General features: G+C 61.6%; 115 protein-coding genes, 2 tRNA genes and 5 pseudogenes (1 of these 122 cut by a window edge). 76 read left to right on the forward strand and 46 right to left on the reverse strand.

Annotated features, from left to right (window positions below; all coding sequences use genetic code 11):
• The coding region (locus NKJ40_RS11115; protein WP_352466147.1) for an acyl-CoA carboxylase subunit beta at positions 1–1,202 on the reverse strand (1,202 nt) is incomplete at its 3' end.
• Between the two features lie 387 nt (positions 1,203–1,589).
• Here NKJ40_RS11115 and NKJ40_RS11120 point away from each other — a divergent pair.
• On the forward strand, positions 1,590–3,008 hold the full coding sequence (locus tag NKJ40_RS11120; protein WP_352466148.1) for a DEAD/DEAH box helicase: 1,419 nt from the start codon (positions 1,590–1,592) through the stop codon (positions 3,006–3,008).
• Positions 3,009–3,112: 104 nt separating this feature from the next.
• Here NKJ40_RS11120 and NKJ40_RS11125 read toward each other — a convergent pair.
• A pseudogene (locus NKJ40_RS11125) lies at positions 3,113–3,265 on the reverse strand (alpha/beta hydrolase); the annotation flags it as partial.
• Positions 3,266–3,293: 28 nt separating this feature from the next.
• On the reverse strand, positions 3,294–4,115 hold the full coding sequence (locus tag NKJ40_RS11130) for an SDR family oxidoreductase (RefSeq protein WP_352457508.1): 822 nt from the start codon (positions 4,113–4,115) through the stop codon (positions 3,294–3,296).
• Between the two features lie 215 nt (positions 4,116–4,330).
• Between NKJ40_RS11130 and NKJ40_RS11135 the strand changes: the two genes are divergently transcribed.
• From NKJ40_RS11135 to NKJ40_RS11160, 6 genes are all read left to right on the forward strand, one after another.
• Positions 4,331–5,365, forward strand: a complete 1,035-nt coding sequence (locus NKJ40_RS11135; RefSeq protein WP_023675106.1) for a cysteine synthase A — start codon at positions 4,331–4,333, stop codon at positions 5,363–5,365.
• Entirely contained in the window at positions 5,365–6,108 is a 744-nt protein-coding gene (locus NKJ40_RS11140) for an alanyl-tRNA editing protein (RefSeq protein WP_023675105.1), read from the forward strand. The genes NKJ40_RS11135 and NKJ40_RS11140 overlap by 1 nt, the downstream gene beginning before the upstream one ends.
• Positions 6,109–6,143: 35 nt before the next feature.
• Positions 6,144–6,995: a 3-mercaptopyruvate sulfurtransferase gene (gene sseA / locus NKJ40_RS11145; protein WP_023675104.1), complete on the forward strand. Its 852-nt coding sequence runs from the start codon at positions 6,144–6,146 to the stop codon at positions 6,993–6,995.
• A gap of 5 nt (positions 6,996–7,000) precedes the next feature.
• Positions 7,001–7,564 carry a GNAT family N-acetyltransferase gene (locus NKJ40_RS11150; RefSeq protein ID WP_023675103.1) on the forward strand — a complete coding sequence of 188 codons (564 nt, stop codon included), beginning with the start codon at positions 7,001–7,003 and terminating at the stop codon, positions 7,562–7,564.
• A 150-nt stretch (positions 7,565–7,714) separates the two neighbouring features.
• Entirely contained in the window at positions 7,715–8,521 is an 807-nt protein-coding gene (dapB, locus tag NKJ40_RS11155; protein ID WP_023675102.1) for a 4-hydroxy-tetrahydrodipicolinate reductase, read from the forward strand.
• A 77-nt stretch (positions 8,522–8,598) separates the two neighbouring features.
• Positions 8,599–9,066, forward strand: a complete 468-nt coding sequence (locus NKJ40_RS11160) for a DUF1203 domain-containing protein (protein WP_023675101.1) — start codon at positions 8,599–8,601, stop codon at positions 9,064–9,066.
• A gap of 248 nt (positions 9,067–9,314) precedes the next feature.
• Here the strand turns inward: NKJ40_RS11160 and ald are convergent, their stop codons facing one another.
• Positions 9,315–10,430 (reverse strand): alanine dehydrogenase, encoded by a 1,116-nt coding sequence (gene ald / locus NKJ40_RS11165; RefSeq protein ID WP_023675100.1) that lies wholly within the window; start codon positions 10,428–10,430, stop codon positions 9,315–9,317.
• A 156-nt stretch (positions 10,431–10,586) separates the two neighbouring features.
• Here ald and NKJ40_RS11170 point away from each other — a divergent pair, with 156 nt between their 5' ends.
• Positions 10,587–11,060, forward strand: a complete 474-nt coding sequence (locus NKJ40_RS11170; protein WP_023675099.1) for an Lrp/AsnC family transcriptional regulator — start codon at positions 10,587–10,589, stop codon at positions 11,058–11,060.
• 13 nt (positions 11,061–11,073) lie between these two features.
• Here the strand turns inward: NKJ40_RS11170 and NKJ40_RS11175 are convergent, their stop codons facing one another.
• A complete protein-coding gene (locus NKJ40_RS11175) occupies positions 11,074–11,730 on the reverse strand; it encodes a 5-formyltetrahydrofolate cyclo-ligase (protein ID WP_023675098.1) in 657 nt (218 codons plus the stop codon).
• Positions 11,731–11,910: 180 nt separating this feature from the next.
• Between NKJ40_RS11175 and NKJ40_RS11180 the strand changes: the two genes are divergently transcribed.
• The 3 genes and pseudogenes from NKJ40_RS11180 to NKJ40_RS11185 all read left to right on the forward strand — a co-directional run.
• Positions 11,911–13,176 (forward strand): NAD(P)/FAD-dependent oxidoreductase, encoded by a 1,266-nt coding sequence (locus NKJ40_RS11180; protein WP_023675097.1) that lies wholly within the window; start codon positions 11,911–11,913, stop codon positions 13,174–13,176.
• 131 nt (positions 13,177–13,307) lie between these two features.
• Positions 13,308–13,394, forward strand: a pseudogene (locus NKJ40_RS31875) (twin-arginine translocation signal domain-containing protein); the annotation flags it as partial.
• Positions 13,395–14,456: pseudogene (locus tag NKJ40_RS11185) on the forward strand (5'-nucleotidase C-terminal domain-containing protein); the annotation flags it as partial. It abuts the pseudogene before it with no gap.
• 86 nt (positions 14,457–14,542) lie between these two features.
• On the opposite strand, the gene NKJ40_RS11190 reads toward NKJ40_RS11185, so the two are convergent.
• Entirely contained in the window at positions 14,543–15,532 is a 990-nt protein-coding gene (locus tag NKJ40_RS11190) for a glycerophosphodiester phosphodiesterase family protein (protein ID WP_352466149.1), read from the reverse strand.
• 185 nt (positions 15,533–15,717) lie between these two features.
• Between NKJ40_RS11190 and NKJ40_RS11195 the strand changes: the two genes are divergently transcribed.
• The 16 genes from NKJ40_RS11195 to NKJ40_RS11270 all read left to right on the forward strand — a co-directional run bounded on the left by NKJ40_RS11195 (position 15,718) and on the right by NKJ40_RS11270 (position 29,185).
• Entirely contained in the window at positions 15,718–15,852 is a 135-nt protein-coding gene (locus NKJ40_RS11195) for a hypothetical protein (protein ID WP_292655342.1), read from the forward strand.
• A 103-nt stretch (positions 15,853–15,955) separates the two neighbouring features.
• The gene (locus tag NKJ40_RS11200; protein WP_352466150.1) at positions 15,956–16,243 is read left to right on the forward strand and encodes a Dabb family protein; all 288 of its coding nucleotides are present in this window, start codon (positions 15,956–15,958) and stop codon (positions 16,241–16,243) included.
• A gap of 96 nt (positions 16,244–16,339) precedes the next feature.
• Positions 16,340–17,224, forward strand: a complete 885-nt coding sequence (locus NKJ40_RS11205) for a VOC family protein (RefSeq protein WP_352466151.1) — start codon at positions 16,340–16,342, stop codon at positions 17,222–17,224.
• On the forward strand, positions 17,221–18,072 hold the full coding sequence (gene kdsA / locus NKJ40_RS11210; RefSeq protein WP_352466152.1) for a 3-deoxy-8-phosphooctulonate synthase: 852 nt from the start codon (positions 17,221–17,223) through the stop codon (positions 18,070–18,072). The genes NKJ40_RS11205 and kdsA overlap by 4 nt, the downstream gene beginning before the upstream one ends.
• Before the next feature lie 122 nt (positions 18,073–18,194).
• The gene (locus NKJ40_RS11215) at positions 18,195–18,560 is read left to right on the forward strand and encodes a PRC-barrel domain-containing protein (protein WP_023717559.1); all 366 of its coding nucleotides are present in this window, start codon (positions 18,195–18,197) and stop codon (positions 18,558–18,560) included.
• Between the two features lie 413 nt (positions 18,561–18,973).
• On the forward strand, positions 18,974–20,248 hold the full coding sequence (gene eno, locus NKJ40_RS11220; RefSeq protein WP_352466153.1) for a phosphopyruvate hydratase: 1,275 nt from the start codon (positions 18,974–18,976) through the stop codon (positions 20,246–20,248).
• 134 nt (positions 20,249–20,382) lie between these two features.
• Positions 20,383–20,703 carry an FtsB family cell division protein gene (locus NKJ40_RS11225; protein ID WP_292655325.1) on the forward strand — a complete coding sequence of 107 codons (321 nt, stop codon included), beginning with the start codon at positions 20,383–20,385 and terminating at the stop codon, positions 20,701–20,703.
• 171 nt (positions 20,704–20,874) lie between these two features.
• Positions 20,875–21,915 (forward strand): pyruvate dehydrogenase (acetyl-transferring) E1 component subunit alpha, encoded by a 1,041-nt coding sequence (gene pdhA / locus NKJ40_RS11230; RefSeq protein WP_352466154.1) that lies wholly within the window; start codon positions 20,875–20,877, stop codon positions 21,913–21,915.
• Between the two features lie 15 nt (positions 21,916–21,930).
• Positions 21,931–23,334: a pyruvate dehydrogenase complex E1 component subunit beta gene (locus NKJ40_RS11235; protein WP_352466155.1), complete on the forward strand. Its 1,404-nt coding sequence runs from the start codon at positions 21,931–21,933 to the stop codon at positions 23,332–23,334.
• Between the two features lie 18 nt (positions 23,335–23,352).
• On the forward strand, positions 23,353–24,723 hold the full coding sequence (locus NKJ40_RS11240) for a pyruvate dehydrogenase complex dihydrolipoamide acetyltransferase (RefSeq protein WP_352466156.1): 1,371 nt from the start codon (positions 23,353–23,355) through the stop codon (positions 24,721–24,723).
• Between the two features lie 17 nt (positions 24,724–24,740).
• Positions 24,741–25,160, forward strand: coding sequence for a hypothetical protein (locus NKJ40_RS11245; protein WP_352466157.1), 420 nt, complete (start codon positions 24,741–24,743; stop codon positions 25,158–25,160).
• Positions 25,157–25,795, forward strand: a complete 639-nt coding sequence (locus NKJ40_RS11250) for an SGNH/GDSL hydrolase family protein (protein WP_352466158.1) — start codon at positions 25,157–25,159, stop codon at positions 25,793–25,795. The genes NKJ40_RS11245 and NKJ40_RS11250 overlap by 4 nt, the downstream gene beginning before the upstream one ends.
• A gap of 11 nt (positions 25,796–25,806) precedes the next feature.
• Positions 25,807–27,252: a dihydrolipoyl dehydrogenase gene (lpdA, locus tag NKJ40_RS11255; protein WP_352466159.1), complete on the forward strand. Its 1,446-nt coding sequence runs from the start codon at positions 25,807–25,809 to the stop codon at positions 27,250–27,252.
• A gap of 98 nt (positions 27,253–27,350) precedes the next feature.
• A complete protein-coding gene (locus NKJ40_RS11260) occupies positions 27,351–27,608 on the forward strand; it encodes a GlsB/YeaQ/YmgE family stress response membrane protein (protein WP_292655302.1) in 258 nt (85 codons plus the stop codon).
• Positions 27,609–27,745: 137 nt separating this feature from the next.
• The gene (lipA, locus tag NKJ40_RS11265) at positions 27,746–28,711 is read left to right on the forward strand and encodes a lipoyl synthase (RefSeq protein ID WP_352466160.1); all 966 of its coding nucleotides are present in this window, start codon (positions 27,746–27,748) and stop codon (positions 28,709–28,711) included.
• A 12-nt stretch (positions 28,712–28,723) separates the two neighbouring features.
• A complete protein-coding gene (locus tag NKJ40_RS11270; RefSeq protein WP_352466161.1) occupies positions 28,724–29,185 on the forward strand; it encodes a type II toxin-antitoxin system RatA family toxin in 462 nt (153 codons plus the stop codon).
• On the opposite strand, the gene NKJ40_RS11275 is transcribed toward NKJ40_RS11270, so the two are convergent.
• Positions 29,161–29,670, reverse strand: coding sequence for a CinA family protein (locus NKJ40_RS11275; protein WP_352466162.1), 510 nt, complete (start codon positions 29,668–29,670; stop codon positions 29,161–29,163). The genes NKJ40_RS11270 and NKJ40_RS11275 overlap by 25 nt on opposite strands.
• Positions 29,667–30,887 (reverse strand): bifunctional 2-C-methyl-D-erythritol 4-phosphate cytidylyltransferase/2-C-methyl-D-erythritol 2,4-cyclodiphosphate synthase, encoded by a 1,221-nt coding sequence (locus tag NKJ40_RS11280; protein ID WP_352466163.1) that lies wholly within the window; start codon positions 30,885–30,887, stop codon positions 29,667–29,669. Before NKJ40_RS11280 ends, NKJ40_RS11275 begins: the two co-directional genes overlap by 4 nt.
• Positions 30,888–31,065: 178 nt before the next feature.
• On the opposite strand from NKJ40_RS11280, the gene dusB reads away from it, so the two are divergent.
• The 8 genes from dusB (at position 31,066) to hflX (ending at position 41,187) form a co-directional block, all read left to right on the forward strand.
• A complete protein-coding gene (gene dusB / locus NKJ40_RS11285) occupies positions 31,066–32,091 on the forward strand; it encodes a tRNA dihydrouridine synthase DusB (RefSeq protein WP_352466164.1) in 1,026 nt (341 codons plus the stop codon).
• The gene (locus tag NKJ40_RS11290) at positions 32,088–33,230 is read left to right on the forward strand and encodes a two-component system sensor histidine kinase NtrB (RefSeq protein WP_023675075.1); all 1,143 of its coding nucleotides are present in this window, start codon (positions 32,088–32,090) and stop codon (positions 33,228–33,230) included. The genes dusB and NKJ40_RS11290 overlap by 4 nt, the downstream gene beginning before the upstream one ends.
• On the forward strand, positions 33,227–34,687 hold the full coding sequence (ntrC, locus tag NKJ40_RS11295; protein WP_352466165.1) for a nitrogen regulation protein NR(I): 1,461 nt from the start codon (positions 33,227–33,229) through the stop codon (positions 34,685–34,687). Before NKJ40_RS11290 ends, ntrC begins: the two co-directional genes overlap by 4 nt.
• Before the next feature lie 127 nt (positions 34,688–34,814).
• A complete protein-coding gene (locus NKJ40_RS11300) occupies positions 34,815–37,100 on the forward strand; it encodes a sensor histidine kinase NtrY-like (protein WP_352466166.1) in 2,286 nt (761 codons plus the stop codon).
• Positions 37,090–38,451, forward strand: coding sequence for a nitrogen assimilation response regulator NtrX (gene ntrX / locus NKJ40_RS11305; protein ID WP_292655273.1), 1,362 nt, complete (start codon positions 37,090–37,092; stop codon positions 38,449–38,451). Before NKJ40_RS11300 ends, ntrX begins: the two co-directional genes overlap by 11 nt.
• 89 nt (positions 38,452–38,540) lie before the next feature.
• On the forward strand, positions 38,541–39,404 hold the full coding sequence (locus NKJ40_RS11310; protein WP_352466167.1) for a D-amino-acid transaminase: 864 nt from the start codon (positions 38,541–38,543) through the stop codon (positions 39,402–39,404).
• 145 nt (positions 39,405–39,549) lie between these two features.
• Complete coding sequence (hfq, locus tag NKJ40_RS11315; RefSeq protein WP_006202172.1) at positions 39,550–39,795, forward strand: RNA chaperone Hfq; 246 nt, start codon at positions 39,550–39,552, stop codon at positions 39,793–39,795.
• Positions 39,796–41,187: a GTPase HflX gene (gene hflX / locus NKJ40_RS11320; protein ID WP_352466168.1), complete on the forward strand. Its 1,392-nt coding sequence runs from the start codon at positions 39,796–39,798 to the stop codon at positions 41,185–41,187.
• 6 nt (positions 41,188–41,193) lie between these two features.
• Here the strand turns inward: hflX and mazG are convergent, their stop codons facing one another.
• Together mazG and NKJ40_RS11330 are read right to left on the reverse strand one after the other, a co-directional pair.
• Positions 41,194–42,018 (reverse strand): nucleoside triphosphate pyrophosphohydrolase, encoded by an 825-nt coding sequence (gene mazG, locus NKJ40_RS11325; RefSeq protein WP_352466169.1) that lies wholly within the window; start codon positions 42,016–42,018, stop codon positions 41,194–41,196.
• A 139-nt stretch (positions 42,019–42,157) separates the two neighbouring features.
• On the reverse strand, positions 42,158–43,342 hold the full coding sequence (locus NKJ40_RS11330) for an amino acid aminotransferase (protein WP_352466170.1): 1,185 nt from the start codon (positions 43,340–43,342) through the stop codon (positions 42,158–42,160).
• 220 nt (positions 43,343–43,562) lie between these two features.
• Here NKJ40_RS11330 and NKJ40_RS11335 point away from each other — a divergent pair, with 220 nt between their 5' ends.
• The 4 genes from NKJ40_RS11335 to NKJ40_RS11350 all read left to right on the forward strand — a co-directional run bounded on the left by NKJ40_RS11335 (position 43,563) and on the right by NKJ40_RS11350 (position 45,826).
• Positions 43,563–44,093, forward strand: coding sequence for a sigma-70 family RNA polymerase sigma factor (locus NKJ40_RS11335; RefSeq protein WP_502903703.1), 531 nt, complete (start codon positions 43,563–43,565; stop codon positions 44,091–44,093).
• Complete coding sequence (locus NKJ40_RS11340; protein WP_352466172.1) at positions 44,093–44,866, forward strand: anti-sigma factor family protein; 774 nt, start codon at positions 44,093–44,095, stop codon at positions 44,864–44,866. The genes NKJ40_RS11335 and NKJ40_RS11340 overlap by 1 nt, the downstream gene beginning before the upstream one ends.
• A gap of 24 nt (positions 44,867–44,890) precedes the next feature.
• Positions 44,891–45,598: a Bax inhibitor-1/YccA family protein gene (locus tag NKJ40_RS11345; RefSeq protein WP_352466173.1), complete on the forward strand. Its 708-nt coding sequence runs from the start codon at positions 44,891–44,893 to the stop codon at positions 45,596–45,598.
• Between the two features lie 69 nt (positions 45,599–45,667).
• Entirely contained in the window at positions 45,668–45,826 is a 159-nt protein-coding gene (locus tag NKJ40_RS11350) for a hypothetical protein (protein ID WP_352466174.1), read from the forward strand.
• A 75-nt stretch (positions 45,827–45,901) separates the two neighbouring features.
• On the opposite strand, the gene NKJ40_RS11355 is transcribed toward NKJ40_RS11350, so the two are convergent.
• The 9 genes from NKJ40_RS11355 to NKJ40_RS11395 form a co-directional block, all read right to left on the reverse strand.
• The gene (locus NKJ40_RS11355) at positions 45,902–46,492 is read right to left on the reverse strand and encodes a hypothetical protein (protein WP_352466175.1); all 591 of its coding nucleotides are present in this window, start codon (positions 46,490–46,492) and stop codon (positions 45,902–45,904) included.
• Positions 46,493–46,697: 205 nt separating this feature from the next.
• A complete protein-coding gene (locus NKJ40_RS11360; RefSeq protein WP_352466176.1) occupies positions 46,698–47,516 on the reverse strand; it encodes an MBL fold metallo-hydrolase in 819 nt (272 codons plus the stop codon).
• Between the two features lie 3 nt (positions 47,517–47,519).
• Positions 47,520–48,314: a TatD family hydrolase gene (locus tag NKJ40_RS11365; protein ID WP_352466177.1), complete on the reverse strand. Its 795-nt coding sequence runs from the start codon at positions 48,312–48,314 to the stop codon at positions 47,520–47,522.
• Positions 48,314–49,900, reverse strand: a complete 1,587-nt coding sequence (gene metG, locus NKJ40_RS11370) for a methionine--tRNA ligase (RefSeq protein ID WP_352466273.1) — start codon at positions 49,898–49,900, stop codon at positions 48,314–48,316. The genes NKJ40_RS11365 and metG overlap by 1 nt, the downstream gene beginning before the upstream one ends.
• A gap of 122 nt (positions 49,901–50,022) precedes the next feature.
• A complete protein-coding gene (locus tag NKJ40_RS11375) occupies positions 50,023–51,078 on the reverse strand; it encodes a DNA polymerase III subunit delta' (protein WP_352466178.1) in 1,056 nt (351 codons plus the stop codon).
• Positions 51,075–51,749 carry a dTMP kinase gene (gene tmk / locus NKJ40_RS11380; protein WP_352466179.1) on the reverse strand — a complete coding sequence of 225 codons (675 nt, stop codon included), beginning with the start codon at positions 51,747–51,749 and terminating at the stop codon, positions 51,075–51,077. The genes NKJ40_RS11375 and tmk overlap by 4 nt, the downstream gene beginning before the upstream one ends.
• 64 nt (positions 51,750–51,813) lie before the next feature.
• Entirely contained in the window at positions 51,814–52,974 is a 1,161-nt protein-coding gene (locus NKJ40_RS11385) for a D-alanyl-D-alanine carboxypeptidase family protein (protein ID WP_352466180.1), read from the reverse strand.
• Positions 52,975–53,075: 101 nt separating this feature from the next.
• Entirely contained in the window at positions 53,076–54,299 is a 1,224-nt protein-coding gene (locus NKJ40_RS11390) for a septal ring lytic transglycosylase RlpA family protein (RefSeq protein ID WP_352466181.1), read from the reverse strand.
• Positions 54,300–54,570: 271 nt separating this feature from the next.
• Positions 54,571–55,302, reverse strand: coding sequence for a hypothetical protein (locus NKJ40_RS11395; RefSeq protein WP_352466182.1), 732 nt, complete (start codon positions 55,300–55,302; stop codon positions 54,571–54,573).
• A 622-nt stretch (positions 55,303–55,924) separates the two neighbouring features.
• On the opposite strand from NKJ40_RS11395, the gene NKJ40_RS11400 reads away from it, so the two are divergent.
• From NKJ40_RS11400 to rimO, 7 genes are all read left to right on the forward strand, one after another.
• Positions 55,925–56,014, forward strand: a tRNA-Ser gene (locus NKJ40_RS11400).
• Positions 56,015–56,189: 175 nt separating this feature from the next.
• Positions 56,190–56,693 (forward strand): hypothetical protein, encoded by a 504-nt coding sequence (locus NKJ40_RS11405; protein ID WP_352466183.1) that lies wholly within the window; start codon positions 56,190–56,192, stop codon positions 56,691–56,693.
• A gap of 174 nt (positions 56,694–56,867) precedes the next feature.
• Positions 56,868–57,467 (forward strand): hypothetical protein, encoded by a 600-nt coding sequence (locus NKJ40_RS11410; RefSeq protein ID WP_352466184.1) that lies wholly within the window; start codon positions 56,868–56,870, stop codon positions 57,465–57,467.
• 324 nt (positions 57,468–57,791) lie between these two features.
• Positions 57,792–58,316, forward strand: a complete 525-nt coding sequence (locus NKJ40_RS11415; protein WP_352466185.1) for a helix-turn-helix transcriptional regulator — start codon at positions 57,792–57,794, stop codon at positions 58,314–58,316.
• 733 nt (positions 58,317–59,049) lie between these two features.
• Positions 59,050–59,457, forward strand: a complete 408-nt coding sequence (locus NKJ40_RS11420) for a DUF930 domain-containing protein (RefSeq protein ID WP_352466186.1) — start codon at positions 59,050–59,052, stop codon at positions 59,455–59,457.
• 190 nt (positions 59,458–59,647) lie between these two features.
• Complete coding sequence (locus NKJ40_RS11425; RefSeq protein ID WP_352466187.1) at positions 59,648–60,307, forward strand: TerC family protein; 660 nt, start codon at positions 59,648–59,650, stop codon at positions 60,305–60,307.
• Between the two features lie 151 nt (positions 60,308–60,458).
• Entirely contained in the window at positions 60,459–61,772 is a 1,314-nt protein-coding gene (gene rimO, locus NKJ40_RS11430) for a 30S ribosomal protein S12 methylthiotransferase RimO (RefSeq protein WP_352466188.1), read from the forward strand.
• A gap of 62 nt (positions 61,773–61,834) precedes the next feature.
• Here the strand turns inward: rimO and NKJ40_RS11435 are convergent, their stop codons facing one another.
• The 8 genes from NKJ40_RS11435 to NKJ40_RS11470 form a co-directional block, all read right to left on the reverse strand.
• Complete coding sequence (locus NKJ40_RS11435) at positions 61,835–62,902, reverse strand: BMP family ABC transporter substrate-binding protein (RefSeq protein WP_352466189.1); 1,068 nt, start codon at positions 62,900–62,902, stop codon at positions 61,835–61,837.
• Between the two features lie 47 nt (positions 62,903–62,949).
• On the reverse strand, positions 62,950–63,924 hold the full coding sequence (locus tag NKJ40_RS11440) for an ABC transporter permease (protein WP_352466190.1): 975 nt from the start codon (positions 63,922–63,924) through the stop codon (positions 62,950–62,952).
• Positions 63,924–65,036 carry an ABC transporter permease gene (locus tag NKJ40_RS11445; protein WP_352466274.1) on the reverse strand — a complete coding sequence of 371 codons (1,113 nt, stop codon included), beginning with the start codon at positions 65,034–65,036 and terminating at the stop codon, positions 63,924–63,926. The genes NKJ40_RS11440 and NKJ40_RS11445 overlap by 1 nt, the downstream gene beginning before the upstream one ends.
• The gene (locus NKJ40_RS11450) at positions 65,033–66,625 is read right to left on the reverse strand and encodes an ABC transporter ATP-binding protein (protein WP_502903704.1); all 1,593 of its coding nucleotides are present in this window, start codon (positions 66,623–66,625) and stop codon (positions 65,033–65,035) included. The genes NKJ40_RS11445 and NKJ40_RS11450 overlap by 4 nt, the downstream gene beginning before the upstream one ends.
• Positions 66,626–66,775: 150 nt before the next feature.
• Entirely contained in the window at positions 66,776–67,753 is a 978-nt protein-coding gene (locus NKJ40_RS11455; RefSeq protein ID WP_352466192.1) for a quinone oxidoreductase family protein, read from the reverse strand.
• A gap of 18 nt (positions 67,754–67,771) precedes the next feature.
• Positions 67,772–68,587 carry a phosphatidylcholine synthase gene (pcsA, locus tag NKJ40_RS11460; protein ID WP_352466193.1) on the reverse strand — a complete coding sequence of 272 codons (816 nt, stop codon included), beginning with the start codon at positions 68,585–68,587 and terminating at the stop codon, positions 67,772–67,774.
• Entirely contained in the window at positions 68,584–69,198 is a 615-nt protein-coding gene (locus NKJ40_RS11465; protein ID WP_352466194.1) for a DUF1326 domain-containing protein, read from the reverse strand. The genes pcsA and NKJ40_RS11465 overlap by 4 nt, the downstream gene beginning before the upstream one ends.
• Before the next feature lie 13 nt (positions 69,199–69,211).
• On the reverse strand, positions 69,212–70,108 hold the full coding sequence (locus tag NKJ40_RS11470) for a DUF2182 domain-containing protein (protein WP_352466195.1): 897 nt from the start codon (positions 70,106–70,108) through the stop codon (positions 69,212–69,214).
• A 103-nt stretch (positions 70,109–70,211) separates the two neighbouring features.
• Between NKJ40_RS11470 and NKJ40_RS11475 the strand changes: the two genes are divergently transcribed.
• Both NKJ40_RS11475 and hspQ read left to right on the forward strand, forming a co-directional pair.
• Positions 70,212–71,420 carry a UbiH/UbiF family hydroxylase gene (locus NKJ40_RS11475; protein WP_352466196.1) on the forward strand — a complete coding sequence of 403 codons (1,209 nt, stop codon included), beginning with the start codon at positions 70,212–70,214 and terminating at the stop codon, positions 71,418–71,420.
• A gap of 222 nt (positions 71,421–71,642) precedes the next feature.
• Complete coding sequence (hspQ, locus tag NKJ40_RS11480; protein WP_023675043.1) at positions 71,643–71,966, forward strand: heat shock protein HspQ; 324 nt, start codon at positions 71,643–71,645, stop codon at positions 71,964–71,966.
• Positions 71,967–72,088: 122 nt separating this feature from the next.
• On the opposite strand, the gene NKJ40_RS11485 is transcribed toward hspQ, so the two are convergent.
• Positions 72,089–72,718 carry an invasion associated locus B family protein gene (locus tag NKJ40_RS11485; protein WP_352466197.1) on the reverse strand — a complete coding sequence of 210 codons (630 nt, stop codon included), beginning with the start codon at positions 72,716–72,718 and terminating at the stop codon, positions 72,089–72,091.
• Positions 72,719–72,948: 230 nt separating this feature from the next.
• Between NKJ40_RS11485 and NKJ40_RS11490 the strand changes: the two genes are divergently transcribed.
• Positions 72,949–74,769 (forward strand): extracellular solute-binding protein, encoded by a 1,821-nt coding sequence (locus tag NKJ40_RS11490; protein ID WP_352466198.1) that lies wholly within the window; start codon positions 72,949–72,951, stop codon positions 74,767–74,769.
• 23 nt (positions 74,770–74,792) lie between these two features.
• Positions 74,793–75,470: a DsbA family oxidoreductase gene (locus NKJ40_RS11495; protein WP_352466199.1), complete on the forward strand. Its 678-nt coding sequence runs from the start codon at positions 74,793–74,795 to the stop codon at positions 75,468–75,470.
• Between the two features lie 68 nt (positions 75,471–75,538).
• Here NKJ40_RS11495 and NKJ40_RS11500 read toward each other — a convergent pair whose 3' ends face one another.
• The gene (locus NKJ40_RS11500; RefSeq protein WP_352466200.1) at positions 75,539–75,910 is read right to left on the reverse strand and encodes a hypothetical protein; all 372 of its coding nucleotides are present in this window, start codon (positions 75,908–75,910) and stop codon (positions 75,539–75,541) included.
• Positions 75,911–76,471: 561 nt separating this feature from the next.
• Between NKJ40_RS11500 and NKJ40_RS11505 the strand changes: the two genes are divergently transcribed.
• On the forward strand, positions 76,472–78,361 hold the full coding sequence (locus tag NKJ40_RS11505) for an ABC transporter ATP-binding protein/permease (RefSeq protein ID WP_352466201.1): 1,890 nt from the start codon (positions 76,472–76,474) through the stop codon (positions 78,359–78,361).
• A gap of 271 nt (positions 78,362–78,632) precedes the next feature.
• The gene (mgtE, locus tag NKJ40_RS11510; protein WP_352466202.1) at positions 78,633–79,997 is read left to right on the forward strand and encodes a magnesium transporter; all 1,365 of its coding nucleotides are present in this window, start codon (positions 78,633–78,635) and stop codon (positions 79,995–79,997) included.
• Between the two features lie 56 nt (positions 79,998–80,053).
• Here the strand turns inward: mgtE and gor are convergent, their stop codons facing one another.
• The 3 genes from gor to rpiA all read right to left on the reverse strand — a co-directional run bounded on the left by gor (position 80,054) and on the right by rpiA (position 82,857).
• Positions 80,054–81,442, reverse strand: coding sequence for a glutathione-disulfide reductase (gene gor, locus NKJ40_RS11515; protein WP_352466203.1), 1,389 nt, complete (start codon positions 81,440–81,442; stop codon positions 80,054–80,056).
• A 118-nt stretch (positions 81,443–81,560) separates the two neighbouring features.
• Positions 81,561–82,139, reverse strand: a complete 579-nt coding sequence (locus NKJ40_RS11520) for a DUF2059 domain-containing protein (protein ID WP_352466204.1) — start codon at positions 82,137–82,139, stop codon at positions 81,561–81,563.
• Positions 82,126–82,857: a ribose-5-phosphate isomerase RpiA gene (gene rpiA, locus NKJ40_RS11525; protein WP_352466205.1), complete on the reverse strand. Its 732-nt coding sequence runs from the start codon at positions 82,855–82,857 to the stop codon at positions 82,126–82,128. Before rpiA ends, NKJ40_RS11520 begins: the two co-directional genes overlap by 14 nt.
• Positions 82,858–83,001: 144 nt before the next feature.
• Between rpiA and NKJ40_RS11530 the strand changes: the two genes are divergently transcribed.
• On the forward strand, positions 83,002–83,685 hold the full coding sequence (locus NKJ40_RS11530; protein WP_352466206.1) for a phosphoglycolate phosphatase: 684 nt from the start codon (positions 83,002–83,004) through the stop codon (positions 83,683–83,685).
• 101 nt (positions 83,686–83,786) lie between these two features.
• Positions 83,787–83,861: transfer RNA gene (locus NKJ40_RS11535), tRNA-Val, on the forward strand.
• 39 nt (positions 83,862–83,900) lie between these two features.
• Here the strand turns inward: NKJ40_RS11535 and NKJ40_RS11540 are convergent.
• Positions 83,901–84,113 (reverse strand): hypothetical protein, encoded by a 213-nt coding sequence (locus tag NKJ40_RS11540; RefSeq protein ID WP_352466207.1) that lies wholly within the window; start codon positions 84,111–84,113, stop codon positions 83,901–83,903.
• Positions 84,114–84,370: 257 nt separating this feature from the next.
• Between NKJ40_RS11540 and NKJ40_RS11545 the strand changes: the two genes are divergently transcribed.
• Together NKJ40_RS11545 and NKJ40_RS11550 are read left to right on the forward strand one after the other, a co-directional pair.
• A complete protein-coding gene (locus NKJ40_RS11545; protein ID WP_292653589.1) occupies positions 84,371–84,622 on the forward strand; it encodes a PepSY domain-containing protein in 252 nt (83 codons plus the stop codon).
• Between the two features lie 127 nt (positions 84,623–84,749).
• Positions 84,750–85,226: a hypothetical protein gene (locus tag NKJ40_RS11550; RefSeq protein WP_292653588.1), complete on the forward strand. Its 477-nt coding sequence runs from the start codon at positions 84,750–84,752 to the stop codon at positions 85,224–85,226.
• A 9-nt stretch (positions 85,227–85,235) separates the two neighbouring features.
• Here NKJ40_RS11550 and NKJ40_RS11555 read toward each other — a convergent pair whose 3' ends face one another.
• Entirely contained in the window at positions 85,236–87,134 is a 1,899-nt protein-coding gene (locus NKJ40_RS11555; RefSeq protein WP_352466208.1) for a L,D-transpeptidase family protein, read from the reverse strand.
• A 220-nt stretch (positions 87,135–87,354) separates the two neighbouring features.
• Positions 87,355–88,101: a 3-oxoacyl-ACP reductase family protein gene (locus tag NKJ40_RS11560; RefSeq protein ID WP_352466209.1), complete on the reverse strand. Its 747-nt coding sequence runs from the start codon at positions 88,099–88,101 to the stop codon at positions 87,355–87,357.
• A 98-nt stretch (positions 88,102–88,199) separates the two neighbouring features.
• Here NKJ40_RS11560 and NKJ40_RS11565 point away from each other — a divergent pair, with 98 nt between their 5' ends.
• Positions 88,200–88,814, forward strand: a complete 615-nt coding sequence (locus NKJ40_RS11565; protein ID WP_352466210.1) for a TetR/AcrR family transcriptional regulator — start codon at positions 88,200–88,202, stop codon at positions 88,812–88,814.
• A 35-nt stretch (positions 88,815–88,849) separates the two neighbouring features.
• On the opposite strand, the gene NKJ40_RS11570 is transcribed toward NKJ40_RS11565, so the two are convergent.
• Positions 88,850–89,755 carry an alpha/beta hydrolase gene (locus NKJ40_RS11570; RefSeq protein WP_352466211.1) on the reverse strand — a complete coding sequence of 302 codons (906 nt, stop codon included), beginning with the start codon at positions 89,753–89,755 and terminating at the stop codon, positions 88,850–88,852.
• A 47-nt stretch (positions 89,756–89,802) separates the two neighbouring features.
• On the opposite strand from NKJ40_RS11570, the gene NKJ40_RS11575 reads away from it, so the two are divergent.
• On the forward strand, positions 89,803–90,255 hold the full coding sequence (locus NKJ40_RS11575) for a MarR family winged helix-turn-helix transcriptional regulator (protein ID WP_352466212.1): 453 nt from the start codon (positions 89,803–89,805) through the stop codon (positions 90,253–90,255).
• Positions 90,256–90,292: 37 nt separating this feature from the next.
• Here NKJ40_RS11575 and NKJ40_RS11580 read toward each other — a convergent pair whose 3' ends face one another.
• Positions 90,293–90,904, reverse strand: coding sequence for a pyridoxamine 5'-phosphate oxidase family protein (locus NKJ40_RS11580; RefSeq protein ID WP_352466213.1), 612 nt, complete (start codon positions 90,902–90,904; stop codon positions 90,293–90,295).
• A 149-nt stretch (positions 90,905–91,053) separates the two neighbouring features.
• Here NKJ40_RS11580 and NKJ40_RS11585 point away from each other — a divergent pair, with 149 nt between their 5' ends.
• Entirely contained in the window at positions 91,054–91,482 is a 429-nt protein-coding gene (locus NKJ40_RS11585; RefSeq protein ID WP_352466214.1) for a nuclear transport factor 2 family protein, read from the forward strand.
• 22 nt (positions 91,483–91,504) lie between these two features.
• On the opposite strand, the gene NKJ40_RS11590 is transcribed toward NKJ40_RS11585, so the two are convergent.
• Positions 91,505–91,858, reverse strand: coding sequence for a gamma-butyrobetaine hydroxylase family protein (locus NKJ40_RS11590; protein WP_023717628.1), 354 nt, complete (start codon positions 91,856–91,858; stop codon positions 91,505–91,507).
• 198 nt (positions 91,859–92,056) lie between these two features.
• Between NKJ40_RS11590 and moaA the strand changes: the two genes are divergently transcribed.
• Positions 92,057–93,052: a GTP 3',8-cyclase MoaA gene (gene moaA / locus NKJ40_RS11595; RefSeq protein ID WP_352466215.1), complete on the forward strand. Its 996-nt coding sequence runs from the start codon at positions 92,057–92,059 to the stop codon at positions 93,050–93,052.
• 55 nt (positions 93,053–93,107) lie between these two features.
• A complete protein-coding gene (locus NKJ40_RS11600) occupies positions 93,108–93,581 on the forward strand; it encodes a hypothetical protein (RefSeq protein WP_352466216.1) in 474 nt (157 codons plus the stop codon).
• Between the two features lie 51 nt (positions 93,582–93,632).
• Here the strand turns inward: NKJ40_RS11600 and NKJ40_RS11605 are convergent, their stop codons facing one another.
• Positions 93,633–93,935 (reverse strand): hypothetical protein, encoded by a 303-nt coding sequence (locus NKJ40_RS11605; protein ID WP_352466217.1) that lies wholly within the window; start codon positions 93,933–93,935, stop codon positions 93,633–93,635.
• Between the two features lie 119 nt (positions 93,936–94,054).
• Here NKJ40_RS11605 and NKJ40_RS11610 point away from each other — a divergent pair, with 119 nt between their 5' ends.
• The 12 genes and pseudogenes from NKJ40_RS11610 (at position 94,055) to NKJ40_RS11665 (ending at position 102,564) form a co-directional block, all read left to right on the forward strand.
• Positions 94,055–94,288 (forward strand): hypothetical protein, encoded by a 234-nt coding sequence (locus NKJ40_RS11610; protein WP_352466218.1) that lies wholly within the window; start codon positions 94,055–94,057, stop codon positions 94,286–94,288.
• 191 nt (positions 94,289–94,479) lie between these two features.
• Positions 94,480–94,836, forward strand: coding sequence for a hypothetical protein (locus tag NKJ40_RS11615; RefSeq protein ID WP_292653577.1), 357 nt, complete (start codon positions 94,480–94,482; stop codon positions 94,834–94,836).
• Positions 94,837–94,958: 122 nt separating this feature from the next.
• A complete protein-coding gene (locus NKJ40_RS11620) occupies positions 94,959–95,879 on the forward strand; it encodes a DMT family transporter (protein WP_352466219.1) in 921 nt (306 codons plus the stop codon).
• A 66-nt stretch (positions 95,880–95,945) separates the two neighbouring features.
• The gene (mobA, locus tag NKJ40_RS11625; RefSeq protein WP_292653575.1) at positions 95,946–96,575 is read left to right on the forward strand and encodes a molybdenum cofactor guanylyltransferase MobA; all 630 of its coding nucleotides are present in this window, start codon (positions 95,946–95,948) and stop codon (positions 96,573–96,575) included.
• Complete coding sequence (mobB, locus tag NKJ40_RS11630; protein WP_352466220.1) at positions 96,572–97,081, forward strand: molybdopterin-guanine dinucleotide biosynthesis protein B; 510 nt, start codon at positions 96,572–96,574, stop codon at positions 97,079–97,081. Before mobA ends, mobB begins: the two co-directional genes overlap by 4 nt.
• 213 nt (positions 97,082–97,294) lie before the next feature.
• Positions 97,295–98,077 (forward strand): ABC transporter substrate-binding protein, encoded by a 783-nt coding sequence (locus NKJ40_RS11635; RefSeq protein ID WP_292653573.1) that lies wholly within the window; start codon positions 97,295–97,297, stop codon positions 98,075–98,077.
• A gap of 118 nt (positions 98,078–98,195) precedes the next feature.
• Positions 98,196–98,909 carry an ABC transporter permease gene (locus tag NKJ40_RS11640; protein ID WP_352466221.1) on the forward strand — a complete coding sequence of 238 codons (714 nt, stop codon included), beginning with the start codon at positions 98,196–98,198 and terminating at the stop codon, positions 98,907–98,909.
• Positions 98,906–99,733, forward strand: a complete 828-nt coding sequence (locus NKJ40_RS11645; RefSeq protein WP_352466222.1) for an ABC transporter permease — start codon at positions 98,906–98,908, stop codon at positions 99,731–99,733. The genes NKJ40_RS11640 and NKJ40_RS11645 overlap by 4 nt, the downstream gene beginning before the upstream one ends.
• A 46-nt stretch (positions 99,734–99,779) precedes the next feature.
• Positions 99,780–100,667: pseudogene (locus NKJ40_RS11650) on the forward strand (NAD(P)-dependent oxidoreductase); the annotation flags it as partial.
• A 9-nt stretch (positions 100,668–100,676) separates the two neighbouring features.
• Complete coding sequence (locus NKJ40_RS11655; RefSeq protein WP_352466223.1) at positions 100,677–101,381, forward strand: DNA alkylation repair protein; 705 nt, start codon at positions 100,677–100,679, stop codon at positions 101,379–101,381.
• A complete protein-coding gene (locus NKJ40_RS11660) occupies positions 101,341–101,922 on the forward strand; it encodes a GNAT family N-acetyltransferase (RefSeq protein WP_352466224.1) in 582 nt (193 codons plus the stop codon). The genes NKJ40_RS11655 and NKJ40_RS11660 overlap by 41 nt, the downstream gene beginning before the upstream one ends.
• 69 nt (positions 101,923–101,991) lie before the next feature.
• Positions 101,992–102,564 carry a DUF3299 domain-containing protein gene (locus tag NKJ40_RS11665; RefSeq protein ID WP_352466225.1) on the forward strand — a complete coding sequence of 191 codons (573 nt, stop codon included), beginning with the start codon at positions 101,992–101,994 and terminating at the stop codon, positions 102,562–102,564.
• 11 nt (positions 102,565–102,575) lie between these two features.
• On the opposite strand, the gene NKJ40_RS11670 is transcribed toward NKJ40_RS11665, so the two are convergent.
• From NKJ40_RS11670 to NKJ40_RS11685, 4 genes and pseudogenes are all read right to left on the reverse strand, one after another.
• Positions 102,576–103,067 (reverse strand): Lrp/AsnC family transcriptional regulator, encoded by a 492-nt coding sequence (locus tag NKJ40_RS11670; RefSeq protein WP_006333679.1) that lies wholly within the window; start codon positions 103,065–103,067, stop codon positions 102,576–102,578.
• Between the two features lie 202 nt (positions 103,068–103,269).
• Positions 103,270–103,961 (reverse strand): annotated as a pseudogene (locus tag NKJ40_RS11675) (uracil-DNA glycosylase family protein).
• On the reverse strand, positions 103,901–104,512 hold the full coding sequence (locus tag NKJ40_RS11680) for a glutathione S-transferase (protein WP_352466226.1): 612 nt from the start codon (positions 104,510–104,512) through the stop codon (positions 103,901–103,903). Before NKJ40_RS11680 ends, NKJ40_RS11675 begins: the two are co-directional and overlap by 61 nt.
• A gap of 41 nt (positions 104,513–104,553) precedes the next feature.
• Positions 104,554–105,177, reverse strand: coding sequence for a thermonuclease family protein (locus NKJ40_RS11685; protein WP_352466227.1), 624 nt, complete (start codon positions 105,175–105,177; stop codon positions 104,554–104,556).
• Between the two features lie 75 nt (positions 105,178–105,252).
• Between NKJ40_RS11685 and NKJ40_RS11690 the strand changes: the two genes are divergently transcribed.
• Positions 105,253–106,767, forward strand: coding sequence for a sensor histidine kinase (locus NKJ40_RS11690; protein ID WP_352466228.1), 1,515 nt, complete (start codon positions 105,253–105,255; stop codon positions 106,765–106,767).
• 4 nt (positions 106,768–106,771) lie between these two features.
• Here the strand turns inward: NKJ40_RS11690 and NKJ40_RS11695 are convergent, their stop codons facing one another.
• Positions 106,772–107,770: a nicotinate-nucleotide--dimethylbenzimidazole phosphoribosyltransferase gene (locus NKJ40_RS11695; RefSeq protein ID WP_352466275.1), complete on the reverse strand. Its 999-nt coding sequence runs from the start codon at positions 107,768–107,770 to the stop codon at positions 106,772–106,774.
• Positions 107,771–107,967: 197 nt separating this feature from the next.
• Between NKJ40_RS11695 and NKJ40_RS11700 the strand changes: the two genes are divergently transcribed.
• Both NKJ40_RS11700 and NKJ40_RS11705 read left to right on the forward strand, forming a co-directional pair.
• Entirely contained in the window at positions 107,968–108,201 is a 234-nt protein-coding gene (locus NKJ40_RS11700; RefSeq protein ID WP_031193575.1) for a DUF1289 domain-containing protein, read from the forward strand.
• Positions 108,202–108,214: 13 nt separating this feature from the next.
• A complete protein-coding gene (locus tag NKJ40_RS11705; RefSeq protein WP_352466229.1) occupies positions 108,215–108,919 on the forward strand; it encodes a TIGR02281 family clan AA aspartic protease in 705 nt (234 codons plus the stop codon).
• Positions 108,920–108,927: 8 nt separating this feature from the next.
• Here the strand turns inward: NKJ40_RS11705 and dusA are convergent, their stop codons facing one another.
• Complete coding sequence (gene dusA / locus NKJ40_RS11710) at positions 108,928–109,920, reverse strand: tRNA dihydrouridine(20/20a) synthase DusA (protein ID WP_352466230.1); 993 nt, start codon at positions 109,918–109,920, stop codon at positions 108,928–108,930.
• Between the two features lie 201 nt (positions 109,921–110,121).
• A protein-coding gene (locus NKJ40_RS11715) for a GntR family transcriptional regulator (RefSeq protein WP_352466231.1) crosses the window boundary here: on the reverse strand, positions 110,122–110,752 show its 3' portion. 41 nt of this gene lie beyond the right edge of the window; the window shows 631 of its 672 coding nt (coding positions 42–672); the start codon falls outside the window, past its right edge; its stop codon occupies positions 110,122–110,124.

Below are 110,752 nucleotides of genomic sequence, written 5' to 3' on the forward strand. Positions count from 1 at the left end.
CCCTCTCTGATCTTGTGGTTGATCTTGGGCCGCGGCGCTGGGCAATGCGCCAACCTCGGCGGGCCGCGGGGCTGCCTCACCCAACAATTTCCCGCCGCGTGGCAGGCCCTGAAGCCCGCCACGTCGACGAAGGTGACGATCGGGATCGAGAAGCAGTCGCAGAATCGCACGAAACGAGCCGCCTTGCGGCTGGCATCCGAATCGAGCACGCCGGCCAGCACCATCGGCTGGTTGGCGACGAAGCCGACGGTGCGGCCCTCGATACGGCCGAAGCCGGTGACGATGTTTTTCGCAAAATTCTGCTGGATCTCGAAGAAGTCACCCTCGTCGGCAACTTTAAGGATCAACTCTTTGATGTCGTAGGGTTTGTTGGCATTGTCGGGGATCAGCCTGTCGAGCGACAGATCGTGATCGGTGACCGACTGGTAGCATTCGATCTCGGGAATTTCCGCCGTGTTGGAAGCGGGCAGCAGATCGACCAGCCGGCGCATCTGCAGCAGCGCCTCGACGTCATTGTCGTAGGCTCCGTCGGCGATCGAGGACTTCGTCGTGTGGATAGAAGCGCCGCCGAGGCTTTCGGCGGTGACCGTCTCGTTGGTTACGGTCTTCACCACATCCGGCCCGGTGACGAACATGTAGGAGGTTTCGCGAACCATAAAGATGAAGTCAGTCATCGCCGGCGAATAGACATCGCCGCCGGCGCAGGGGCCCATGATCAGTGAAATCTGCGGGATGACGCCAGAGGCCAGTACATTGCGCTGGAAGATCTCGGCATAGCCGCCGAGCGCCGCCACGCCTTCCTGGATGCGGGCGCCGCCGGCGTCGTAAAGGCCGATGATCGGCGCGCGATTGCGCAGCGCCATCTCCTGGACCTTGACCACCTTTTCGGCATGGGCCTCGGACAGCGAGCCGCCGAACACGGTGAAATCCTTGGCGAAAAGATAGACCGGGCGACCGTTGACGGTGCCCCAGCCGGTAACGACGCCGTCGCCGGCGATCTTGGTTTTCTCCATGCCGAAATCGGTCGAGCGGTGCTCGACATACATGTCGAACTCCTCGAACGAGCCCTCGTCTAGAAAGACGTCTATGCGTTCGCGGGCGGTCAGCTTGCCCTTCTTGTGCTGGGCGTCGATGCGGGCCTGGCCGCCGCCCATGCGGGCGATCTCGCGGCGGCGCTCGAGTTCCTTCAGCACGTCCTTCATGACCGGTCCCCGAAACGGAAAGCTGCATTGTGGTAATCATGCCCGCGAGAGAGCGCAAGCGCCGCTTCCTCATGGCTTTTGCTGCGCTGCAACATCAGGCCCCTTGCATTTCGATGCGAACTGGGCCATATGCGGCGGCATAGGCGCTTGGGCCGGGATAGTCCGGCCTTCTCGATGAATGAGACTGGTTGCGTCTGTTTTCCCTCTTCCCGACATATCGGCAAGGTGGCGAAAAAGCCCCGTGGCATGAAGCCTGCGGGCACGACAGCGCAGCCGTGCGGACGATGACGTCCGCCCGCCTTGTCGTTTCATGACAATTTTCGACGGCAGGTTGCGCCCTGCCGCCATCGATGTTTGCGGCCAGAAGCCGCATGAAAGAAGAATATTTTGACCAATGAAAACACTTTGATCGGTAAGGACACTGGGGAACTGAACGGTTTCGCCGCACTTGGAATTACCGGCGCACTGCTCAAGGCCACCAATGCCGCCGGTTTTACCGATCCGAAGCCGATCCAGGCCCAGGCGATCCCGCCGCAGCTCGAAGGCCGCGACATTTTCGGCATCGCCCAGACCGGCTCGGGCAAGACGGCGGCGTTCGCGCTGCCGATCCTGTCGAAGATCATCGCACTTGGCACCAAGCGCCGGCCGAAGACGGCCCGCGCGCTGATCCTGGCGCCGACACGTGAACTCGCGGTGCAGATCGAGGAGATGATCAAGCTGCTCGCCAAGGGCGCGCATGTATCGACCGCGCTCGTGCTGGGCGGCGTCTCGCGCTTCAGCCAGGTGAAGAAGGTTGCGCCCGGCGTCGACATCCTGATCGCAACGCCCGGTCGGCTGACCGACCTTGTGCGTGAAGGCGACCTCGTGCTTGCCGACACCAAATGGCTGGTGCTCGATGAAGGCGACCGCATGCTCGACATGGGCTTCATCAACGACGTCAAGCGTATCGCCAGGGCGACGGCGCCGGACCGTCAGACGGTGCTGTTCTCGGCGACTATGCCGGCCGAGATCGCCGAACTGGCGAAAGGCCTGCTGAAGAACCCGATCCGCGTCGAAGTCGCTCCTCACAGCACCGCGGCAGCCGAAATCGTGCAGGGTGTCGTCTTTGCCCGCACCAAGCAGAAGCGCCAGGTGCTGGCCAACATGCTTGCCGGTGAGGCGATGAAGTCCGTCATCATCTTCTCGCGCACCAAGCATGGCGCCGACAGGGTGACCAAGGATCTCGAGCGCGACGGCTTCAAGGCCGCTGTCATCCACGGCAACAAGTCGCAGAATGCCCGTCAGAAGGCACTCAACGATTTCCGTGAGGGTTCGGTGCGCATTCTCGTGGCGACCGACATTGCGGCACGCGGCATCGACGTGCCCGGCATCAGCCATGTGGTGAATTTCGACCTGCCGGACGAGGCGGAGAGCTATGTCCACCGCATCGGCCGCACCGGCCGCAACGGCATGGACGGCATCGCCATCACACTCTGCGACCCGTCTGAAAACAGCAAGCTGCGTCAGGTCGAGCGCATCATCCGCACCAAGCTGCCGATCGTTGCCGACCATCTCGGCAGCCCCGATCCGCAGCGCAATCCCGCCGAGAAGAACGAGCGCAGCTTCGAACCGGCCAATGATCGCAACGACCGCAATGGCCGTCGCGACGGCAGGCGGCCCGGCGGCGCAAACAACGGCTTCGGCAAGAAGCGGTTCGGCGACAAGCCGGCCTTTGCGGGCGAGCGCAAGCCGGAAGGCGCCAAGCCATTCAAGGGCAATAACAAGCGCCGCTTCGGCGGCAAACGGCCAGCAGCGCGGGCCGCATAATCTGACCGTGTGTTGCGGTCGGCCAAGCCTGGCTTGGTCACACACGATTGAAGAGGGCGACCGGAGCGATGCTTCGGTCGCCCTCTTGCTTGGGGGCCTTTGGTTCACTTTACCACCGCCTCGATCCACACGACGGTCCGCTGCGCGAGGAAAGCCGTGGTCGATGGCGACAGCGCGTCGCCGGCAATGACGTGGTTGTCCGGGTCGCCGGTATCGTCGACCGGCACCAATTCATGTCCAGCGCCCCAGCGACCCGCAAACACGATCGCTCGCCCATCACTGATCCTACTCGACTGGCGGCTTGCGGTCGAAATTCAGCGGCCGCGCATTCCAGCGGGTGACCGTGCTGATCACCCATCGGCAGAACGGCCTCGGCAGCATCCTGAGCAGTTTCAGCGTCCAACTCAGGCGGCGTGGGAAAGTGACTTCGAAGCCGCCGTATTCGATGCCTTGCGCGATGCGGCGCGAGGCCAGATTGACCGGCATCAAGCCCGGCATCGGCAGGAAGTTCTTTTCGGTCAGCCGCGTGTCGACAAAGCCCGGATTAATCACCTGGATGCGGACGTTCATCTTGTCGAAATCGTATTTCAGCGACTCGGCCAGGATATTGACTGCCGCCTTGGTGCCCCCATAGGCGGCGGTGGTGGGCCAGCCGAAATAGGCGGTAACCGAACCGATCAGCACGACATGGCCGCGCGAGCGCACGCGCATGCGTTCGATGACCGGCAGCAGGCCATTGATGATGCCGAAATAATTGACTTCGAAAGACCGACGGAAATTGCGCGCCACAAGATCCTCGCCCGGCGTTGCGATATAGCTTCCAGCGTTGAACACTGCCAACACGATCGGACCGAGATCTTTCTCGATCGCGGCAACCGTCTTCGCCATGCGTTTTTCGTCGGTCACGTCGCAAGGATAGGCTGCGACACGGCCCGCCATCTGCGCCGTTTCGACGATGAGCGTATCGATCGGATGGTCATCTGGCGCAGTCACCGCGACGACATAGCCCCGAGCGGCAAGATCCTTGGCCAGCGAACGGCCGATACCGCTGCTGCCGCCCGTAATCCAGGCGACGCCATGCTTCGGATTGGCCCGATAGAGTGTCATGTTGCGCCCCGCCGGCTCTTCTTAGCCTGTGCTCTACTGGTGAAGAAATCGAATGAAAAGAGTGCTTTTCGGTACATGGTTGAAATGAATACCGGTCGGGCGCTCCTGGCTGTAGGAATTGCAGTGTGCGAAATGCGACTGGACCAGGCAAATTCTTGCCTTGAAACCGAAGCTTCGGGTTTCTAGGGTTTCGCCGCACCCACAAAGGAATCTCCATGCCCCGTTCTGTGATCGACGTGATCGGCAACACGCCCCTGATCCGCCTCAACAAGGCCTCGGAAGCAACCGGCTGCGAGATCCTGGGCAAGGCCGAATTCATGAATCCCGGGCAGTCGGTAAAGGACCGCGCCGGCCTGTTTATCATCCGCGATGCGGAGCAGCGCGGGCTGCTGCGGCCCGGCGGCGTCATCGTCGAGGGGACGGCCGGAAATACCGGCATCGGATTGACACTGGTTGCCAAGGCGCTCGGCTACCGCACGGTGATCGTCATTCCCGACACCCAGAGCCAGGAGAAGAAGGATACAATCAAACTGCTCGGCGCCGAGCTGATCGAAGTGCCCGCCGTGCCTTACAAGAACCCGAACAACTACGTGAAGCTGTCGGGCCGGCTGGCCGAGCAGATGGCGAAGAGTGAGCCGAACGGCGCGATCTGGGCCAACCAGTTCGACAATGTCGCCAACCGTGACGGCCATATCCGCACCACGGCCGAAGAAATCTGGAACCAGACCGACGGCAAGGTGGATGGTTTCGTGTCGGCGGTCGGTTCCGGCGGCACTCTGGCAGGCGTCGGTTTCGGGCTGAAGGCCAAAAACAACCAGGTCAAGATCGCGCTGGCCGATCCGCTGGGGGCAGCGCTCTATTCCTTCTACACCAGCGGCGAGCTGAAATCCGAGGGCAGTTCGATCACCGAAGGCATCGGGCAGGGGCGGATCACCGCCAACCTCCAAGGCTTTACACCCGATTTTGCCTTCCAGATCCCCGACGAGGACGCGCTGCCGATCGTATTCGACCTGATCCAGGAGGAGGGGCTTTGCGTTGGCGGTTCGACGGGCATCAACATTGCCGGCGCCATTCGCCTGGCGCGCGAGCTAGGCCCCGGCCACACCATCGTGACCATGCTTTGCGACTACGGCACGCGCTACCAGTCGAAGCTGTTCAATCCTGAATTCCTGCGCGAAAAGAAGCTGCCGGTGCCGGGATGGATGGAGCAACAGAGCACGATTTCGGTACCGTTCGAAAGGGTTGCGTGATGGCGCACAAGACCGAAGCGCTGTTTCGTGACGACGCCTATCTGGGGACGGCCGACGCCACCGTCGTCGCAGTCAATGATCGCGGCGGCATCATTCTGGACCGGACGGTGTTTTACGCCACATCGGGCGGGCAGCCGGGCGACACCGGCAGCCTCGAACGCGCCGACGGCACCGGCATAGCGATTGCCGCTACGATCACCGGCGAAACCAAGGACGAGATCATCCATGTGCCGGCGCCGGAGCAGGCAGTTCCAAAGGTGGGCGAGCGCATGAGGCTCGCCATCGACTGGCCGCGGCGGCAGTTGCTGATGCGCATGCATTCTGCCTGCCACCTGCTTACCGTCGTCTGTCCGTTCCCGATCACCGGCGCCGCGGTTTCCGAGGACGACAGCCGTATCGATTTCGACATCCCGGACGCCGGCTTTACCAAGGAAGACGTGACGGCCAGACTGATGGAGCTGGTGCGAGCCGACCACCCGATCTTCACCCGGCTCATTTCCGACGAGGAACTGGCATCCAATCCGGGCTTGGTGAAATCCAAGAATGTGCGGCCCCCGGCCGGCACGGGAAGGATCCGATTGGTCTGCATCGGCGAGAACGCTTCGATCGACAGCCAGCCTTGCGGCGGCACCCATGTAAAGAGCACCAGCGAAATCGGCGAGATCCATATCGGCAAGATCGAGAAGAAGGGCCGCGAGAACCGGCGCTTCCGCATTCGCTTTGGTCCTATGCCGCCAGCCTGATATAGGACTGCGACGGGCGGGACAGGAGAGAAAAGATGGCCGACGACAGTCCTTTCACCATCGATGCCGATTGGTTACAGAAGCGGCTCGGCGAACCCGGCCTGACGATTGTCGACGCGTCCTGGTACCTGCCGGCGCAAAAGCGTGACGCGCGCGCCGAGTACGACGTAGCGCATATTCCAGGCGCCCGCTTCCTCGACCAGGATGCGGTTTCGGACCCCGACGCGGCTCTGCCGCACACGCTGCCGTCGCCGCAGCATTTCGCGCAATATGTCGGCGCGATGGGTATTTCGGCCGATGACACGATTGTTGTCTATGACGGGCCAGGGTTCTTTTCTGCACCGCGCGCCTGGTGGTTGTTTCGCGTCATGGGCGTGTTCCAGGTCTATATACTCGACGGCGGCTTCGATCGTTGGAAAGCCGCCGGACGGCCGGTGACGGCGGAGCCGACGAAGATCGCGCCTTGCGTGTTTTATGCCAACTTCGATGCCGCCCGCGTCGCCAGCCTTGCCGACATGCGCCGGATCGTCGAGACGGGGGAGAGCCAGATCGCCGACGCGCGCTCGCCTGGCCGTTTTGCCGGCACCGAGCCGGAGCCGCGCCCCGGCATCCGCTCCGGCCATATGCCGGGCGCGCACAACGTGCCGTTTTCGGCGCTTTCGGAAAACGGCGAATTGTTGCCGAAGGACAGGCTGCGCAAAGTGATCGAAGGAGCCGGCATCGACCTGTCGAAGCCGGTCGTCACCTCCTGCGGGTCGGGCGTCACCGCGGCAGCCGTCACGCTAGCTTTGGAGACGCTTGGCCATGCCGACAACAGGCTTTATGACGGTTCATGGACCGAATGGGGCGGGCTTTCCGACACGCCTGTCGTGACGGGCAAGGACTGACGGTGATGGAAGACGGATCGCTGGAAGACATCGATGTCACCGTGACGTTTCTCGAAATGCATGTGCCGCCTGCCTATTCGCCGCCGCTGCCGTACAACCGCCAGATCGCGCTGCTCAAGACCAAAGACATTCCCCTGCATTTCTACCGCTATTTGATGGATCGGGTCGGCCGCAAATGGCACTGGGTCAATGTGTTGAGGCTGAGCGACGAGGAGCTTGCGGCGGGCATCCACCGCGAGGACCGCGACATCAGGGTGCTTTATCTGGATGGTGCGCCGGCGGGCTTCTTCGACCTCAAGCCGCATTTGCCGGAGGAAGTGGAACTCGCTTATTTCGGAATGATGGAGCACGCGACCGGGCAAGGCATCGGCCGCTGGTTCCTCGGTGCGGCAATCGCCGCGGCATGGTCGCACGGGCCAAGGCGGATAACCGTGCAGACCTGCACCCTCGATCACCCAGCAGCACTGCCGCTCTATCAAAAACTCGGCTTTACGCCAGTGGCGCAAAAAAAGGAGGTCGTACATCCGATGTCTTTTGCCGAGCGCGCGGCCAGCGTCATGCGGCCCTGATTTTCAGGCCCGTTCATCCGAGCTTCAGCTTGTCTTTGCAACGTCCCAGAGTCTCTGGATCAACACTCAAAGGTGAGCCCGACTTGAATGAGCTTGGCTCTTTCCATATCGCTATCGTCTAAAAACCGATGGGTGATGGAGGATCGCACGATGGCAATACGCGTGGTAATGGCCGGCGCGACCGGCTGGGTCGGCAAAGCGCTGGTTCCGGCGATCGGGGCGCAAGGCGACATGGCGCTGGCCGGGGCTGTATCACGCAGCGGCGCGGGGCAGGATTCCGGTCTGCTGGTTGGTATGCCGGCTAATGGTATTGCCGTTTCGGCCTCGCTGGCCGAGGCGCTGGAGGCGCCGTCGGACGTGCTGGTCGACTTCACCAAGCCGCATGTCGTGAAAGACCATGTGCTGCTCGCCATCGACAACGGGCGGCACACGGTGATCGGCACGTCGGGACTGGGAGCTGCCGACTATGCCGAGATCGACGCCGCGGCGCGCGCCAATGGCGTCGGCGTTGTTGCCGCTGGCAACTTTTCCATCACCGCCACGCTGATGAAGCGGTTTGCACTTATGGCGGCAAAATACGTGCCGGACGTCGAGGTCATCGATTATGCTAGTGCAAAGAAGCCCGACGCGCCCTCCGGAACCGCACGAGAGCTTGCTGAAGCGCTGGCCGACATCCGCAAGGCCTCAACGGCAAAGCCGGTCTCCGAGGTCTCCGGCGTGCCGGCCACACGCGGTGGTGCGGTCGGCGCAGGCGAGGGGGTGCAAGTGCACGCGCTTCGCCTGCCGTCCTACATCCTGTCCTGCGAGGCGCTGTTCGGTCTGCCAGACGAGCGGCTGACCATACGCCACGACGCCGGCTCGTCCGCGGCGCCTTACGTGGCGGGCACGCTGCTCGCCATCAGACGGGTACAGCAGATCAAAGGTCTGGTTCGTGGTCTCGAGGCGCTGATGGATTGATCCATTTCGGCAGGAATCGGGTGGGAAGCTCTGCCTTGCGAGCATAATTTCCGGTCGACGACACCGGAGATTTTGCCATGACGCTAAAATTCAAAGCCTTGCCAACCAATGCTGTCCGGGCACTTCAGCGCGGCGGGCCGGATGCTTATGGCTTGAAGCCAGAGCGGCAACTTTCGGATGGCGACGGCGTGCCTTGCCGTCATTGCTTGAAAAATATTGCTGTGGGAGAAGCCTATCTTGTTTTGGCCTATCGGCCTTTTCCGGAGCTGCAGCCTTATGCCGAAACGGGGCCGATCTTTCTGCATGCGAAAGAATGCGAACGCGCCGCCGAGGGGAAAATGCTTCCCGAAATGCTCGAAAGCAGCGATTACATTGTGCGCGGTTATGGCAAGGACGACCGCATCGTTTACGGCAGCGGCGGCGTCATTCCGACCGACGCAATTGCCGCACGGGCAGAGACGTTGTTCGAACGCGACGACATCGCTTACGTCCACATCCGCTCGGCGCGCAACAATTGCTATCAGTGCCGGATCGACCGCGCGTAACCGGACAGGCTGCACCGGCTTGGGGCTGTCGTACTCCCGTCGCATACAAGCGGTAGAAACACACTGTCGATCGATTTGCCGACCGCGGATGAACCGGCGGGAATTTTCGACAACCGAGGAAGCGGGGCTTTGGCTCCGCTTTTTTGTTGTCCGGTTATTCCGCGCGCCCGACACTTTTCAGTTTTTCGACATAAGAAAAAACCCGTCGGACGAATCCGACGGGCACTGGAGAGGCAGATTCGGACAGCTCAGGCGGCGAGAACGGCCTTCGGCTCGACCAGGTCGTAACCGAGCGCTTCGGCCACTGCGCGATTCGTGATCTTGCCCTTGTGGACGTTCAGCCCGTTGCGCAGATGGTGGTCGTCTACCAGCGCCTTGAGGCCCTTGTCGGCGAGCTGCAGGCCATAATGCAGCGTCGCATTATTGAGCGCGTGGGCCGAGGTGACCGGCACCGCACCCGGCATGTTGGCGACGCAATAGTGGATGACGCCATCGACCTCATAGGTCGGCTCGGCATGGGTGGTGGCGTGCGAGGTCTCGAAGCAGCCGCCCTGGTCGATGGCGACGTCGACCAGCACGGCGCCTTTCTTCATGCCCGACAGCATTTCGCGCGTCACCAGCTTGGGCGCTGCTGCCCCCGGGATCAGCACGGCGCCGACGACGATGTCAGCCGAAAAACATTCTTCCTCCAGCGCCTCGACGGTCGAGTAGCGGGTGTGGACGCGGCCGCCAAAGATGTCGTCGAGCTGACGCAGGCGCGGGATCGAGCGGTCAATGATGGTGACGTCGGCGCCAAGGCCGGCGGCCATCCGTGCAGCATGCAGGCCGACGACGCCGCCGCCGAGCACAGTGACCTTGCCGGGGAGCACGCCGGGCACGCCGCCAAGTAGCACGCCGCGGCCACCATTGGCCTTTTGCAGCGCCGTTGCGCCCGCCTGGATCGACAGGCGGCCGGCGACTTCCGACATCGGTGCTAGCAGCGGCAGACCGCCGCGCTCGTCGGTGACCGTCTCGTAGGCTATCGCGGTCACGCCGGAGGCCAGCAGGCCCTTGGTCTGCTCCGGATCCGGGGCAAGATGCAGATAGGTATAGAGGATCTGGCCGTCGCGGAGCTGAACCCATTCGTTGGGCTGCGGCTCCTTGACCTTCACGATCATGTCAGACTTGGCAAAAACGTCGGCGGCCGTTTTGGCAATCGTGGCGCCGGCGGCGCGATACGCGTTGTCATCGGCGCCGATGCCGGCGCCGGCGCCGGTCTCGATCAGCACTTCATGGCCATGCGCGACATATTCACGGACCGAACCCGGTGTCAGGCCGACGCGGTATTCATGGTTCTTGATTTCCCGGGGGCAACCGACGCGCATCTTTTTCTCCTGATCCGGCCCTTTGGGGCTCGTTCCCTGTCTAGAGATAGTGAACCACGAATCGTTCGGTAAGTGTTTGCGAATGCGCTTGCCAGAGAGGCCACTGTTCGATAATCGTTGCGCAAAACATTAGAATTATCGCAGGAACCCGCAAAAATGCCGCTCGACAGGATTGATATCGCCATTCTCGAGACGCTGCAGAAAGACGGGCGGATACCCAACGCAGCGCTCGCCGAGAAGGTTGGCCTGTCGCAGTCGGCCTGTTCGCGGCGGCTGGACAATCTGGAGAAATCCGGAACCATCCGCGGCTATCACGCACGGCTGTCCAACGCTGCACTTGGGCACCAGATGACGGCGATCGTACATATATCGCTGTCCGGGCAATTCGAGAAGACGTTGTCGGATTTCGAGGCAGCGATAAAGCGCTGCCCGAACGTCCTGTCCTGCCATTTGATGTCGGGCGAATATGACTACATCCTGCGCATCGCGGCAAAGGATCTCGTCGACTACGAACGCATCCACAAGGAGTGGCTGTCGGCAATGCCGCATGTGACGAAGATCAATTCGTCTTTTGCCTTGCGCGAAATCGTCGATCGCACGGCCGTGGGAATGAAGCCTGAACTCGCCTAGGCCCCGAACTCGCCTAGGTGTTGACTGCCTCGGTCACCACACGGTCCATCCGAATGTCGTGCGGCTGCGGGTAGATGGTGACGATGCGCTGCAGTTCGTAGCCGACGCCGATGACCAGCGGTTTGAAGGGCATCGCGGCAAGCGTGCGATCGAAGAAGCCGCCGCCATAACCCAGGCGAAACTGCCCGGGATCGATGCCGACGATCGGCGAAATGACGATGTCGGGCAACACCGGATCACCCTCGGCCGGTATCGGGATATTCCAGACGCCCTTCTCCAGCCGGTCTCCGTGGGTATAGGCGCGAAAGACAAGCGGCCGGTCTTTCTCGACGACGACGGGCAACGCCGTGCGCCCGCCCCGCGCGTTAACGGTTTCCATCCACGGGCGCAGGTCCGGCTCGCCGCGAAACGGCCAGTAGAGGCTGACCATGCGGCCGGCGATGTCGCCGATCACCGCGTCGAGCCCTTCGGCAATGCGCTGCGACATAGCTGCGCGCGTGTCGGCCGAAACGGCAAGGCGGGATACGATCAACCGCTCGCGCTCGGCCTTGCGCCAGCGCCTTACGTCGGTCCAGTCGGATAGCGGCGCTTGGAACTCCGGATCAAGCTCGTGCATAAAACAAGGCGGCGAGGCGTACTGCGCTGAGTCTTCATCTTCATTCCTAGCCATGCTTCACCTGCAATATACTGTTCCGACCAAGTCGTATCCGGGACGTAAGCTATATCCGGGAATGAGTCTGCAGCATGCGTATTCACGACATCAAGAGACGAGTCCCAGGCAGTTGCAGCGCAGGCATTGCTGCACTGCACAAGGATACTTACATCAGCCTTGGCGAGAGGGATGAGTGAGATGAACATAGCCAACCATCACGTCGTCGTCGTAGGCGCCGGTTTCGGCGGCCTCGAATTCACCCGCGCACTTGCCGGCGCGCCGGTGCGCATCACCATGATCGATAGGCGCAATCATCACCTCTTTCAGCCGCTGCTCTACCAGGTGGCGACGACGGCCCTGGCCACCTCCGAAGTGGCTTGGCCGATCCGCCATCTCCTGCGCAGGCGCAAGGACGTGACGACGCTGCTTGCCACTGTGACTGGCATCGACCGCACCGGCAAGCGGGTGCTGCTGCAGGACGGCGGCACGGTCGCTTACGACACGCTGGTGCTGGCCACCGGCGCGCGGCACGCCTATTTCGGCCATGACGAATGGGAGCCATTCGCCCCGGGCCTGAAGACGCTGGAGGACGCCACGACCATTCGACGGCGTATTCTTTTGGCTTTCGAGCAGGCCGAGCGGGAAACCGATCCCGCCCAGCGCCAGGCATTGCTGACGCTGGCGATCGTCGGCGGCGGGCCGACCGGCGTGGAATTGGCCGGCACCATTGCCGAACTGGCGCACGACACGCTGCGCGGCGAGTTCCGCAACATCGACACGCGGCAGACGCGTGTGGTGCTGATTGAGGCCGGCGACCGCGTTCTTGCCAATTTCGCGCCGGAACTCTCTGATTATGCAATGAAGGCGCTCGAACGGCTCGGCGTGACCGTCGAACTCGGCCGCGCGGTTACGCGCTGCGATGCTGAGGGTGTCGTCTTCGGCGACAGGCATTTGCCGGCCAGGACAATTCTGTGGGCGGCGGGCGTAGCCGCTTCGCCAGCCGCCGAATGGCTCGGCGCGGCAGCGGACCGCGCGGGCAGAGTGCTTGTCGAGCCCGACCTCACTGTACCGGGAAACCCGGAGATTTTCGTCATCGGTGACGCAGCGCACGTCCTGCGGCCGGATGGCCGGCTGGTGCCGGGCGTCGCGCCCGCCGCCAAGCAGCAGGGACGGCACGTCGCCACGGCGATCAAGGCAAGGCTTGCCGGTGACGCGACACCGCGTCCTTTCAGCTACAGGCATGACGGCGATTTGGCGACGATAGGCAAGCGCGCCGCCGCGATCGATTTCGGCTGGATCAAGCTCACCGGCCGGCTTGCCTGGTGGCTATGGGGCTTTGCGCATATTTACTTCCTGATCGGCCTTCGTAACCGGCTTGCGGTTTCCCTGAGTTGGCTATGGATATACTTCACCGGTCAGCGCAGCGCGCGGCTGATCACGCAGGGCGACGACGATAAGGGCTGATTGTTCGCTGCCGGACATTCATCGGCGCGTCACCTCCTCTTGATGGAATCGGATTCTGGACTCGGCTGGATTTCGGCGCGAAGCTTTGCTTCGGGCAGGACTTGTCACGTCGTGGAAGAAAGAGAAAACGAATGTCCCAATTGCGCCACCTCGTCTCACGCCGCGATTTCCTCGCCGGCGTCGCCGCCAGCGGAGCGCTGATCATGCTGCACCCGTTCTCCGCCCGGGCTCAAGCCAATCAGGCGCATCTGAGGATTATGGAGACGACCGACATCACGTGAACGTGCTGCCTTACGATTACTACGCCGACAAAGCTAACGACACGATGGGGCTGTCGCGAACGGCATCATTGATTGAAGCCGTGCGCAAGGAAGCAACCAACGCGATGCTGATCGATAATGGCGACCTTCTGCAAGGCAACCCGATCGGCGACTACATCGCCTACGAGAGGGGGATGAAGGATGGCGATCTGCATCCGGTCATGAAGGTCATGAACCTGCTCGGCTACGAATGCTCGACGCTCGGCAACCACGAGTTCAACTACGGCCTGTCGTTCATGGACAAGGTGCTGGCCGGTGCCAATTTCCCGTTTGTCTGCGCGAACCTGATCCGCGGCACGGAGCTTGCCGCGAACCCGCGCGACGACAAGCTCTATCTCAAACCTTACGTCATCCTCGACAGGAAGATCAAGGACGGATCGGGCGCGCGCCGTCGAAATCACCGGAGCAGAAGTGAAGGAATGGCTGGAAATGTCGGCCGGCATCTTCAACCGGATCGAACCGGGCATAGCCGACCAGGCGCTCATCGACTCCGACTTCCCATCCTATAATTTCGACGTGATCGACGGCGTCACCTACAAGATCGATCTGTCGCAGCCACCGAAATATGATTCGAAGAGCGGCCGGGTGAATGCCGGCTCTAACCGCATCATTGACTTGATGTTCGACGGCAAACCAATTGATCCCGAGCGGAAATTCATCGTCGCCACCAACAACTACCGGGCCGGCGGCGGGGGCAATTTCCCGGAGATCAATGCCTCGAAGATCATCTACGAAGCGCCCGACACCAACCGCGACGTGATCGTGCGCTATATCGTCAGCAAAGGCACCATCAACCCGTCGGCGGACGCCAACTGGTCGTTTGCGCCACTACCGGGAACCAGCGTCGTGTTCGAGACCGGCGCCAAGGCGAAGGAGTTTATTGCGCAGGTGAAGTCGCTGAAGATCGAGCCGGCAGGCGAGGGCGAAGCAGGCTTTGCAAAATACCGCATCACTCTTTGACGCGAGGATTTGAGCGTCGGCTCGAAAGTGTCTCAGCGCTAAGATACTGTCCCGATACGGCCAATCCGTTTGAGACGGGTGCCTCTTCAAGCAGGTGGTGCGAAATGCCGCTTGACGGCAGGCATGACCAGATCCAGCGCGTCCGTCGAAATCCCACCGGAATAATCGTCCGGCAGTTGGTCGATCGAGGCGGGGTCATCGAGGCCTTGTGAAAACTCGCCACCGGAGTAGGGACCGAGCAGGTAGACGCGGCTGCCGACGCTGTCCATACGGTCGAGAAAACGATCGGGCCAGCCCCACATCCACTTCGCGACGTTGACGGGAATGAGCAAAGTGCCCTGGCGGCAGGCATCCGGAATGTAGCCGCTCCAGCCGAGCGCAGCGTAGTGAAGAATGCAGCGCGTCAGGGATGCGCGGCTCAGCGTGTGCATATCCGGCAACGCTGCCTTCACTGCTTCTATAGGCCTGTCACCGCCATAGACCGTCAGATTGGCGCGCTCGGCCGGCGTCAATGTGGCGAGCCAGGCGGCCAGCATCTCGCCTTCCTTGGGATCGTTGCTTTTGATGTTGATATTGAAGCGCCGGTTCGGGAAGCGCTGTAAGACTTCATCCAGCGACGGCATCATGCCGACACTCTTACCGCGAAACGGAAAGGTCTTGCCGCCATCGGCAGTGTAGCCATAACCGATATCGAGCGTCTTCAATTCGGACATTGCATGGCTGCGCGTTTCACCCTTGCCGTCGGTGCGACAATCCAGCGTCCAATCGTGGAAGACGGCGAACTTGCCGTCCGTAGTGGGATGGACATCGAGTTCGAGCGCATCCGCACCGAGCGCGAAGGCGGCTTCCATCGACGGTATCGTGTTTTCGAGGAAGGAATGGCGCGGCGTCAGCATGCGATCGGCCGTGCATGTGTCCGATCCGAGGTTCGTACGGTCGAAATCCTGAGCCAGGCCGCGATGGGCAAGCACCGAAGGGGTGCCCGCCGGCCGGCTCGACAGCAGCGAAGTGTTGTTGAGCCAGATGCCGCCTGCAGCGGCAAGAATTGCAACGCGGGAGATCGTCCGTTTGCACATGATATGGTTCCTGAAGCGATCGTCGAGGCCGAGCGGGATTATCTTTCCAAGGCGCCCTGCAGCGGTAGCGCCATTCTGGCCAGCAGCATCGCACATATAGACCAAGGGCCGCTAAAATTGGGGGAGGGTCCCGGCAGCGTTGGAATCGCTATGGTTGCAACCGTCCATATGCGCTAGTTTTAGTCATGCGTTATGTCATCGTCATCACGACCGTCACTTTTTTCCTGATCTGGGACGGCATTTACAACCAAGGCCGCTACCTCGACAGGACGGTCAGGGAGGTGACCCGCATCGTGCACTATGTAACCAGCATGGTGTAGTTTCTCTTCGCTGCTACGGTTCGCAGACGCGACAAACCTGCCGATTGACGGCACGCTGCCGCTGACACAAAAGAACGCCGGTCCAACGGTCGAGGAGGCTGGGTTGATCCGGCATATCGTTTTCTTCAGCGCACGGCATAAAGCGGATGTCGAGGCAGTGCGCACGGGTCTCCTGGCGCTTGGCAAGATACCTCATTCGCGTCATTTCGAGGTAACGCTCAACACCAAGGTCGACCCGCTCTCGGATGAGATCGATGTGGTCGTCTACGCCGAGTTCGAGGACGAAGCGGCGCTCGCCGCCTACAAGGCGCATCCGCTCTATGCAGAGACGACCAGCCGGGTCAAACCGCTGCGCGAATTGCGTTATTCGGCCGACACCGTAGCAAGTTGACGAGCTGCTGTCCCCTACGCCCTGATGTGGTCTTGCCGCTGAGTCGCCGGCTAAGCCCTTGAACCATTTTCAGGAATGAGGCACACCGCGCGGGACATGACCGAGAACACCCCCGCAAGCCCTCATCCGCTCGATCACCTGGTGCTGCCGACCGCGAGCCTCGATGTTGCGCGGGCGCGCTTGACCCTGCTTGGCTTTAGCGTTGCGCCGACGGGTATCCATCCCTTTGGAACGGAAAACTGCTGTGTCTTTCTCACCGACGGGACTTATCTCGAGCCGCTCGCGGTCGCCGACCGGCAGGCCGTGGAAACGGCGATCGCGAACCGCAATGTCTTTGTCGTGCGCGATCGCACCTATCGCCAAAAAAACGGCGATGAAGGATTTTCTGCCGTGGCGCTGGGCACCGAAAGCGCCGCCGCCGACCACGCGCGCTACCTGGAAGCCGGTTTGTCGGCGGGAGACATGCTCGGTTTTTCGCGCGCCTTCACCGATGCGGCGGGAAAGAGCGACACCGCATCGTTCAAACTGGCCTTTGCGGCTACAGGTAAGGCAACGGACGCTTTTCTCTTCGCCTGCGAGCGGATCAATGCGCTGAACGTCGACCGCACTGCGTTGCAGGCCCACGCTAATGGCGCAACCGGCATTGTCGAAGTCGTGGCAGTCACTGGCGAACCTTTCGAACAACGCAATGTGATTTCGATCGCAGCCGGGATCGAGGCGCAGGGCGGCACTGTCTATGATCTGCCGAATGCCGTCGTGACCGTTCTGCATCCTGCAGCCTATTCGGCACGCTTCGGCATTCCTGCCGGCGTGCGGTCTGAACTCCGCTTTGCTGGGATAGTCTTTTCCATTAGGCACGACGACGCCGTCGCCAAGCTGCTTGCGGCCAATTCCGTCGAACACCACATGCGCGGCGGTGATATCATCGTGCCGCCGGCGCCAGGGCAGGGCGCAGCCTTCATTTTCCGGGAGATCGCATGAACAAGCTCAATCCACTGATGCCAAACTCTTCCGTTGCGGTCGGCAAGGTCATTTTCGGCAACAGCGCGCCCCTGTCGCTGATCGCCGGTCCATGCCAGTTGGAATCACGGCAGCACGCTTTCGACATGGCTGGCGCGCTGAAGGAATTGACCGAAAGGCTCGGCATTGGGCTCGTCTACAAGACCAGTTACGACAAGGCCAATCGCACCTCGCTTGGCGGCACGCGCGGTGCGGGACTTGAAGCGGCAATGCCGATCTTCGACGATTTGCGCAAGGATTTTTCGATGCCGATCCTGACTGACGTCCATACTGAGGAACAATGCGCGATCGTCGCGCCGCATGTCGATATCCTGCAGATTCCTGCCTTCCTCAGCCGCCAGACCGATCTGCTGATTGCTGCGGCAAGAACCGGCAAGGTGGTCAATGTGAAGAAGGGCCAATTCCTCGCGCCGTGGGACATGAAGAACGTCGTCGCCAAGATCATCGGCTCCGGCAACGCCAATGTCTTGGTCACCGAGCGCGGCGCATCCTTTGGCTACAACACCCTGGTGTCCGACATGCGGGCGCTGCCGATCATGGCCGAGATCGGCGCGCCGGTGATTTTCGATGCCACACATTCCGTGCAGCAGCCGGGTGGGCAGGGCGGTTCGTCTGGAGGCGACCGGCGCTTTGTCGAGACGCTGGCGCGCGCGGCCGTCGCGGTTGGCGTCGCCGGCGTCTTCATCGAGACGCACCAGGACCCCGACAACGCGCCTTCCGACGGTCCCAACATGGTGCCGCTAAAGGATCTTCCCGCATTGCTTGAACGGCTGATGGCGTTCGATCGCATTGCCAAAAGCGTGGGTTGAACCAGCAGTTGCGCCACAGCAGCGCGGCCAAGAAAACTTTGAAGAATTTCGAACCCGCCTGGAACCTTAGCCCGCGGCCCTCATTGTCAAAATCTAATGTCAACGACGACGAGGAGCACACCATGACGACCCAGACGGGACACACCGAAGCCATCGCCGCTTCGCGGGTTATCGGCACATCGGTCTACAATACGGAAGGCACTCATATCGGCGACATCGAGGACGTCATGCTCGACAAACTGTCGAACGGAATCATGTTTGCCGTGATCGGTTTTGGCGGATTTCTCGGCATCGGCGAGAAATACCACGCCATTCCGTGGGCGAGCCTTGACTATGATGAGAACAGGGGCGGCTATGTCGTGCCGTTCACCAAAGACCAGTTGATGGCCGCTCCTTCCTATTCGATCAACGAGCTGACCGGCGCCGACGGCGAGGCCGCGCGTGATGCCTCATACAATTACTACAAGGTCGAGCCTTACTGGCACTGACCTTACTGGCACTGACTAAGTCTCCTGGAATCAAAAAGGCCCCCGGGAAATCGGGGGCCTTTCGATGTGGCGGGATGCTACTGCGCAATCTGCAGGGCCGGCAAAGGCGACGATCCCTGCGGGGGTTGCTGATTGTCGCACGACGTCAGGAACGCAGCCGCAATCAGGAACAAACTCACAATACCGCTCAACTGGGACATGGCGAAACTCCTCCTGTTTCGCCCCGCGCGACAACAGCCATAGACCAGAAACCGGCATGCGGCGCATGACAAATGATGACAGCGCTTTGTGCTTCGTGAATCCCAAGAGCGGCAATGGGCGCGGGGCAATATTTGCAACTGCCCCGATTGCGTTTTGCGGCGCTTTGGCTAAGAGGTGCGCGACGCTTCAATCGATCAATCGGGGACATCGCAATGACGGCCATCATCGACATTGTCGGGCGTGAAATCCTGGACAGCCGCGGAAATCCGACCGTCGAGGTCGACGTCGTGCTCGAAGACGGCTCGATGGGTCGCGCCGCGGTGCCGTCCGGCGCCTCGACCGGCGCGCATGAGGCGGTCGAACTGCGCGATGGCGGCCCCCGCTATCTCGGCAAAGGCGTGCTCACGGCGGTCGAGGCGGTGAACGGCGAGCTGTTCGAGGCGATCGGCGGCATGGAGGCAGAGAATCAGATCCATATCGACCAGACCATGATCGAGCTCGATGGTACGGCCAACAAGAGCCGGCTCGGCGCCAATGCCATCCTCGGCGTGTCGCTGGCGGTGGCCAAGGCCGCGGCCGAAGCGGCCGACCTGCCGCTCTACCGTTATGTCGGCGGCACCAAGGCCCATGTGCTGCCGGTGCCTATGATGAACATCATCAATGGCGGCGCGCATGCCGACAACCCGATAGATTTCCAGGAATTCATGATCCTGCCGATCGGCGCGCCGACGCTGCGCGACGGCGTGCGCTGGGGCTCGGAGATTTTTCACACGCTGCGAAAGAAGCTGAAGGACGCCGGCCACAACACCAATGTCGGGGACGAGGGCGGCTTTGCTCCCAACCTGAAGAGCGCGCCGGCCGCGCTCGACTTCATCATGGAATCGATCGAGCAGGCTGGCTTCAAGCCCGGCGAGGAGGTTGCGCTAGGCCTCGACTGCGCGGCGACCGAATTCTTCAAGGATGGCAACTACGTCTATGAAGGCGAGAAGAAGACCCGCGACCCGAAGGCGCAGGCCAGATATCTGGCCAAACTCGCTGCCGACTACCCGATCATCACCATTGAGGACGGCCTGGCCGAGGATGACTGGGACGGTTGGAAAATGTTGACCGATCTCATCGGCAAGCAAACGCAGCTGGTTGGCGACGATCTGTTCGTCACCAACACGGCGCGGTTGCGCGACGGCATCCGCATGGGTGTCGCCAATTCGATCCTGGTCAAGGTCAACCAGATCGGCTCGCTTACCGAAACGCTCGACGCCGTCGAGACCGCGCACAAGGCCGGCTATACCGCGGTGATGTCGCACCGCTCGGGCGAGACCGAGGATTCGACCATCGCCGACCTCGCCGTTGCCACCAATTGCGGGCAGATCAAGACTGGCTCGCTGTCACGCTCGGACCGCATGGCCAAGTACAACCAGCTCATCCGCATCGAAGAGGAGCTCGGCAAGCAGGCGCGATATGCCGGCAAGTCGATCGTTAAAAGCTGATTTTCGACAGAAAATCCGGGTGGGCGAGGGCGGGGACATTCCCGCCCTTTTGCTTTCAGGGCTTCGAATCCAGCAATCCGTAACCGTCCATTAAGCACAATCGGGCGACAAAGGCGGCGTAGAGGATTCGGATCATGTGGACACGCCAGCACAAGCAAAGAAACACCGGCCGGCTAATCATCCCCTCGCTCTGCGTGGTGTTCCTGACTTATTTCGGCTTCCATGCCTATCATGGCGAGTTCGGCATCTATTCCAAGTATCAGCTCGAAGCTGAGACTGCCGAATTGCAGGGCAGGCTCGATGCCGTCAAGGCGCGCCGGATCGATCTCGAGCGCCGCGTTCAGCTGATGCATGAGGGCACGCTGGAGAAGGACATGCTGGACGAGCAGGCGCGCAAGGCGCTTAATCTGTCCCACGCCGACGAGATCACCATCATGCTGCCGGTCGCAAGATAACCTAATTTCAGTTAATCGTGGATATTTGCAATGATTTTAATTGCTTAGATGCATGACAGCCATGCGTTTTCGGCATGGCGAAAGCCTTCCCTGCATGTTAGCCTGCCTCAAATCGGTGGGAGAACTGATCTCCCTCGCTGTCCGCCAAGAGACGCCAACAGGGAGTGATGCATGGCCACCGCCACCAGAAAAGCGCCTGCCAAATCCAAATCAGACGGCAAAACGCCGGGCCTTTCCACCCCAAAGCCTGTTGAATTCACCAAGGACCAGGAGCTTGCCGCCTACCGGCACATGCTGCTCATCCGCCGCTTCGAGGAAAAGGCCGGCCAGCTTTACGGCATGGGATTCATCGGCGGTTTCTGCCACCTCTACATCGGCCAGGAAGCGGTCGTTACCGGCATGAAGATGGCGCTGATCGATGGCGACCAGATGATCACCGCCTATCGGGACCATGGTCATATGCTGGCCATGGAGTTGTCGCCGCGCGGCGTCATGGCCGAACTGACCGGGCGCCGTAGCGGCCTGTCCAGAGGCAAGGGCGGCTCCATGCACATGTTCTCCAAGGAGAAGCATTTTTACGGCGGCCACGGCATCGTCGGCGCACAAGTGTCGCTCGGCACCGGCATTGCCTTCGCCAACCACTATCGCGGCAACAACAATGTGACGCTGACCTATTTCGGCGATGGCGCGGCGAACCAGGGCCAGGTCTACGAAAGCTTCAACATGGCCTCGCTGTGGAAGCTTCCGGTGATCTACATCATCGAGAACAACCGCTACGCCATGGGCACCTCGGTCTCGCGCTCGTCGGCCGAAACGGATTTTTCACACCGCGGCGCCTCCTTCAAGATTCCTGGCATCCAGGTCGACGGCATGGATGTGCGCGCCGTAAAGGCAGCCGGCGACCTCGCCGCCGAATGGTGCCGCGCCGGCAACGGGCCGCTCATTCTCGAAATGCAGACATATCGTTACCGCGGCCATTCGATGTCGGATCCGGCAAAATACCGCTCCAAGGAAGAAGTGCAGAAAATGCGCTCCGAACGTGACCCGATCGAGCAGGTCAAAGCGCGGCTGCTCGACAAGAAATGGGCAAGCGAGGACGAGCTCAAGGCCATCGACAAGGAAGTCCGCGACGTCGTCGCCGATGCCGCAGAATTTGCCCAGAACGACGCGGAGCCGGATCCGTCGGAGCTCTGGACCGACATCGTACTTTAACGAGAGGGCAAGGACATGCCGATCGAAATTCTCATGCCCGCCCTCTCGCCGACCATGGAAGAGGGCAATGTTTCCAAGTGGTTGAAGAAAGAGGGCGACAAGGTCGCGGCGGGTGACGCCATTGCCGAGATCGAGACCGACAAGGCGACGATGGAAGTCGAAGCCGTGGACGACGGCACGCTTGCCAAGATCGTGGTTCCTGCCGGCACCGAGGGTGTCAAGGTCAACACACTGATCGCTGTGCTGGCCGTCGATGGCGAAGACATCGACGAGGCAGGCGAAGGCATCGGCGAGGAGGCTGTTGAGGCGCAAGCAGCAGCGCCCGCTGCCGCTCCGGCCCCCGCGGCTGCGCCGACCAAGAGCGAAGCGGCAGCACCTGTTGCCGCCGCGCCCAAGCTGGAAATTGCCGCCGATCCGGACATCCCGGCCGGCACCGAAATGATCTCGACCACGGTGCGTGAAGCATTGCGCGACGCAATGGCTGAGGAAATGCGCCGCGACGGCGACGTCTTTGTCATGGGCGAGGAGGTTGCCGAGTACCAGGGTGCCTACAAGATCACGCAAGGCCTGTTGCAGGAATTCGGTCCGCGGCGCGTGGTCGACACGCCGATCACCGAGCACGGCTTTGCCGGCGTTGGTGTTGGCGCGGCGATGGCCGGCTTGAAGCCGATCGTCGAATTCATGACCTTCAACTTCGCCATGCAGGCGATCGACCAGATCATCAATTCGGCCGCCAAGACGCTCTATATGTCCGGCGGCCAGATGGGCGCCCCGATCGTCTTTCGCGGCCCGAACGGCGCGGCTGCCCGCGTCGCCGCGCAGCATTCGCAATGCTATGCCGCCTGGTACAGCCATATTCCCGGCCTGAAGGTGGTGATGCCTTATACCGCCGCCGACGCCAAGGGTCTGCTTAAGGCGGCGATCCGCGACCCGAACCCGGTCATCTTCCTCGAAAACGAAATCCTTTACGGCCACTCCTTCGACGTGCCGAAGATGGACGATTTCGTGTTGCCGATCGGCAAGGCGCGCATTCACAAATCCGGCAAGGACGTGACCATCGTCTCGTTCGGCATCGGCATGACCTACGCGATCAAGGCCGAGGCGGAGTTGCGCGGCATGGGCATCGATGCCGAGATTATCGACTTGCGCACCATCCGCCCGCTCGACTTCGACACGATCATCGCCTCGGTCAAAAAGACCAATCGCCTGGTGGTGGTCGAGGAAGGCTTTCCACAGAACTCGGTCGGCGACCATATCGCCAATCAGGTCTCGCAGCGCGCCTTCGATTTCCTCGACGCACCGGTCATCACCATTGCCGGCAAGGACGTGCCGATGCCCTATGCGGCGAACCTCGAAAAGCTGGCGCTGCCCAATGTCGGCGAGGTCGTCGAGGCGGTCAAAGCCGTCACGTATCGCTGAGCAGGGTGGGAGGACAAAATGCCAATCAACATCACCATGCCGGCGCTTTCGCCCACGATGGAAGAAGGCAACCTTTCCAAGTGGCTGGTCAAGGAGGGCGACAAGGTTTCGCCGGGCGACGTGATTGCCGAGATCGAGACCGACAAGGCAACGATGGAAGTCGAAGCCGTCGACGAAGGTACGGTTGCCAAGCTGGTGGTTCCGGCCGGCACTGAAGGCGTCAAGGTCAATGCGCTGATCGCGGTGCTGGCGGCCGAGGGGGAGGATGCGGCGGCCGCCGCGAAAAGTGGTGACGGTGCTGCGCCGGCAAAGGCTGAGGCTCCGAAAGCGGACGCCTCCAAAGCTGAAACACCAAAGCCCGAAGCGCCGAAGCAGGAGCCTGCTTTACCTAAGGCGGAAGCGGCGCCGGTCGCCAACGGCCATGCAAACGGTGAGCGCATCTTCGCCTCGCCGCTGGCCCGGCGCATTGCCAGCGAAGCCGGTATAGATGTCGCGGCGCTGACCGGCTCCGGCCCCCACGGCCGCGTGGTAAAGGCCGATGTCGATGCCGCAATTTCCAGTGGCGGCGCCAAGACGGCACCAGCAGCAAAAGCGGCGCCCGCCGGCGCTCCGGCATCTGCGGCCACGGCACCCAAGGCGATGTCGGACGAGCAGGTGCTCAAACTATTTGCCGAAGGCTCCTACGAGCTTGTCCCGCACGACAATATGCGCAAGACCATCGCGCGCCGGCTGGTCGAGGCCAAGACCACCATTCCGCATTTCTATCTGACGCTCGACTGCGAGCTCGACGCACTTCTGGCGCTGCGCACGCAGATCAATGCGGCCGCCCCGGTGAAGAAGACTGAGAAAGGCGAAACGCCGGCCTACAAGCTTTCCGTCAATGACATGGTCATCAAGGCTCTGGCCCTGGCGCTGATGGCGGTGCCGGATGCCAATGCGTCGTGGACAGAAAACGCCATGGTCAAGCACAAGCACGCCGATGTCGGCGTTGCCGTGTCGATCCCCGGCGGCCTGATCACCCCGATCATCCGGCGTGCCGACGAAAAGACGCTGTCCGTCATCTCCAACGAGATGAAGGACCTTGCCGGCCGCGCCCGCAGCCGCAAGCTGAAACCGGAAGAATATCAGGGCGGCACCACGGCGGTGTCCAATCTCGGCATGTTCGGCGTCAAGGATTTTTCTGCCGTCATCAACCCGCCGCATGCGACGATCCTGGCGGTTGGCGCCGGCGAGCAACGCGCAGTGGTGAAGAACGGCGAGATCAAGATCGCGACAATCATGTCGGTAACGCTGTCGACCGATCACCGCGCAGTCGACGGTGCGCTCGGCGCCGAGCTGCTCGTCGCCTTCAAGCGTATGATCGAAAATCCAATGGGCATGCTGGTCTAAGAGAAGGGGACAGGGCGGTGCGGAAATTCTTCACCAGCCTTTTTGCCTTCTTCCTTTCCGGTTTGGCCGGCGGATTGGTGGTGCAGTGGCTCGCTGTCGCCACCAATGCCGACGTAGAGTACATCCTTGTATTCATGATCTCGGCTCTCGTCACTGTCTTCGCGACGCTCGCATTCTTCATCGCACAATTCATGTCGGACCCAGGACGGGCAACAAAACTGACGGCGATCATAGGGGTAGCATTTTTTGTGCTCATTGGAGTTGCCCTGATCGGCTGGACTTTCTCCCAGCCGCCGGGCAAGCGCCAGTGGTCGAGCGATCTTCCTATCGTCGCCGGTCTCGTCCTGCCGGGCATCGCTACGGTTCTGGTCCAGTGGCTTTTCGTGCGCTGGCGATTGGGGCGCTCGCAACCAGGTTTCGGCGGGGCAGCCACATGAAGACGGTCCTCTGCTACGGCGATTCGCTTACCTGGGGCTATGACGCGGCAAACCTCGGCCGGCATCCGCTGGAAGATCGCTGGCCGAGCGTGATGCAGGCGGCATTGGGCACCGGCGTCGAGGTCATCGCCGAAGGCCTGAATGGCCGAACCACCGCCTTCGACGATCACTTGGCCGGGGCGGACCGCAATGGCGCAAGGCTGTTGCCAACAATCCTGACGACGCATGCGCCGATTGATTTGATCATCATCATGCTCGGCGCCAACGATATGAAGCCGTGGATTCACGGCAATCCGGTCGCGGCCAAGCAAGGCGTGCAACGCCTGATCGATATCGTGCTCGGCCACGATTACCCGTTCGATTGGCTGGCGCCGCAGATACTGATCGTCGCACCGCCCGTAGTCAGCCGCACGGAGAATGCCGAATTCAAGGAAATGTTCGCCGGCGGCGATGAGGCCTCGTTGCGATTGGCGGCGCAGTATTCCGCCCTTGCCGACGAAGCCGGCTGCGGCTTCTTCGATGCCGGCTCGGTGGCCAAAACGACGCCGCTCGACGGCGTCCACCTCGACGCGGAAAATACGCGGAACATCGGGCAAGCGCTGGCGCCGCTCGTGCGCCTCATGCTGGAATTGTGAAGGAGAAAGCCGTGGCTGAGAACTACGACGTCATCATCATCGGCTCCGGCCCCGGCGGCTATGTCACGGCCGTGCGCTCCGCTCAGCTCGGCTTCAAGACGGCGATCGTCGAGCGCGAGCACCTTGGCGGCATCTGCCTCAACTGGGGCTGCATTCCGACCAAGGCGCTGCTGCGCTCGGCCGAGATCATGCACTATTCGGATCATCTGAAGGACTACGGCCTGAAGATCGACGGCAAGGTCAGCGTCGACACAGCCGCCGTCGTCGATCGCTCGCGAAAGGTCTCGCTGCGGCTCAACGGCGGCGTCGGCTTTCTGATGAAGAAAAACAAGGTCGACGTAATCTGGGGCGAAGCCAAGCTGACCAAACCTGGCGAGATCGTCGTGTCGAAATCGTCGAAGAAGCCGATGGAGCCGCAGCCGCCGACGCCAAAGGGCGTCAAGGGCGAGGGCACTTATAGCGCCAAGCACATCATCCTGGCGACCGGCGCCAGGCCGCGGGCGCTGCCCGGCATCGAGCCGGACGGCAAGCTGATCTGGACCTATTTCGAGGCGATGGTGCCAAAAGAGATGCCGAAATCGCTGCTGGTGATGGGCTCTGGCGCCATCGGCATCGAGTTCGCCTCTTTCTACCGCACCATGGGCGCGGAGGTGACGGTGGTCGAACTGCTGCCGGCAGTGATGCCGGTCGAGGACGCCGAAGTCTCGAAATTCGCGCAAAAGCAGTTCGAAAAGCAAGGCATGAAGATCATGCTCGAAGCCAAGGTGACCAAGGTCGAGAAGGGCACTAACTCGGTCACCGCGCATGTCGAGATGAAGGACGGCAAGGTCGAGAAGATCACCGCCGATCGTATGATCTCGGCCGTCGGCGTACAGGGCAATATCGAGAATCTCGGCCTCGAGACGCTCGGCGTGAAGACGGAACGCGGTTGCGTCGTCGTCGACGGCTACGGCAAGACCAACGTGCCCGGCATCTATGCCATCGGTGACGTCGCCGGACCGCCGATGCTCGCCCACAAGGCCGAGCACGAGGGCGTGGTGTGCGTGGAAAAGATCGCCAATTTCCGCGGCGTGCATGCCACCGACAAGCTGAAGATCCCGGGCTGCACCTATTGCAATCCGCAAGTCGCCTCGGTCGGACTGACGGAAGCCAAAGCGAAAGCCGACGGCAAGGACATCCGCGTCGGCCGCTTCCAGTTCGCGGCAAACGGCAAGGCGATTGCGCTCGGCGAGGACCAAGGCTTCGTCAAGACCATTTTCGACAAGAAGACCGGCCAGTTGCTGGGTGCCCACATGGTTGGCGCAGAAGTAACCGAACTGATCCAGGGCTTCGTCGTGGCGATGAACCTGGAGACCACCGAGGAAGAGCTGATGCACACGATCTTCCCGCACCCGACGCTGTCGGAGATGATGAAGGAGAGTGCACTCGACGCCTATGGTCGCGCGCTGAATGCATGATAAATTGGTTGGGCGAGTCTCACACGAAAGACACAAAGGAACTCGACGGCAGAGCAATTCGTTTCGCACGCATCATCCATCATACAAGGAGAGGGCATATGGAAATGAACGGCGTGGGCTGGGTAGCAGCCATCATCATCGGTGGCCTGGCGGGGTGGCTCGCCGAGATGGTCATGAAGAGCAATACCGGCATCCTCATGAACATCATTCTCGGCATTGTCGGCGCAATCGTGTTGAACGCCATCTTGCAGGCCCTGAACATCGGCATCTTCGGTGTCGGCTGGATCGCCTATCTGATCACCGGCTTCATCGGCGCCTGCATTCTGATTGCGGTTGGACGACTGGTGCGCCGCTAACCTCTGTCGGCACTTGCTATGCGAAAAAGGCCATCGCGGCATGCGCGATCGCGGCCTTTTTCTTTTCGCCGAAAAGTCCTAGATGACGTGGGTAGAGCGAGCGCCGGACAGGCGCTTGCCAATGAGCCGGGTTTCACATGGTCACCGTCCTCGACACGATTGCCAATGCGCCGCGCCTGCGGCATCCCGAAAAGGCGCACAAGCCGGATCAGGATGTGCTGCGCAAGCCTGACTGGATCCGCGTCAAGGCGCCGATGTCGAAAGGCTATGCCGAGACGCGCGAAATCGTTAAGTCTCACAAACTGGTAACGGTTTGCGAAGAGGCGGGCTGCCCCAATATCGGCGAGTGCTGGGAGAAGAAGCACGCCACCTTCATGATCATGGGCGAGATCTGCACGCGCGCCTGCGCCTTCTGCAACGTCGCCACCGGCATCCCGACCGCACTCGATCCCGATGAGCCGGCGCGCGTCGCACACGCCGTCAAGCAGATGGGCTTGAGCCATGTCGTCATCACCTCCGTCGATCGCGACGATCTCGCCGACGGCGGGGCTCAGCACTTTGCCGAGGTCATCCGTGCGATCAGGGCAGCAACCCCGTCGACGACGATCGAAATCCTGACGCCCGACTTCTTGCGCAAGGACGGTGCATTGGAGCTCGTCGTGGCGGCCAGGCCGGATGTTTTCAACCATAATCTCGAGACCGTGCCGTCGAACTATCTGACGGTTCGGCCAGGTGCGCGCTATTTCCACTCGATCAGGCTCTTGCAGCGGGTCAAGGAGCTTGACCCCTCGATCTTCACCAAGTCCGGCATCATGGTTGGCCTTGGCGAGGAGCGGAACGAAATCCTGCAACTGATGGACGATCTGCGTTCGGCCAATGTCGACTTCATGACCATCGGCCAATATCTGCAGCCGTCGAAGAAACACCATCCGGTGATCCGCTTCGTCACGCCTGAGGAGTTCAAGTCCTTCGAGACGATCGGCAGGACCAAGGGCTTCCTGCTGGTGGCGTCGAGCCCGTTGACGCGCTCGTCGCACCATGCCGGCGACGATTTCGCCAGACTACGCGCGGCGCGCGAAGCGTTTCTCAGGAAGTCCGCCTAACAAACTGGTTTCATGCCACAATTCGAAGCCCATCGCCGCGTCGCGCATACGCCTGAACAGATGTTCGCTCTGGTCGCCGATGTCGAATCCTATCCGCAATTCCTGCCGCTTTGCGAGGCACTGACGGTTCGCTCGCGCAAGGAACGCAACGGACGCACGCTGCTCATCGCCGACATGAGCATTGGCTACAAGGCGATCCGCGAGACTTTCACCACGCAGGTGCTGCTGAAGCCTGACGAGAACACCATCGACGTCAAATACATCGACGGCCCGTTCAAATATCTGAGCAATGTCTGGCGCTTCGACCCGGGGGACGGCCGCGGTTGCAACGTCTGCTTCTTTATCGACTATGAGTTCAAGAGCCGCATTTTGGGTGCGGTCATGGGAACCATGTTCGACCGCGCCTTCCGCATGTTCTCCGAGGCGTTCGAGAAACGGGCCGAAATCATCTACGGCGCGCCATCGGCAGCCTGATCCGCAGCGAGCGCGCGCAGACCCAGCTCAAGCGCATGCCGGACCGTCTCCCTGCGGATGAAATCCCGGCCCTTGTCGGCGAACAGCTGGCATTCGCTGACTATCGGCCGGCCAGCCACGGCAACGCCGAACCAGACCAGGCCGACAGGTTTTTCCGCCGAGCCGCCGCCCGGTCCAGCGATGCCGGTCACCGCCAGGGCGAGCCCGGCCGGCGAATGGGCCAAGGCCCCGGCCGCCATCTCCACCGCAATCTCGCGCGAGACCGCGCCGTGCGCCTCGAGCGTAGCGGTCGAGACGCCGAGCATCTCGGTCTTGGCCTTGTTGGAATAGGTGATAAAGCCGCGATCGACCACCGCGGAAGAGCCGGCAATGTCGGTCAGCGCGGCGATGATCATGCCGCCGGTGCAGCTCTCGGCCGTCACCAGCATGATGCCGCGCTGCTGGCAGGCTTGAAGCAGGGCATCTGCGAGATCGCTATTGCTCATTCAGGGACATCCCCCGGAAATACAACGCTGGCGGTCGCGATGGCCGCTATGCCTTCCTCACGGCCGACGAAGCCGAGCTTCTCATTGGTTGTCGCCTTGATAGAGATGCGGTCGCGCGAAATTCGCAGCATTGCCGAAAGCGCTTCGGTCATGGCCTCGCGATGCGGGCCGACGCGCGGCGCCTCGCAGATCAGCGTGATATCGGCGTTGGCGATGCGCCCGCCGCGCTCGCGCACCAGCTTGGCCGCGTGTTCGACGAAGATGCGTGAAGCGGCCCCTTTCCATTGCGGGTCGGATGGCGGGAAATGCGTGCCGATGTCACCGGCGCCGCAGGTGGCGAGCAGGGCGTCGGTCAAGGCGTGGAGACCGACATCGGCATCCGAATGGCCGGATAACTTCCTGTCGTGTGGAATGGCGACGCCGCACAGGGTGACATGGTCGCCGGGCTCGAACGCGTGGACGTCGTAGCCATTGCCGGTTCGGATGTCCGGAAAACGTGGGGCGCTGGAAAGCCGCTGATCCGCCATTGCAATATCCCGTGCCCAGGTCAGTTTAACATTGTCCGGTGAGCCGGGAACGATCTTCACCGGAATGTGCGCCCATTCGGCGATTGCCGCATCGTCGGTGAAATCCGCCTTGCCCAAATGATGAGCCTTTTCGTGCGCAGCCAGGATCGGCCAGAACGGAAAGCCCTGCGGTGTCTGGGCGGCATGAAGCCCGGCCCTGGACACGGTTTCGCCGATCATGCCTTCGGTCGTTTCGCGCTTGAGCGTATCGGCGATGGGCAAGGCAGGCAGTGCTCCCTGGCGCTCGCCAATGGCGGCGATCGTGCGGTCTATCAGTTCCGCGTCGACAAACGGCCGAGCCGCATCATGGATCAGGACCCGGCCCGGCGCATGGCTTCTCAACGCCAGCAGTCCAAGGCGAACGGACTCCTGCCGTGACGTACCACCGGTCACAGCGACGACACGGTCGGCATTTGCGCCGGCGGCGCGACGGAAAAGCGCGCCGTCATCGGCATGGATAGCAACCACGACAGGTCCAATCTTCGGATGCGTCAGAAAGGCGTCGAGTGTGCGTGCAATAACGGCGCCGCCGCCAATCTGCTGATATTGCTTCGGCCCATTGGCCTGTCCGGCGCGCGCGCCGCGGCCGGCAGCAACGATGACCACGGCTACCTTGTCGTCGGCAGCATTTTTTTCGCTCACATCTCTCATGCCGAGACGCTTAGCGCATGATCCAGAAAAGTGGTATCGCTTTCAGAAGACCCAGGATTGATGCGGTCCGGCGATCCTTTTTTCCCAAATGCGCCTTAATGTCAAACATTGCGCGTTGCACATTGCCGTCGTTCTGGCTAGAGAATGTGCAGCAATCGAAGGTGCTTGGTTTTTGTGCATGCCTGATGTGACCAAATTGGCTTCGCCGCTGGATGTGGGTGGCGTGAGAATCCGCAATCGCGTGTTTCTCGCGCCGATGTCGGGCATCACCGACGAGCCGTTCCGGCAGCGCGCCCATGGCCATGGCGCCGGGCTGGTTATATCGGAAATGGTGGCGAGCGGTGAGCTTGCAAAGGGCAGGGCTGGCTCGGGCCTGCGGATCCGTCATTCCGGGCTGCCTGTCCACATGGTCCAGCTTGCCGGCCGCGAGGCGGTGCACATGGCCGAGGGCGCGCGAATCGCGGCCGGCGAGGGTGCCGACCTCATCGACATCAACATGGGCTGTCCGGCCAAGAAGGTGACGGGCGGCTATGCCGGTTCGGCACTGATGCGAGACCTCGACCACGCGCTGTCGCTGATCGAAGCGGTAGTCGGGGCGGTCGAGGTGCCGGTCACGGTCAAAATGCGGCTCGGCTGGGACGAAGGTGCGCTCAACGCCCCGATGCTGGCCCGACGCGCCGAGCAGGCCGGCGTCAAGATGGTTACGGTGCACGGCCGCACACGTTGCCAGTTCTATCAGGGCAAAGCCGACTGGCGTGCCATCGCACGCGTCAAGCAGGCCGTCTCGATCCCTGTGGTTGCCAATGGCGATGTCGGCTCGCCGGCAGAGGCTGCGTCGATCCTCGATCAGTCCGGCGCCGACGCGGTGATGATCGGCCGTGCGCACTATGGCGCGCCGTGGACTGCCGGCAGCATTGTAGCGGCCGCGCGGGCAGAGCCGGTATCCGGCATGCCGGACAGCCCGCAAGCGCTGAGCGACTACGTCATTGCCCATTACGAAGACATGCTGACGCTCTATGGCGTGGAAAGCGGATTGCGCCAGGCGCGCAAGCATCTCGGCTGGTATCTCAACCGCCACGCCGCCACAAGCGACGACCGGCGCAAGGCCGTACTCACGTCCTTCGAGCCTGGGCGTGTCACTGCCTTGCTGCGCGACATGTTCTCAAGCGCTCCCGAAGCGGCGAACCTGCGGAGTGCGGCATGAACGCCACCGTCACACAGAGCACGGATATGGCGGACGCCGCGCATATTGTGCTCAACACCATTCGTCGGCCGGTGATCATGGTCGATCCGCAAGGCTTCATCACCTTCGCCAATGCCGATGCCGAGGATTTTTTCCGTTCGAGTGCCACGATGCTCGCCCGCAACACGCTGCACAAGCTCATTCCTTTCGGCAGTCCGCTGCTGACGCTTGTCGACCAGGTGCGCGAGCGCCGGGCGCCGGTCAACGAATACCGGGTGGACGTGTCGTCGCCGCGTCTCGGCATCGAGAAGGTAGTCGACCTCTACGTCGCGCCGGTAACGGAATTTCCAGGCTCGGTCGTGGTGATGTTCCAGGAACGCTCAATGGCCGACAAGATCGATCGGCAGATGACGCATCGCGGCGCGGCGCGCTCGGTCACCGGCCTCGCCGCGATGCTTGCCCATGAGATCAAGAACCCGCTGTCCGGCATTCGTGGTGCCGCGCAGCTGCTTGAGCTGTCGGCGTCGGACGAGGATCGCGCACTGACCAGGCTGATCACCGACGAGACCGACCGCATTGTCTCGCTGGTCGACCGCATGGAGGTGTTTTCGGACGAGCGGCCGATCGACCGCTACCCTGTCAACATCCATGTCGTGCTCGACCATGTCAAAGCAATCGCCAAGAACGGTTTTGCCAAGCGGATCAAGATATTGGAGGATTATGATCCATCATTGCCTCCGGTTTTTGCCAATCGCGACCAGCTCATCCAGGTGTTCCTCAATCTGGTAAAAAATGCCGCCGAGGCGATCGGCAGCGATCCCCAGGGCGAGATCATGCTATCGACCGCCTTCCGCCCGGGCATTCGCGTTTCTGTACCCGGGACTCAGGATCGCGTGTCGCTGCCATTGGAATTCTGCGTACGCGACAACGGTTCGGGTGTCTCCGAGGATATCCTGCCGATCCTGTTCGATCCCTTCATCACCACCAAGCCGAACGGCTCCGGTCTCGGTCTGGCGCTGGTCGCAAAGATCGTCGGCGAGCATGGCGGCATCATTGAATGCGAATCGACGCCGCGCGGGACCACCTTCCGCATCCTGATGCCGGCGTGGAAAGAAACCCAGTTTGGCACCGACGACGACGGTGAAGGAGACCGCAAATGACCGTTCGCGGCAATATTCTCGTCGCCGACGACGATGCGGCCATCCGCACTGTCCTCAACCAAGCGCTTTCGCGCGTCGGCCACGACGTGCGTGTCACCTCCAACGCTTCGACGCTGTGGCGCTGGGTTGCGGCGGGCGAGGGCGATCTGGTTATCACCGACGTTGTCATGCCTGACGAGAACGCCTTCGACATGCTGCCGCGCATCAAGAAGGCACGACCGGAACTGCCGGTCATCGTCATGAGTGCCCAGAACACGTTCATGACAGCAATTCGTGCCTCCGAAACCGGGGCCTATGAGTATCTGCCGAAACCGTTCGACCTGACCGAGCTGCTCAACATCGTCAACCGCGCACTTTCCGAGCCGCGGCGGCCGAAGATCGATACGCGGGCCGACGAGCCGCCGGAAACGATGCCGCTGGTCGGCCGCTCGGCGGCCATGCAGGACATCTACCGCATGCTGGCGCGCATGATGCAGACCGACCTGACGGTCATGATCAGCGGAGAGTCGGGTACCGGCAAGGAACTAGTGGCGCGCGCGCTGCATGAATATGGCCGTCGCCGAGGCGGTCCTTTCGTCGCCATCAACATGGCAGCGATCCCGCGCGACTTGATCGAATCGGAGTTGTTCGGGCACGAGAAGGGCGCCTTTACCGGCGCGCAGAACCGCTCCACCGGCCGTTTCGAGCAGGCCGAAGGCGGCACGCTCTTCCTCGACGAGATCGGCGACATGCCGATGGAAGCGCAGACGCGGCTGTTGCGTGTGTTGCAGCAGGGCGAATACACAACGGTCGGCGGCCGCACGCCGATCAAGACCGACGTGCGCATCGTCGCTGCCACCAACAAGGACCTGCGCACGCTGATCAATCAGGGGCTTTTCCGCGAGGATCTGTTCTACCGCTTGAACGTTGTGCCGCTCAGGCTGCCGGCGCTGCGCGAGCGATCGGAGGACATTCCGGACCTCGTCCGGCACTTCTTCAAGCTCGGCGCCAGTGAAGGCCTGCAGACCAAGCGCATTTCCACCGGCGGCATCGAGCTGATGAAGCGCTACCCATGGCCGGGTAACGTGCGCGAACTCGAAAACCTCATCCGCAGGCTGGCTGCGCTGTATTCGCAGGACGAGATTTCCGCCGAGATCATCGAGGCGGAGTTGAAGACAGGCGAAAGACCTGTCGTTCCAGGTGGCGGCAACCTCATTCCCGATGACCTTTCCATCGGCCAGGCGGTGGAGCATTTCCTGCAACGCTATTTTGCCTCGTTTGCCGGCGACTTGCCGCCGGCCGGGCTCTATCAGCGAATCCTCTCCGAGGTCGAATATCCGCTGGTCCTCGCCTCGATGACCGCAACGCGCGGTAACCAGATCAAGGCTGCCGAACTGCTGGGGCTCAACCGCAACACGCTGCGCAAGAAGATTCGCGAACTCGGCGTCAACGTCTACAAGTCCTCCAGGCAGATCTAAACGAACCCCTTACGAGCGCTTTCCAGGGGATCGATCGCCGAAAGATTTCCGTCTCGGCCACACTTGTTGCATAATCGCCACAATGCGTTGCATACATCCGACGCAATCACTGGCTCTAGACGGCGACATGGCTCTGCACGCACCGACACTGAGCAAACCGCTTTTCAGCAATACCGGCGCGCGAGACGGTCGCCGGCTGCTTGCGCTGCCCGGCGTGATCGCCGTTGCCGGTGCGCTGGTGACGGCGGCGATCTCCTTCGCCATTCTCGTTGGCGCCACGCCGATCACGCCCGACGCGAGGACGACGCTGGCGCTGATTGCGCTTAATGCGGCGTTCGTGCTGTTTCTGATCTTGCTGGTCGGCCGCGAAGTGCATCGCATCCTGATGGCGCGCCGGCACGGCAAGGCTGCGTCGCGCCTGCACGTGCGCATCGTGGCGATGTTTGCGCTGGTCGCCGCAATTCCCGCGATCATGGTGGCGATCATCGCGTCGATCACGCTCGACATCGGCCTCGACCGCTGGTTCGAGATCCGCACCAAGACGATCGTCAATTCGTCGTTGTCGATCGCCGACGCCTATGTGCAGGAAAACGCACGAAATCTTCAGGGCACGACGTTGTCGATGGCTTACGACCTCGACGCTTCGCGCACGCTCTACGGCCTCGATCGCACCGGGTTCCTCGATCTCATGAACAAGGAGGCGGTGGGACGTTCGCTGGCACACGCAGCACTCATCAAGCCCGATGGTTCCTTCGTTATGAGTGCCAAGACCGACGCAGACTTTGCCATGCCGGAGCCGCCTGAGGGCGCCGTGGCAAGCGCTGCCGATGGCAAGCCAGTGCTGATAGAGCCGCGCACCCGCAACATCATGGGTGCGATCGTCAAGCTGCGCGAGATCGACGGGCTCTATCTCTACACCATCCGCCTCGTCGATCCCGAGGTGATCAAGGCACGGCAGATCGTCAAATCCAACACCGCCGAATATCGCGGTCTCGAAGACAATCGCCGCACCTCGCAAGTGGCTTTCGCGCTTCCCTATCTGTCGCTGACGCTGATCATCATCCTGTCCGCCATCTGGACTGGCATTGCGGTTGCCGACCGCCTGGTGCGGCCGATTCGTCAGCTCATCGGCGCGGCCGATGAGGTCGCCACCGGCAATCTGGACGTAGCCGTGCCTGTCCGCCCCTCCGATGGCGACGTCGCCTCGCTCGGCGACACATTCAACAAGATGCTGATGGAATTGAAATCGCAGCGCAACGAGATCCTGTCGGCCAAGGATCTGATCGATGAACGGCGGCGCTTTTCGGAGGCGGTGCTTGCCGGCGTCACCGCCGGGGTCATCGGCGTCGATCCATATGGCATCGTCACCATCGTCAACCGTTCGGCCGAAACGATGCTGGCCATATCCGCCACGGCAGCGCTTGGGCAGAACCTTTCCGCCGTGCTGCCGCACGTCGGCCGCGTCTTCGAGATCGGCCGCAAGTCGGGCAGGCCGGTCTATCGCGAACAGGTCACCTTCTATCGTGCCGGCACTGAACGAACCTTCAACGTGCAGATCACGATCGAAGCCGGCGACGACGGTTCGGAGGATAAATCCTACGTCGTGACAGTCGACGACATTACCGATCTGGTCCAGGCACAGCGTTCCTCCGCATGGGCCGACGTGGCGCGGCGCATTGCCCACGAGATCAAGAACCCGCTGACGCCGATCCAGCTTTCGGCCGAGCGCATCAAGCGCCGTTACGGCAAGGTCATCACCGAGGACCGTGAGGTTTTCGATCAATGCACCGACACCATCATCCGGCAAGTGGAGGACATCGGCCGCATGGTCGACGAGTTCTCGGCGTTCGCCCGCATGCCGAAACCGGAAATGAAGGCAATCGATCTGCGCGATTCGTTGCGCGAGGCCTCCTTCCTGGTCGAAGTGAGCCGCGCCGACATCACCTTCGAGCGCATCTTCGGCAATGAGCCGCTCAAAGGCACGTTCGACAGCCGCCTGATGGCGCAGGCGTTCGGCAACGTCATCAAGAATGCTGCCGAAGCAATCGACGGACTTGATGCAGAGGATCGTCCGCACGGCATAATCCGGATTCAAGCCGGGCGTCAGAATGGCGCGATTCGAATCGACGTCATCGACAACGGCAGGGGCTTGCCCCGCGAAAACCGGCAGCGCTTGCTCGAGCCTTACATGACGACACGCGAGAAAGGCACCGGGCTTGGCCTCGCTATCGTCAAGAAGATCGTGGAGGACCATGGCGGGCGACTCGAATTGCACGATGCACCAGCGGACTTCCACGATGGGCGGGGCGCAATGATCAGCATCATCCTGCCGGTTGCCGCCACCGTTCCGATACGCGGCGAGGGCAAGACGGAACACGAAAAAGAAACTGAAAAGGTCGGTAATGGCGTCTGATATTCTCATCGTCGATGACGAGGAAGACATCCGCGAACTCGTCGCCGGTATCCTGAGCGACGAAGGTCACGAAACACGCACGGCGTTTGATGCCGACAGCGCGCTGGCGGCGGTCGCCGACCGGGCACCCAGGCTAATCTTCCTCGACATCTGGCTGCAGGGCTCGCGGCTCGATGGCCTGGCCTTGCTGGACGAGATCAAGACGATGCACCCGAACCTGCCGGTGGTGATGATCTCGGGCCACGGCAATATCGAAACGGCAGTTTCGGCCATCCGCCGCGGCGCCTATGATTTCATCGAAAAGCCATTCAAGGCCGACAGACTGATCCTCATTGCCGAACGGGCGCTCGAAACCTCCAAATTGAGACGCGAGGTTTCGGATCTCAAGCTGCGCAGCGGCGAGACTTTCGACCTCATCGGCATGTCGTCGGCAATGAGCCAATTGCGCCAGACCATCGAGCGCGTCGCACCGACTAACAGCCGCGTCATGATCATTGGCCCCTCCGGCTCGGGCAAGGAACTGGCCGCGCGCGCCATCCACGCGCTCTCAGCGCGCAAGAGTGCACCGTTTGTGACGCTGAGCGCCGCCAACATCACCCCGGAGCGTATGGAGATCGAGCTGTTCGGCACCGAATCGAATGGCGTCGAACGCAAGGTCGGTGCGCTGGAGGAGGCCCATCGCGGCATTCTCTACATAGATGAAGTGGCCGACATGCCGCGCGAGACGCAGAACAAGATCCTGCGCGTGCTGGTCGAGCAGCAGTTCGAGCGGGTAGGGGGCACCAAGCGGGTCAAGGTCGACGTGCGCATCATCTCGTCGACCTCGCAGAACCTGGAAGCCATGATCGCCGACGGCCGTTTCCGCGAAGACCTTTATCATCGCCTGGCCGTGGTTCCGGTCATGGTGCCGGGACTGGCCGAGCGTCGCGAGGACATTCCTTATCTGGTCGACAATTTCATGAAGCAGATCGCTCGCCAGGCCGGCATCAAGCCGCGCCGCATCGGCGACGACGCGCTGGCGGTACTGCAGGCGCACAACTGGCCGGGCAACGTTCGGCAGTTGCGAAACAATGTCGAGCGGCTGATGATCCTGGCGCGCGGCGACGAAGTCGATGCGCCGATCACCGCCGATCTCCTGCCTGCCGAGATCGGCGACGTCATGCCGCGCACTCCAAACAAATCAGATCAGCACATAATGGCGCTGCCGCTGCGGGAAGCGCGCGAACAATTCGAGAAGGACTATCTGATCGCCCAGATCAACCGTTTTGGCGGCAACATCTCGAAGACAGCAGAGTTTATCGGCATGGAACGCTCTGCATTGCACCGCAAGCTGAAGTCGCTGGGCGTCTGATAGCCACACCAGTCGTGGCCCACGCAATTATCCGTTACGGCCGTCTTGGAATCGCATAAGAAAGCTGGGACTTCGTCCAGGGATTAGCCATGCCGCGCATTGCCTATGTGAACGGGCGCTACGTCGCTCACGCCGAAGCTTCCGTGCACATCGAGGACCGTGGCTATCAATTCGCCGACGGCGTCTACGAGGTCTGCGAGGTGGCACGAGGCTTCATCGTCGACATGCCGCGCCATCTCGCCCGATTGAACCGCTCACTTACCGAACTCTCGATCGATTGGCCGATCACGCGCGGCGTGCTGCCGCTCGTCATGCGCGAGGTGGTGCGCCGCAACCATGTCGTCGACGGCCTGGTCTATGTCCAGGTGACACGCGGTGTCGCCAGCCGCGAGTTTTTCTTCCCGCCGGCGGGCACGAAGCCGTCGCTGGTGGTGACCGCCAAAAAAGCCGATCCTGCAGCTGCCGTGAAGCGGGCCGAGAGCGGGATCCGGGTTATCACGGTGCCGGAGAACCGGTGGGATCGGGTCGATATCAAGTCGGTCGGCCTGTTGCCGAACGTGCTGGCCAAGCAGAAAGCCAAGGAAGCCGGCGCTCAGGAGGCCTGGTTCGTCGATGTCGACGGCACCGTCAAGGAAGGTGGATCGTCGAACGCCTGGATCATCACCAGAGACGGCGTGCTGGTGACGCGCCCCGCCGAGCACGGCATCCTGCGCGGCATCACCCGCACGACGCTGTTCGATGTCGCCGCCAAGCTCGGCCTGAAGATCGAAGAGCGCGGCTTTTCGGTTGCCGAAGCCAAGGCCGCGCGCGAGGTTTTCATCAGCTCCGCCACCACGATCGCCATGCCGGTGGTGGCGATCGATGGCGCTCCCGTCGCCAACGGCCACCCGGGCTCGATAACAGTTTCATTACGGCAGGCCTTTTTTGACGTTGCGGAAAAAAGTCCAGCCTGATAACCGCACAGATGGAATGAACATCAATATATCTCGTTCTGCTTGTCGTTACTGACGGCAAGATGGTGTTTGCGTGCTTGACATGTGCCGGCTAATTTGGCGCATTGGCCTGCAAACCGAAGGGGATCGGCGAAAGACAAGAACAATGGCGGAACGATCGCAAAATCTTCAGGACCTGTTCCTGAATTCAGTTCGCAAGAGCAAAAACCCACTCACCATCTTTCTCATCAACGGCGTGAAGCTGACCGGCGTGGTCACTTCGTTCGACAATTTCTGCGTTCTGCTGCGTCGCGACGGCCATTCCCAGCTTGTCTACAAGCACGCTATTTCCACGATCATGCCGAGCCAGCCGGTTCAGATGTTCGATGGTGAGGAAAGCCAGGGCGCCTGATTGGCACGTGAGAAAGACGCGGACCGCAGCGTTCGCGGAAAACCAGCACATCAGACCGGGACAGAGGCCAACGGTCCGACCCGGGCGGTGGTCATCGTGCCGGTGCTTACCCGGCAGCCGCGTGGCGACGACGATACCAATCGCCCGCGCCTGACCCGTTCTGCCGAGGCCCGTCGCGACGAGGCGGTCGGCCTCGCCAGCGCCATCGACCTTGACCTGGTCCACACGGCGGTGGTGACCGTCAACGATCCACGTCCGGCGACCTTGCTCGGCAGCGGCAAGGTGGCGGAGTTCGCCGAGATCGTCAAAGAGGGCCACGCGGAAGTGGTCATTGTCGATCATCCGCTGACCCCGGTACAGCAGCGCAACCTCGAAAAAGAGTTGAACGCCAAGGTGCTCGACCGCACCGGGCTGATCCTGGAGATTTTCGGCGAGCGCGCCCGCACCAAGGAAGGCACGCTGCAGGTCGACCTTGCCCATCTCAACTACCAGAAGGGCCGCCTTGTGCGGAGCTGGACCCATCTCGAGCGCCAGCGCGGCGGCGCCGGCTTTCTCGGCGGCCCTGGCGAGACCCAGATCGAGTCGGATCGGCGTGTGCTGCAGGACAAGATCACCAAGCTGAAGCACGAGCTCGAAACCGTGCGCCGCACCCGCGACCTGCACCGCGCCAAGCGCAAGAAGGTGCCGTTTCCGGTGGTGGCGATCGTCGGCTACACCAACGCCGGCAAGTCGACGCTGTTCAACCGGCTGACCGGAGCAGGGGTGCTGGCGGAAGACATGCTGTTTGCCACGCTCGACCCAACGCTGCGCCGCGTGCGCCTGCCGCACGGAACGCCGATCATCCTTTCCGATACGGTCGGCTTCATTTCGGACCTGCCAACGCATCTGGTGGCGGCCTTCAGGGCGACGCTGGAGGAAGTGGTCGAGGCAGACCTCGTCATTCATCTGCGCGACATCTCCGATCCCGATACGGCCGCGCAGGCCGAAGATGTCGAGCGCATCCTTGCCGATCTCGGCGTCGATGCCCGCGATACCAAGCGCGTCATCGAAGTGTGGAACAAGATCGACCGGCTCGACGAAGGCAACCGGGCGCGGCTACTTGCCGACGGGGCTGACGGCAAGAAGACGCCGCCGATCGCCATATCGGCGGTTACCGGCGAGGGCATCGATGCGCTGAAGGCGATCATCGAGACGATGATGTCGGGCGAACTGGAGACGTTCACCGTCACGCTCAAGCCCGACCAACTCGGCGTCGTCGACTGGCTTTACCGCAACGGCGACATCGTCTCGCGTGATGACAATGAGGATGGCAGCGTGACCATCGCGCTCAAGGCCACACACAGTGCTCGGCAAGAGATAGAAAGCCGATTGCGACGTCAAAACAACGGGTAGGGGCGTTTACTTCGCGCTTTTTGCCTGCTGCCAGAGCGCTTCCATCTCGTCCAGCGTCGCCTCTTCGAGGCTGTTTCCCGACGCTTGCAGCGCCTGCTCGACATAGTGGAAGCGCGACCGGAATTTTTCGTTGGTGCCGCTGAGTGCCGCTTCGGAATCAATTTTGAGGTGCCGGCCGAGATTGACGACCGCAAACAGCATGTCGCCGAACTCGTCCTTGATCGGCGCGCTGTCGCCGTTGGCCAGCGCTTCGCGCAACTCGCCGATCTCCTCCTCGATCTTTTCCAGGATCGGTCCCGCCTCGCTCCAGTCGAAGCCGACGCGGGCGGCCTTTTCCTGCAGTTTGAGCGCCCGGGTCAGTGCGGGTAGGGCGACCGGCACGCTGTCGAGAAAGCCCTTGCCATGGTCTTCCGGGTCGAGCCCACGGGCGAGGCGCGCACTGCGCTTCTCTGCCTTTTCCTCTGCCTTGATCTTTTCCCACATGCCCTTGGCCATGCCGGCGCTGCGCGCCTTTTCGTCGCCGAAAACATGCGGGTGGCGGCGGATCATTTTTGTGGTGATGGCCTCGACCACGTCACCGAATGAAAATTCGCCGGCCTCCTCTGCCATTTGCGCGTGGTAGACCACTTGCAGCAGGAGATCGCCGAGTTCATCGCGCAGATCGTCCAGGTCGCCGCGCGCGATGGCGTCCGCCACTTCGTAGGCTTCCTCGATCGTGTATGGCGCGATTGTCGAAAAGTCCTGCTCGATGTCCCACGGACAGCCGGTTTTCGGCGCCCGCAGCGCTGCCATGATCTCGATCAGCCGGGAAATGTCTTTCGAGGGTTTCATCTGGGAAACGCTATCCTGTACACGGCTGTGCGGCCAACGACTTCAGCCGGCGAGGGCGTCTTGTCCACAGATGGGCGGTCAGACCATGATCCGAAAGTGGAAGCCGGTTTCCGGAAAAGATCCTAACTAGCTAAAAGTATCAGTCGAGCACGGAGACGATCGCCTTGGCGAGCGCATCCATGCCGTCCTCGGGTAGGCCGGCAACGTTGATGCGGCTGTCGCCGACCATGTAGATGCCATGCTCGGCGCGCAGCCGCTCGACTTGCGCTTCCGACAGGCCAAGCCGGGAAAACATGCCGCGATGGCTGGCGACGAAATCGAAACGGTCGGAGTTGGACTGCCGCCGCAGCGCCTCGGCGAACTGGACGCGCAGCCGCAGCATGCGCAGCCGCATCTCTTCAAGCTCTGCCTCCCAGTCGGAACGCAATGCGGGGTCTTCAAGCACGATGCGCACCGCCGCCGCGCCGTGGTCCGGCGGCATCGAATACATGGCGCGCGCCGCCGACAGCATCTGGCCCATCGCCAAATCCGCCTGCGCGCCGTCTTTCGCCATGATCAGCGCTGCACCGACGCGGTCGCGATAGACGGCAAAGTTCTTCGAGCAGCTCGAGGCAACCACCATTTCCGGAACTTTTGCCGCTAGCATGCGCAAGCCGGCGGCATCCGCATCAAGCCCCTCGCCAAAGCCCTGATAGGCGATGTCGACAAAGGGCAGCAGGCCGCGCTCAACGACAAGATCGGCAACGGCAGCCCATTGCGAGATGTCTAGATTGGCGCCTGTCGGGTTATGGCAACAGCCATGCAACAATACGACGTCGCCAGGATTCGCGGCTCTCAATGCATTCAGCATGTCGTCGAAGCGAACCGCACCAGAAGCAGCGTCGAAATAGAGATATTCGCGTATCTGCAGGCCAGCGGCGCGCAACACCGGCATGTGGTTCGGCCAGGTCGGATCCGACAGCCAGACCGTCGCGTCGGGGCGGGTCCTTTTCAGCAGCTCTGCCACCAGCCGCAGCGCGCCGGAGCCGCCGGGGGCTTGCGCCGCACGTATGCGCGTCATGTCGGCGGTTGGGCCGAACACCAACCTGGCCATCGCCGCGTTGAAGGCGGTATCGCCGGCAAGGCCGAGATAGGTCTTGGTATCCTGGCCTTGCAGCAGCCGCTTTTCGGCTTCGCGCACCGCGCGCATCACCGGCGTCTTGCCCTCGCGATCCTTGTAGACGCCCACCCCAAGATCGACCTTGTCGGGACGCGGATCAGCGCGATAGAGGCCGATCAAGGCAAGGATCTTGTCGGCAGGCGCGGGCTGGAGATTTTCGAACATCGATAAGGTTCCGTTGGCGGCGGAGTGATACGCAAACCGGCCGTGCTTTGCCAGCAGTTTCATATGCGCCAACTCGGCGTCGGGTTTGCCTCGAGGGCGGCCAATACTATCTGCCGCGCGAGGGCAGGCGCGATATCTCCCAGGAGAGAGCGCGGCTAGCCGCCCAAGAAAAATTCGGGGAAAGCGGGATTAAAATCATGACCTGCTCCGTAAACAGGACATGAAACGGCCGATGCCACGCTTCGATATTCTGGGACAGCTCGGTTCGCTGCGCCGCTATGCACGCTCGCTGACACGCGACAGCGCCGATGCAGAGGATCTGGTGCATGATGCGCTTGTGCGTGCCTATGAGCGACGCGGCAGCTTCCGCTCCGGCGGAAACCTTCGCGTATGGCTGCTGTCGATCGTCCACAACGCGTTCATCGACGGATTGCGATCCCGCAAATCGGAAGCAATGCGCATCGAACAGGCCGGCTATCTCGCCGAGGCGAATGTCCGGGCTCCGCAGGAACATTCGGTCCGTCTGGCGCAGGTGCGCGACGCTTTTTTCAGATTGCCGGAAGAGCAACGTTGCGCGCTGCATCTCGTCGCCATCGAGGGACTTAGCTATAGCGAGGCGGCCGAGGTCAGCGGCGTGCCGCTGGGCACGCTGATGTCGCGCATCGGCAGGGCGCGCGCGGCCCTGCGCGAGATGGAGGACGTGGCACCGGCACGCGCGAAAGGCCATCTGAAGATCGTGGGAGATCGGTGATGAACCCACTGCGAGATCCCGTGACCGACACCGATCTCGACGCCTATGTCGACGATCAGCTGGACGCGGCTCGTCGCATCGAGGTCGAGGCGTTCCTTTCGGCCCGCCCGGAAGCGGCCGCGCGGGTGATGTCCGACCTGCGGACGCGTGACGAATTGCGCGTGGCGCTTGCCGGATCGAAAGGCATGGCGCGGCCCGCGACGGCTGATGCCGCACGGCGGCTGGAACGGGGATTGGCGCGCGGCCGCGTCCTTGGTGCTTTGCAGAGAGCGGCGGCAGTCGCCGTCTTCGTCGCTGCCGGCTGGCTTGCGAACGGGCTCATCGGACCGATCTCGGTGACGGAAGTCGTCGCTTCGACCCATCCGCCCGCCTACGTGGAGGACGCGGTCCGGGCGCACCGCACGACGCTCGTGCGCGAGGCGATGTCGTCGCAACCCGAAGCACCCGGCTACAACGCCGACGAAATCCGCGCCGCGACTGCGATCGTGATGCCATCCCTGCCAGCGGACTGGACGGTCCGTGACGTGCAGATCTATCCATCGCAATTCGGCCCGAGCGTCGAGATGGCCGTCGAGACAAAAGAGATGGGGCTGGTCTCGCTGTTCGCCATCCGGCCCGGAACATTCGACGTCGTCAGACCGACTGTCGTTCCCTCGGGCGAAGTTTCCTCGGCCTATTTCCAGATCGGCGAGGTCGCCTACGCGGTCGTCGGACGCAGCGATGTCGGCGGTCTCGATCGCACGGCCGAAGCGCTCGCCAAAACGCTTTACTGATCGACCTTCAAGAAGGAGAACCACATGAACAATCTCGGATATATCAGGGCCGGAGCCCGAGCCGGAGCCGTCTACGACGAAGGCCTGCGCCGGCACATGCTGCGCGTCTATAACTATATGGGCCTTGGCCTCGTCGTTACGGGCGTGATCGCGTTCGTGGTGGCCTCCACGCCCGCCCTTTACGTGCCGATCTTCTCCACCCCGCTGAAATGGGTGGTGATGCTGGCCCCGCTGGCCTTTGTGCTCTTGTTCTCGTTTCGGATGCAGACGATGTCGGCAGCCGGCGCCCAGGCGATGTTCTGGGCATTCTGCGCGGTTATGGGGCTGTCGCTGGCTTCCGTGTTTCTGGTCTTTACCGGCACCAGCGTCGCACGCACCTTCTTCATCGCCGCCACCATGTTCGGCGCGACCAGCCTTTACGGCTACACGACCAAACGCGACCTGACGCAGTTTTCGTCGTTCCTGATCATGGGCCTGATCGGCGTGGTGATCGCCAGCATCGTCAATATCTTCCTGGGCTCGACCGCGCTCCAATTCGCGATCTCTGTGATCGGCATCGCCGTCTTCATCGGCCTCACCGCCTGGGATACCCAGACTATCAAGGAGCAGTATGCGGAAAACTTCGGTGCGGAATCACAGCAGAAACTCGCTGTCTTCGGTGCATTCTCGCTCTATCTGAACTTCATCAACATCTTCCAACTGCTGTTGAATTTCACCGGCGAGCGCGAATAGCCGGCGTTGGACCAAGACCGGAGTTGGACATCATGGACAGAAACGATTGCCGGCGCCGCGCAGACCGCGATGGGCGTTGCGGGCGGCGTGCTGCTCGGCAACGCGATCGCCGGCATGTTTGGCGGCAGCGAAGCGAAGGCAGCCGAGACCCCGGCACCACAGCCAGACTCAGCGGGTTCCAACGAGCCTGGCGACAGCAGCGGAGACTTCGGCGACTTTGAATTGTGACAATGACACGGGGAATTGTGACAATACGGGCTGCCTTCAGACCGCGTGATGATCGCCGGTGATCGAAGCCGGCGGCTAATAACCCAGGCGCTTCAGTTCAGCCTTGACCGCCGCGATCGTCTTGAAGCGGAAGTGCTTCGTTGTGCCGTCGCGCCAATGGCAGTCGCATGTGGCGTCGAACTTCCGGCTCGCTTTCAATTGAGTCAGCGCCTTCTGGTCTGGCTTGGGGCCATCGAAGATGCGAACTTCGTAGAGCGTCCCTTCGACATCGTAGTGCATCTGAGCCCAGGAAAGTATCACGATCAGTTCCTTTGCCGGGTCATGATCGGCGTTGGCGAGGCCGAGCGCTATGTCCGGTGTGTCACCCTCTTGTTCACCGATCGTGACCTGGATTGCACGATACCTGTTGTCAGCTAGCCGTTGCAGCGCGACGAGTGGGCGTTCCGGATAGTCCTCAGCGGTCTGGTAATCGACGAACAGTGTCTGGAGGCCGTTCCAGCTCACGGCTGTGGTGTGCGGATCAGCATTGTCGGCGAACCCAACAACACGTTTCGCGAAAGCCAGCTCGTTCTCGCCCGGAGCACGATCAAAGTCCTGCGCTCGCGCGTCGGTGAGCGCGCAGGCGAGGGTGAGGGCAAGACTTGCAAGGAGCGGGAGTGTCTTCATGATTCGTAACCCTAGCATGCCCGTTGCCCCCACAGCGCTGTTGAGAATGTCTAAGAGTGACCGGTCTGATCTCGCCGCCAACGGATGCTATAGGCTTTAGTCGCATAAGATAGATTATGGAACTGGCATGGCCGATTGGATGTGGCGTGAAGATAGCACCTCGCGAGATCCAACTCGGGAACCCAGGCCGTAAAAACTTGGTCCTTCACGCTGATTCGTAAGGGATTTCGATCGTCATGCCGTCATAGGCGGGCTCGACGTTGGCCGGCGTCTCGGCCATTACCGTGGCGTAGTCGAGCGGCACATGCATATGCGTCAGCACCGCGTTCTTCGGCGCCAGTCTTTCGATCCAGCCAAGCGCCTGGCCAAGCGACAGATGGCTCGGGTGGACGGTGTATTGCAGCGCGTCGATGACGAGCATGTCCAGCCCGCGCAAACGCTTGGCGGTCGCCTCCGGAAAGTCGCTGATGTCAGGGCAATAAGCCAGCCCGCCGATGCGGAAACCCAGCGAGGTGATGTCGCCATGGAGCTGCAGCAGCGGTTCGAGGGTGAGGGCGCCGCCCTCGCCTTCGATCACCACCGGCCTGTCGTGGTCGATGATATGGGCGTTGACGATCGGCGGATACGAACTGCCTTTCGGTGTTTCGAAACAGTAGCGGAACGCCTCGCGTAAGCGCAGCATGGTGGCTCGATCGGCATGGATATCGATCCGGTGGCGCTGCTCGAGCACGAAGCCGCGCAAATCGTCGATGCCGTGGATATGGTCGGCATGCGGATGTGTATAGACCACCGCATCGATGCGCTTGACCGATGCCAACAGCATCTGCTCGCGGAAATCCGGGCCGGTGTCGATGACGACCGTGGTCCGGGCGCCATTCGCCGCGATCCGCTCGACAAGCGCTGCGGTGCGCGTGCGCCGGTTCCGGGGATTCGCGGGATCGCAATTGCCCCAGTCGCCGGTGATGCGTGGCGTGCCCGGCGATGAGCCGCAGCCGAGGACGGTAAGACGCAGCCGGGCGCTCATGCGTCAGAGGCCCGGCGCGCTCGGGCGCGGCATTTTCCTGAACAGCCGGAAAAAATTATCCGTGGTGATATCAGCGATCTCGGCCTCGCGGACGCCGACCGTCTCGGCCAGTATCTTTGCTGTATGCGCAACATAGGCAGGCTCGTTGCGTTTGCCGCGGAACGGTATCGGCGCCAGATATGGCGCATCGGTTTCGACCAGCAGACGGTCGCGCGGCACATCGGCGGCGACGGCGCGCAGCTCGGCGGAGTTCTTGAAGGTCAGGATACCGGAAAACGAAACGTAGCCGCCGAGCGCCACACCGATCTCGGCCAGCCTGCGTCCGGACGAAAAACAGTGCAGGATGAAAGGGAAGGCGCCCTTCCCTGTTTCTTCTTCGAGGATATCAGCCATGTCGTCGTCGGCGTCGCGCGAATGGATGACCAGCGGCAAACCGGTCACGCGCGCCGCGGCGATGTGTGTGCGAAATCCCTGTGCCTGTGCATCGCGCGGCGCATGATCGTAGAAATAATCGAGCCCGGCCTCGCCGATCGCCACCACTTTTCGATGAGCGGACAGCCGCACCAGGTCATCGACAGTCACATCAAGCTCTTCGGCCGCATTGTGCGGATGGGTGCCGACCGAGCAATAGACCTCATCGAAAGTCTCCGCAATCTCAAGCACTTGGCTAAATCGCTTCACCCTCGTCGAGATCGTCACCATTCGGCCGATGCCGGCCGTAAGGGCGCGGGCGACGATGGCCGCCCGCTCTTCGGCGAAATCCGGAAAGTCGAGATGGCAGTGACTGTCGACCAGCATCAGGCGCTTGTATCCGTTTGCTCGACATAGCGTGGAAATACCGGTTCCGGCGCCGGCAGCGCCGTGCCGGATACCAGCGCATGACCTTCCGCGACATGCTCGAAATTACGGCTGCCGGCCGGCACCGCCAAAAGGTCGAGCAGCTTTGCCGCCGACTGCGGAATGAAGGGCTGGCACAGCAACCCGACACGCCGGATCACCTCAGCGGTCGTCCACAGCACCGTTTCCATGCGCGCCGGATCGGTCTTCTTCAGCGCCCATGGCTCCTGCCCGGCGAAATAGCGGTTGGCTTCGGCCACCACGCCAAAGATCGCCGCCAGAGCAAGGTGGATGCCCTGGTCGGCCATCGTCCTGCGCGCCGTGACAAGGGCGGCATCGGCCTGATCGAGGATCGCCTTGTCGGCATTGCTCAATTCGCCACGTTTCGGCACCACGCCGCCGCAGTTCTTGGCAATCATCGACAGCGAGCGCTGCGCCAGATTGCCGAGATCGTTGGCGAGGTCGGCATTGGTGCGGTTGACGATTGCCTCATGACTGTAGCTGCCGTCCTGGCCGAACGGCACTTCGCGCATGAAGAAATAGCGCACCTGGTCGAGGCCGTAGTGCTCGATCATCGCGAACGGGTCGACGACATTGCCGACCGACTTCGACATTTTCTCGCCACGGTTGAACAGAAAACCATGCGCGAACACGCGCTTCGGCAATTCGATGCCGGCCGACATCAGGAATGCCGGCCAGTAGACCGCGTGGAAGCGGATGATGTCCTTGCCGATGACGTGGACGTTCGCCGGCCAGAAAGACCATCTCTCATTGGCCGGATCCGGATAACCGGCGGCGGTGATGTAGTTGGTTAGGGCATCGACCCAGACATACATCACATGCTTCTCATCGCCGGGCACCGGCACGCCCCATTTGAATGTGGTGCGCGAGATCGACAGATCCTTCAGGCCGGATTTGACAAAGCTGATGATCTCATTGCGCCGCTCCGCCGGTCCGACGAATTCGGGGCTGTTCTCATAGAGCGCGAACAGTCTGTCCTGATAGGCGGAAAGGCGGAAGAAATAGCTCTCTTCCTCGGTCCATTCGACAGGCGAGCCGAGCGGTTCGCGGCGCACGCCGTCGTCACCGACCTTGGTTTCGGCCTCGTCGAAATAGGCTTCCTGCCGCACCGAATACCAGCCGCTGTAGCGGTCGAGGTAGATGTCGCCATTCTCAGCCATGCGCGTCCAGATCGCCTGGCAGGCCTTGTAATGACGCTCTTCGGTGGTGCGGATGAAAACGTCGTTCGAGCAACCGGTCGCTTCGAGCATCGAACGGAAGATCGCCGAGTTGCGATCGGCAAGCGCTTTCGGCGTCAGGCCTTCGGCGTCCGCCGTCTGCTGCATCTTCAAACCGTGCTCGTCGGTTCCCGAGACGAAGAAGACGTCCTTGCCGTCGAGCCGCTGGAAGCGGGCCAGCGTGTCGCTGGCGATGACATTGTAGGCATGGCCGATATGCGGCTTGCCGTTCGGATAGAAAATCGGCGTCGTGACGTAGTATTTTTCGCGTGCCATGGATGAGCCGTCATGAATGTCTGAATGAAAGATGTCGCGGTGAGATATCGCATCGAAACGGCAATTGCCATCCGACGCCAATGTGGTGGCTTTCGAAGTTCCTGCGATTGATTGGGAATCAATACTCAGGGGCTTCAAAGCCACGCCAGCGGCCGTCACATTCGCATTGCAGAATTCAGGCGGTCGATCATGGTCAGGGCGTGCTGCTTTTTGTCGAGATTGTAGGTCTCGGTTTCAGATATAGCGTTCAAAGCCTCGTGCCAAGTATCCGATAGCGTTTTGGCCCGCGCGAGATCGCCGGCGAGCGCGGCCTGGCTGGCGCCGGCCGACAGCAGATCAAGCGCGCGGCGATTGAATATCTCGAACGGGATCGCCTGGTCGCGGCCGGCGACCGCCTCGGCAAGACGGTAGGCGCCTGCGACATCTATCTTCTTGGACATCACCAGAGCGTCGAGGGTGGCGGCGATTTCAAGCCCGCCATACTGCGTCAACAGGATCGCATTGCGCGCGCTGCCCCCTGCCCGCTGCGCCAGCGCCGCGCGCGCCGCAGGATCCTCCGGTGGCGGCGGCTCGATGCCCTCCAGAACCGTCATCAAGCTCTCGGCATCGAGCGGCGCCAACCGCACCATCTGGCAGCGCGACCGGATCGTCGGCAGCAGACTGCCCGGCGCATGGACGATGAGGATGAACAAGGTGCGCGCGGGTGGCTCTTCAAGATTCTTCAGCAAGGCATTGGCAGCATTGGTGTTCATGTCGTCGGCGGGATCGACGATAACCACCCGGTAGCTGCCGTCGTGCGAGGTCAGCGACAGAAAACGGCTGACCTTGCGGATTTCGTCGACCGTGACCACCGTCTTGAAGCTCCTGGTCTTGTCGTTCGCGGGGCGTGTAAGATGCAGCACCGAAGGATGTGCCCCGGTGGCGATCTGGCGAAACAGCGACGAAGCCGGATCTGGAACGGCAAGGCTTTCCGGCGCCTGCTCGAAGGCCGGGTGCTTCAACAGATGATGCGCCAGGTGAAAGGCCAGCGTCGCCTTGCCGATGCCAACCGGTCCGGCAAAGATCAGTGCGTGCGGTAGCTTTCCCGAGCGATAAGCAGTGGCGAGCATGTTGGCCGCCTGCAGGTGACCGACAAGACGCGGCGTTTCGGATGGCTCCGGCACCCCGTCCAGCGTATCGTGCTGTTCGGGTGCGATGCGTTCGAAAATCATGCCGGCGCCGCCTGCCTGCTTTGCGCCGGCATCATCCTCTCGAGAGCCGCGAAGACGGTGGCGGTAACGACATCCTCCACCGTGTCCGGGTCGGCTGATGCATCCACGACGACGCAGCGTTCGGGTTCAGCCGCGGCGATCGTCAGAAACGCCTCGCGCCGACGTTGGTGGATGGCCAATGTTTCCTTCTCGAAGCGGTCCGGTCCGTCACTGCTGCCCCGCCGGGCGGTAGCGCGCCTCAGGCCCTCGGCGGGGTCGATGTCGAAGATCAGTGTCATGTCCGGCACCATGCCATTGATGGCGACCTTCTCCAATGCGTCCATGAATGCCGGGTCGAGGCCGCCGGTGACGCCCTGGTAGACGCGCGAGGAATCCATGAAACGATCGCAAAGTACGACCGAACCGCGATCGACCGCCGGCCGGATGACCTGTTCGACATGGTCGGATCGCGCTGCGGCGAAAAGCAGAGCTTCCATCTTGGGGCCGAACGGCTCGGCTGCGCCTGAAAGCAGGACATGCCTGACCGCCTCCGCGCCCGGCGAGCCACCCGGCTCACGTGTCACCAGCACGTCGTATTTCTTGGCGCGCATCTTCTTTGCCAGCCGCTCGATCTGCGTCGACTTGCCTGCTCCTTCGCCGCCTTCAAAAGTGATGAAAAATCCGCGCGCCAAAGCCTTTGTCCATACTTCGGGGACCGTATAGTCCCGGCGGGAAAAAAGGTCCACCGCGACGGTGCTAACGCAGCCAGCCGACGGCCAGTTCCTTGGCGGCATCGAGCGCGCGCTGCGGCAGCGAACCGACACCGATCGACTCGGCGGCAAACAGCGGCGTCTCCTGGCTCAGCGTATCGCCGATCCAGACGCGCAGCGCACCCACCGGCTGCCCCTCCTCCACCGGCGCTGCAACCGGTCCGTCATAGACGATTCTGGCGGTGAGCTTGTCGCGGTTGGTGATCGGCAGGAAGATCTGCACCGGTCCTTTTGCTTTTAAAGCGACACCGGACTTGGCGCCGCCAAAGACCTGGGCTTCGCCAACCACTTCGTCGTTGGCGAATATTTCAGTCTTCTCGAAGGAGCGAACGCCCCAGTCGAGCAGCTTTCGCGCTTCCTCAGCACGCTGGCGGTCGTTTGCCAGGCCGCTCATCGCCGCGATCACCCTTGTGCCATTGTGGCTGACCGAGCCGACGATGCCGAAGCCGGATTGCTCGCTGGCGCCGACCGCGAGCCCGTCGGCGCCTATATCCATGGCCAGCAGCGGATTGCGGTTCCTCTGGGAAATCTTGTTCCAGGTAAAATCCTTCTGGCCGTAATAGCGGTAGAGATCCGGGTAGTTGCGCCAGATATGCAGGGCCAGAAGCGCGAGTTCGCGAACGTTCGTTTGCTGCCCATCGGCCGGCAGACCGGTGGAATTGACGAAGGTCGATTTCTGCAGGCCGATCTGGCGGGCGCGGTCGGTCATCTGCGCCGCGAAGTTTGCCTCGGACCCGGCCATTCCTTCAGCGATGACGATGCAGCCATCATTGGCCGCCTGCACGGTCACGCCCTGGATCAGGTCTTCCAGCCGGATCGTCGACTTGAGCTTGGCGAACATGGTCGATGTCCCCGAAGGAGCGCCGCCTTTGCGCCAGGCGTTCTCGCTCACCACGAAGGTGTCTTCGAGCGTCATGCGCCCTGATTTGATGGCGTCGAAGACCACTTCCATCGTCATCAGCTTGGCCAGCGAGGCCGGCGGGATCAACCTGTCGGCGTCCTTGGAAAACAGCACGGTGCCAGTTTCGGCGTCGATCATGAAGGCCTGCGCAGCCTTGGTCTCGAAAAGCTGTGCTGAGGCCGGCACAAGCGAGAGCAGCAGCAGGCCGAGCGTTATGAGCCCGGTGAAAGGCTGGAAAAATTTCATCGGGTCCGCCCAGTGAGCCGGCGCTTTTGCAAGTTGGCAGAAGCTATCAGGCTTTTGCCTGGCGGATCAATCAGGCACGAAAAAACCACGCAGCCCCGAGCTCAGTTGCGTACCGCAAGCGCATCCGGCGCACCATGCGACCACGCCGCCTGCAGCATCTCGTCCAGGCTGCCACGGCCGTCGGCATAGAGGTTGACCGAGTACCAGTCCTTGCCTTCAAGTTCCGAGCGCTGGATTTCGGTCTTGCCGAAGCTGGAAAGCTGGGCAGCCACACGCTCCGCTTCGGCGGCATTCTCGAATGAACCCGCCGCGACATAGGCGGTGGGCGACCCGGTTGGAGGAGCTTGCCGCTTCCACGATTGAAGAATTTCGGCGGGCGACATGCCGGCGCCATCCAACTCGGCAAACGCGTTGGAGGCGCGCTGCACGCGCTCGTCGGCGTAAGACAGCGACGCCACGGTGAACGGCGATTGTGCCGGCAGGTTCATCTCCGGACGCTCGGGCACGATCGGGCCGAAATCGGGCAGTACAATGTCTCCCGAAGCAGATGCCTGCACCGCCATGACAGGCCCTGCATCGGATCCCTGTCCGGAATTCGTCAGCTGACCGGGGAACGGCACGGCAGCAGCGCTTACCGGAAGGCTTGGCGACGGCCCATTCATGGCGACCATGACACCGTTGGGCAGGCCATCCGACGGATCCGGCGCTCTGTTGCCTGGGCGATACGAAGCCATAAGATACTGGCCGTCATTGCCTTCGAGCGGCGCACGGCCGACATATTCGACCTTCACCTCGGCCGTACCGACATTCGCATAATCGAGCATTTCAGCAGCGCGCTTCGACACATCGATGATGCGGCCATCATGATAGGGTCCGCGATCGTTGACGCGCACGATCACCGAGCTGCCGGTCTTCGTGTTGGTGACCCGCGCATAGCTCGGCAGCGGCATCGTCGGATGCGCCGCCGTCAGATCTGCCATGTCGTAGACTTCGCCGTTGGCGGTCAACCGGCCGTGGAAGGCCTCACCGTACCAAGACGCGAGGCCAACCTTGGCGTAGCGCTTGTCCTCCTTCGGATAATACCACTTGCCGCGCACCTGATAGGGCTTGCCGAGCTGGTCGCGTCCGCGAGACGTCTTGAACATCACGCGCGGGCTGGCTTTCACGCCATACTCGGCTTCGGAAAAGTATTCCTTGGAGCGAGGTTTCTTGTTGATCATCGCCTTTTGCTGCGGCCCGGCACATGCCGCAAGAAAGGCTGCCGACAAGGCAAACACCGCGTAAGCGGAAGCGCGACGAAGACGCGGGCGCGCCGTGGTCTGCATATTTTGATTGTCCCCTACAGTCTCGACGAAGGCACCGCAGCATAAACGTCAGCGGTGCCAAAGCACCCACTCCAGAAACGCCGGCGACGCCCTACCCCAATCCTTTTGTGCGCAGGAATTGTTTATCACCGTATTAACCGATTGTGGTCGGAACCGGGCGAGATTGTGGCGCGGACCGTCGCGCCGATCGGCATGAAAATCATCGCTTATCGATCAGCAACGCGGTTCGTGGCGCGTTGCCTTTGGCTTGGCCTGGCTGCGAGCGCAGATTTCAGGGACCGAAGATCACAAGCTCGGTGAACGTCAGATCTCCAGGTGCGGGTGGTCTGGGACCCCTAAAATATTTGAGCCCCTTGTTGGGCCGGTACCATCCCACCAAACCTGCAATCGGCTCCTTGGCGTCGACAAAGCAAACGAGGATTCCGCTTCGCAAAAGAAAGCGCCCCATCGCACCGGCGCAGCGGCTCAAATCCGCAAGCGAGCGGCAATAGATGACCTGATGGCACCGGACAACACCGTGCAACATTCGGCGCGGCATCAACACCACGGGGAACGCTGCTCCGTCGCAAATGCAGATCAACGACAGGCAGCCCAGCGCGGCGTGTTCTGAGAGTATGTATCTCTCACTCTCGGGCAGCATCGCCAATTCCGGAAGATCGGGACGCACTTCGACCACGCGACATGACCGCTGCGCCAAACTTAAAGCCGGCAAGAAGGTAAATTGTCCGCTGGAGAAGAGCCGAAAGCCGAGCGCCCGGTTGGCTTTCAACGTCGCTTGTGCCGGCGATATGTTCGTGTAGGTCACGTCCTTCCGCTTGAGAACCGCCGCAACCAACATGGCGCCATAGGGACGGAATTCTGCGTCGACTGACCAGCTTGAAAGATTGCAGCGAATTTCCTCGCTCTCCGACCCCTGATTGCGAGCATAAAGGGTGAGCACAACGCCGACGATCCGACCGGCATGCTCCAAAGCAAAGCCATATTGTGGGAACTCGGCAACCACAGGCCGCTGCGACAAGCGGGTCAGAGCGTGTATCCAGTAACTCCGGTTACGCGCCGGAAAGCCCCTGCACAGGCAATCGACCACTCCCTCCCAGTCGGTTTCGCGAATTGGTCTACAGCAAAGACCGGGCGGGAGAGCGCCAAGTACGGCCAAATTCAACTCCAGAATACGATTTACTTACATGTGCTTTAATGCACCCAACATATCAGCGCATAACGATTAATAGTCCGTGCGGTTTTAAAAACGATTTTCCACACTCAGCACAAAACACAGCTCGCCATGACGCTGCTCACCGCCCTGGATCGCGCCGAAAGGTGCGGCCGCCACGGTTGACTTGGCGTTGAATGCGGCTTTACAGGAATGGAGCGCGAACCGGTCGGGGAACGTCCTGGTGCCAATCCGGTACCGACGCTCGAACCCGCCCTCTCGCGATATCCTAAGTGGTTGAAAAATCACCTTGGAGGGATGGCCGAGCGGTTTAAGGCACCGGTCTTGAAATTTAGAATCGGTGTTGGCATAACGTTTTGAAATATAAAGGAAATTTATTCGAAAGAACATAAATTTTGCGCCCCTTTTGCGCCACCGCGCGAAGTCAAGGCGCAAAGCGGGCACAAGCCCAAAGGGATGGGTGGCCGAGTGGTTTAAGGCTCTGGTCTTGAAAACCAGCGTAGGGGCAACTCTACCGTGGGTTCGAATCCCACCCCATCCGCCATCGGGCTTTTTGCGGATCGAGAGCCTTCGTGGCATTCTTTGCCGCATGTCGCCGCAAGCCCGCGTCCGCCCCCCCGTTGTCGACAACCCATTCTTCAGCCCCGCCCATCGCGAGGACGCCAGCAAACCCGCGCACGATCCCGGCCGCCGTCAACGTGCGCGAAAGCGCGATCACAATGTTGGCCTCGCGCGGCGCGCTCGATGCCGCGGAGGTAAAGGCGGCCGAGCGGTTCCGGGCATTGTGTGAGGCCATGGCCGGCAAGGGTCTCTCCTCGATCGATCCGGCGCCTATCGTCGTAGACGGCGGCAAGACGCCGGACGGCATCAGCCAACGCCAGATCAATGCCGGGCAGGAATTGCGGCGATGCCGGGCGCTGCTCGGTGCTCGCGGCTATCAACTCGTGGCACTTGTTTGCGGTCAGGGCATGGCCTTGCACGAGATCGCGGCCATCAAGCGCGAAAGTCTGACAGCCGCCGACATGTTGCGGTGGTGCCTGGACGATCTTGCCGCCTTGTGGGGCATCTGCGACGCGGCGGCGGTAATGGCCTGCTTTGCCGCCTATCGGCCCGTCAGCGCGCGTCCCGGCCTTGGCCGGAGGAAAGTTGGCGGCGGCGGAAATGCCCGCCTGTGGGGGCGGATACACGCCTACATTGCTGGACGGCACGCCTTGCTTCGGTAAAGCTCCGAATCGCGGGGGCCACTGGCAATCCCGCAGAGTCGGCGGGTTCAGGCAACGCCCATCGAAAGATGGGCCGCCGACTTTCCACTTTGGCCGGAACGTAATTTTCGAGCGTCCGCCGCACAATGCCGGGATCGGCTCGCTCGGCGTCGCGGATCAGGCGGGCGTTCGTGGATGCCTTGGCGAGATGATTTCGGTTGCCTTGGCAAGTTTACCGTCTCGAAACTTGCTCTTGTCACCGCCATGAGCGCCGATCTCGCCCCGTTCCTGCGCCGCGTCGTATTCGTCGGCGAGCCGCCGTTTGGCGTGGCGACCCATGGCGCGCTGACATTTCGTCACGTGCCGGCATCCGGGCGCGGCGCGAACTCGCTCCAACCAAATCTTGCACGGAGCGCGAAAGCGATTGCCTTCAGCGCGGTGCCTTCATTTGCCGCCGGCCAGGCGCAACAGATTGCGGATCAGCTCGGCCTCGACCTTTGCTGCGCCTCGGTCCAGTTCGTGTTCGCCTCCATGAGAGTCGCCGCGCCAACTGACCGAAACCGGATCCGCCATCCGCGATACGGCTTGGCTGACTCGGTGGTGCTCGTAACGCTCGTTGAGCGGGGCGTGGTGGCGGTGGTGGTCATGGGGATCTCCCATATTTATGGTCAGTTTCGAGATAAAAGAGCTGTACGAAGTTCTGATAATCTTGCCCTTTCGTGGGAGGGCTGTGTGGTGTCGGAAACAGGTGAGCAGGAATACTATCGGCAGCTTGGCGGCATGAAGAAATCTTAAGAAATGCATTCCGAGATAAGTTTCTGGATGCGAAGCTAACGACAATCTTCAATTTGGTTCGTATAGAATCGCGTATTGTGGAAGCGTGGTTGAGGAATCCACTTGCTTCGGGCTGGTGAAACTTTGGGCAGGGGTAGAAAATGACTCTGATCGATAGACACACTGAAGCTGCAGCTGGCAACCGATACATTGTGATGAGGACCAAGTATGACCGTGAGGCGCATACGAAGGGGCCCTCTTATGCCTATTCAGATCGTCCATCAGATCGACTGGGCGCAGGGGTCGGGGAGCCAAGAGCACGCAGCCTGGAATCCATAACCCGGCATGCTTGATCGCATCGGCTGCGGCTATCTCGTGCTGAACCGCGAGAGGAAAGTGGTCGAATGGAACGCCGCCGCTCAAACCACGCTGGAGCGCCAGGGCGAAGTGGCCGATACGGCCAGCGGGCTTTCGGTGGCCTTGAGGCGGCTGATCGCGAATGTTCCGGCCCATTTCCTGCCGGGCTCACTATCGTGGGTAGTGATCCGCAGCAGCGGCGACAGGCCGGTGATATTGGACGAGAACGGGTTTATCGCTCCTGACGGAACGAGCATTGTGGCGTTGCTGGACCGCGAGAACAGGTCGGGGCCAAATCCTCAGACACTGCAAAAGATGTTTGGCTTGACGAGCGCGGAAACGCAGCTCGCGTTGCGTTTGGCTCAGGGCGATGCGCCTTTGGAGATTGCCCGCAGTTGGCGCCTCAGCCGCACCACGATCCGCTCCCAGCTTGCCTCGCTGTTCGCCAAGACCGAAACGAAACGTCAGGCGGAACTGGTGGCTCTTCTTGGGCGCATTTCAGTCTTGCCATAAGGGCGTCGTTTGGATCCATCTCAGCAAACAGCCAATCCCGAAACGCTTTGACTTCATGGGGTTCGCGGTGTCCGCTAACAAGCGACAAGCTCCGCTACCCGGATGCCAGTTGGCTCCCGGAGGGCGGGAGGTAGGCTGTACCCTATCTCCCGTTCGGGCACACTGCCACTTTGGCCTGAAGTGGCAAATTCTGCAACGAGCGGGTTTTTAGTCTACAGATTTTTCGGCTCGATCAGGCTTGAGTTTTGCAGCGGTTGAATTATTCAAGCGCCGGGTGCGGCTTCGGCCGGTTCAAGTGGGTCGGTCACAGATCGCTTGTTCGCTCGACGGCTTTGCTCGGCACCGGCTGTGAGTACAGCACGATCATACCCGACTGTGCCCTTCGCCGCCCCAGCTACGATCAGCCTCTGAACTGTCAACGGCTGCATAGATGTGCAGCATGAAAGGCGATACGTGACATTCGCTCTCCAAGGCCCAATGACCGGATATCGGGCACAACAATTGCCTCAGGATATACAAAAAAGGCGCATGCAAGGCATGACCAGCCAAAACACCGGGTTCCTGAACATCGGGGTGATCCAAAACCAGGACGGCGCCGGCGCACTCGATGTGGTCGACTACATCCGGCCATTCTAAATCGACAGCAGCATGAAAACGAAAACTGTCAACCCGCCGCGCCAAGCACGGACACACACCGGCAGCTGCCTCGTCGGGTTGATTTCTCCGCCCGAATATGATGCTTCTCCCGCCTATGAATAAACTATTTTCTGCGGTTCTCGCATGGATGATACTGGCTTGGCCGGCCAGCGCGATGGACAGCGCATTGCGCGCCGGCCTGCTGAAACTCGATCCGCAAACCCGGCTGGAGCAGCGATGCGACGCCGAAATTCTCGACCGGATTACCCGCGACGACCACAAATACAAAGCCGATCGTGTCGTCGCCTACGCTTTTGCGACGCCCGAAATGGGCGCCGATGCGATCAAGAGCCCGGGTGCTGCGTTTCGCAGCAAGGGACAATGGTACCGGCTGAAATTCAAATGCGAGACAGCGCCGGACCATATGGAAGTCCTGCAGCTCCGCTACCGGATCGGTGATGAAATTCCGGAAAGCGACTGGCCCAAATACAATCTCTATAACTAGGCATTCGCGACCTGTGGCCGCATTTTGCCGGTGTTCGGGCCGATCGTCGCAAACTCTGTATATTGCCGCAATAACGGGCGGTTTGCCGACCTTGTTCCAACCGGTCCCTTGACGCGCGGGAACCATACACGTTAGGGCCTCCAGGCATTCGACGCGAACGGTCGGCCAACCAGCAAGGGACTTCCAGTCGATGGAAATTTTCACTGCCGCGGGCTTCTCTGCCCTGCTCCAGGTCATCGCCATCGACCTCGTGCTTGCAGGCGATAACGCCATCGTCATCGGCCTGGCCGCGGCGGGCTTGCCGGTCGAGCAGCGCAAGAGAGCGATTCTCATCGGCGTGGTGGCGGCGACGGTGCTGCGTATCGGTTTTGCCGCGATCACCGTCACTCTGCTGCAGATTGTCGGCCTGCTGCTGGCCGGCGGCATCTTGCTGCTGTGGGTGTGCTGGAAGATGTATCGCGAGCTGCGCACGTCCCATGCCGACGAGGTGGAGGCGACCGAAGCGCTGTCCAATTCTGATATCAACAGCGATGATATGGTGGCCGGCAAGGCGCGCAAGAAGACCTTGGGTCAGGCGGCATTGCAGATCGTCATCGCCGACGTGTCGATGTCGCTCGATAACGTTCTGGCGGTCGCCGGCGCAGCGCGCGATCACTTCCAGGTGCTGGTGATCGGCCTCGTCCTGTCGATCGCGTTGATGGGCCTTGCCGCGAGCTTCATCGCCAAGCTGCTGCACCGCCATCGCTGGATCGCCTATATCGGCCTTTTGATCATCTTCTATGTCGCGCTCGATATGATCTATCGAGGCGCTGCGGAAGTCTTGCCGCATGTCAGCAGTGCGATGAGCTGACGCATCGACTCGAATTCGCATCGGCCGGCCTTTCAGCTTCGGCGAGCCTTCGTCGAAGCTGGCGGTTGCGTTTCGCCGCAGCCGCTGCCCATACCAATGCGGCAACAAGTGTGGTACTGCGCCGCCAATCCTGACAATCCGGAAAGCTTTGATGTCCGCCCCTCGCGTCAGTTTCGTCAGCCTTGGATGCCCGAAAGCCCTTGTGGATTCGGAGCGCATCATCACGCGCCTGCGCGCCGAGGGTTACGAGATCGCCCGCAAGCACGACGGTGCCGACCTGGTCGTCGTCAACACTTGTGGCTTCCTCGATTCGGCCCGCGACGAATCGCTCAACGCTATCGGCTCAGCACTTTCAGAGAATGGCAAAGTCATCGTCACCGGCTGCCTCGGCGCCGAGCCGGACGTCATCCGTGAAAGACATCCGAACGTCCTCGCCATCACCGGACCACAAGCTTATGAAAGCGTGATGGCGGCAGTGCATGAGGCTGCCCCCCCGAGCCACGATCCCTACATCGACCTTTTGCCGCCGCAGGGCGTCAAGCTCACGCCGCGCCACTATGCATATCTCAAGATTTCGGAAGGCTGCAACAACCGCTGCACCTTCTGCATCATACCGGCGCTGCGTGGCGACCTCGTATCGCGGCCCGCCGCCGACGTGTTGCGCGAAGCCGAGAAGCTGGCCAAGGCCGGCGTCAAGGAGATCCTCGTCATTTCGCAGGACACAAGCGCCTACGGCATCGACATCAAGTATCAGGCAAGCCAGTTCGGCGACCGCGAAGTGCGGGCGAAATTCTTGGATTTGTCGGAAGAACTGGGCAAGCTCGGTGTCTGGGTGCGCATGCACTATGTCTATCCCTACCCGCATGTCGCAGACGTCATCCCACTGATGGCCGAAGGCAAGATTCTTCCCTATCTCGACATTCCGTTCCAGCACGCCTCGCCGCAGGTGCTGAAGAATATGCGTCGGCCAGCTCATGGCGAAAAGACGCTCGAGCGCATTCGCGGCTGGCGCGACGTCTGCCCGGACCTTGCCATCCGCTCCACCTTCATCGTTGGCTTCCCCGGCGAGACGGATGACGATTTCGAGATGCTGCTCGACTGGCTGGACGAAGCCAAGATCGACCGCGCCGGCTGTTTCAAATACGAGCCGGTCAGAGGCGCCCGCTCCAACGAGCTCGGCCTCGAGCAAGTGCCGCAGGAGATCAAGGAAGCCCGCTGGCATCGCTTCATGCAGCGCCAGCAGAAGATTTCGGCAACACAGCTCACCAAGAAAATCGGTAAGCGCCTGCCTGTCCTGATCGACGAGGCGCATGGCAATTCGGCCAAGGGCCGGACCAAATACGACGCGCCCGAAATCGACGGTTCGGTCCATATCCAGTCGCGGCGGCCACTGCGCGCGGGCGACATCGTCACGGTCAAGATCGAGCGCGCCGACGCTTACGACCTTTACGGCTCAGCAGTCTGATATTCCGTCCAAAATAAAAGGGCGCCGCGTGGCGCCCTTTCGTTCGATATGTTTCCGACTGCCTACTGCGGCAGCTTGTCGTCGACGCCCTTCACGTAGAAATTCATGCCGAGCAACGTGGCGTCGTCGGCGACCTCGCCCTCCTTCAGCCAAGGTGTGCCGTCCTGCTTGGCGATCGGCCCGGTGAAGGGATTCCAGCCGTCGGCGATCTTCTTGGTAGTGGCTTCGGCCATCGCCTTGACGTCGTCGGGCATGTTGGTGAACGGCGCCAGCTTGACGGCGCCGTCTTTAATGCCGAGCCAGACATTGTCGGGCTTCCAGGTGCCGTCGAGCGCCGCCTGGACGCGGCTGATGTAGTATGGACCCCACTCGTCGGTCAGCGCGGTCAGCTGCGCGTGCGGCGCGAACTTGATCATATCGGAAGACTGGCCGAAGCCGTGCAGCTTGCGCTCCTCCGCCACCTGCAAGGCAGCGGTCGAGTCGGTATGCTGGACAATGATATCGGCGCCCTGGTCGAACAATGCCTTGGCAGCGTCGGCCTCCTTGCCCGGATCGAACCAGGAGTTCACCCACACGATCTTCGCCTTGAAGTTCGGGTTGATCGACTGTGCGCCGAGCATAAAGGAATTTATGCCCATCACCACTTCCGGGATCGGGAAGGAAACGATGTAGCCGGCGACGCCCGACTTCGATTGCTTGGCGGCAATCTGGCCGAGCACGTAGCGGCCTTCATAGAAACGCGCATTGTAGATGCCGAGATTTTCGGCCGTCTTGTAACCGGTGGCGTGCTCGAACATCACCTTGGGGAATTTCTTGGCGATCTTCACTTCCGGGTCCATGAAGCCGAAGGACGTGCCGAATATGATCTTGCATCCCTCGCGTGCTAGGCGCTCGAAGGCGCGATCGGCATCGGGGCCTTCGGAGACGTTTTCGAGATAGGCGGTCTCGACCTTGTCGCCGAGTGCCTTTTCCACCTCGAGGCGGCCTTGGTCGTGCTGGTAGGAGTAGCCGAAATCGCCGATCGGGCCGGTGTAGACCCAGCAGGCCTTCAGCTTGTCCGCCGCCTGGGCTGAGGCCGCCAATGACAATGCGGCCGTCGTCGCCATCAGGGCAATAAGCAGTTTTTTCATTGTGTTACCTCTCTGAGTTAAGCCTTGGAGCTTCCGTCTTTTTGTTGTCAACGATCCGGAACGAATGGCTGGCCCAAAGAGGCCGGCGTGTTCATCATCGTCAAACGCTTGTTGCGCGAGATTAGAACGAGAACCACGACGGTTGCCAGATAGGGCAGCGAAGAAAGCAGCTGCGAGGGAAACGATTTTAAGAACGCAACCAACTTGTAGAGCAACCAGGGCGCGTCGACGAAGTCCTGCAGATTTATGGCTTGGACGTGAAGCTGGCCAACCCAGATCGCGCCGAAAATATAGGCGCCGGCCAGCACCCGCCATGGCCGCCAGGAGGCGAAGACGACCAGAGCCAGCGCGATCCAGCCGCGGCCGGCGGTCATGTTCTCCACCCATTGCGGTGTGTAGACCAGCGATAGGTGACCGCCGGCAAGCCCTGCACAAGCGCCGCCGAAGATCACCGAAAGGTAGCGGTAACGGATGACGTGGATGCCAAGCGCATGGGCGGATGCATGGCTGTCGCCGATCGAACGCAAGGTGAGCCCGGTGCGGGTCTTGAACAGGAACCACATGACGACGGCGGTCAGCGCGATCGAGATGTAGAAGATTGGATCCTGTCCGAACAGCAGCCTGCCGACGACCGGGATGGCGGTCAGGCCGGGAATATCGAGGTTAGGCAATCTCTCGCCGGGCTGGCCGACAAAATTCGTCCCCATCATGCCGGAAAGACCAAGGCCGAGCAGCGTCAGCGACAGGCCGGTTGCCACCTGGTTGGTGGCCAGCGACAGGGTCATGACGGCGAACAGCAGCGAGAACACTGCCCCCATGGCAATTGCCGCCAACAGCCCTATCCATGGCGAGCCGGTGAGATAGCCGGCGCCGAAACCGCCGACCGCACCCATGATCATCATTCCTTCGACGCCGAGATTGAGCACACCCGAACGTTCGACCACCAGTTCGCCGATCGCCGCGATCAGCAGCGGCGTCGCCGCCGTCGCGATGGTCAAAAGGATGTTGACGGTGATGTCCATCAGCGAGCTTCCTCCAGCTTCGGCGCCGCCTCAAGTTTCGGTGCGGCAAAGCCGGTCAGGCGAATGCGATAGTGAATGAGCGTGTCGCAGCCGAGCACGAAGAACAAAAGCATGCCCTGGAACACGCGCGCCACCTTGTCGGAGATGCCGAGCGCGCTTTGCACCGCCTCGCCGCCGAGATAGGTCAGCGCCAGCACAAGGCCGGCGGCAACGATGCCGAGCGGATTGAGCCGGCCGAGGAATGCGACGATGATGGCGGTAAATCCGTAGCCGGGCGAGATCACCGGCTGCAGCTGCCCGATGGCGCCTGAGACCTCCGAAATCCCGGCAAGCCCGGCCAGTGCGCCCGACAGCAGGAAGGCAAAGAAGACCATGCGCTTGAGGCCAAACCCGGCGAAGCGCCCTGCCCTCGGGCTTGAGCCGAGCACGCGGACCTCGAAGCCTTTCAGCATACGGCTCATCAGGATCCAGATCAGTATCGCCGCGACCAGCGCGAAGACAAATCCCCAGTTTGCCCGGCCGGATTCCGGAAGGAGTTCCGGCAGTATGGCCGAGTCGTTGAACTGGATGGTTTGCGGGAAACCATGGCCCTGCGGGTCGCGCCACGGCCCGCGTACCAGCCAGTCGAGGAAGAGCTGGGCGACATAGACCAGCATCAGACTGGTCAGGATCTCGTTGGTATTGAAGCGCGTCTTCAGCAGTGCCGGAATTGCGGCATAGGCGGCTCCACCGACCATGCCGAGCAGAAGCATCAGCGGCAGCACTAATGGGCCTTCGAACTGCGGAAACAGCACGGGGATGATCGAGCCGACAATGCCGCCCAGGATAAACTGGCCTTCGGCGCCGATGTTCCAGATGTTCGCCTTGTAGCAGACCGACAGGCCGACCGCGATTAGGATCAAGGGGGCGGCCTTGATCGCCAACTCATGCAACTGCCATACTTGGCTGATCGGTTCGATGAAGTAGATGCGGAACGCAGTCAAGGGGTTGACGCCGAGCAGCGCGAACATGATGGCACCGGCAATGATCGTCAAAACGAAAGCGATGAAAGGCGAGAGTGCCGAAAACAGCATCGAGCGCTGCGGGCGTTTTACAAGTTCGAGGCGCATCAGGCCGTCTCCAGCGTATGTTCGGCATGCCCGGGTTCGGCGCCGCCCATCAGCAGCCCGATCTTCTCGAATGTCGCTTCAGCTATCGGCAGCGGGTTCGACAGTTCGCCATTGTGCATGACCGTGATCGCATCGGAAATCTCGAACAGCTCGTCGAGGTCCTGGCTGATCACCAGCACCGCAGAGCCGCTGCGCGCCAGTTCGATCAGCGCCTGGCGGATGTGGGCCGCCGCACCCGCGTCGACCCCCCAGGTCGGCTGATTGACCACCAAGACGCTTGGCCGGCGGTCGAGTTCGCGGCCGACGATGAACTTCTGCAGATTGCCGCCAGAAAGAGCCGCAGCCTCTGGATCCGGCGCGCTCTTGCGCACGTCCATCGCCTTTATGATGCGCTGGGCAGCGGTATAGATCGCATCGCCCTTGACCATTCCACCGGCGCCGACAAACATCTTGCCATCGGTGGCGTGGCGCGACAGAAGCAGGTTCTCCGAAAGTTTCATGCGCGGTGCTGCGCCATGGCCGAGCCGCTCTTCCGGGACGAAGGCAGCGCCCATCAGTCGCCTGCCGGTGATGGTGAGGCCGCCGGCATCCTTACCGCGGATGCGGACCGAGCCCGCATCCTGCTGCAGCACCTCGCCGGAAACCGATTCGAAGAATTCACCCTGGCCGTTGCCGGCCACACCGGCAATGCCGATCACCTCGCCGGCGCGGACTTCAAGATTGATGTTCCTGAGCGGGATCGAGAACGGGGTCGCCGGCTTGCGGGTGAGTTCGCGGATTTGAAGCAGCACCGGCGCGGTCTCGATACCCTCGGCCGGCGCCCGCACCACGGCCTGCACCTCGTTGCCGACCATCATCCGCGCCAACGAAGACGCGGTTTCCTGGCGCGGATTGCAATGGCCGACCACCTTGCCGTGACGCAGCACGGTGGCGCGGTCGCAGATCCGTTTGACCTCTTCCAGCCGGTGCGAAATGTAGAGGATGGACTTTCCTTCCGAACGCAGCCGTTCGAGCGTCTCGAACAGCTTATCGGCCTCCTGCGGCGTCAGCACCGAAGTCGGCTCGTCGAGGATGATGAGTTGCGGCGTCTGCAGCAGGCAGCGGATGATTTCGATACGCTGACGCTCGCCGACCGACAGATCACCGACCAGCGATAGCGGATCGAGAGGCAGGCCGTAACTGTAGGAGAGCGCCCTCGCCTTGGCCGCGATCGTGCTGATCGGCGAGCCGTCATCCAGCGACAGCGCGATATTCTCCGCCGCCGTCAGCGCTTCGAAAAGAGAAAAATGCTGGAAAACCATGCCGATGCCGAGCTTTTTTGCGGTACCGGGGCTGGTGATCCTGACCGCCTGGCCATTCCAGAAAATCTCGCCGGAATTCGGTTCCAGCGATCCAAACAGCATTTTCACCAGGGTCGACTTGCCGGCGCCGTTCTCGCCAAGCAATGCATGGATCTCGCCCTTGGCGATGTTGAGATCGACATGGTCGCACGCCGTCAATGTGCCGAATATCTTTGTGAGGCCGCGAACCTCAAGCAGGTTTGCGCCGTCCTGATCTGCACTCACGGTGCCTCCATCTGGTTTGCCAGACATGTTCTGTGTTCCCGCAAGCATCGTATGCGCGGCCTGCTCTCTACGGTAAGCGCCTCGCGACTTGAAAGAGCTTCAAGAATTTCAGCGGAAACTCAAGCGGTAAAGAGCAGTTCGCAAGAACGGCGGCGTTGGCGGGCCGAAAATGCGGGCTCAAGGGACAAGTATCGTTGTCCCGGTGGTCCGGCGCCCTTCGAGATCGGAATGCGCCTTGCCCGCATCGCTGAGCGCGTAACGCTGGTTGATCTTGATCTTGACGGCGCCGCTGAGCACCACATCGAACAAGGCGGCGGCGGAAGCCTCGAGGTCTTCGCGCCTGGCGTTGTAGACGAATAGCGTCGGCCGCGTTGCGAACAGCGAGCCCTTCTGCGCCAGCAGCGAGATGCTGAAGGGCGGGATCGGCCCAGACGATTGACCGAAGCTGACGAACGTGCCGAGCGGCCGCAGGCAATCGAGCGAGGCTGGAAACGTGTCGTTGCCAACCGAGTCATAGACAACGTCGCATTTCTTGCCACCGGTGATAGCGGCAACGCCGGCCACGAAATCCTGTTCGCGATAGTTGATCACGTGGTCGAAGCCATGCGCCTTGGCGAGCTCGATCTTGTCGGTTGAACTTGCGGTGCCGATCACCGTCGCGCCGAGATGCTTGGCCCATTGGCCGAGGATCAGGCCAACGCCGCCTGCCGCCGCATGGAACAGGACCGTATCGCCGGCCTTCACCTTGAATGTACGGCGCAACAAGTACTCGGCGGTCATGCCCTTTAGCATCATCGCCGCGGCCTGTTCGTCGCTGATGCCGTCCGGCACCTTCACCACGCGGTCGGCGGCGATCACGCGCTGCCCGGCATAGGCACCGGTCGTCACGGCATAGGCGACGCGATCCCCGGGCTTCAGCCAGTCGACATCTGTGCCGACGTCCAAAACCACGCCGGCCGCCTCGCCGCCGGGGATCAGCGGGAACCCACTGGGTAGCGGATAAAGGCCAGAGCGATAATAGACGTCGATGAAATTGAGACCGATCGCCGTGTGCCTGACCAGGATCTGTCCCAAGCCCGGCTGCCCGGGATCGGCATCCTCATAGGTCAGGACCTCCGGGCCGCCGTGGGCATGGATGCGGATCGCTTTGGACATTTTCAGGCTCTCTTGGGATCAGGCTTTCTTGTCCGGCTTGGCGCCGAGATTTGGAAAGAACTGCATGATAGCGCCGATGCAGGCGAGGTAAAGCCCGGTGACCGTAATCCCGATCTTGATGAAATCGCTCACCTGCTCGCCCAGCACGCCGATCTGGTCGTAGAAGGAGGCAAGTGCGGCCTGCGCCAGCGCCAGCGCGCCGAAAGCGCACCAAAGCAGCGTCATGCCGAGATTGATTGGCCGCAGCCGCTTCACCCGCACCGGATGGATGAAATTGATCGGCACGAAGGTGAGAATGCCGGCCACCACGACCGCGGCGAAGGAAACCCATTGGCCTGGTTCGATGACGAACAGCGTGAACACCACCATGTTCCAGACGACCGGAAAGCCTTTGAAGAAATTCTCCTTCGTCTTCATGCCGGTATCGGCATAGTAGATTGCGCTCGACACCACGATTATTGCCGCCGACAGGAACGACAGGCGCTCGCCCATGAAGCCGCGCTGATAGAGCGCAAAGGCCGGAATCAACACGTAGGTCACGTAGTCGATGATGTTGTCGAGCAGTTCGCCCGACCATGTCGGCAGGATTTCCTTGACGTCGAGCTTCCTGGCGATCGGGCCGTCGATACCGTCGACGAAAAGCGCCAGCCCCAGCCACCAGAACATCGCCGTCCAGCGCTGCTCGCTTGCTGCCACTAGCGACAGAAACGCCAGGAATGAGCCCGACGCGGTCAAGAGATGGACCGAGAACGCCCGCGCCTGCGGCCACGTGACTTTCTTCTTCGGTCGCGGAATCCGGTCGGCGATTTTCCTGGCCGTCGTCTTCTTGCTCACGGGCCCCGCCAGTCCAGCTTGCAGATTTCGGCCGAACGCCCGGCAAAGTTCCAGTTGCGGCCAAAGGCCCGCATTTTGCTCTTGTCGGATTTGGCGACGATGATTTCCGGCGCAATCCAGTATTCCGAATTGCTGATGACCGTATCCTTGTCGCGATCCTTGCCGGTGATTGGCGTCACCGCGCCATCGATGATCTTCGGTATCTGAAAGATGCGTGTTTTCTCACGCGTCTCGTAGGTGATCGGCACCTGCTCGGCGCCGAGGAACTGTCCGACCAGGATGGAGAGCAGCGATGTGGTTCCACCGGCCTTGCCGGTGAATATCTTCGTCAGTCCCTTCACAGCGTAAACCGAGGCGCGCTTGTCGATGAACAGGCCGGCCGTCCAGTTGCCGCGGCTCATATAGCCGGGGATTTCCATGATCAGCCCAAGATTGAGACCGGACAGGTCGACCTCGCCGAAATGGCCGGCATCGATGCGGAATCCGGCCCAGGTCTGGCAATAGCCTTCGGTCGGCGGATGATTGCCGAGCGACAGCACGCAAGGGCAAAAAACCGTGCAATTGCAGGAGAGGACGAGCTCTCCCTTCATTGCCCAGTTTTGATCTGTCATCGAATTCTCCCCCTCATGCCGAGACTACTAGTAGCGCGGCTGCCCAGACAAGCAGTATCGCACCGCCCAACCGCGTCGGCAGATTGCCTGCCGTCTGTTTTTCGACCAGGCTGAACAGGCCGATCAGCGCCATCCAGAACACGTTCATCACACCGACGGCAAACATTACCAGCATCAGCGCCCAGCAGCATCCAAGGCACCACAGGCCCTGCTCGATGCCGAGCCGGAAAATGCGAATGGGCCTGGCGCTCCAGTTGGCGAACAGGACCGAGAACGGATTTCTGCACTTCTCCAGACAGGCTTCCTTCAGCCAGCTGAACTGATAGAGACCAGCGATCGACAGCGCGACTGCTCCGGCAATTCCAACCAGCGGATCGAGCATCTGCCCGGATGACGCGAATGCATGGACTGCGAGCGTCAGGGCAGCGAATATTGCCGCGGCGGCAAACCAGACGTTCAAATATCCAGCGACAAGGATCAGCGGATGGACGACCGGCTCCCTCTTGATCCGGGCGGTATCTGCGATCTCGCAATAGGTGCGGATCATCGGCGCCGCGGAGGGCAGCATGGTCGCGACGGCCATCAACAGCCACATCGCGGTGAGTGCCCCGCCTTGCGCGCCTAGGCTTGCGCGAAGCGGCGCCGGCGCAAGGCAGAGGGCGAAGAAACGCGCAAGGAAATCCGGCAACGGCAGTTGCGGCAGGTATTCCAGCACGGCGTCGCCGGGTACATCGGCGCCCGGGAGCCGGCTTACGGCACCACGAACTGCCATTGCGCCGAGAAGGAGCCAGGCAAGGGCGATGCCCATGCCGGCAACAACGCTCACGGCCAGTCGAGGGCTGCGCGCAACGCTCGCCATCGCGCGGCCGGTACCGTCGAGATGGCTGAAATCGTCTTTTTGGCCGGTCATGGCAACCGAATGGGCCGAATCGCCGCGTTGATCAAGCCGCATCACCTGACCTATATGGACCAGCAGGTCGGACAGGCCTCACCTCGCAATCCGGAAGCCGAATTTGGACCATCGGGAAACAGCACGGATATTGGTCGCCGGCAGCGGCCCTGCGGGGCTGATCGCGGCGCTTGGCTTTGCCGAGGCGGGCTTTCCGGTGACGCTCGTCGGACCCGAGGCAACCGGCCCCGACGGCCGGACGACAGCCTTGATGAACCCTGCCCTGAAGATGTTCGAACGGCTCGGGATCTTTGACGGAATCAGGCAGCACGCAGCGCCGCTCAAGGTGATGCGCATCGTTGACGCAACCAACCGGCTGATCCGCAGCCCGACAGTGACCTTTCGCGCCAGCGAGATCAACGAAGAGCAATTCGGGCTGAACTTGCCCAACAGCGTTCTCAACCGCACGCTAGCCGAGGCTGTCGCGCATTCGGGCATCGAATGGCGAAAGTCGATGGTGGAGGCATGGCGCCTCGATGCCGACCATGCCCATGCCGTTCTCGCCGACGGCAGCGAGGTTGAGGCGTCGCTGGCGGTTGCCGCCGATGGCCGTCACTCGCCGGCCCGCGGGGCAGCCGGCATCCGGACCTCGGTCCGATCCTATCCGCAGGCGGCGCTGGTGCTCAATTTCGGTCACCGCAGCGACCACGCCTTCACCTCGACCGAATTCCACACCGAGACCGGTCCGTTCACACAGGTTCCTCTGCCCGGCAACCGGTCCAGCCTTGTCTGGGTGCTCGAGCCCGATATCGCCAGGGACCTTGCAGCACTCGACGACGCCGAGCTTTCGACGCGGGTCGAACAGCGGATGCAATCGATGCTGGGCCGCGTGTCGGTTGAGCCCGGCCGGCAGGTCTACCCCCTTTCAGCGGTGAGCCCGTGGCGGTTTGCGCAGCGCCGCGTAGCCCTTGTCGGTGAAGCCGCCCATGTGTTTCCCCCAATCGGCGCGCAAGGCCTTAATCTCGGCATCCGGGACATCGACGACCTGATTGCTACCGCAAGCAGAAACCGCTCGGACCCGGGCGCCGCCCAGGCGCTTGCAGCCTATGATTTCAAGCGGCGGCCGGACATTCTGGCGCGCAGCAGCGCGGTCAACCTGCTGAACATGTCGTTGCTTTCCGACATGCTGCCGGCTCAGTTGGTGCGCAGCGCTGGCCTGGGCGCGCTTGAGGGGTTTGCGCCGCTGCGGGCGTTTTTCATGCGCGAGGGTCTTCGACCCGGCAGCGGTTTTGCGGCGTTTTTTGGCGGATTGCGAAAAGCGGCTGCGCGATAGCGATCTTGGGCACCGCCCTTGATCCGCATCTTGCGATGCTCAACCCGGCATCAAGGGGATCGGGATTGAATTGACGCGGCGTCTGCGCCAAATAATGACGATGTCGACCGTAAGTTCTGGGCCAATCTTTGCCGGATTGGTGCGTAGGAGTCTAAAGTCCTGGAGCGTTTTCTTGCGTGTTTCGGGATGGGTGGCGTTCAAGAAGTTCAAGTGGTGAGTGCGATGAAGACAGCCAAATTCTCGATCGGACAGGTAGTTCGCCACCGGCTGTTTCCGTTCCGCGGCGTCATTTTCGACGTCGATCCGCAATTCGCCAATACCGACGAATGGTACGAGGCGATCCCCGCTGACGTGCGGCCGCGCAAGGACCAGCCTTTCTATCATCTGCTCGCCGAGAATTCGGAGACGGAATACATCGCCTATGTGTCCGAGCAGAATTTACTCGAGGACCGGTCGGGCGAACCGGTCCGGCATCCGCAGATAGGTGAGATGTTCGACAAGAAGCCAGACGGGCGCTACGAGCCGAAGCACCAATTGAGACATTGACTTAGCCGGGATCTGGCTGGGCTGGGACAGGCTTGAGACATGGCTGGACCCGACAAACGGCCGGTCCAAACGAAAAAAGCGGGGCATGAACCCCGCTTCTTGTTGGTTCGAAAACCCGTCGATCAGTTAGCGGCCTTCGCCTTCTCCTGCTCTTCCTTGAGCTTCCTGGCAAAATCCTGATTGTTCTTGGCGACGAACTCCTGGAGCTTTTTCTGCCGGTCCTCGATGTCCGACTGCTGCAGCGGCGGGCCGTCGAAGGCGCCGCTGAAGCCGGTGAGCGCAATCTTGATCGGGTTCGGCTGGTTTTGGAAATTGACTGAGGTGAGCGTCAGCGCCGATCCCTTCTTGAAGGATGCGACGAGCTGATCGGTCAGCGGCACTTCCGCCACGCAGCGATCCGGGAAACAGATCACATAGTCGAGCTTCTGCGCCTTGCCGCCGTCGATCTGGAGGCCGATGCCGGGAGGAACCAGACGGCCGGTCGGAACCGTCACCTGGAAGACCTTGCGGTTCACCTTGCCCTTCAATTCGATCAGGCTGACGCCGGTGATGAGCTGGCCGTTGCCGGCCGTGGTGATGTTCTGGACATTGCAGATGTCGACGTCTTCCTGCTTGGTGCAGGCCTTGAACCAGCCTTGCGGAATCTGCTGTTGCTGCTGCGCGGAAGCAGCGGGAATCCCGGCGCCCAGAATGCCGACCACGCCAGCGGCCATGACCGACAGGCGGTACGCGTTGCTGTTCAGGCTCGTCATGTCGTGCATTCCTCTCAAATGATCCCGGAACCGGCCTTTTCGCGCCGTGTGGTCCAGCTACCTGTTGCCGAAATGAGGCAACAGAATGACTTCGGACGGCGTGTTACACTGCAAGCGATGCCGAATCCAGCCCGGGCCTCGCGAATCTTGGCCGAGGGATTGGGTCAAGGGGTTGGCCGGTGCACGACCGGCTCATGTATGCTGCGCATCGAATCGGGAAGGAGACGGTCATGGGCCGCGTTGTCGTTTGGCTGATCGCCGCAATCTTGTGTGTTGGCCTTTCCCTGCAGCCGGCCCTGTCGGAACCGAAGCACGCGCTTGCCATGCAGGGCGAACCGGCGCTGCCGGCCGACTATGATCATTTCAACTACGTCAATCCCGACGCGCCGAAAGGCGGCAGCATTACCTACTGCGTCGTCGGCAGCTTCGACAATCTCAATCCGTTCATACTGAGAAGCCTGCGCACCACCGCGCGTGGCATGATGGATCAAGCCTTTGGCAATCTTGTTTTCGAGCCGTTGATGCAGCGCAACTACGACGAGGCCTTCAGTCTCTACGGCCTGCTCGCCGATACCGCCGACATGGATCCCGAGCGCAAGAGCATCGAATTCCACCTCGATCCCAGGGCCAAATGGTCGGACGGCGAGCCAGTGACGCCGGAAGACGTGTTGTTCACCTATGACGTCTTCACCGAGAAGGGCCGACCACCTTACAGCCAGCGAATGAAAGCGATTGCCAAGCTCGAAAAGACCGGCGACCGCAGTGTGCGCTTCACCTTCAACGATAAGGCGGACCGCGAATTTCCCCTGATCATTGCGCTGACGCCGATCATCCCGAAACACGGCTTCAACAAGGACACCTTCGACAGGACGACGCTGAAGCCGGTGATCGGCAGCGGGCCTTACACGGTGGAGCAAGTCGTGCCGGGCCAGCGCATCGTGTTCAAGCGCAATCCGGCCTATTGGGGCAAGGACGTGCCGTCCAAGCGCGGCTTCGACAATTACGACCAGATCACCATCGAATATTTCCTCAACGCCAACGCCAAGCAGGAAGCGTTCAAGAAAGGCATCTGCGCCATCGACGAGGACAGCGACCCGGTCAAACGCGAGCGCGATCTCGACTTTCCGGCCTTCCACAGGGGCGAGGTCATCGCCGAAACTTTCGACACCGGCATTCCGCCGGTGGTCAACGGTTTCCTGTTCAACACGCGGCTGCCGAAATTTTCCAATCCGGTCGTGCGGCGCGCGCTCGGCATGCTCTACGATTTCGAATGGGCCAACAAGAATCTGTTCGGCGGCAAATACACGCGCACGATGAGCTTTTGGCAGAATTCCGAACTGTCCGCGCTCGGCCACCCGGCCAGCGAAAAGGAAAAGGCCCTGCTGGCCCCCTACCCCGGGCGCGTGCCTGCGGATGTCATGGACGGCACCCACAGGCCGCCCGTCACCGACGGCTCCGGCCAGGACCGCAAGGTGTTGAAGGCGGCATTCGAGCTGCTGAAGAGCGCAGGCTATACGGTGCAGGACGGCGCGATGCTCGATCCCGAGGGAAAGCCGTTCGGTTTCGAGATCCTGACCGCTTCGCAGGACGAAGAGCGACTTGCCGCTATCTATCAGCGCACGCTTGAGAAGCTCGGCATCGATGTCGGCATCCGCAGCCTCGACGGTGATCAGATCCAGTCGCGCAAGCAGCGTTTCGATTTCGAGGTGCTGGTCGGCTCGACCGGTTTCAACAACTCACTGTCGCCCGGTATCGAGCAAACCGGGCGCTGGGGATCCGTTGCCGCCAAGGCCGAAGGATCGTTCAACCTCGCCGGCGTTGCCGATCCGGCGGTGGACGCGGCGATCGAGGCGATGCTGAGAGCCCGTTCGAAGGAGGACTATGTCGCCGCCGTCCGCGTTCTCGATCGGCTGCTGATCTCCGGTAATTACATGGTGCCGACGCAGCACAACAACCGGCAATGGCTTGCTTATTGGAACTATCTGGAACATCCGCAAAAGACGCCCATATACGGTTATCAGTTGCCAACCTGGTGGCGCAAACCGAAGTGACCTCTTCAGAACAGGAGATCAAGATGAACGACGAGAACTCGATTACCGTCGATGTGGTCTCCGACGTGGTATGCCCCTGGTGCTTTATCGGCCAGAAACGGCTCGACAAGGCGATTGCCGCCGTCGACATCGACGTTCACATACGCTGGCGGCCCTTCCAGCTCGACCCGACGATCCCGCCCGAAGGCAAGAACCGCCGCGACTACATGGTGGCGAAATTCGGCAGCGATCAACGCATTCGCGAAATCCATGCCCGGATCGAGCCGTTGGGCGAGGCTGAAGGGATTTCCTTCGCGTTCGACGCCATCAAGGTCGCGCCCAATACGCTGGATGCGCACCGGCTCATTCGCTGGGCCGGGACGGCCGGCGAGGCCGTTCAGAACCGGCTGGTGCGCCGGCTGTTCCAGCTGAATTTCGAGGAAGGCGCCAATCTCGGCGATCATGCCGTGCTGATCGAAGCGGCCCGCGAGGCCGGTATGGATGCCTCCGTGGTCGAAACGCTTCTGTCGACCGACGCGGATGTCGAGGCGGTGCGCACCGAAATCGCCACCGCTTCGCGCATGGGCATATCTGGCGTGCCGTGCTTTCTGCTTGAAGGCAAATATGCGGTGATGGGCGCCCAGGACGCCGATACGCTTGCCGATGCACTCCGCCAGGTCGCCGCAGCCAAGGCACGCGGCGAACTGGAAACAGCCAACTGAGCCGGACTATTTCACCGTCACCTTGGCCTTGCTGACGAAAAAGCCATGGCCATGCTTGCCGGCGCAGGTCAATCCCTTGGTGGATGACTGGCAGGAAAACGGCCCTTGCTCCAGCTATTGCCGTACGCCAGCTTGGCCACGTCGCCGCAGCAGCCTTGCTCGCCCGGATTCTTGATCAGCGTCGCCGGGCCTTTCGGGCCGAGGATGATGGTGACGTAGCTGGGCTCGACGCGCGAACAGCTCAGTTCCGGTCCGCCATCCTGCGGCTCGTAGGTGCTGGTGCCGCCCTTCGGCGTGTAGATGCAGCCAATATTGCCGGACGGCGTGTTGAACTCGATCTGTCCCTCGCCGCAAACAATGTCCGTGCAAGCATGAAGAACTTCCCCCGGTTCAAACCTGGATGCGTCCGGCAGGTTCGATCCGAAGCGCGTGTTTGTCAAACGCGGTTTGTGCGCGCTCTTAAAAAGGCACGGGCCAATTGATATTGATCCGCATCCTGGACTGTGTCGGCAAAGTCATTGCTTGGCCGACTACGGGCTCCTGACAAGGCGGCTTCAACCACGAATCATACGGTCACGTTCTGGCCGCCGACGAGGTCGGAGCTGACCGTAAAGGCGGTTCAGGCTGTGAAGATCGACCGCTGGACGGCGCTTCTATGTTCACAAAGCTGTGTGAAGACCTTCCCTTGGGGAAGGTCTCTACTTGCTCCTGTGCGGGCAAGTAACTATTTGAAATTGCGTTGTTATTCCGCCCCTCGAAGCGTCACGGCATAGCGCCGTGATCATTCATTCTGTTGCTCCACTGCAACGGCCCGCGAGCTAAGCCATCGGCGGCCGGAGAAAAGCTAATGGAAAATGATCAATTGGTGTTACTGTCCGTAACAAAAGAAAAATCGTTTGGGCGGGATAGTGATTCGGGTCGATAGACCAACGCGACATTCAATATCGGAAAAATGGCTCCGCGGTGCCGCAAGGCAGTCGCCCCTGACGCCCGTATCGTCGATGCGCAGCTTCTGGGGACTGATGCGGGCCTACTGGTTCTCAGACCGCTGGATGGAAGCCTGGACGCTGACACTGGTGATCGCCCTGCTCACCGCGCTCTCCAGCAAGTCAGGCGTCTGGTTTGCCGTGGCATCCGGAGAGCTGGTCAACTCGATCGCCTTTTTCCACGATGCCGCAAACACCACCCCGCTTCAGACACTGCTGACCAATGCCGGGATACTTGTCCTCCTGGTCTTGCTCAAGGATGCGGGTTTTACCGGTATCCGCAGCCTGGTATCCGCAACGTTGCATCGCAAGTGGCGCGGCTGGCTGGACAGCCAGTTCAACGAAGCCCTGCTTGACGCCAATCACACGCATTTCCACGCTCAGCATGGCTCGTCAGGTGCCGCCGCTCCCGACAATATCGATCAGCGCATCCAGGAATCGATCAAGGATATGACGGGCGGCGCCATCGGCCTCGCGATGGGGGTTCTGGCCGTTGCTACTTCATTGTATTTCGTTGGCCAGCAACTGCTTGCACACTCGGCGGAGGTCAAAGGGCTGGAGTTCCTCGGCAGCTATGGCAGCGCCGTCCTCGCCTTTCTGGCGGTCGCCACCTACGTGCCGTTGAACACCTGGATCGCGGTCAAGCTGGGCAGGCTGCTGGAACGGCTCAATGTCAGGATGCAGCAGGCCGAAGGCAGCTATCGCGGCGAGCTGATCACGTTCCTGCGCCGCAGTTTTCATGTCGCCGCATCGCAAGGCGAGAACGTGCAGAAGGCAGTGCACACCCAGCGCTATGTCGACATCGACCGCACCTGGGCGCGGCTGAACATCGTCAACACAGGCTACAATTCGTTCGAGCTGATCTACAATTTCATCGGTGCCCGCATTGTCGCCTACGGGCCAGGCTTGGTTCCCTTCATCCATAACGGCTTCGATCTCAAGGGCTACATAACCGGCTCCGAGATGGTCAACTCGCTGATCAGTCAATGCTCGTGGTTCATCCACGTCATGCCTGCCATCGCCGCGCTGCGCGCCAACAGCCAGCGCGTCACCGAACTCGCAAACGCTATCGAAAACGTCCAGCACCCGCAGGAATTCTATCAGCAGACCGGCCGTTCCGATTTTCGCTACGACCGCCAAAACCCCGTTTTCGGCCTGACCATCCAGAAGCTCGAACTGGCGCATCAGGGCGAGGACGCAACGCCCTTCCTGAGTGCCGCGAATTTGCGCTTCCGGCGTGGCGAATGGACGTTCCTCAAGGGCGAATCCGGTTGCGGCAAGACCTCGCTGATCAAGGCGATCAACGGCCTGTGGCCTTACGGGCGCGGTATGATTGTCTTCCCGGAAGGGGTCAGGAGTTTCTACGCCGCCCAGGAGGTGAAGCTGCAGCAGGTTTCACTGAAGCAACTGGTCTGCCTGCCCGGTTCCGAGCACGATTACGCCGACGCGCAGGTCGCATCCGCCCTGCACAAGGCCGGCCTCGGCGATTTCATCGAGCATTTGGCCGATGAGAGCCGTGAAGGAAAGATCTGGGATCAGGTTCTCTCGGGTGGGCAGAAACAGAAGCTGGTTGTCGCCCGCATCGTGCTGCAGCAGCCGGGATTGCTGTTCCTCGATGAAGCCACTGGCGCGCTCGACCCCGATGGACGGATCGCCTTCCACCAGGCGATCAAGGACAATTGCCCTGATGCAACTGTGATCTCGATCATGCATGAGGCGACGCCGCCGAGATCGCTCGCGGGCACCGAATTCTACCACAGCGTGGTTGCGATCGCCGACGGCGTCGCCACCAAGAAGCCGCTGGTTCCGAGCTTGCCAGTCGAGCTCACCACCATCCTCACGCAGCCGACGCGGCCGGCCGAGGACAAGTGGCTGCGCTTTCCCCGCCGGCTGAAGCAGAGATAGCCGCGACGCCACTGTCGTTGCCGGCCGGCCTGCCACCTAGCCCGATCACAGTCTCGCGATCCAATCGGTCTGCCGCCGTTTTAACCCGCTCTCGCGATTGACTCGGCAAGGCGCGCTCCTAAGTTGCGCCGGCTCGCAGAGATCCCTACCCGAACCCGCGAGCAGAAAGGTCACCGCGCCATGCCTGGCGACAGTCACAGTCGAACGCAACCGCCGTCCGCTTGACGTGACCTGACCGGCTCACGTCCTGCCGGACGGCAAGGAGTGAGCCATGAACGAATTTTCCCCCGTTGCGGGCGGCGACGCTATCGCGATCGCCCGCGTACTTGCCAACGAACACATCGCCGATATCGTCGAGGCCTTGAACCAGGAGCCCCGTGAGACGGCATCGGAGCTGCTTTGCGAAGTGCCGTTCGAGCGGCTGGTCGAGATCTTCGACCAGCCGAAGCTCAACGGCGCATCCGAACTGGTCGAGGCGCTGCCCCGCATCAAGGCAGGCAGACTGCTTGCCGCCATGTCGGTCGACCGCGCCGCCGACATACTGCGCGATCTGTACGAGCCGGCTCGTTCCGAACTGCTTGGTGGCCTAGCGCCACCGCTGCGCGCGACGCTGCTTGCCATTCTCGGCTATCCCGAGGGCAGCGCCGCCTCGCTCATGACGACCGAATATGTCAGCGTGCCGCCGGACTGGAGCGTGGCCCGCACGCTGGATTATATCCGCAAGGTGGAGCGGACGCGCGAAACCGTCTACGCGATCTACATCGTCGATCCACAAACGCATGTCCTGTTGCGCTCGACCAGCCTGCGTCGACTGATCGCTGGCGAGCCCGACGAGCTGATCATGGCAATAGCGCCGGATCGTGCGCCTATCACCGTTTCACCGCTGACCGATAGTGAAAAGGTTGCTCAATTGATCTCGAAATATGATCTGCTCGCCGTTCCGGTCGTGGACAACGGCAAGCTCCTCGGCATCGTCACCATCGACGACATCATCGACACGATGATCTCGGAAACGACCGAGGACGTGCATCGTTTCGGCGGCATGGAAGCTCTCGACGAGCCCTATATGAAGATGGGTTTTCTGGCGATGATCCAGAAGCGCGCCGGCTGGCTGTGCGCGCTGTTTATCAGCGAGATGCTGACCGCCAACGCTATGCAGAGCTACGAGGGCGAGCTGGAAAAGGCGATCGTGCTGACCCTGTTCATTCCATTGATCATGAGCTCCGGCGGCAATTCCGGCTCGCAGGCGACCTCGCTCGTCATCCGGGCGCTGGCGCTGCGCGAAATCGGCCTCGGCGACTGGTGGCGGGTGGCATTGCGCGAGCTGCCCACCGGCCTGGTGCTTGGCTCGATCCTGGGCCTGGTCGGCGTCTGCCGCATCGCGCTCTGGCAGTATCTCGGCTTCTACGACTACGGCCCCCATTGGCCGCTGATCGCAATGACGATCGGCACCACGCTGGTTGGCATCGTCACCTTCGGCTCGCTGTCTGGATCGATGCTGCCGTTCGCCCTGAAGCGCATCGGCTTCGACCCGGCCAGCGCATCGGCTCCGTTCGTCGCCACGCTGGTCGACGTCACCGGGCTGGTGATTTATTTTTCGGTTGCGCTGGTGATCCTGCGCGGAACGCTGCTGTAAAAAACTCACGCACCTCCATCGCGGCAATCTCGTTGCCGCGATGGGTTCTCGTCGCGTCAGACGCGCTCACCATCTCTCACCCGGTAAGTCGGCTTGTACATGGTGACGAGTTCTTCCGCCGCGGTCGGATGCACCGCCATGGTGCGATCGAAATCATCCTTGGTCAGCCCCGCCTTCAGCGGTATGCCGAGAAGCTGCGCCATTTCGCCGGCATCCGGCCCGAGGATGTGGGCGCCGAGGACTCTTTTCGAGGCGCCGTCGACGACCAGCTTCATCAGCATCTTTTCGTCGCGGCCGGAAAGTGTGTGCCGCATGGGCCGGAAGGTGGCGCGGTAGATTTCAAGGTCCGAAAAGCGCTTTGCCGCCTCATCCTCCGACAGGCCGACCGTGCCGATCTCGGGCTGCGAAAAGACTGCGGTAGCGATGGTGTCGTGGTCGGGCGCCGTCGGGTTGTCCTTGAAGGCGGTCTCGACGAAGCACATCGCCTCGTGGATTGCCACCGGCGTCAATTGCACGCGGTGGGTGACGTCACCGATCGCCCAGATGTTGTCGATGTTGGTGCGGGAGTATTCGTCGACGTGGATTGCCCCGGTCTTGGTCATTTCGATGCCGATGCCCTCCAGGCCCATGTTCTCGGTATTGGGAATGCGGCCGATGGCGAGCATGACCTGGTCGACCGTCAGCACGGTGCCGCCGGTGACAAGCGCGTCGAGCCGGCCCTCAGGCCGCTTCCTGACCCACTCGGACACGGCGTGGCAGAGGATTTTTATCCCCTTCCTTTCCATCGTGTCGTGCAGCATGCGTCTGAGGTCCATGTCGAAACGGCTGAGGATCTCCTTGCCGCGGTAGACCAGCGTCGTGTCGACGCCAAGTCCATGAAAGATGTTGGCGAATTCGACGGCGATATAGCCGCCGCCCTCGATCATGATTGCCTTCGGCAACTCCTTTAGATCGAAGGCCTCGTTGGAAAAGATGCAGTGCTCATGGCCGGGCAATGCCGGATGCGGCGCCGGGCGCCCGCCGGTAGCGATCAGGATCTGGTCGGCGCTAACGCTGCGATCCTCACCGAGAAGATGCACCACATGCCGATCGACCAGGGTGGCGCGCGAATGAAAGACCTCGCCGCCGGCGCCCTGCACGTTCTTCTTGTAGATGGCCTCCAGCCGGCTGATTTCCCGATCCTTGTTGGCGACCAGCTTTTGCCAGTCGAAACGCGCCTCAGGCACCGTCCAGCCATAGCCGGCGGCGTCGGCGAAATGCTCGGGGAATTGCGAGGCGTAGACATATAGCTTCTTCGGCACGCATCCGCGGATCACGCAGGTGCCGCCATAGCGGTATTCCTCGGCAATGCCGACACGCTTGCCGAGTGCGGCCGCGACGCGCGCCGCCCTCACCCCGCCGGAGCCGCCGCCGATGACGAAAAGATCGTAGTCGTAACCGGCCATGGCTGAACTCCTTGCCCCTCAAACACCGAGACAGGTAGGCTGCCGACTATCAAAAGAAAAGCCCGGACTTGCCGGGCTTTCTGGTCCAGTGGCGGTCAGGCCCCTCGGAAGTCGGCGATCAATTCGGTGTGGCGTCCGCGGGAGCTGCGCCATCGGCCGGAGCGGTACCGTCGGCAGGTGCAGCCGGCGCCTTGGCATTCGCCGCTGCACCCAGGGTCTCTCCGACCTGCTGGGCGAGATCGCGAGCCAGGCCGTTCTGCCAGATCTCGGCAGCCTTCACCAGTTCGCGCGTGACGATCGGGCCGTTGTCGAGCAGCTTCTTGCCGGAATCGGAATTGTAGAAGGCGGCAATTTCATTGAGTTCCTTTTCCGAGAACACCTTTGCATAGGCGAGCGCCGCTTCCTTTTCCAGGTCGGCGCGGCGCGATGCCAAGGCCATCGCCTTCTCGTTGATCGTCTTGGCGATCAGTTCCTGCATGTCCGGGTTCTTCTGGATCAGCTGCTGCTCCAGTGCCGCGGCCGCTTGCGGCAGGATGCTGTCGAACGTATCCGTCGCATGGATCGCCGTGACGGCGGCGCGCGCCGCCTTCAAATGCGCATCGGTGACGTCCTGCGAAGACGCAGGCGACGAAAACGCGAAAACGGCCGAGGCCGCCAGAATGGCAAAAAAGCGGCCAACCCGGTTATGCAACATCATGATCGGTAAAACTCCCTGATTTTCGGGCGGCATGGACGGTTTGGATGCCGTCGCCGCCGGCTATGATGGCCGTTGATGCCAGCCCGATGAAAAGACCATGCTCGACCACGCCCGGAATGGCGTGGAGAGCATTCGAAAGCGCTCTTGTATCCGGAATGCGGCCAAAAGATGCATCGAGGATAAAATGGCCGCCGTCTGTAACAAATGGCTGGCTCCCCGTCATCCTCAATGTAACGGGGCCGGAAAGGCCAAGGTTTGCAGCCGCCGCGCCGACCGCAATTTCGGTGGCGCGCAGGCCAAACCGGTTGACTTCGATGGGCAGCGGAAAACGGCCGATCATCTCGACCATCTTGGAGCTGTCGGCGATGACGATCATGCGGGCGGAGGCCGCCGCGACGATCTTTTCGCGCAGCAGCGCGCCGCCGCCGCCCTTGACCAATGTCAGTGCCGGATCGATCTCGTCGGCGCCGTCGATGGTGAGGTCGAGCTCGGGCGTTTCCTCGAGGGTCGACAGCGGCACACCAAGCTCGCTGCAAAGGACGGCGGTGCGCTCCGAGGTCGGAACGCCGATGACAGTCAGGCCGGTGGCGACCTTGTCGGCGAGCAGCCGCACGAACTCGTCCGCCGTCGTGCCGGTGCCGATACCGAGCCGCATGCCATCCGAGACATGGGCAAGCGCTGCCCGCGCGGCCTCAACCTTCAATTGCCTCGCATCCATGCCGGGTCCCGAGATTTGTTTCGGCGCTCGTAGCATTTTTGCCGGGCTGGTCAAAGGACCTTGCCCGCGGTGGATAAGCCGGCTTGCCTGAACGGGCCGCAGCGGTTATCGCCTGCCGGCAATCAAATCGTCACAGGACAGGCCATGACCCGACCGATCATCGTGTTCGACCTCGACGGGACGCTGATCGACACGGCGCCGGACCTGCTCGACAGTCTCAACCACAGCCTTGCCGCCAGCCAGCTCGCGGCCGTCGACGAAGCCGGCTTCAAGCGCTTCGTCGGCCATGGCGGCCGGGTGATGATCGAGCGCGCTCACGCAGCGCAGCATAGGTCGCTGGCAGTGGAGGAGCACGACCGCCTGCTAAAGCTGTTCCTGGACCACTACACCATCAACATCCCCGGCAAATCACGCCCCTACCCCGGCGTCCCCGAAGCGATCGCACGGTTCGAAGCGGCCGGTTACCTGCTGGCCATCTGCACCAATAAATATGAGGCCAATTCGGTGGCATTGATTGAGGCGCTCGGCATGACCAGGCATTTCGCGGCGATCTGCGGCCAGGACAGCTTTCCGTTCCGCAAGCCAGACCCGCGCCATCTCACGCAGACCATCGCGCGCGCCGGCGGCGACCCGCACCGTGCACTGATGGTCGGTGATTCGCAGACCGACATCGACACGGCAAAGGCCGCCGGGATTCCGGTGGTGGCAGTCGATTTCGGCTACACCGACCGTCACGTGCGAGAGTTCGAACCGTCGGCGGTGATCTCGCATTTCGATTCGCTGACGCTTGATCTGGTCCAAGGACTGATGGCCGCGGCAGAAGGCTGAAGCCCGGCATCAGGCGGACCGCAGATGCCGACCGACAAGTGGTTGACTTCGCAGGCCGGCCTCCCTTATATCGCGGCGCGCTTGGCCTTCGGGCAACGAGCGGGCGATTAGCTCAGCGGGAGAGCACACCCTTCACACGGGTGGGGTCGCAGGTTCAATCCCTGCATCGCCCACCATCTGCTTTCCTGAATCAAATTCAAGCCAAGCCAGAGCGGCTAGCAGCTGCAGGTAGCCCCCTCGCCGCCAAAATTCTTTTGGGCGAAATTCAAAGCGCTGCTGTAGCTCGTATAGCTCTGGAACTGGCAAACGTTGGAGCCGGCCCGCACCTTCATCTGCTCGATATCCCAGAACGAAACCTCGATACGGTCGTCGGCGCAATAGACTGTATAGCGCTCAGGTTCCAGCGCTGCGGCTTTCTGCACAGGCATCGAAATGGCCAGGATGGAAAGTGTGAAAAGTACAAATATGATGGCATGACGCGTTTGCATGTAGACCCCGAATGACCACCGGCATTATTGTGGCCGCGATGTTGAGACGACGCATCATGATTTTAAGCAGTCGCCGTGTTCTTTCGGCGGCCATAAATCAGGTACGGACGACGTCTCCCTGTAGCGCAACGCTCCGCGATCCCGGAACAAACCTGCATGGAAACGAGTTTCTACTGATCGAGACGTGAGGGAAAGCCATGTCCAGACTTGTTTTGGCGGCCGCCGTGCTGCTTGTCGGCGGATCGGCCTTTGCCGCGGACGAAAATCCGGTGCCGCCGCAGAATGCCAAGAAGCTGTCGGAAATCATTGCTAAAGTCGAGCAGCGCGACGACTTCCGCTACATCAAGGAAATCGATTGGGACAGCGGCGCCTACACCGTCATTTATTACACGAACGACAAGGCCAAAGTCGAAATCACCTATGATCCGGTGACAACCGCGCCGAAATGAAGCTGTCCGCCAACGGTCCAAATTCTAAAGAGTGGCGCGCCTCGAAGGCCCCCGGCCTTCGGCACACCCTTGCGTAGATATGACTTTGATGGCTGACTGGGTGCTATCATTGCGCGCGGGGGTGGGCATGGCGACGGCGAAGCACGTATTGAAGCGCGTTCTGATGATGCTCGCCGGTTATTTCGTTGCGGTATTGGTGGGCTTGATCGCGGTGGCGGCGATCTATGGCGGGCTGAGCTCGCTGCCAAATGCACCGAACTATTTCGACGTCATGGGTGTCACACCCGTCGCGGTGCTTCTGGTGCCGCCGCTCGGCATGTTCATCTATTTTCTGACGATCGTGCTGACCGCCCTGCAGACACTGATCTTCGCACTGATTGCCGAGTTTTTCTCGCTGCGCAGTTTTTGGCTGCATATGATCTTCGGCGCCGCGGCCGCGGTTGGCGGCTTCGCCTTGATCTGGCCCAGTGTACCAGACGACACGAACCCGGAGCGTTGGGCCGATATCGGTATCATTGCCGCGGCAGGCATTGTTGCCGGCCTGGTCTATTGGCTGATCGCCGGGCGCGACGCCGGCTTCCGGCGTCCGCTGTTTCAGCGCTAGAACCGTATCTCAGCTAGCCGGCGAACGCACCGCTTCGGTGCTGTCGAGCGCCTGCTGCAGGCGTATGTCACGGCCGTAGACATCGTTGAAATATTCGACGGTGCCGGACAGGTCCGGCCATGCGGTGAAATAGGCGACGTAGACCGGGATCTTGCGTGTCACATCTTCGGTCGAATGTCCGTGTTTCAGTCTGTCCTCGATATAGTCGACCGAGGTGCCGAGCACGGCAGCCGCCATGCCGCGCGGATCCTGCAAGCGCACGCAGCCATGGCTGAGCGCGCGCATGTCGCGCTGGAAAAACGACTTCTGCGGCGTATCGTGCATGTAGATTGCATGCTTGTTGGGGAACAGTATCTTCAGCTCGCCCAGGGCATTGGCCTCGCTCGGCAGCTGGCGCACGCCGTAAGGTATCTTTGCCCCGTAGGCACCCCAATCGACCGAGGAGGAGGGAATGCGCTTGCCATGCGCATTGACCACCTCATAGCCGGCGCGATCGAGATAGCCCGGATCCCGGCGCAGCCGCGGCAGCATCTCGTTGACCAGGATCGACTGCGGCACGCCCCAATAGGGATGGAAGTCGACCTGCTCGATCTGGTCATAGAAGAAAGCAGTCTGGTTGGTGGGCCGGCCAACGACGGCGCGGGTCTTCAGCTTCTCCTCGCCATTGTCGATATAGCTCGCGGTGAAAGCTGGCTGGTTGATGAAGACGCGCGGGCTACCGAGGTCGGAAGGCAGCCAGCGCAACTCTTCGAGCGCAACCCGAACCTTCTGAATTTTGTCGGCCTTGGACGTTCCGGTCAACGATGCGACGGTACGCGGGCCGATGACGCCGTCGCCTTTCATGCCGGCCCGTTTCTGCACCGCCTTGATCACCGGCACCAGCTCCGGATCGTAGACCTGGCTGGTGGCGAGCCTCGCCAGGACCTCGCCATAGGCGCCGCCCATCTCGTCATCGAGATTGCGCGCGATCTTTGTCAACAGCTTCGGCAGCTCGGGGCTGGTCTGCCCCGGCTTCAACAGCAGATTGGGATCGATGGTGATTTCGTCTTCGGCGCTGGCCTGGAGCGCTTCCAGTTCAACGCGCAGCGCCTGATACTCGGAATTCTGTGGATGCCGCGATTCGATATAAGTGCGCACTTGCTGGGTATGGGCCAGCGTCTTCAGCACGCCTTCCATGTCGAGCGGCTTCGGCGGAAAATCGTAGTAGCCGGTCATGCGGTTGGGATCGACGCGGCCGCTTTGTGCGTCACGGGCGTAGCGCAGGACACGCGCCGATAGCGCCATCTCGAAGCGGACCAGCTCTTTCAGGCGTTCATCGGCATTGCCCGCCGATTCGCCTGCTGCCGGAACTTCGACGGTGTAGTCGGCGGGCGTCAGGCCGTAGCTCGCGGCCTCGCCCAGCACCCGCACGGCATCCTGGGCGCGGCTGCTGGGACTGGTTCCCGTCACCCAGATGAAATCTGGATTGGCCGAGTAATAGGCGATCAGCGCCTTGGCGATGTCCTTCTCGGCGTAGAGGTCATAGCCGTCGAGGCCGGCAATGGCTTCGCGGAATGCAGCCCCGGTGGCCGCCGGCTCGAACGCAGCATCCTGAGGCGTTGCCGGTTCAGGCGCTGCCGACAGTGCCGAAAAATCGACGCGCACCAGCGGATCGCTCTTGTAGGTATAATAGGATGGGCTGCTGATTTGCGCACCACCACCGCCCCCACCACCGGAAGCGGCCGGCGCCTTGGGCTTGTATTTTGACGGCGGCGGCGGAAAGTTACCTTTCGGCGGTGCGTGTTTGACGCCGCCGCCGAAAAGCATGTCGAAGAACCCTTGCGCTTCAGCCTTCGGCGCCCCGAAGGCCAGCATTGCCGCGGCCACCGCAAACGGCAGCACGGTTGCTTTGTTTCCAAGGAGTTTCATGGATCACCCGCTCCGGTTGAACCGGATCCCGTTCCGCACCGCTTTCACGGTCTCGCCCACCGCATGGCGGATGTAAGGCGTGACTACACTGATTCATACTGATTTCGTTAAGCTTCCATAAATTTCGGAACGTCTGTTGCAGAACGGTTTCACAACATCGTGACGGGTCAAGCGGTTCCGCCATCGCCCCCGATCAATGGTAGTGCCCGTGAGCCAAGCCTCAAGCGTTGGCGCCGCCGTCGATGGTCAATGCCGCGCCTGTCACGAAGCGCCCTTCGGGACCGGCAAGCCAGGCGACCATGCCGGCGATCTCGTCGGCCGTGCCGAAGCGAGGCATCGCCATCTTCTGGCGCTGATGCTCGGCGTGCGGGCCGGCTGCCGGATTCATGTCGGTATCGGTCGACCCCGGATGGACGACATTGGCGGTGATGCCGCGCGGACCGAGATCGCGTGCAAAGGCCTTGGTCAGGCCAACCAAGGCAGCCTTGCTGGCCGAATAGGCGCTCAGGCCGGCGTCGGTGGCACGCTCGGCCAGATTGCTGCCGATCGAGATGATCCGGCCACCCTCGCCCATATGCGCTGCTGCCGCCTTGGCGGCGACGAACGGGGCTCTGAGGTTGACCTCCATCGTCTCGTCAAAGTCGGCAAGCGACAGGGCATCGATCGGCGCAGCGCGCCAGATGCCGGCGCTATTGACAAGGATGTCGAGCCGTCCGAAGGCTTTTGCTGCCTCATCGACTGCCGCCTCGATCGCCCCAGCATCGCGATTGTCGGCTTTGATGGCAAAGGCCCTGCCGCCGGCCGCCTCGATTTCCCTGACCACCGCACGCGCCCCTTCCTCGCCATTCACATAGGTGATCGCCACGCCTGCGCCGTCGGCCGCGAGCCTTCTTGCGATCGCCGCACCAATGCCGCGGCTGCCGCCGGTGACGAGGGCGGCCTTGCCGTTCAAGCTTCTGGATGACATCTGCTTCTCCATTTTGTAGTGATTGATACATAAATATCTGCCAGCCTTGCTGAACCACGTCAACTGAATTATGTATCGATCAATACAGAAAGGATGCCATGCCGGAACGAGGCCGCCCCCGCACCTTCGATCGAGCCGCCGCGTTGCGGCGCGCAATGGAAGTGTTTTGGGCCAAGGGTTATGAGGGCGCGTCGATAAGCGACCTGACCGCTGCAATGGGCATCAACTCACCCAGCCTCTATGCCGCCTTCGGCAGCAAGGAAGCGCTGTTTCTCGAGGCAACCGAGCTTTACACGCGGGTCGAGGGAACCGAGATCTGGTCCGCGCTGGAAAAGGCGCCGACTGCGCGCCAGGCGATCGAGTGGTTTCTGCGGCAGACAGCCAAGGCGTATTCGCAGACCGGTCGCCCGCAAGGCTGCCTGATCGCGCTCGGCGCTTTGCACCAGGATTCAAGCTGTGGTGCCATCTGCGATGATCTTCGCCGTCGCCGCGCCGAAAACCGCGAAGCCTTGCTGAGACGGCTCGAGCGTGGCGTGGCCGAGGGGGAGTTGCCGGCCGATTTCGACTGCGGCACGGCCGCGACCTTCTATGCGACCGTGCAGCACGGCATGTCGATCCAGGCGCGCGACGGCGCGTCGCGCTCGGCTCTTCTGGAGACGGTGGCCGGGGCAATGGCGGCTTGGATAGCGATGGCCGGCACCGGGGCGGCGTGACGATCCCCGGCAGACAAGAACAGACATTCAGATCACTACAGAGACGGCTCCAGCCTGCCCGCGACGAAGCCAACGGCACGCTCCGCCACACCCTTGTCGGCGAGAATGCGGCGGTGGCCGAGCCCGTCGGCCCAGTACAGCCGCACATGGTCTCCGGCGCGCGCATAGAGCCTTGCATGATCGGCGGACACTTCGCGGTCGTCCGGCGCGTGGATCACCAGCGTCGGCAGCGGCGTGCTTGCCAGTTGGCGGTCGCCGGTGAACTCGCGCAACGGCCGGCCGGCGATGCGCTCGACCCGGTCGGCCATGGCGACCTGCGAGCGCGAGCCGACATTTAGCATGCGGCTGAAATCGGCAAAGATCGCAGGCAGGGAGCTCGGCGCAGCGATAAGCACCAGCCGCCCGGCCGCCAACGGCGGGATATTTCTGATTGAACCGGCGACGGCATTGGCGGCGACGGCACCACCAAAGGAATGGCCGATAATAGCGGCAAACGGGCCGAACCATTCGCCGGCAACCCGTGCCGCATCGACTGCACTGACCAAGGTAAGCCGGCGGCCCTGCGACTGGCCGTGGCCCGGCAGGTCGAGCGAGACCACCTTGTAGCCTTCATGGCGATAGGCTTTGATCAGCGTGCGCATGTATTCGGTGCGCGAACGCCAGCCATGGATGACGAGCACAGTGCCGGCAGACGCCCTGCCCGGCTCGGGCCGGAATTCATGCACCATGACGCAGCCGGTTCTGGTCTTTAGCCGGTGATGGCGCGCTTCGGTCATGAAATCGGCGGCGCGATCGATTGCGCGGCGCTCACCTTCGCTCAAGCTCTTTTCGCGCGGCGTGCGGCAGAACAGCTCGAATGCGGCGCGCCCGGTGAGTCGCGGCGCCACATGCTCGGCCACGCCGAACGTGCCGCGGATGACCTTCAGTCCAAATGATGCCATAGTGGCGATCCATTCATTGGTTCAAGCATGAACATAATAGTTCAAACATGAACATTAAGCAAGACCTGCCCTGGGACAACCCGCGTTTTCGCAACTGGGTCGCGGTGGCGCGTGCCTGCCACGTGGTGGAACGCACCCTGGCGGTGAAGCTGGCGCCACTCGACCTGAAGCCGGCGCAGCTCGACGTGCTGATGAACCTCTACCGCCATCCCGGCATGTCGCAGCACGACCTCGCTCGCCGCCTGCTGGTCGGCCGCTCCAACATCACCATGCTTTTGCCGCAGTTGGAGACCCGCGGCCTGCTGCGCCGCGAGGGCGACGAGAAGGACAAGCGCGTGCTGCGGCTGACGTTGACCGAGGCCGGCGAGGCACTGCTGATGCAGGCGCTGAAGGTCCACATGACACTGATCGAAAAGGCGATGAGCCAGTCGACGCCGGAACAATGCGACATGATCGGCGAACAGATGCGCAAGGTTGCCGAGGTGTTGAAGACCGCCTGACGGCTTCACCACCAAATTCCCTCACCACCAAATTTCTTCACCACATCGATTTTTTCGCGCGCTCCGGCCATTCCCGGTCGTAGACCTCGCCGTCGATGTTCTTGCGGCTAGTGATCTCCAGGATCTGTCCGGGGGTCGGCAGCGATCTCGGGTCGACATGCCTTGCCGGATTCCACAGTTCCGACCGGTGGATGGCGCGGGCGCACTGGAAATAGACCGCATCGACCTCGACGATCGTCACCGAGCGCGCCGGCTTGCCCTCGACTGTGAACGAGACGCAGAGCTCGGGGTCGGTGGTGATGTGGGCGCGGCCGTTGACGCGCAGCGTCGTGCCGGAGCCCGGCACCAGAAACAGAAGCGCGACGCGCGGATCGCGAAGGATGTTCCTCAGCGAATCGGCACGGTTGTTGCCGCGCCGGTCCGGTATCATCAGCGTTTTCGGATCGTGGATGCGGACGAAGCCGGCGAGATCGCCGCGCGGCGAGCAGTCCAGCCCTTCAGGCCCGCAGGTTGCGAGCGCAGCAAACGGCGAAGCTTCGATGAAGGCTGCGTATTCGGGAATCAGCTGGTCGAGTTCCTTGACCACCGACGCCTCGCCGGGCAGGCCATAGAGAGCTTCGAGCTGTTCGACGCTGGTGATCATGGACATGTTTTCGTCTCCAAACCTTTGCCGGCGCTATTCTAGACGCATGACGTTTTCACGACACGATGCCCGTTTGTCGTTCATCAGGAAACGGGTGTCGAGGGACCGCGAACAAGCGCAAACCGCTTTCGTGCTGACAGATACGGAGGTCAAAAATGGATAAACAGCTCGGCCGGCGACGCACCGCCATGGAACTTATTGAAAACATGTTCAATGTTGAAATGCGTTTCCTGCAATCAGGGTCGAAGAGCCTCGATATGCTTGCCAGCGCATTTCATGCCGAGATTGTCGTGCATGAGCCGCGTTCCCTGCCCTATGCCGGTGACTGGAACGGCCTCGACGGTGTTGGCGCCCTTTTCCGCAAGATGCGGGAAATCTGGAGCGACGTGGCGGTGGAGGACCTTCAGGTCGCCCAAAACGATGATACGGTGTTCATGAGCTGCTCGCTTTCGCTGACATCGCGGGCCAATGGTGCAACCATCAAACAGCCGTTTGCCGAAGTCTTGCGCTTCAAGGATGATCGGCTGATCGAAGGCACGCCGTTTTATCACGACACCAGCGAGATACTGGCGATCCTGCGTTGACCGGAGCGTCCGCGGGAATCATTCAACGATCGCGGCTTAGCCCCTTCTCTTCCAGCTCGGCGAGATAGGCGGCCCAGCGCGCATCCTTCTCATGACCCAGCGTATGCAGGTAATTCCAGGTGAAGATGCCGGTGTCGTGGAAATCGTCGAAGGTGATGCGCACGGCATAGTTGCCGACCGGCTCGATCTTAAGGATCGCTACATTGCGCTTGCCGGGAACGGTGACGCGCTGTTCGGGCGAATGGCCCTGCACCTCGGCCGACGGCGAGGCGACGCGCAGCAACTCGGCCGGCAATTCGAACGGCTGATGGCCCGGAAAGGTCACGGAAAGCAGCTTGCGATCCTTCGAGACCCTGAGTTCCTTCGGCGCTGTCATGTGGTGGATCCTGCGGAGAACCACCCTTCCCTACGCCGCTTCCTGTCGAGGGAAAAGGCCGCATCGAAACTTCCGACATGATCTGTCGGCGCCGGAATGTTACCGAAGATCGCGAGCTTCTATCTTGAATGGCAAGTTGGCTCGTATCACATAGCCATATATAACGAAGCCGTTCACGGCCACGGGAAGCGCATAAGCATGGATATGATCGATCCTTTCGGTCGCACGATCACCTACCTGCGCGTGTCGGTCACCGACCGCTGCGATTTCCGCTGCACCTATTGCATGGCCGAGGACATGACGTTCCTGCCCAAGAAGGACCTGCTGTCGCTGGAAGAACTCGACCGGCTCTGCACGGTCTTTATCGAAAAGGGCGTGCGCAAGCTCCGCCTCACCGGCGGTGAACCGCTGGTGCGCAAGAACATCATGCACCTGGTACGCCAGCTTTCGCGGCATCTCGAGAGCGGTGCGCTGGAAGAGCTGACGCTGACCACCAACGGATCGCAGCTTTCCCGCTTTGCCGCCGAGCTCGCCGACTGCGGCGTCAAGCGCATTAACGTCTCGCTGGATACGCTGGATGCCGACAAATTCCGCCAGATCACCCGCTGGGGCAATCTGGACAAGGTTATGGAAGGCATCGACGCCGCGCAGGCGGCGGGGCTGAAGGTAAAACTCAATTCGGTGGCCTTGAAGGACTTCAATGATGCCGAATTGCCGGAAATGCTGCGCTGGGCGCATGGTCGCGGTATGGATCTGACGGTCATCGAAACCATGCCGATGGGCGAGATCGACGCCGACCGCACCGACCAGTATTTGCCGCTGTCGCTGCTGCGCGCGGCACTCGAGCGCCAGTTCACCCTAAGCGACATCCCTTACAAGACCGGCGGCCCGGCCCGCTATGTCCATGTCGCCGAGACCGGCGGGCGGCTGGGCTTCATCACGCCGATGACGCATAATTTCTGCGAAAGCTGCAACCGGGTCCGGCTGACCTGCACCGGCACTCTTTACATGTGCCTCGGCCAGGAAGATGCCGCAGACCTGCGCGCGCCGCTGCGTGCGTCGGAAGGCAATGAGCTGGTCGCCGATGCCATCGACGAAGCAATCGGCCGAAAGCCCAAAGGCCATGACTTCATCATCGATCGCCGCACCAACCGTCCGTCGGTGTCGCGGCATATGAGCGTCACCGGCGGCTGATTTTTCGCCGATTTCGTGCAAGAACAATCGCCTTGGTATCAGCGCGAGGCAAGGCGTGCAGCGGTTTCTTGCAGTCCTGACGTTTTTCGGAGTGATGGCGGGGACCACGGCAGTTGCCGCGCCATTTACCTATACGAACGAGCGCTTCGGCACCGTCTGCACCTTTCCCGATGAAATCTTCACTCTTCGCCAGCCTGAGCCGGATAACGGCGATGGACAGCAGTGGCTCACTGCCGATGGCGCCAGCCTGATCTGTTCAGGTATCCTCAATATCGATGATGACAGCCCGAAAGCCTTCGTCTCCGCCGAGAGGGCCAGCAAGGAACCTGGCTACAAGATCACCTACAGCAAGACCGGCAAGGACTGGGCGGTGCTGTCGGGCATCAAAGGCGGAAACATCTTCTACGAACGCCGCCTGTTCGGAAAAGACGGTGTCATCCGCACGGTCTGGATCGACTACCCGCCAGCCCTGAAATCGAAATACGATCCGCTCGTCGGAGCCATCGCCGGCAGCCTCAGGGGACCGTGAGCATCAGGCGACGTCAGAACTTATTCGCAGCCTATTGTTTTTGCTAGCGAGTCACGGTTGTTGACGCGTGTAGTCGTATCGTACGGCAAGCCATTTCTTGCCGCTGCCATTGGCCTGGAGGAAATGCTGCTCGGCCACTTCGTGATTGTCGCCGTCCTTGGAAATGACGAAATCGGAGGCCGTGAACCGCCCTTCGACCTCGGGGCCGAACCCGACGAAACCAAGCGGCTCGAACAGCAGCGAAATCTTGCCGTCCTCTCCGCCACCAAAACTCCAGGCGGGCATGATCCCTGCCGGGAAACGGGTGTCCATGGAAACATACTTCCACCGGCCCTCCACCCGGTCATAGCTCAAATAGGCTATCCGCTGGAAGTCTGGGATTTTCGACCCGGGCGCCGGGCGTTGGCCAGATCGTGTTGACGACGGTCCATTTCCCGACGCGGCGAGCGAGCTCATCCGCTTCGTGACCCGGCGTGGACATCCGTTCGACTGCCGACGCCGAAGCGTCGTTCTCGGCGAACGCAGGCGCTATCGCCATGAGGATAACCGCCAGTGCAGAAGAGAACCGGAAAGCCGACGAAACGTGCCGCCTGCTGCCTGTGCCAAGCCTGTCCGCATTGCCTCGTGCATTCATCATGGACCACCTCCCCAGACAAGATCAGAAGCCTACAATGACCAATTTGGTGAATCTTGCCGAGCAAATTTGATCTCGTCGAAAGGTTTTTCCTCGAGCCGCTGTGTGATCGATTTGCCCTGCGAACCCATCCTTTAGAACGGCACCTTTCGGGATCACACCCAGAAAAGGTCTTGTCCGCAAACGGTCACCGGATTTACCGCAAGCCCATTCGGGCCTAGCCTCTGCTCTGGAGCGGTTCTTCGCCCAGTGGGGGAATACGATATGCGCAAACTCATTCTTTCTCTTGCATTGCTCAACCTCGCGGCCCTGCCCGCGGCGGCCCAGTCGATCGGCGGCACCTATGCCGTGGCCGGCACCAACTTCGATGGGTCGTCCTATGGTGGCGACGCGACGATCACGCTGACCAGCGAGACGACCTGCACGATCCATTGGGAGACAGGTGGCTCGTCCTCGGACGGTATCTGCATGCGCAACGACGATGCCTTCTCCGCCGGCTATGTCATGGGCAAGGCGGTTGGCCTTGTCGTCTACAAAGTGCAGGAAGACGGCTCGCTGCATGGCCTGTGGACGATTGCCGGCAAGGAAGGCAACGGCACCGAGGTACTGACGCCCAAATAAGTCCTGCCGCTCTTGCGCGGCAGATGTCACGGGCCACAGAAAGGCTGTGGCCCAGCCCTTTGACGTTGCTGTTTTGCGGGTGCCTGCTAGACGCTTGCTGCAGGACTCACCCGGTAATCGCCTTGCCTCTTTCGCCAAATCTGCGCGGCGCGTTGTTCATGATGGTGGCCATGGCTGGTTTCACCCTCAACGACGCTATCACCAAATTCTCGTCGGAATCGATGAACATGGCGCAGGTCATGCTGATCCGCGGCGCCTTCGCTTCGCTTTTCGTTGGCCTGCTTGCGTGGCAACGCGGCGCGCTTGCCCGGCCAAGTTCGATGCTGCAGCCGACCGTTGCGCTGCGCGTCGCCGGCGAGGCCGGCGCCACCGTGTCGTTCCTGGTTGCTCTGGCGCATCTTCCGATCGCCAATGTCTCCGCCGTGCTGCAGGCGCTGCCGCTGGCGGTGACGATGGGCGCCGCGCTTGTGTTCAACGAGGGCGTCGGCTGGCGGCGCTGGCTGGCTATTGCCGTCGGTTTTGCCGGCGTGCTGATCATCGTGCGGCCGGGCTTCGAAGGGTTCAGCGTCTTTTCTCTGCTGGCGCTGGCCAGCGTTGCATGCTGTGCGGTGCGCGATCTCGCCACCAAGCGGATACCGCAGGCAATTCCGACATTGCTGGTGTCGACCGCCACCGCACTTGCCATGACAGTTCTGGGCGCGGCACTGCTTTCGCCGATGGGCGGCTGGACGCCGATGACAGGAAAAAGCACGGCGTTCCTGGCGCTGGCGGCGGTGCTTGTGCTCATCGGCTACCAGTTCATCATCACGGCCATGCGGGTGGGCGATATCTCCTTCATCGCGCCGTTCCGCTACACCGCCCTGCTCTGGTCGATCCTGCTTGGCTTCACAGTCTTCGGCGATGTCCCCGATCTGCCGATGATCCTCGGTGCCTCGATCATCATCGCGTCAGGCCTCTATGCACTCTACCGCGAACGGATCGTCGGCCGGCAAAAGACAGCTGCCGAAAGCGCTGGACCGGACATGGCGCCGGACGGCATATAGGCGTGACCGTCGACGACCGTCTGATTTGAAAACTGGATTTTGGTCATTGGGTCTAGGCAGCAAACGATGGGCCGACATATCGCAGGGATCATTCTGGCCGGCGGCCGGTCGAGCCGGATGGGCGGCGGCGACAAGACCCTGCTTGCGCTTGGCGACGGTACCCTGCTCGACCGTATCGTTTCGCGCCTTGGCCCGCAGGTCGGGCCGCTTGCGCTTAGCGCCAATGGCGATCCAGCACGGTTTGCCGCGACCGGGCTTCCGGTGCTTGCCGACACCGTCAAGGGTTATGCCGGGCCGCTTGCCGGGATCCTGACCGGCCTCGAATGGGCTTCCGACACGACTTGCCAGGCGCTGGTCACGGCTGCCGGCGATACGCCGTTCCTGCCCAAGGACATGGTCGAGCGGCTGCTCGCGGCAGCCTATGCACGCCCGGGCTCTATCGCGGTCGCCTGTTCCGGCGGCAAACGGCATCCGACCTTTGCACTCTGGCCGCTAGGGTTAGATCAGGCCTTGCGACAATTTCTCGTCGAGGAAGACAACCGGCGCGTTGCGGCGTTCATCGACCGGCACGGTTTTGTCGAGGTGGAATTTCCCATCCTGAAATCCGGCGGGGCCGAGATCGATCCGTTCTTCAACATCAACACTCCCGACGACCTTGCCCAGGCCGCGCATCTGTTGCAGAGCATCGGGCCATGAAAAGACGTATCTTCGGCATCACCGGCTGGAAGAACTCCGGCAAGACGACATTGACCGAAAAGCTGGTAGCCGAACTCGTCCGGCGCGGCTGGAAAGTGTCGACGGTAAAACACGCCCATCATGATTTCGACATCGACAAACCCGGAGCGGACAGCTTTCGCCACCGGCAGGCGGGAGCAATGGAGGTCGCGGTCGTGTCGGGCAGGCGCTGGGCGCTGATGCACGAATTGCGCGGCGAGGACGAGCCGACGCTGGACGCGATCCTGTCACGGCTGGCACCCTCCGATATCGTGCTGGTCGAGGGTTACAAACGCGAGGCGCACAAGAAAATCGAGACGCGACGGCTCGAGGCCAAGGACCTGACACCACTCTCGGCAGGCGATCCACACATTGTCGCCATCGCCTCCGACTTCCCCATTGCCGGCGAAGACCTGCCGGTCTTCGATCTCGACGACACGAATTCGATAGCCGACTTCATCGAGCGCGCCAGCGGCCTGTCGCGCTGAAAATGCGGCAGAAGACAGTTTCCGCCCACTTACTTTCCAATTTAGGCGTCTGACCCAGCGTCATCGCTTTCTGAACATGACCTTCCCTCAAGCGACGGTTTTGCAGTTGCTTTTTCTTGGGAAAGAATGGGAGTATCGCGCCAGCGGGCGGTCAAAAGCACCGCCCACAGAGCCGTTCGGGAACGACGGCCGGGACCAACAGAGAGGACCATTATGCGTATTGCACTGCGTATCGCGCTCGCCGCTTCGGCTGCGCTGCTGACGCTTGGCGTTGCCCAGGCCCAGGAAAAAACCTTGAGGATCGGCACCGAGGGAGCGTATCCGCCGTTCAACAATCTGACCGCCGACGGCCAGCTTGTGGGTTTCGATATCGACATCGCCAAGGCGCTCTGCGACGAGATGAAGGTGAAGTGCACCTTCGTCGCGCAGGACTGGGACGGCATCATCCCAGCCCTCCAGGCCGGCAAGTTCGACGCCATCGTCGCGTCGATGTCGATCACGCCGGAGCGTGCCGAGAAGGTCGACTTCACCCACAAATACTACAACACGCCGCCGGCAATCGCCGCGCCCAAGGACACTGACATCAAGGGTGTCACCAAGGAAGATTTGGCCGGCAAGACGATCGGCGTGCAGGCGTCCACCACGCATTTCAACTATTCGACCAAGACTTATACCGACAGCACCGTCAAGCCGTATCCGACCGCGCAGGAATACCAGCTCGATCTGGCCAATGGCAGGCTCGATGCCGCCAATGACGACGTCGTCGTGCTGCAGCAATGGCTGGATTCGCCGGACGGCGCCTGCTGCAAGCTGGTCGGCACAATCCAGCCGGTTATCGAAATCCACGGTCCGGGCGCCGGCATTGCCGTGCGCAAGGGCGAGACCGATCTGGTCAACCAGTTCAATGCGGCGATCGACGCCATCCGCGCGAACGGAAAGTACAAGGAAATCAACGACAAGTACTTCAAATTCGACGTCTATGGCGGCGAGTCCTGATCGACCGACATAGGACGACGTGAACGGCGGGAGATTCCCGCCGTTCTTATAAGGATGCCGCGCACGAGGGGTGACGCGGTTCGGGCCTCAAAGAGCCTTAAGGAGAACAGGCAGGCGGATGCAGAGCGCACTGACGCTTCTCAGTTGGGGACCCGAAGGCTGGCTCGACGACATCGCCGCGGGTGTGCTTGTCACGGTATGTCTTGCGCTGGCCACGCTGCCTTTCGGGCTGACGCTCGGCTTTTTCGTGGCGCTGGCCAAACAGTCGGAAGAGCCGTCGCTGAGACTGGCCGGGAACATCTACACCACGATTTTTCGCGGAATACCCGAGCTGCTCACCCTGTTTCTGATCTTCTTCGGCATCCCATTGATCTTGCAGTACATTGTCCGGCTGGTGAGCCCTGGCACGTCGGCCGACGTCAACAGCTTCGTCGCCGGCATGATCGCGCTCTGCTTCATTTTCTCCTCTTATTCCAGCGAGGTGTTTTTATCCGCCTTTCGCGCCATTCCAAAGGGACAATATGAGGGAGGCTATTCGGTTGGCCTGTCCAGCGGCCAGACGATGCGGCTGATCGTGTTGCCGCAGTTGATCCGCATCGCATTGCCCGGACTTGCCAATCTTTGGCTGATCTTGCTCAAGGACACTGCGCTCGTATCGGCGGTCGGACTCAACGAGATCCTCCGGCAGAGTGGGGTTGCCGCGCGCGTCACCAAGCATGCTTTCCTGTTTTATGGTTTTGCCAGCCTGATTTATCTCCTGCTGGCGATCGTCTCCTCCTTCGCTATCAATGCGATCGAACGAGCGGTCGGCGGCAGAGAGGTCAAGCGATGAGCCTGGCCACCGATACGCTGAAGGTCGACCGGCCGCCGCCGCCCGCACGCGGCTGGTCGCGCCAACGCATCCTCGGCCATGTCCTGGTCGGCCTGTGGATCGCTCTCGGCATTGGCATGGTCGTCTACCTGGTCGCTGCGTGGAACCCGGAGTTCTTCCAGAAATATGCACCCGGTTACATATCCGGCCTCGGCATCACCCTGTTGCTGGTTGCCATCTCGATTGTGCTTGGTGCGATCCTGTCAGTGCCGATTGCCTATGCACGCATGTCGAAGAACCCGATCCTTTCGGGGTTCGCCTATGCCTATGTCTATTTCTTTCGCGGCACGCCGCTGTTGGCGCAGACCTTCCTGGTCTACTACGGGTTGGGCTCCTTCCGGCCGGAGCTCGAGATGGTCGGCCTGTGGGGCTTCTTCCGCGAGGCGTTCAACTGCGCGATCTTCGCCTTTTCACTGAATACGGCCGCGTACCAGGCCGAGATTTTGCGTGGCGCGATCGAGAGCGTGCCGAGAGGCCAGTGGGAAGGTGCCGCCTCGCTCGGCCTGCACAAACTGCAGACGATGTGGAAAATCGTCCTGCCGCAGGCGCTGATAGTCGCGCTGCGACCCTACGGCAACGAGATCATCCTGATGATCAAGGGCTCGGCGATCGTCGCCATCATCACCGTCTACGATCTGATGGGCGTGACGAAGCTCACCTATGCGCGCACTTTCGACTTCCAGTCCTTTATCTGGGCGGCGATCGTCTACCTGATCATTGTCGAGATGTTGCGCCACGCAGTCGAATGGATCGAACGGCGCATCACCATCCATCTGCACCGCTGACTCCCATCGCCTTGCCTGATCCGGTAAGAAGGCCGCAAAGCAGGCTTTTAAGGGATTCGAAAACATGGCTTCGGTGGCATTTCTCGGTCTTGGCGTCATGGGTTATCCGATGGCCGGGCATCTCAAGAACAAGGGTGGTCACGACGTCACCGTCTACAACCGTACCAGGGCCAAGGCCGAGCAGTGGGTTGCCCAGCATGGTGGCAGCTTCGCAGCGACGCCAGCGGAGGCGGCCGAGGGCAAGGACTTCGTTTTTTCCTGCGTCGGCAATGACGACGATCTGCGCTCGGTAACGACCGGCACCGGAGGCGCCTTCAATTCAGTGAAGAAAGGCGCCATCTTCATCGATAATACCACCGCATCGGCCGAGGTCGCGCGCGAACTGGCGCAGCAGGCGCAAGCGCTCGGGTTTTCGTTTCTCGACGCCCCCGTTTCCGGCGGTCAGGCAGGCGCCGAGAACGGCGTTCTGACCGTGATGGTCGGCGGCGAGCCAGACGCCTTCGACAGGGCCAAGCCGGTCATAGATGCTTATGCCCGCATGGTCGGGTTGATGGGACCGGCAGGGGCTGGCCAGCTCACCAAGATGATCAACCAGATCTGCATCGCCGGCCTCGTTCAGGGACTGGCCGAAGGTATCCATTTCGGCAAGCAGGCCGGGCTCGACATCGAAAAGGTCATCGAGGTGATTTCCAAGGGCGCCGCTGGTTCCTGGCAGATGGAGAACCGCCACAAGACAATGAATGCCGGCAAATATGATTTCGGCTTCGCCATCGACTGGATGCGCAAGGATCTTGGCATCTGCCTCGCCGAGGCCGACCGCAACGGCGCCAAACTGCCGGTGACGGCACTTGTCGACCAGTTCTACAAGGACGTGCAGGCGATGGGCGGCAAGCGCTGGGACACGTCCTCGCTGCTGGCGCGGCTGGAGAGATAGGATTTCACCGTGGCCGAGCTTTCGCCTCAATCCAGCGCCGACGAAATCGTCGCTCATCTGCGCTCGATCGCCTCGGAGGAAAATCGACTTGGCATGCTGCGCTACGGCATAAAGATCGAACGTGCGCTCGGTATCTCGCATGGCGTGCAGCGGCAGATTGCCAAGAAAATCAAGCGCAACCATGAGCGTGCCTTCGAGCTTTGGCAGACAGGCATCATGGAGGCGCAGTTCATCGCTTCCGTGACAGCCGATCCGGAGCGGTTCTCCGCCGCGGATGCAAGACGATGGGCGGCGACTTTCGACTCGTGGGATATCGTCGACGGGGTCTCCGATCTCTTTGTCGATACGGATTGCTGGAGGGAATTGATCGCCGAATTCGCGGTCGACGAACGGGAATTCGTTCGACGCACGGCTTTTGCGATGATGGCTTGGTCGGTGGTTCACCGGAAGAAGGAACCCGAGACGACCTTCCTCGAATTTCTGTCGATCATCGAAGCGCATGCGACCGACGGCCGCAACTTTGTGAAGAAGGCTGTGAACTGGGCGCTTCGTTCGATCGGCAAGCGATCGATGAATTTGCACGGCCCTGCCCTTGCCCTGGCGCAAAAACTGGCAGCCTCGACGGACAAGACTGCGCGCTGGATCGGCAAGGACGCCGTGAAGGAACTTTCTGATGCCAAGACGCTCGAACGGCTCGCCGCCAGAAAAGCTTGACCTGAGCGAAGTGCGCTTCACGGAGGTGACGCAATCGACGCGCGCCGATTTCGAAAACCTGTTCGAGCAACCCGGCGGGCCGAAATACTGCTGGTGTATGGCTTGGCGCAATCTCGGCCGCCGCGAGCATGTCGAGAACGACGAGAAGAAACGCGCGATGATGGCGATGATCGACGCCGGCACGCCGGTCGGCATTGTCGCCCAGATCGATGGCCGGACCGTCGGCTGGTGCTCGGTCGCGCCGCGCGAGACCTACCGCAGGCTGTCACCGCAGCAGGACGACCGCGAGATGGGCATCTGGTCGATCGTCTGCTTCTTTGTGCCGAGAGCGTTGCGCGGCGGCGGGCTGGCGAGCGCATTGCTTGATGTAGCCATCGATCACGCCTTTGCCAAAGACGCCACGACGATTGAGGCTTATCCAGTCGACCAGGCGTCGCCGAGCTACAGTTTTATGGGTTTTCGGGACATGTTCGCCGCCCGCGGCTTTCGCGAGATCGGCATGACCGGCTCGCGCCGGCATGTGATGCGGCTTGAACGTTGACCTTGGCGACAGTGGCAGCTTTACTTGCTGGCATAGGCCGCAGATCAAGGCTCAGCAAGTGGAGCAGGAATGAAAAACCGTCTCAAGTCAGGCGCGACGCTTGCAGCCGCAGTGTTCGCGTCTGTTGTCGCAGGCAACGCTTGCGCCGGGACGATGCATATTTTCTGGAAGGATCTGCGCCCGGCGAGCCAGGCAGCCGCCGAAAGCGTCGGGCTGCCGATGATCGCGGCCGAAATGCCGGATCATGGCGAGACGCTGTCACTCAACTTGCAGGACAAGACCGTACAACTCGCGGGCTATGCACTGCCGGTCGATCGCGACGGCGATCTCGTCTATCAATTCCTGCTGGTGCCCTGGACGGGAGCCTGCAGCCATATGCCGACGCCGCCGCCCAACCAGATCGTCCTCGTTACGCCTGCCCAACCCTACCGGATGTCTGAGGCCTACCAGCCGGTTTCGGTAACCGGCGCATTGCAGCCCGGCATGGAGAAGAGTCAGCTTTTTATCCTTGACGGTGTAAGCGTCATCCAGTCGGGCTACACTGTGCGCAAGGCCGAGGTGGTCGACGTCGACACCGTGCCGGACACGATCACGCTGCCGGTCAACTCGCCCTGGACTTTCCTCAACAAAAAGAAGAACTAAGCAGAAGAATCTCAGGCAGCGTTGGCGCCAGACTCCTTGTCGAGCACCATGTAATCCAGCGGCATCTCGGTCGTGTATTTGATCTGCTCCATGGCGAAGGAAGACGACACGTCGCGGATCTCGATCTTGGCGATCAGCCGCTTGTAGAAGGCGTCGTAGGCGGCGATGTCGGGCACCACGACGCGCAAGAGATAGTCGACGTCGCCGCTCATGCGGTAGAATTCGACCACTTCGGGAAATTCCTGGATAACTTCCGAAAAGCGCCGCAGCCATTCATGGCTGTGCGAATTGGTGCGGATCGAGACGAACACGGTGACCCGCACATTGACCTTTTCATGATCGAGGATGGCGACACGCCGCTTGATGACGCCCTCTTCCTCGAGCTTCTGGATGCGCCGCCAGCACGGCGTCGTCGACAGGCCCACCTTCTTGGCGACGTCGGCGACTGCAAGCGTCGCATCCTCCTGAAGGAGGCGGAGGATTTTTCTATCGAGGCGGTCCATTGGGTGCTCCCCTGATGCAAGTCGTCCAAAGTGCGCAGCGGCCTTGGCACAACGACATGCATAAAAACAAGAATTTAACGCGCGTCCCCTCATGCGCGACGCGCTTCGAGGAATGGATTACCATATTCCCTCTTGCTCAAGCCTATTACAAGAAAGAAATTCTGTTGAATAGCGCAAAAGCGAGTGATTTCTTGCTGAATGCCTAGCCGAGGCGATAGCGGATTTCCGATCTCAGAAAGGGCAGCAAATCCATTTCAAACCATGGATTGCGCTTCAGCCAACCAGTGTTGCGCCAGGACGGGTGCGGCAGCGGCAGGACTTTCGGGTCGCTCGCCGCCGCCCAGATGGCACGCCAATCCATGACCGTTTCCGTCAGCGAGGGACGGCGCGCCGCGCCCATATGCCAGCTTTGCGCGTAGATGCCGATCGTCAGCACCAGATCGACTTGCCGCATCAGCGCCATCAGCGACGCGCGCCATGCCGGCGCACATTCGCGGCGCGGCGGCAGGTCGGCGCCCTTGGCGTCCTGACCTGGAAAGCAAAAGCCCATCGGCACGATGGCAAACTTGTCCGTGTCATAGAATTCCTCGCTGCCGACGCCCAGCCAGCTTCGCAGCCGGTCGCCGGAGGCGTCGGTGAACGGCATGCCTGACACGTGGACCTTGGTGCCCGGCGCCTGGCTGGCGATCAGGATGCGGGCGCTCGAAGATGGCCTGAGCACCGGACGCGGCTGGTGCGGCAACGGCCTGCCGGCTGGCTTGTCGATGCAGATGCGGCAGGCGCGTACCCTCGCCGCCAGGGCTTCCAGCTCTTCGCTCATTCGGAACTCATTGTCAGGCGGCGGCACTCGGCCGGCTGGAGATTTCTCGATACCAGCGCAGCACGTTGGTGCACTCTTCGGGTACCTTGATGCGAGCCGGCTTCATGAAGTCGATGGCGACCAGCCCGGTGATGTCGGCGATCGAATAGGCATCACCGGCGACGAATTCCCTGCCGGCGAGCTCAGTGTCCAGAAATCTCAGGAATTCGATCGCCTTCGGCTTGTTGGCCTCACCCCATTCGGGGATTTGCGGGATCTCCCATTCCCTCATTGCGGGGTGGATATGCCGGAACGCCGCGGCGACGCAGCCGAACAGATTGAACTCCACACGTCTTTGCCACATCTCGACGATCGCCTTGCCGAGCGCGCCACGCCCGAACAAAGCCGGCTCGGGGTGCAGCTCCTCGAAGTAACGACAGATTGCGACGGATTCGGTGATGATGGTGCCATCGTCGAGCTCGAGCACCGGCAGACGCTTCAGCGGATTGCGCGAGCTGACCGGCTGCTCTTTGTGCTCTAGCGCGCCCATGTCGACGGGCACCAGCGGAACCTGAAGTCCCTTTTCGGCCAGAAAAATCCGAACCCGACGTGGATTGGGCGCACGCCCGCCGTCGAACAGCTTCATCTCTATCCTCCTCGTCCGCCCCGACGAACTATAGGCACAGCTCACCAGAAGCGAAAAATTTCGCGCAAGGCATCGCCGATCGACGCCAAGGTGCCGTGCTTTCTTTCGACCAGCTCGTGGCCGTGGCTCTCGCGCCAGTTCTTCGGCTCGTCGAAAGTTCCGGCCCAGATGCCGGCCTTGCCCGCGCGCGCAGCAGCTTCCTCGGTCTCGAAATCGCCAAAGGCGACCGCCCAGCCGGCCTCGACCTGCGCGCGGTTGAGATCCTTGCCGCCGACTTTGCAGTCGCCGAGCAGCCTGCCGTAGCGGTCGCGCTGCCAGCCGCTGCAGGAGACGGCTTTTCCGGCTATCAACCGCACCAGGGACTGCCGCGCGAGCTTGCCGCAGGGATAATCGGCACCGTCCTTGCGGCAGATCTGCGAATATTCCGGGGCGTCGATGCCACGCATGCGGATGCGCTCGCTGCCGAGGGTGATGCTATCGCCGTCGTTGACAATAGCCGCGCCCTCCGTCTTGCGCGTCTCCACCCGGTCGAGGCGCGCCGCCAGGAGGATCAGCAGGCCGAGCACGATGAGTGTCAGCCCATAGTCCATCAGCCTGCGCCACAGGCTTCGCGGACGCGGCGCATAGTATCGCTGGCGCGGCCATCGCGACCACGAACGGCTCATATGGCAAACCGTTGGTTAATCATTCGAACGTAGCTTAACGATTTGAAATTGCTGCCCGCGTAAATTGAAGACTTCATGCCCCTGCAACGCTCGACCACGGCGGACAAGTTTATTGTGGACCGCAGGAAACGCCATCGCAACAGCGATGTCGCGCGCGCGGTCCGCAAGACGCGCGACCGTCTTTCGCAGCAAGCCGGAAATCCCGACTTCGACCGCGAGCTGTTGAAGCTCCACGCGCTTTCGATGACCGGCGGGGTGATCGTCATCCCGCTGCTCGTTCTGGCAACGGCCGCGGCAGGCTTGCTCGCGGGCGTCGGCAAGGAGATCGGCGTCTGGGCGCTGTTCACATTCATCTGCTATACCATCGTTGCATTCATGGCGAGACGCGTCACTCAAGCGTCCGAGCTCAACCCGCTGGAGACGCATAGGGATTTCCTGATCGGCCATTTTCTTTGCGGGCTTGGCTGGGCCTGGTTCGCATGGCTCGGCTGCGAAACTTGCCAAATCGATCAGTTCCAGGTCGCCAAGGCGGTGGTGCTGCTGCTCGCCATGTCGGCAACCGCGATCCTGGCATCGTCCCTGCGCGGTGCGCTGTTGGCGACCTTCGCCCTCCCGGTCGCCATCTATGCCTATGCCAGTGCGAAATTATGGATGCCGATCGAAGTGATCATGGCCGGTTTGCTGATCGTGTCGCTGCCTTTCTTCGCCTATGTGGCGCGCCAGCTCAACCGTTCCTCGCTGATGCTGCTTTCGTTCCGCTCCGAAAAGGATGCGCTGATCGCCGAACTGGAGACGGCGAAATCGATGTCGGACGAGGCACGGCGGCGGGCGGAAGACGCCAATCTGGCGAAATCGCGTTTCCTGGCCTCGATGAGCCACGAACTGCGCACGCCGCTCAACGCCATTCTCGGCTTTTCCGAAGTGATGGCCAACGAGGTGCTCGGCCCGATGAGCAACCCGACCTATCGCGACTATGCCCGTGACGTGCATGACTCCGGACAGCATCTGCTCGACCTGATCAACGAAATTCTCGACTTGTCGCGCATCGAAGCGGGCCGCTACCAGCTCAATGAGGAGCCGATGATGCTGCTCTCCGTCGTCGAGGATTGCTGCCACATGATGGAGCTGAAGGCGCGCAACAAGGACATCCGCATCGTCCAGGATTTCGAAAACGCCTTGCCGCGCCTGTTCGCCGACGAACGCGCGGTGCGGCAGATTGCGCTCAACCTGTTGTCCAATGCCATCAAGTTCACCGCGACCGGCGGCGAAATCCGCGTGCGCGTCGGCTGGACGGCGGGCGGCGGGCAATATCTCTCCGTCAAGGACAATGGGCCGGGCATACCGGAAGACGAGATTCCGATCGTGCTCTCGGCCTTCGGCCAGGGCTCGATCGCCATCAAGAGCGCCGAACAGGGCACCGGGCTTGGCCTGCCGATCGTGCAAGGCCTGCTGGCCATGCATGGTGGCGAATTCCAGCTCCATTCCAGGCTGCGCGAAGGCACCGAGGCGATCGCCATCTTCCCGCTGAGCCGGGTGATGGAGGAACTGCCGGCGCTGCCGACCAAGGCGGTTGCTTCGCGCCGGCGCTGAGTGCTTAACCGCGGACCGCGGCTGCCATGCCGGAGCTGGTCAGCGCGGCCGCCTTGACCAGGCCGGCGGCAAGAGCCGCCCCTACCCCCTCGCCTTGACTGACGCCCAGATCGAGCAGCGGGCGAAGGCCGAGGCGCTCGGCGGCCTTGGCATGACCAGGCTCCGGCGACAGACTTGCGAGGAGACAATGATCGAGCGCGGCTGGGTTGGCGGTATGCAGGACACGAGCGGCCGCAGTTACCGCAAACCCATCGAGCAGCACCGGGATCTTCTGCATCCGCGCCGCCAGAATGGCGCCGCAGATCGCTGCGAATTCCCGTCCGCCGACCCGGCGCAGCGCTTCCAGCGGGTCCTTAAGGCTCGCGCCGTGAAACGCGATCGCGGCATCGACCACCTCCGCCTTGCGCCTCTGCATTGCCGCGTCGGCCCCCGATCCGGGGCCGATCCAGTCGGCGCCGGTGCCGCCGAACAGTGCCGTGCAAAGCGCCGCGGCAACAGTCGAATTGCCGACGCCGAGGTCGCCAAGGCAAAGCAGGTCGGTGCCGCCGGCAATCGCTTCCATGCCGAAGGCCATGGTGGCGGCGCAACCGCGCTCGTCTAGTGCCGCATCCTCGGTGATGTCGGCTGTCGGAATGTGCAGAGCCAGATCGAACACCTTCAAGCCGAGATCGTTGGCTATGCAGATCTGGTTGATCGCTGCACCGCCGGCGGCGCAGAGCTCGACTGCATTTGCCGTGGCGGCGGCGGGGCGCGGCGAAATGCCGTAGCGGGTGACGCCATGATTGCCGGCAAAGATCGCCACCAGTGGTCGCGTCACCGCCGGCGGCGCGCGACCGCTCCAGCCGGCGAGCCAGGCGGCGATGTCCTCAATGCGGCCGAGCGAGCCTTTGGGTTTGTCTGCCTTGGCAAACAGCTGGCGCACGCGGGTGTTGGCCGCCATATCTGCCGGCGGCAGGCTCACCAGGAGGTCGCGAAAATCGTCGAAAGGCAGCGCGCTGGTCATGTCGATGGCGATCGTCCGTGTGAATTGGTGAGCGGCATAGCCGCCTTGGCCAGCCGGCACAACCTCAAGCCGGCACAACCTCCAGGCCCGGTACAACTTGGCGGTATTGACGCGAAAGCACCCGTTGGCGGCGCATCCCGGAGGGCTTGCATTGACTTTGTCGTTGCACCATGTGGAGGCTAGCCAAGGAAATCCTTATGACGGCCATTGAATCTCCGTGCATCCTGGTCTGCTCGATCGACATGAAAACCGGCTTCTGTTTCGGTTGCGGGCGCACGCGCGAGGAAATCGCCGCCTGGATCGACATGACCCCACAAACGCGCCGCAGCGTCATGGCCGAGCTGCCGGCAAGGCTGGAAACGGTCGAGCGACGCCCCCGCCGGGAAACCCGTCGCAGCCGCATGGCACGCGAACGCGACGCCCTCTCGTGAACCGGCCGCAGAGATGAACCGACTGTTGTGGATTCTGATCGTCGCGATCGGGGCGGGTGTACTCCTGCTCATGCTCAACGATTCCGCCGGCAGCACATTCGGCGTTGAGAATTACGATTTCAGCCAGCTGATCTGGCTTGGCGCTTTAGCGGCGCTCGTCGGCGCCGGCCTGCTCAGATCGGGCAGGCCGTTGGGCACCATGGCCCGCAGCCTCGGCGCCTGGGGTGCCATCGTGCTGGCGCTGATCGCCGGCTATCAGTACCGCTATGAGTTGCAGGATTTCGCCAGCCGCATCACCGCTGGCCTTGTTCCCGGCAGTCCGCTGGCGCTGGGCGTGGAAGGAGGCCATGCCACCGTCACCCTGGACAAGGCCGGCAGCGGCCATTTCGAAGCGCGCGTCACGATCAACGGCACGCCGATCCTGACGGTTGTCGATACCGGCGCGACCAGCACCGTGCTGACCGCCGAGGACGCGCTGGCGGTCGGGTTCAATTCGGCGGCTCTCCGCTTCACCATACCGATCTCTACCGCCAACGGCATGACACGCGCCGCCGCCGTAAGAACCGATGAACTGTCGATCGGCGGCATCGTGCGCAAGGACATGCCCATCATGATCGCCGCACCCGGCACGCTCGGCCAGAGCCTGCTCGGCATGAATTTCATCGGCTCGCTATCGGGTTTCGACGTACGGGGTGACCGCATGATTTTGCGGGATTAAATTTTTCCTCAGGCCGCCTCTGCGGTCCTGCCGAAATCGACCTCTGCGAAAGCCGTCTTGAGCACCTCCGGTCCAGCACCCGGCTTTGTCGCCTCGGTGGAGAGGATCTGCCGGTAGCGGCGCGCACCGGGCAGGCCGTGAAACAGCCCGACCATGTGCCGGGTGACATGCCCCAGCCGGCCGCCCTGCTCGATATGGCATGCCGCGTAGTCCGCCATCGCATCGATCAGTGCGGCAAAATCGAACGGCTCAGCTGTGCTGCCGCAAAACGCGGCATCGATGCCGGTCAGTATCCCTGGCGTGTGATAGGCGGCGCGGCCGAGCATGGCGCCATCGACATGGTCGAGATGCGTCAGCGCCTCTGCAAGAGATTGAATGCCGCCATTGATGCCGATGAATTTGTTTTGTTTTCTGGCTTTCAGCCGATAGACGCGGCCATAGTCGAGCGGCGGGACGTCGCGATTTTCCTTTGGGCTCAGTCCTTCCAGCCAGGCCTTGCGGGCGTGCACCCACAGCGCGTCTGCGCCGGCCGCGAAAACACCGTCGGCCAACGAATCGAGTGCCGGTTCCGGATCCTGCTCATCGACGCCGATGCGGCATTTGACGGTAACCGGTATTTTCACCGCCGCCTTCATCGCCGCGACGCAATCCGCGACGAGCACGGGCGCCTTCATCAGGCAGGCGCCGAAGGTGCCCGACTGGACGCGGTCGGACGGGCAGCCGACATTGAGGTTGATTTCATCATAGCCGAAGGCTTCGCCGATGCGCGCCGCCTCGGCCAGCTTTCCAGGATCGGCGCCGCCGAGCTGCAGAGCCACCGGATGTTCGTTGTCGTCGAAGCCGAGCAGCCGCTCGCGTGCGCCGTGGATGACCGCATCGGCCACCACCATCTCGGTGTAGAGCAGCGCCTCACGCATCAGCTGGCGATGGAAGAACCGGCAGTGCCGGTCCGTCCAATCCATCATCGGCGCCACCGCAAGTCTGTGGCGTAGCATATTCATTTTACTATTTTCTCTGTCTCAGTCCGTCCGATACTCCGTTTCGAATGACAGAGCAATTTGGCAAAGAGATGCACACCTAGCTGACCCGATATACGATTTTGCCGCCGCAACTGAAAGCAATTTGGTCACGTCACACACCTCGCTGCACGCACCAATTAGACGCCTGCCATGGAACGATGAACCGCGTTGGCGGCATACCAGTCAGCCAAGGCGAAGCGTGTTGCGGGCGATCTGCCACGCGGATTCGACGTGCCGCCGCGCCGCCGCCTCCGCCTCGTCCGGTTTGCGCGACCGGATTGCATCCATGATTTCGGTCATTTCGGCGATCGCCGGCTCGCGGCGGTTCTCCGACGCGATCGTCATTGAGCGGAGCTGGTTGATGCGGACATTCAGCCCCGTCACGATTTCCCAGGCAATGCGCTTGTCGGCCGCCTCGAACAGCGTTTCGTAGAACTTGGTCGTTGCCCGCATCACCTCGACAGGCGCACCGGACGCCCACGCCTCAAGCAGGTTCGTCAAGGCGGCATCGAGCAAAGCGATCTGCGCGTCCGTGGCCGTTAGGGCGCAAGCCCGCGCCGCGATGCCCTCGAGCAGCGCCCGCAATTCATAGATTTCGTCGGTGCGGCCGAGGTCCGGCTTGGCCACGGCGGGCCCATGGCCGGGGACCATCTGCACCAGGCCTTCCGCCTCGAGCTGCCGCAGCACCTCGCGCACGACGGAACGGCTCACCCCGAGCTGATCGCATAGCGGCCGCTCGACCAGCCTTTCACCAGGCTGGAAATGGAAGCCCATGATCGCTTCACGCATGCGCTCCAGCGCCAGCGTCCTCAGC

The sequence above is a fragment of the Mesorhizobium sp. M0119 genome (assembly GCF_040322615.1).
Classification (GTDB): Bacteria; Pseudomonadota; Alphaproteobacteria; order Rhizobiales; family Rhizobiaceae; genus Mesorhizobium.

Excerpts from the sequence above, each read along its gene's own strand:
- NKJ40_RS11130 (WP_352457508.1), bottom strand. The coding sequence starts at position 4,115 with ATGACACTCTATCGGGCCAATCCGAAGCATGGCGTCGCCTGGATTACG.
- NKJ40_RS11135 (WP_023675106.1), top strand. The coding sequence starts at position 4,331 with ATGCCCCGTTCTGTGATCGACGTGATCGGCAACACGCCCCTGATCCGC.
- NKJ40_RS11140 (WP_023675105.1), top strand. The coding sequence starts at position 5,365 with ATGGCGCACAAGACCGAAGCGCTGTTTCGTGACGACGCCTATCTGGGG.
- sseA (WP_023675104.1), top strand. The coding sequence starts at position 6,144 with ATGGCCGACGACAGTCCTTTCACCATCGATGCCGATTGGTTACAGAAG.
- NKJ40_RS11150 (WP_023675103.1), top strand. The coding sequence starts at position 7,001 with ATGGAAGACGGATCGCTGGAAGACATCGATGTCACCGTGACGTTTCTC.
- dapB (WP_023675102.1), top strand. The coding sequence starts at position 7,715 with ATGGCAATACGCGTGGTAATGGCCGGCGCGACCGGCTGGGTCGGCAAA.
- NKJ40_RS11160 (WP_023675101.1), top strand. The coding sequence starts at position 8,599 with ATGACGCTAAAATTCAAAGCCTTGCCAACCAATGCTGTCCGGGCACTT.
- ald (WP_023675100.1), bottom strand. The coding sequence starts at position 10,430 with ATGCGCGTCGGTTGCCCCCGGGAAATCAAGAACCATGAATACCGCGTC.
- NKJ40_RS11170 (WP_023675099.1), top strand. The coding sequence starts at position 10,587 with ATGCCGCTCGACAGGATTGATATCGCCATTCTCGAGACGCTGCAGAAA.
- NKJ40_RS11175 (WP_023675098.1), bottom strand. The coding sequence starts at position 11,730 with ATGGCTAGGAATGAAGATGAAGACTCAGCGCAGTACGCCTCGCCGCCT.
- NKJ40_RS11180 (WP_023675097.1), top strand. The coding sequence starts at position 11,911 with ATGAACATAGCCAACCATCACGTCGTCGTCGTAGGCGCCGGTTTCGGC.
- NKJ40_RS11190 (WP_352466149.1), bottom strand. The coding sequence starts at position 15,532 with ATGTGCAAACGGACGATCTCCCGCGTTGCAATTCTTGCCGCTGCAGGC.
- NKJ40_RS11195 (WP_292655342.1), top strand. The coding sequence starts at position 15,718 with ATGCGTTATGTCATCGTCATCACGACCGTCACTTTTTTCCTGATCTGG.
- NKJ40_RS11205 (WP_352466151.1), top strand. The coding sequence starts at position 16,340 with ATGACCGAGAACACCCCCGCAAGCCCTCATCCGCTCGATCACCTGGTG.
- kdsA (WP_352466152.1), top strand. The coding sequence starts at position 17,221 with ATGAACAAGCTCAATCCACTGATGCCAAACTCTTCCGTTGCGGTCGGC.
- NKJ40_RS11215 (WP_023717559.1), top strand. The coding sequence starts at position 18,195 with ATGACGACCCAGACGGGACACACCGAAGCCATCGCCGCTTCGCGGGTT.
- eno (WP_352466153.1), top strand. The coding sequence starts at position 18,974 with ATGACGGCCATCATCGACATTGTCGGGCGTGAAATCCTGGACAGCCGC.
- NKJ40_RS11225 (WP_292655325.1), top strand. The coding sequence starts at position 20,383 with ATGTGGACACGCCAGCACAAGCAAAGAAACACCGGCCGGCTAATCATC.
- pdhA (WP_352466154.1), top strand. The coding sequence starts at position 20,875 with ATGGCCACCGCCACCAGAAAAGCGCCTGCCAAATCCAAATCAGACGGC.
- NKJ40_RS11235 (WP_352466155.1), top strand. The coding sequence starts at position 21,931 with ATGCCGATCGAAATTCTCATGCCCGCCCTCTCGCCGACCATGGAAGAG.
- NKJ40_RS11240 (WP_352466156.1), top strand. The coding sequence starts at position 23,353 with ATGCCAATCAACATCACCATGCCGGCGCTTTCGCCCACGATGGAAGAA.
- NKJ40_RS11250 (WP_352466158.1), top strand. The coding sequence starts at position 25,157 with ATGAAGACGGTCCTCTGCTACGGCGATTCGCTTACCTGGGGCTATGAC.
- NKJ40_RS11260 (WP_292655302.1), top strand. The coding sequence starts at position 27,351 with ATGGAAATGAACGGCGTGGGCTGGGTAGCAGCCATCATCATCGGTGGC.
- lipA (WP_352466160.1), top strand. The coding sequence starts at position 27,746 with ATGGTCACCGTCCTCGACACGATTGCCAATGCGCCGCGCCTGCGGCAT.
- NKJ40_RS11270 (WP_352466161.1), top strand. The coding sequence starts at position 28,724 with ATGCCACAATTCGAAGCCCATCGCCGCGTCGCGCATACGCCTGAACAG.
- NKJ40_RS11275 (WP_352466162.1), bottom strand. The coding sequence starts at position 29,670 with ATGAGCAATAGCGATCTCGCAGATGCCCTGCTTCAAGCCTGCCAGCAG.
- NKJ40_RS11280 (WP_352466163.1), bottom strand. The coding sequence starts at position 30,887 with ATGAGAGATGTGAGCGAAAAAAATGCTGCCGACGACAAGGTAGCCGTG.
- dusB (WP_352466164.1), top strand. The coding sequence starts at position 31,066 with ATGCCTGATGTGACCAAATTGGCTTCGCCGCTGGATGTGGGTGGCGTG.
- NKJ40_RS11290 (WP_023675075.1), top strand. The coding sequence starts at position 32,088 with ATGAACGCCACCGTCACACAGAGCACGGATATGGCGGACGCCGCGCAT.
- ntrC (WP_352466165.1), top strand. The coding sequence starts at position 33,227 with ATGACCGTTCGCGGCAATATTCTCGTCGCCGACGACGATGCGGCCATC.
- NKJ40_RS11300 (WP_352466166.1), top strand. The coding sequence starts at position 34,815 with ATGGCTCTGCACGCACCGACACTGAGCAAACCGCTTTTCAGCAATACC.
- ntrX (WP_292655273.1), top strand. The coding sequence starts at position 37,090 with ATGGCGTCTGATATTCTCATCGTCGATGACGAGGAAGACATCCGCGAA.
- NKJ40_RS11310 (WP_352466167.1), top strand. The coding sequence starts at position 38,541 with ATGCCGCGCATTGCCTATGTGAACGGGCGCTACGTCGCTCACGCCGAA.
- hfq (WP_006202172.1), top strand. The coding sequence starts at position 39,550 with ATGGCGGAACGATCGCAAAATCTTCAGGACCTGTTCCTGAATTCAGTT.
- mazG (WP_352466169.1), bottom strand. The coding sequence starts at position 42,018 with ATGAAACCCTCGAAAGACATTTCCCGGCTGATCGAGATCATGGCAGCG.
- NKJ40_RS11330 (WP_352466170.1), bottom strand. The coding sequence starts at position 43,342 with ATGTTCGAAAATCTCCAGCCCGCGCCTGCCGACAAGATCCTTGCCTTG.
- NKJ40_RS11335 (WP_502903703.1), top strand. The coding sequence starts at position 43,563 with ATGAAACGGCCGATGCCACGCTTCGATATTCTGGGACAGCTCGGTTCG.
- NKJ40_RS11340 (WP_352466172.1), top strand. The coding sequence starts at position 44,093 with ATGAACCCACTGCGAGATCCCGTGACCGACACCGATCTCGACGCCTAT.
- NKJ40_RS11345 (WP_352466173.1), top strand. The coding sequence starts at position 44,891 with ATGAACAATCTCGGATATATCAGGGCCGGAGCCCGAGCCGGAGCCGTC.
- NKJ40_RS11350 (WP_352466174.1), top strand. The coding sequence starts at position 45,668 with ATGGGCGTTGCGGGCGGCGTGCTGCTCGGCAACGCGATCGCCGGCATG.
- NKJ40_RS11355 (WP_352466175.1), bottom strand. The coding sequence starts at position 46,492 with ATGAAGACACTCCCGCTCCTTGCAAGTCTTGCCCTCACCCTCGCCTGC.
- NKJ40_RS11360 (WP_352466176.1), bottom strand. The coding sequence starts at position 47,516 with ATGAGCGCCCGGCTGCGTCTTACCGTCCTCGGCTGCGGCTCATCGCCG.
- NKJ40_RS11365 (WP_352466177.1), bottom strand. The coding sequence starts at position 48,314 with ATGCTGGTCGACAGTCACTGCCATCTCGACTTTCCGGATTTCGCCGAA.
- NKJ40_RS11375 (WP_352466178.1), bottom strand. The coding sequence starts at position 51,078 with ATGATTTTCGAACGCATCGCACCCGAACAGCACGATACGCTGGACGGG.
- NKJ40_RS11385 (WP_352466180.1), bottom strand. The coding sequence starts at position 52,974 with ATGAAATTTTTCCAGCCTTTCACCGGGCTCATAACGCTCGGCCTGCTG.
- NKJ40_RS11390 (WP_352466181.1), bottom strand. The coding sequence starts at position 54,299 with ATGCAGACCACGGCGCGCCCGCGTCTTCGTCGCGCTTCCGCTTACGCG.
- NKJ40_RS11405 (WP_352466183.1), top strand. The coding sequence starts at position 56,190 with ATGTTGGCCTCGCGCGGCGCGCTCGATGCCGCGGAGGTAAAGGCGGCC.
- NKJ40_RS11410 (WP_352466184.1), top strand. The coding sequence starts at position 56,868 with ATGCCTTGGCGAGATGATTTCGGTTGCCTTGGCAAGTTTACCGTCTCG.
- NKJ40_RS11415 (WP_352466185.1), top strand. The coding sequence starts at position 57,792 with ATGCTTGATCGCATCGGCTGCGGCTATCTCGTGCTGAACCGCGAGAGG.
- NKJ40_RS11420 (WP_352466186.1), top strand. The coding sequence starts at position 59,050 with ATGATGCTTCTCCCGCCTATGAATAAACTATTTTCTGCGGTTCTCGCA.
- NKJ40_RS11425 (WP_352466187.1), top strand. The coding sequence starts at position 59,648 with ATGGAAATTTTCACTGCCGCGGGCTTCTCTGCCCTGCTCCAGGTCATC.
- rimO (WP_352466188.1), top strand. The coding sequence starts at position 60,459 with ATGTCCGCCCCTCGCGTCAGTTTCGTCAGCCTTGGATGCCCGAAAGCC.
- NKJ40_RS11435 (WP_352466189.1), bottom strand. The coding sequence starts at position 62,902 with ATGAAAAAACTGCTTATTGCCCTGATGGCGACGACGGCCGCATTGTCA.
- NKJ40_RS11440 (WP_352466190.1), bottom strand. The coding sequence starts at position 63,924 with ATGGACATCACCGTCAACATCCTTTTGACCATCGCGACGGCGGCGACG.
- NKJ40_RS11450 (WP_502903704.1), bottom strand. The coding sequence starts at position 66,625 with ATGTCTGGCAAACCAGATGGAGGCACCGTGAGTGCAGATCAGGACGGC.
- NKJ40_RS11455 (WP_352466192.1), bottom strand. The coding sequence starts at position 67,753 with ATGTCCAAAGCGATCCGCATCCATGCCCACGGCGGCCCGGAGGTCCTG.
- NKJ40_RS11465 (WP_352466194.1), bottom strand. The coding sequence starts at position 69,198 with ATGACAGATCAAAACTGGGCAATGAAGGGAGAGCTCGTCCTCTCCTGC.
- NKJ40_RS11470 (WP_352466195.1), bottom strand. The coding sequence starts at position 70,108 with ATGACCGGCCAAAAAGACGATTTCAGCCATCTCGACGGTACCGGCCGC.
- hspQ (WP_023675043.1), top strand. The coding sequence starts at position 71,643 with ATGAAGACAGCCAAATTCTCGATCGGACAGGTAGTTCGCCACCGGCTG.
- NKJ40_RS11485 (WP_352466197.1), bottom strand. The coding sequence starts at position 72,718 with ATGACGAGCCTGAACAGCAACGCGTACCGCCTGTCGGTCATGGCCGCT.
- NKJ40_RS11490 (WP_352466198.1), top strand. The coding sequence starts at position 72,949 with ATGGGCCGCGTTGTCGTTTGGCTGATCGCCGCAATCTTGTGTGTTGGC.
- NKJ40_RS11495 (WP_352466199.1), top strand. The coding sequence starts at position 74,793 with ATGAACGACGAGAACTCGATTACCGTCGATGTGGTCTCCGACGTGGTA.
- NKJ40_RS11505 (WP_352466201.1), top strand. The coding sequence starts at position 76,472 with ATGCGCAGCTTCTGGGGACTGATGCGGGCCTACTGGTTCTCAGACCGC.
- mgtE (WP_352466202.1), top strand. The coding sequence starts at position 78,633 with ATGAACGAATTTTCCCCCGTTGCGGGCGGCGACGCTATCGCGATCGCC.
- gor (WP_352466203.1), bottom strand. The coding sequence starts at position 81,442 with ATGGCCGGTTACGACTACGATCTTTTCGTCATCGGCGGCGGCTCCGGC.
- NKJ40_RS11520 (WP_352466204.1), bottom strand. The coding sequence starts at position 82,139 with ATGATGTTGCATAACCGGGTTGGCCGCTTTTTTGCCATTCTGGCGGCC.
- rpiA (WP_352466205.1), bottom strand. The coding sequence starts at position 82,857 with ATGGATGCGAGGCAATTGAAGGTTGAGGCCGCGCGGGCAGCGCTTGCC.
- NKJ40_RS11530 (WP_352466206.1), top strand. The coding sequence starts at position 83,002 with ATGACCCGACCGATCATCGTGTTCGACCTCGACGGGACGCTGATCGAC.
- NKJ40_RS11540 (WP_352466207.1), bottom strand. The coding sequence starts at position 84,113 with ATGCCTGTGCAGAAAGCCGCAGCGCTGGAACCTGAGCGCTATACAGTC.
- NKJ40_RS11545 (WP_292653589.1), top strand. The coding sequence starts at position 84,371 with ATGTCCAGACTTGTTTTGGCGGCCGCCGTGCTGCTTGTCGGCGGATCG.
- NKJ40_RS11550 (WP_292653588.1), top strand. The coding sequence starts at position 84,750 with ATGGCGACGGCGAAGCACGTATTGAAGCGCGTTCTGATGATGCTCGCC.
- NKJ40_RS11555 (WP_352466208.1), bottom strand. The coding sequence starts at position 87,134 with ATGAAACTCCTTGGAAACAAAGCAACCGTGCTGCCGTTTGCGGTGGCC.
- NKJ40_RS11560 (WP_352466209.1), bottom strand. The coding sequence starts at position 88,101 with ATGTCATCCAGAAGCTTGAACGGCAAGGCCGCCCTCGTCACCGGCGGC.
- NKJ40_RS11565 (WP_352466210.1), top strand. The coding sequence starts at position 88,200 with ATGCCGGAACGAGGCCGCCCCCGCACCTTCGATCGAGCCGCCGCGTTG.
- NKJ40_RS11570 (WP_352466211.1), bottom strand. The coding sequence starts at position 89,755 with ATGGCATCATTTGGACTGAAGGTCATCCGCGGCACGTTCGGCGTGGCC.
- NKJ40_RS11575 (WP_352466212.1), top strand. The coding sequence starts at position 89,803 with ATGAACATTAAGCAAGACCTGCCCTGGGACAACCCGCGTTTTCGCAAC.
- NKJ40_RS11580 (WP_352466213.1), bottom strand. The coding sequence starts at position 90,904 with ATGTCCATGATCACCAGCGTCGAACAGCTCGAAGCTCTCTATGGCCTG.
- NKJ40_RS11585 (WP_352466214.1), top strand. The coding sequence starts at position 91,054 with ATGGATAAACAGCTCGGCCGGCGACGCACCGCCATGGAACTTATTGAA.
- NKJ40_RS11590 (WP_023717628.1), bottom strand. The coding sequence starts at position 91,858 with ATGACAGCGCCGAAGGAACTCAGGGTCTCGAAGGATCGCAAGCTGCTT.
- moaA (WP_352466215.1), top strand. The coding sequence starts at position 92,057 with ATGGATATGATCGATCCTTTCGGTCGCACGATCACCTACCTGCGCGTG.
- NKJ40_RS11615 (WP_292653577.1), top strand. The coding sequence starts at position 94,480 with ATGCGCAAACTCATTCTTTCTCTTGCATTGCTCAACCTCGCGGCCCTG.
- mobA (WP_292653575.1), top strand. The coding sequence starts at position 95,946 with ATGGGCCGACATATCGCAGGGATCATTCTGGCCGGCGGCCGGTCGAGC.
- mobB (WP_352466220.1), top strand. The coding sequence starts at position 96,572 with ATGAAAAGACGTATCTTCGGCATCACCGGCTGGAAGAACTCCGGCAAG.
- NKJ40_RS11635 (WP_292653573.1), top strand. The coding sequence starts at position 97,295 with ATGCGTATTGCACTGCGTATCGCGCTCGCCGCTTCGGCTGCGCTGCTG.
- NKJ40_RS11640 (WP_352466221.1), top strand. The coding sequence starts at position 98,196 with ATGCAGAGCGCACTGACGCTTCTCAGTTGGGGACCCGAAGGCTGGCTC.
- NKJ40_RS11645 (WP_352466222.1), top strand. The coding sequence starts at position 98,906 with ATGAGCCTGGCCACCGATACGCTGAAGGTCGACCGGCCGCCGCCGCCC.
- NKJ40_RS11660 (WP_352466224.1), top strand. The coding sequence starts at position 101,341 with ATGCCAAGACGCTCGAACGGCTCGCCGCCAGAAAAGCTTGACCTGAGC.
- NKJ40_RS11665 (WP_352466225.1), top strand. The coding sequence starts at position 101,992 with ATGAAAAACCGTCTCAAGTCAGGCGCGACGCTTGCAGCCGCAGTGTTC.
- NKJ40_RS11670 (WP_006333679.1), bottom strand. The coding sequence starts at position 103,067 with ATGGACCGCCTCGATAGAAAAATCCTCCGCCTCCTTCAGGAGGATGCG.
- NKJ40_RS11680 (WP_352466226.1), bottom strand. The coding sequence starts at position 104,512 with ATGAAGCTGTTCGACGGCGGGCGTGCGCCCAATCCACGTCGGGTTCGG.
- NKJ40_RS11685 (WP_352466227.1), bottom strand. The coding sequence starts at position 105,177 with ATGAGCCGTTCGTGGTCGCGATGGCCGCGCCAGCGATACTATGCGCCG.
- NKJ40_RS11690 (WP_352466228.1), top strand. The coding sequence starts at position 105,253 with ATGCCCCTGCAACGCTCGACCACGGCGGACAAGTTTATTGTGGACCGC.
- NKJ40_RS11695 (WP_352466275.1), bottom strand. The coding sequence starts at position 107,770 with ATGACCAGCGCGCTGCCTTTCGACGATTTTCGCGACCTCCTGGTGAGC.
- NKJ40_RS11700 (WP_031193575.1), top strand. The coding sequence starts at position 107,968 with ATGACGGCCATTGAATCTCCGTGCATCCTGGTCTGCTCGATCGACATG.
- NKJ40_RS11705 (WP_352466229.1), top strand. The coding sequence starts at position 108,215 with ATGAACCGACTGTTGTGGATTCTGATCGTCGCGATCGGGGCGGGTGTA.
- dusA (WP_352466230.1), bottom strand. The coding sequence starts at position 109,920 with ATGAATATGCTACGCCACAGACTTGCGGTGGCGCCGATGATGGATTGG.